The sequence below is a fragment of the Lysobacter sp. Root667 genome (assembly GCF_001427715.1).
In the GTDB taxonomy this organism is placed as follows: domain Bacteria; phylum Pseudomonadota; class Gammaproteobacteria; order Xanthomonadales; family Xanthomonadaceae; genus Lysobacter.
This window is the reverse complement of the sequence record NZ_LMHF01000013.1, coordinates 110,268-215,680: the sequence shown is the minus strand read 5'-3', so window position 1 is coordinate 215,680 and position 105,413 is coordinate 110,268. Positions and strand designations below refer to the sequence as shown.

Below are 105,413 nucleotides of genomic sequence, written 5' to 3'. Positions count from 1 at the left end.
CGCGGCGAGAGCGGCACCGTCACCGTTCGCGCGCAGATCGGTGCGGACGGCGTGCCGGGCGAGGTCAGCGTGGCCAACAGCAGCGGCTCGCGTCTGCTCGACCGCGCGGCCCAGGACGCGGTCCGGCGCTGGCGTTTCCGCCCCGCCCTGGCCAACGGCCAGCCGGTCGGCGGCACTGTGATGGTCCCGATCACATTCGATGCCAGTCGCTGAACGCGTAACGCCGTAACCCCCTCCGCCTCACTCGCCGCTAACACCGGCGTGAGGAAAGTCGAGTCGCCACCCCGCACACCGGGGACGATCGAGGAGGGACACCATGACGGACAACACGCTGGAACACCGCGACAACCGCCCGCAAACCACCGTGGACGCCGACGCGCCTGCGCGCAACCGTGCCGGCCTCTGGCTGCTGGTGCTGCTGGCCGCGATCCTGCTGATCTGGTACGTGCTCAGCCAACGCACACCGGCGCCGATCGCGCTGCCTCCGGATGCCAGCGTACTGCCGATGCCCACCGACGCCACCACGCCCACCGCCGGGCCCGAAGCCGAGCGCAGCGAGCGCAAGTCCGTCGCCAGCGCCGCCAAGCCCAAACCGACCAAGCCGGCCGTGACCGTGCCGCGCGAAACCGCTCCCGAGCGGATCGCCAACCGCAGTCCGCAACCCGAGTACCCGGCCACCGCGCTGCGTCGCGGCGAAGGCGGCGACGTGCTGCTGCGGGTGAACGTGGGCGCCGACGGCACCCCGGGCGAGATCGACTTCGTCCGCCGCAGCAACTCGCGCGAGCTCGACCGCGCCGCCCAGGACGCGGTGCGCCGCTGGCACTTCGCCCCGGCCACGCGCAACGGCAAGCCGGTACCGGCGGTGGTGGAAGTGCCCATCGAGTTCAAGCCGCAGGCCTGAACGCGGTAAACCGCAGACCCGGCGAACCGCGCGCATAGCAGGGATCGGGGGAGAGCGGGCTCCGGCCGCCGCAGGGCGGCCGGAGCGATGTGACCGACGTGGAAGTGTGCGAAGGCCAGCCTTCGCCATCACGGCTTACGCAACTTTCAACCGTGGTCAGCGAGGCAGCCGAGGCTTCCTGTGGGAGCGGCGTAAGCCGCGATGACCTCCCACCCACGCCGAACCACCCGGCAGACCCGCGACTCACGACCCGCGAGCCCTCACCCTCAACCGCCGACACCCCGCCCGCCCTCGCCACGACGCCGGATCAGGCCCCAGGCCAGACACGTGCCGAACAGGAACTCCAGCGGCGCACGGCCGTACTCGAAACGCCACAGCAGCGAATCGAAGTTGTTCGCCACCAGCACGATGCCGACGCTGCCGATCAGGGCCCAGAACCCGGCCACCGGCACCCAGCCGCGACGCCAGGCCAGCAAGGCCTCGCGCAGCACCAGGGCGAACGCCAGCGCCAGCAGCACGGTGCCGAGCGTACCCAAGCCCACCAGCGCGTCCAGGTAGGTGTTGTGCAGGTGCATGTGGTGCTGGCCGGCCATGTCGCGGCGGCTGTCGGCGATCAGGCTGGGCGTGGTGCGCAGGCCCCAGCCCAGCAGCGGCCGCTCCAGCCACTTCTCCACGCCCAGCCGGTACAGCGCCATGCGCACGCTGACGGCCTTGTTGTTGATCTGGGTCTGCTGCGCCGCGGCCGCGTCGGCGGGTTTGGCGGCGCCGGCGTCAGGCGCGGCCGGGGCAATGGCGACCGTACCCGCATCCGCGGCCTGCTGGGCCTCGGTCATCACGGTCTCGGACCCGGCGAAACGCGAGCTGATCAGATCGCGCGCCGCGAACAGCAGCAGCACCGACACCAGCGCCGCGGCCAGCACCGGCAGCAGCGCGCCGATCGCGCGCGCGCCGCCGCGGCGGTACAAGTGCCAGGCATAGGCCAGCACCACCGGCGGCGTGACCGCGGCGAACGCCAGCCAGGCGCCGCGCGACTGCGAGAACAGCAGCAGGCAGAAGCAGCCCGCATAGGCGAGGAAACCGATCGCCAGCAAGGCGCGCCGGCCGGGCTCGCGCCGTTGTGCCCACAGCGCCATCAGCAGGCACAAGGCCAACCAGCCGCCGACCGCCGCCAATTGACCGGTGAGGTTTTCCGGGATGCCCAGATCGGCGCGCAGGCGGCCGGCCCACAAGGCTTCGCCCTGGGTCCACGGCAGATAGATCAGCACCGACAGCAACAGGCCTGCGCCCATCAGCACGACCAGGCGCGGGATCGCACGCGGCATCAGCGACAGCCACCAGCCGATCACGCAGGTGAACAGCGCCAGCCGCACCAGCTTGCCCGCGGTCGACAACTGCGCGGACAGCGGTATCGCCGGCGCCACGCTCACCGCCGCATACACCGCCTGGGCGATCAGGAACGCGATCAGCAGCGCCAGCGCACGCACGGCCGGTTGCGCCGACAGCTCGCGCCAGGGCCGGCGGCCGGCGCAGCACAGCAACAGCAGCAGCACGCCGGCGCCGAGTTCGGGGCGCAGGTACAGGCCGATATCGGTCAGGGCGAAGAACGCCTGATAGGCGAGCGCGAGCAAGGCGGCGCAGCGCAGCCACGGCGGCAGCTCGGCGGCGGTATCGGAGTACCAGGCTAGCGGCGTCGCGCGCGCATCGCGCGCATCGGAGTCGCGGGCCACAGGGGCCATCGCGGTCGCGTGCTCAGCCATGCGCGATCGCCTGCGCGGCTGCAGCGCGGCGGCGCGGTCGGGCGCACTGTCGCCGCGCCGGCATCGTCAGGCAGCGTGGGGGAAGCTGCATCGCGTTCGTCCTCTCGCAATCGCGCCGGGCTTGGCGCGAACCACGTCATGGCCGCCGCGCCGCGGGGGCGGTGGGCGACGGCCGCTACTTCCGTGTCGATCGTATTCGTCGTGTCGGCAATACCGCCGCTCGCGGAGGCGGGCGGCGGGAGAAGTCTAGCGAAACTACATGTCGCTGGCTGTCTGCAAACCCAACGCGGGATGCAATTCGAGACCCGACGCACGCGCCAGCGTTTCGAAGCCCGGAAACGAAGTCGCCACATTCGCGACATCGCCGATACGCACTTCGCCGCTGGCGCATTGGGCCGCGACCGCGAAGCTCATCGCGATGCGGTGGTCGCCATGGCTGTCGACCGTACCGCCGCGCAGGGCGCCGCCGACGATGATCGCGCCGTCCGGCGTTTCGTCGATCTGCGCACCTAAATTACGTAAACCTTGTGCCATCGTCGCGATCCGGTCGGATTCCTTGACCCGCAACTCGGCCGCACCGGCGATCGTGCTGCGCCCCTGCGCACAGGCCGCTGCCACGAACAGCGCCGGGAACTCGTCGATCATGTCCGGCACCAATGCCACCGGCACCTCGATGCCGTGCAAGGGCGCATGCCGCACCAGCAGATCGGCGACCGGTTCGCCGCCCTCCTCGCGCGGGTTCTGTTCGCGGATGTCGGCGCCCATCAAGCGCAAGGCAGCGAGCAGGCCGGTGCGACGCGGGTTCATGCCGACCGCTTCCAGCAGCAGTTCCGAACCCGGCACCACGCTGGCGGCGACCAGGAAGAAGGCAGCCGAGGAAAAATCCGCCGGCACCGCGACGTCGGTGGCGCGCAGCGCATGCCCGCCGCTCAGGCGCGCGTAGCCGGGCGCGAACTCGATCGGCCAGCCGAACGCGGCCAGCATGCGTTCGGTGTAGTCGCGGGTCGGGTGCGGTTCGCGCACCACGGTCTCGCCGCGCGCGTACAGGCCGGCCAGCAGCAGCGCCGATTTCACCTGCGCGCTGGCCACCGGCAAGGTGTAGTCGATGCCCTGCAGCGCGCTGCCGCCGTGGATGCGCAGCGGCGGCAGGCCGCCGTCCGCGCTGTCGATACGTGCGCCCATCGCCGCCAGCGGCTCGGTGACGCGCCGCATCGGCCGCTTGGACAGGGATTCGTCGCCGATCAGCACCGAATCGAAGCCCTGCCCGGCCAGCGCGCCGGCGAGCAGACGCATGCCGGTGCCGGCGTTGCCGCAGTCCAGCGCCTCGCCGCTGCCGCGCAGGCCGTGCAGGCCGACGCCATGGACGATGCGTTCGCTGGCGCTGGGGGTGTCGATGCGCACGCCGAGGCGCTCGAACACCCGCGCCGTGGCGCGGGTGTCCTCGCCTTCGAGAAAGCCGCTGACCCGGGTCACGCCCTCGGCCAGCGCGCCGAGCATGACCGCACGATGCGAGACCGACTTGTCGCCCGGCACCCGCAGGCGTCCGTGCAAGGGCGTGCCGCGCGCGGCGATCCAATCCTGGCGGGCGCTCATGCGCGCACCGCGTCCAGCGCGGCCAGCAGCCGGCGGTTCTCGTCGGCGTCGCCGACGGTGATGCGCAGGCAGTCGCCCAGGCCGTAGCCGCCCATCGGCCGCAGCACCACGCCGCGCGCGATCAGCGCGGCCTCGATGCGCGCGGTGTCGGCGCCGAATTCGACCAGGACGAAATTGGTCTGCGACGGGAACACGCACAGGCCGCGCTCGCTCAAGGCGGCGCTCAGCGCGGCGCGTTGCTCGGCGTTGCGCGCGCAGGCCGAAGCCAGGTGCGCCTCGTCGCCGAGCGCGGCCTCGCACGCGGCCAGGGCCGGGCCGTTGACGTTGAAGCTTTCGCGCAGACGCTCCATCACCGCGACCAGTCCCAGCGCTGCGAGCAGATAGCCCACGCGCAGACCGGCCAGGCCGTAGGCCTTGCTGAAGGTGCGGGTGACGACGACGTTGGGATAGGCCGCAAGCAGTTCGACCGCGCTGGCAAAGTCCGGCGCATCGGCCGCTCCCGGCATCCCGCCTCCCGCGGCACTGGTACGTCCTTGTACGTCGGCCATTTCCGCATAAGCCTCGTCCATCACCACGATGGTCTCGCTCGGCACCTTGGCCAGGAACGCCCGTAGCGCCTCGCGACCGAACCAGGTGCCGGTCGGATTGTTCGGATTGGCGACATAGACCAGACGCGTCTGCGGACCGATCGCCGCGGCGATCGCATCCAGGTCGTGCCCGGCCGGCATCGCCGCGCTGCGCGGCAACGCCTCGACAATGCGCATGGTCGCGCCGGCGGCCTGGGTCGCCAGCGCGAACACCGCAAAACCGTAACGCGAGAACACCACCTCGTCGCCCGGCCCAGCGAACACCTGCGCCAGTTGCATCAGCAGTTCGTGCGAGCCGTTGCCGAGCAGGATCTGCGCGGTCGCGACGCCGTGCTTGGCCGCCAACGCACGCTTGAGATCGGCGCCGAGCGGATCGGGATAGCGATGCAACTGATCCAGCTGGGCCAGCACCGCTGCCTTCGCGCGCGGCGAGGGCCCGTAAGGATTCTCGTTGGAACCCAGTTCGACCAGATGCCCGGCGCCGAACTTGCGCCGCAGCGCGACCAGGTCGTGCCCCGGGTCGTAGGCGCGCAGGCGCTGCACGCCGGCTTGCGCACGCGCGGCGAACCACGCCTCATCGAAGGCCGGCGTCGCCGCCGGCATGGACGGCGTCGCGCTCACGCGATCGCAACCGGGTAGGAACCCAGCACCTTCACTTCGTGGGCCAGTTCCTGCAGTTCTTCCAGCGCGTCGCGCATCGCCTCTTCCTGGACGTGGCCGCCGATGTCGACGAAGAACGCGTACTGCCAGCGGCCGGTGTGGCCGGGACGCGACTCGATCCGGTTCATGCTCAGGCCGCGCTTGGCGAACGGCGACAGTACGTTGTAGAGCGCGCCGGGCTGGTCCTTGATGAAGATCAGCAGCGAGGTGCGGTCGTTGCCCGAGGGCGTGAACAGCTCGCGCCCGATCACCAGGAAGCGGGTGGTGTTGTCGGGACGATCCTCGATCGGGCCGGCGACGTTCTTCAGGCCATAGACGTTGCCGGCGCTGGCGCCGGCGATCGCGGCGGCGTCGTCGGCGTTGCGCGCGCGGCGCGCGGCCTCGGCGTTGCTCGACACCGCGATCTTCTCCGCCTTGGGCAGGTACTCGCGCAGCCAGGCCTTGCATTGGGCGAACGACTGCGGGTGCGAGTAGACGCGCTCGATGTCCTCGATCCGCCCGCTGCGCGAGAGCAGGTGCTGGTGCACGCGCAGCTCGACTTCGCCGGAGATCTTCAGCTTCGAGGTCAGGAACATGTCCAGGGTCGACTGGATCGTGCCCTGGGTCGAGTTCTCGACCGGGACCACGCCGAAATCGGCGTTGCCGGCTTCGACCTCCTGAAACACCTCCTCGATGCTGGCCAGCGGCAGGCCATGGATCGAATGGCCGAAGTGCTTGAACGCGGCCTGCTGCGAATGGGTACCTTCCGGACCCAGGAAGCCGATCTTGAGCGGTTCCTGCTGGGCCAGGCAGGCCGACATGATTTCGCGGAACAGCCGCACCAGCACTTCGTCGTTGAGCGGGCCGTCGTTGCGGTCGACCACCCGGCGCAGCACCTGGGCCTCGCGCTCGGGGCGGTAGTAATCCACCGCCGCGGCGAGCTTGCCCTTGGCCTTGCCGACCTGGTTGGCGAACTGGGCGCGCTCGGCGATCAGCTGCTGGATGTGCTGGTCGATGCCGTCGATGCGCGTGCGCAGGGTCGGCAGGTCCAGCGCAGGGGTTTCCGGCACGGGCGCGCTCGGCGGCTTGGCCTGGACGGCCTTGCCCTTGGCCGGCTTGTCGGCCTGGGCCGTCGCCGGCTTGCGCCCGGCGGCCGGCTTCGGCGCCGGCTTGGCCGGCGCTTTCGGACGCTTGGCCATGCTCAGCCGTGCCTCTTCTGGAAATCGCGCATGAACGAAGCCAGGGCCCGCACGCCCTCTTCCGGCATCGCGTTGTAGATCGACGCGCGCATGCCGCCCAGGGCGCGGTGGCCCTTGAGCGAGATCAGCCCGGCGGCCTCGGCTTCCTTCAAGAACGGCTTGTCCAGCGCTTCGTCCTTGAGGAAGAACGGCACGTTCATGCGCGAACGCGCACCGACCGCGACCTCGTTGCGATAGAAGCCACCCGAGCCGTCGATGGTCTGATACAGCAGCGCCGACTTGCGCGCGTTGCGCTGGGCGAATTCGGCCACGCCGCCCTGGGCGATCATCCACTTGAACACCAGCCCGGCCAGGTACCAGTTCCAGGTCGGCGGCGTGTTGAGCATGGACTCGCCCTTGACATGGGCGCGGTAGTCGAGGATCTCGGCGCGCGGCTGGCCGGCGCGTTCGAGCAGGTCGCGGCGCACGATCACCACGCTCACGCCGACCGGGCCCAGGTTCTTCTGCGCGCCGGCGTAGATCACGCCGAACTTCGACACGTCCAGCGGCTCGGAGACGATGCTGGAGCTGAAGTCGCCGATCAGCGGCACGTCGCCGGTCTGCGGGATGTCGCGGAACTCGACGCCGTGGATGGTTTCGTTGGCGGTGTAATGGACGAAGGCGGCGTCCTTGGACAGCTGCCAATCGGCATACGCGGGGATGTCGCGGTAACCGCCGGCTTCGCCGTCGGCGACCACCTTGGCGTTGACGTAGGGCTTGACCTGCTTGAGCGCGGTCTTGCCCCAGTGGCCGGTCACGGCGTAGTCCACGGTCTGGCCCGGGGCGGCGAAGTTCAGCGCGATCAGGGCCTGCTGGGTGGTCGCGCCGCCCTGCAGGAACAGCACCGCATAATCGTCCGGGATCGACATCAGCGTGCGCAGGTCGGCCTCGGCCTCCTGGGCGACCTGCAGGAACTCCGGTCCGCGATGGCTCAGCTCGACGATCGAGGCGCCGACGCCATGCCAGTCCAGCATCTCGGCCTGGGCCTGCTGCAGGACGGTTTCGGGCAGGGTCGCGGGACCGGCACTGAAGTTGAACGCGCGGGACATCGGGTGCTCCGTGGGGATGGGGGTTGGAACCCAAGTATGCCGCAGTGCAACACTTGCGCGCGCCTTGGTTACCTGCGCAACTTTTGCCCCTCCGACTGCCTCTATGGTGATAAACCCACCGTATATGTACTGGACGACCCCGCGGCGTGCCCACGCCGTGCCCGTCCCCGCAGGAGTTCCCCCATGTCATTGCGCGACGCTTTCACGCTTCCCGCCAGCGAGATCACCGACGAGGCCGTCTACCGCGAACGCCGGCGCCTGCTGGCCGCATTCGCCGCCGCGCCCGCGCTGGGCCTGGCCGGCTGCGCCGACGCCGAGCCGCCGCCCGCGCCGAAAACCACGATCACCCCGGCCCAGGCCGCCTCGGGCTTCCGCACCGACGAAACCCTGACCCGCTACGAAGACATCACCAGCTACAACAACTTCTACGAGTTCGGCACCGGCAAGGCCGACCCGGGCAAGGCGCCCAAGACCCTGCGCACCAAGCCCTGGACGGTCGCGATCGGCGGCGCCTGCGCCAAGCCCGGCCGCCTGTCGCTGGACGATCTGGTCAAGGGCCTGACACCGCAGGAACGCATCTACCGCCTGCGCTGCGTGGAAGGCTGGTCGATGGTGATTCCATGGCTGGGGGTGCCGCTGGGCGACGTGCTCAAGCGCTTCGAGCCGACTTCCAAGGCCAAGTACGTGGCCTTCACCACCCTGGCCGACCCCAAGCAGATGCCCGGGCTGTCCTACCCCGCGCTGGACTGGCCCTACCGCGAGGGCCTGCGCATCGACGAGGCCATGCACCCGCTGACCCTGCTCGCGACCGGCCTGTACGGCAAGCCGCTGCCGCAGCAGAACGGCGCGCCGCTGCGCCTGGTGGTGCCGTGGAAGTACGGCTTCAAGAGCATCAAGTCGATCGTCGCTATCACCTTCGTCGAGACAATGCCGTTCACCAGCTGGAACGACGCCCAGTCCAGCGAATATGGTTTCTTCTCCAACGTGAACCCCAACGTCGACCACCCGCGCTGGACCCAGAAGAGCGAGCGCCGGATCGCCGGCACCGCCAGCAAACTGTTCGCCGAACGCGTCCCGACCCGGCTGTTCAACGGTTACGCCGACCAGGTCGCGTCGATGTACGCCGGCATGAACCTCAAGCGGTGGTTCTGAGCGCATGAACGACCGCACCACGGCCGCGCGAGTACGGCCGGCGCCGCGCCGCGCGCCTTCCAAGGGCATGATCGCGGCCAAGACCCTGGTCCATCTGCTGGCGCTGACCCCGGCGGCGATCCTGGCCTGGCAGATCCGCGCCGAATTCCTGACCGGCAGCGGCGGCCTGGGCGCCGACCCGGTGGCCGAGATCGAGCACCGCCTGGGCCTGTGGGCGCTGCGCTTGCTGCTGCTGACCCTGGCGATCACGCCGCTGCGCCAACTCAGCGGCCAGGCGGTGCTGATCCGCTTCCGCCGCCTGCTCGGCCTGTACGCGTTCTTCTACGCCTGCCTGCACTTCACCGCCTATCTGGTGCTGGACCTGCGCGGCTACTGGACCCAGATCTTCGAGGAGATCCTCAAGCGGCCCTACATCACCGTCGGCTTCCTGGCCTGGCTGCTGCTGGTGCCGCTGGCGCTGACCTCGACCCAGGCCGCGATGCGCCGGCTCGGCCGGCTCTGGGGCCGGCTGCATCAGCTGATCTATGCGATCGCCGCGCTCGCGGTGCTGCACTTCTGGTGGCTGGTGAAATCCGACATCCGCGAACCGCTGCTGTACGCGAGCATCCTGGCCGCGCTGCTGGGCTGGCGGGTCTGGAAGAAGCTGCGCGCGCTCAGCTCGCGCCGTACAGCAGCAACAGGCTGAGCGCGGCGGCCAGCAGCGCCGCCGCCAGCAACAGCCAGGGCATGCGCCGCACCGACGAGGGCAGCGCCGTGGCCGGGCGGGCGCGTTCGTCGGTCTCGAATTCGGCCGGATGCGCGAGCGGCGCCGGTTCGCTGCCGCCGCCGCGGTTGGGGGCTTCGATCACGAAGCGATGCTGCGATTCCAGCACCAGTTGGTCGCCCGGCCGCAGCAAGGCGTTGCGCACCGGCCGGCCGTTGACCACGCTGCCCTCGACCGAGCCCATGTCGCGCAGGACCACGCCGTCGGCGTGCGCCTCCAGGCGCGCGTGGCGTTCGGCGAAAGATGCATCGTCGATGCGGATGTCGCACTCGCCGGCGCGGCCGATGGTGCGCGGCTGGTCCAGCGGGTAGCAGCGGCCGTGGTGCGGCCCGGCGATGCCGCGGATCACCAGGCGGCTCTCGGCGGCCTCTCCGAAACCGTAGTCGGCCGGGGCCGGCAGCGGTTCGCCGGCGAGCAGCAGCAGCTCGACGCCGTCGAGGAAGATCGCATCGCCGGCGCGCAGCATGGCCATGCGCCGCACCGGGCGGCCGTTCACGTGCAGGCCGCGCACGCCCTCACGCACCTGCAGCCAGACGCCGCGGCGGTCGACGCAGACCTGCGCCACCGCCTCGCCGCCGTCGCCGACCAGGGCGGTGCGGCCGTCGGCGTCGCGGCCAATCGCATGCACGCCCGGGCTCAGGGCCAGGTCGGCATGTTCACGGTTGGGGTATCGCAGTCTGAGGGCTTCCACGCGTCGGAAATCTAGCACGCGGCGTGCCAATCACGCAGCCCGGCATGCGCATCGCGCGTGCCACGCACTTGGATGCGGCCGCCCGCGCCCGCACAATAGCCGTCACCTGGGAGGGAAACGTTCTATGTCGAGCATCGATATCCGCCACGACCATTCGCTGACGCCGGCCAAGGCCCGCAAGGCCGTAGAAGAGGTGGCGCAGAAGCTCGCCGAACGCTTCGGCATCGAATACGACTGGTCCGGCGACACCCTCAACTTCGCCCGCAGCGGCGTCGACGGCAAGATCGCGCTCGGCCCCAAGCAGCTGCGCGTGACCGCCAGCCTGGGCTTCCTGCTGGGCGCGCTCAAGGGCCCGATCGAAAGCGAAATCCGGCGGGTGCTGGACGAGCGGTTCAAGTAAAGCGGGCGTCCGGGAATCGAGGCTGCGGCGGCCGGCGTCGTTGTTAAAGCAGGCCTTGACCGCCGCGGTTGCGCGCAGGGACCGATCGCGGCTTACGCCGCTCCCACAGGGAGCGGACGCGATCGAGTGAGGCTCCGGGTAGGAGCGGCGTGAGCCGCGACCGCGAATTCCGACCTTCGGCGGCAGTTTCCTGGTAGAGCCTCGCGGCTCACGCCGCTCCCACAGGGAGCACGGCGCAGCCGCCGCGCTGTTCAACACCCGATGCCCTACTCCAAGCCCGGAAACGGATCCGGATCGCCCTCGAACAACCGGCGCGCGATTTCGCGCTCGTCGCTTTCGATCTCGGCGATGAACTCGCGCACGTCGCCGAGCTGGCCGAAGGCGGCGAAGCCGCGCTCCAGGAAGCCCTGCAACTCGGCCAGCCCGGCCGCCTTGGCCGGTCCGCGCGAGAGTTTGAGCAGGGTCGACACGCCCGGCATCCGCACCGCCCGGCCCAGACCGTTGCCGACCCGCGCGATCAGGTCGATCTGGTGCCCGCGCAGACGCGGCAGGCCGCAGGCGCGGTAGGCCTGCGCGTACAGGGCCGCGTCCAGGCGCCGGCGCCGCGGCGCGAGGGTCTGCAGACGTTGCGCCATGCGCAGGTCGAAGGCGTGGGTCAGCAGGCCCAACTCGATCGCGTCGGCGACGGTGGCCAGCAGCGCCGACGGCAGCAGCCGCTGCATCATCGGCAGCACCCGTGCGATGTCGGCGTCGCGGCGGCTGAAATCGTGGTCGTTGTAGACGTCGCTGAGGAAGAACTGTGCCGCCGGGCGCCGGCGCGGGTCGCTCAGGAAACGGTCGAAGCTGGCCTCCAGCCGCCACGCCTGCCAGCTGCGCAGCTCCGGCAGCCAGCGCAAGCCGTTGCGCGACTCCCGGCTCGGGTCGTGCAGGGCCTGATGGCGCGCCAGCAGATCGCTCAGGCGGGCGGAAAGATCGGTCGTCCGGGACATCGCGGGCATGATCGCGGCCGCGGCCGGCGCCCGCAACCGCCCCGGCCTACGACCAAAGTCGCGGCGTCTGGCGCGCCCGCCACGGTCGGCTACACTCGGGGGGATACTCCTACGCACGGTCGCCGCCCACCTCATGCTGTCACTCCACTCCGCCCGGCAACGGGCGCGCACCACCGGCACGCCGGCCAAGATCGGCCTGGCCATCGCCGGCGGCGGCCCGATCGGCGGCATGTACGAACTCGGCGCCCTGCGCGCGATGGACGAAGCCCTGGAAGGCCTCGATCTGACCCGCCTGGACTGCTACGTCGGCGTCAGCAGCGGCGCCTTCCTGGCGGCCGGCCTAGCCAACCGCATGGACACCACCGAGATGTGCCGGATCTTCATCACCGGCGACAGCGACGACGTCCAGTTCCGCCCCGAGACCTTCATGCGGCCGGCGTTCCTGGAATACATGAAGCGCGCCGCGAGCTTCCCGCGCCTGGCCACGCAGTGGTGGCGCGAGCTGCTGTTCTCGCCGCGCGAGGCGCGCTGGTCGGACCTGATCACCCGCTTCGGCGGCTTGATCCCGAACGGCCTGTTCGACAACGGCGAAGTCGAGCGCTTCCTGCGCGAGGTATTCACCCGGCGCGGGCGCAGCAACGACTTCCGCGAACTCGACGCGCGCCTGTACGTGGTCGCGGTCGACATCGACAGCGGCGACGCGGTGCGTTTCGGCGGCGACGACTGGAACGACATCGCCATCTCCAAGGCGGTCCAGGCCAGCGCCGCCCTGCCCGGCCTGTACCCGCCGGTGAACATCCGCGGCCGCCATTTCGTCGACGGCGCGCTGCGCCGGACCATGCATGCCTCGCTGGTGCTGGAACAGGGCATCGACCTGCTGATCGGCATCAACCCGCTGGTCCCGTTCAACCACAACCACGGCGGCGCGCCGGTGGCCGAGGACAACAGCCTGGCCGCGGGCGGGCTGCCGGCGGTGCTGTCGCAGACCTTTCGCACCCTGCTGCAGTCGCGCATGCAGGTCGGCCTGGCGCGCTACGCCCAGCAATACCCCAACATCGACCAGCTGGTGTTCGAGCCCAATGCCGAGGACGGCGAGCTGTTCTTCACCAACGCCTTCAGCTTCTCGGCGCGCCGGCGGATCAGCGAGATCGCCTACCGCAACACCCTGGCCGACCTGCGCCAGCGCGCCGACGCGCTGCGCCCGGTGCTGGCCGCGCACGGCATCCGCCTGCGCGAGGAAGTCCTGGCCGACCCCAACCGCTCGATCCTGGACGGCATCGCGCCGCCCTCGCGCGACACCGAAACCACCGCGCGCCTGCGCCGCGCCCTGGACGATGTCGACCACCTGGTCGCGCGCCGCCGCACGCCGCGTGCGCGCAAACGCGGGCAAAGCTGAGCAGGCGCGTCGCGCGCTGGTGTGAAAGCTCTAGACAGCGCGCCCATCGTGGAGTCACATCGAATCCACGCCCGCTTGGAGGGCAACATGGCCAAGTTCAAGAAGAACGCTAAGAAGACCACGGCCGGCAAGGCCGGCAGCGCCCAGGAGCAGGCCGAGCGCTTGTCCAAGACCCTGAGCGAATCCGCACAGCAGATCTGGCTCGCCGGCGTCGGCGCGTTCGGCCGCGCCCAGGCCGAAGGCACCAAGCTGTTCGAAGGCCTGGTCAAGGAAGGCCTGAACCTGGAGCAGACCGCACGCAAGTTCACCGGTGGCCAGGCCGACGCCCTGCGCGACGTGGTCGAGTCCAAGGTCGGTCACGCCCGCGGGCGCGCCGCCGACACCTGGGACCGTCTGGAGAAGGTGTTCGAAGAGCGCGTGCAGCGCGCCCTGGTCAAGCTCGGCGTGCCGGGCCGCGACGACCTCGCCGGCCTCAGCCAGCGCGTCGATACCCTGACCGCCGAACTGCGCCGTCAGGGCGGCAAGCCCGCCGCCAAGCCTGCCGCAGCCAAGCCCGCGCCGGCCAAGAAAGCCAGCGCCGCCAAGAAGGCCCCGGCCAAGAAGCCGGCCGCCAAGAAGGCCGCGACCAAGACCGCCCGCAAGTCGATCGCCAAGCCCAAGCCGCCGGTCGCACCGTAAGTCCGTCATCGCCGGGCGGTCCGCCGCCCGGTCGCAGCACCCGCAACACACCGCTCAATTCGCGCCGCCCCCAGGCCGCGCGAGCCGCTAAGCCCGCCAGTCCGTCGCTCCGTATGCTCCCCTCCCCTTACGGTTTCGGACTGGCGGGCTTTCTTTGTCCGCCGGCCGCGGGCGTCCGCGTTTCTGTGGAAACCGGCGTCGATCCGCGTCCGCGACCCGCTTGCGCGCGCATAGCGTGAGCCAAAGCCGCAGCAGGCCGCGCCGAGTGGCGTATATTTTGCGCCTCACATCCGGCCTGGGGCCCGCATGTCCAATGGTGTTTCGCTGCTGACCGCGCTCTTCGTCGCCCTGGTGGCCGGCGGTGCGATCTCGGCCTATCTGTGGCTGTACCGCCGTCGCCGCGCCGAGACCATGGCCGGCATCGAAGCCTTGGCGACCATGCGCTGGCGCGAATTCTCGCGCCTGGTCGTGGAAGCCCTGCAGCCGCGCGGCTTCGAGCTCGAATCGGTCGAACAGAGCCTGGAACGCGGCAGTCAGCCGGAAGAACTGCGCCTGCAACGCGACGGCCGGCCCTGGCTGCTGTCCTGTAAGCAGGGCCATGCCGATTACCGGGTGAGTTCGGCGGTGGTCGCCGAGTTCGCCAACGCGGTGCGCTTCGCCGGCGCCAGCGGCGGCGTGCTGGCGACGCCGGGCCGGATCGCGGCCGCGGAAGTGCGCGGAATCGAACTGGAGCGTTACGACGGCCCCGCGCTGTGGGCGCTGGTGCGTCCGCTGCTGCCCGAATCGCTGCGCGACGACCTGGCCGCGAGCGCGCGCAAGCAGGTGCAGCGCGAGACCCTGTTCGGCTGGGCGGCCGCGGTCGTGCTGGGCGCGGCGGTCAGCCTGCTGCTGCCGGAACCGCGGCGCGACGTCGAGGCCGCGCAGGTCGCCGCGACCGACACGGCACCGCCGCGCGGCGCCATCGCCGAGCCGGCATTGATCGCGGCCGCACCGGCCGACCCGAACCGCGAACAGTACGAACGCGCCGAAGTGATGCGCATGATCTCGTCGCTGCCGAACGTGGAACGCGCGCTGTGGTCGACCTCCTCGACCATGGTGGTGTACCAGTTGCGCGAGGACGACGATGCCGACGTCAAGGAAATCTGCTCGATCCTGGAGCGCTACCCCTTCCTGCGCTCCTCGCGCCTGCAATTGCAGCCGCCGCCGGGCAGCGGCAAGCGAGTGCGCTTCCTGCAGTGCCGGACCTATTGAGGAATGGCCGGCGAGGCCGCTTCAGGCCCGCCTAGGATGCGGTGAGCGCGGCGAACGGCATCGCATCCGCCGGGTTTCTGCCCAAAAAGGCCTACCCCCGCTTCGAGCCCAGCCCCAAAAAGAATCGGCCGCGCAAGGCGGCCGATTCCATGACGGCATGCCGCTGCGCGCCTACCAATGCACGCCGCGCATCAGCGCCGCGAACGCGATCTGCTCGTTGCTGGCGTGCTCGTCCTTCAGCCCCTTGCGGTCGCCCTTGGCCGCGGCCGAGTCCGGGAACAGCTCGAAGGCGGTGCTCATCACCACCTCGTAGGCCTTGGGCGCCAGCGCGTTGACCACCGAGGCGAAGATGCCCAGGCGCGTGGCGATCCGGCTCGGCCGCTCGATGATGCCCTTGACCACCAGGTCGGCGGCTTCGTCCGGGCTCAGGGTCGGGATGCTGTCGTACATCTTGGTCGGCGCGATCATCGGCGTCTTCACCAGCGGCATGTTGATGGTGGTGAAGCTGATGCCCTTGCCCGACAGCTCGCCCTGGGCGCAGCGGCTGAACGCGTCCAGCGCCGCCTTGCTGGCCACGTAGGCCGAGAAGCGCGGCGAATTGGCCAGCACGCCGATCGAGGAGATGTTGATGATGTGGCCCTTGCGGCGCTCGGTCATCTTCGGCATGAAGCCCATGATCAGGCGCAGGCTGCCGAAATAGTTGAGCTGCATGGTGCGTTCGAAATCGTGGAAGCGGTCGTAGCTGAGTTCGATCGAACGGCGGATCGAACGGCCGGCGTTGTTGACCAGGATGTCGACGTGGCCGTGCTCGCCCAGGATCTGCTTGACCAGGCGGTCGCAGTCGGCCATGTCGGCCAGGTCCGCGGTGTAGGCGAAGACCTTGCCGCCGGCCGCCTTCATCGCGTCGCGGGCCTTGAACAGTTCTTCCTCGCCGCGCGCGACGATGACCGTGATCGCACCGGCCGCGGCCACCTTCTCCGCGGTCGCCAGGCCGATGCCCGAGGAGCCGCCGGTGATCACCACGACCTTGTTGCGGACCTTGCCCTTGAGGGTGCGGTCGATGAACAGGTCCGGGTCCAGGTGGCGTTCCCAGTAGTCCCACAGGCGCCAGGCGTAGCCGTCCAGGTGCGGCACCTTGATCCCGCTGCCGCGCAGCGCGCGTTCGGTCTCGCGGTTGTCGAAGCGGGTCGGATAGGTGATGAACTTCATCACCTCCTTGGGAATCTTGAAGTCGCGCAGCAGCATGCCGATGAAGCGCTTGACCGGCGGCAGGTTGCCGACCGCGCCGCGGATGCCCGAGGGCACGAAGGCGAACATGCGCGCGTCGATGCGCATGGTCATCTCCGGCGCGTGGCCGGCGCGGGCGAAGGTGTTGAGCACCTCGCCGACGCGCTGCGGTTCCGGGTCGGTCAGGTGGAAGCAATGGCCGTCCAGCTTGGGCTTGTGCGCGATGTGGTCCATCGCATCGACCACGTAGTCGACCGGGATGATGTTGATGCGCCCGCCCTCGATGCCCAGGGTCGGCATCCACGGCGGCAGCATTTCGCGCAGCTTCTTGAGGAAGGTGAAGAAGTAGTACGGGCCGTCGATCTTGTCCATCTCGCCGGTCTGCGAATGGCCGACCACCATGCCCGGACGGTAGATACGCCATTTGACCCGTTTCTCGGCCCGGACCAGGCCCTCGGAATCGTGCTTGGTGCGCAGGTAGGGATCGTCCAGGCCCTCGGCCTCGTCGAACATGTCCTCGCGGAACACGCCCTGGTACATGCCGGCGGCGGCGATCGAACTGGTGTGGTGGAAGCAGCCGGCGCCGATCGCCGCGGCCAGGTCCAGCGCGTGCTGGGTGCCGTCGATGTTGGCCGCGCGCTGCGATTCGGCGCTGGCGGTGAGGTCGTAGATCGCGGCCAGATGGAAGAAATGCTTGATCTTGCCGTTGAGCGCGCGCAGCTGGGCGGCGCTGAGACCGCACTTGGCCGCGGTCATGTCGCCGTAGACCGGGATCACCCGCTTCAGGTCCCAGCCCATCTTTTTGGCCGTGGCGTCGAACTTCTTCTGCGAATCCTTACGCACCAGCACATGGATCGTGCCCTTGCGCTTGAGCAGGTTGCTGACCAGGAATCGGCCGATGAACCCGGTAGCGCCGGTAACGAAATAACTCATGCCCCTCTCCTTGACCCCAAGTCGGCCGCACGGCGGCGGTATGCGCCTACGTTGCCAGAGCCCGGGCCGGCGAACAATTCCCTTCCGTATTGACCACCCCGTCGGTGCATGCGGTAATGCCCCATCACCTTGGTCGCCGGGAGGGGCACACCATGTCCGATCTGAAGTCGAGTTTCGAGCAAGCCGCAAAGGATGTGCAGGCGCTGTCCGAGCGCCCCGATAACGACACCCTGCTGCGCCTGTACGCGCTGTACAAACAGGGCGCCGAGGGCGACGTCGCCGGTCCCAAGCCGGGGTTCTTCGACTTCGTCGGCACCGCCAAGTACGAGGCCTGGGCGAAGCTCAAGGGCACCGGCCAGGACGAGGCGATGAAGAAGTACGTCGACCTCGTGAAGAAGCTGCGCGGCTGATGCCGCGCGGGGCGCGCCGACCGACGGCGCTACGTTGCAGGGCGGGCTGATCCCGTGGCCAAACAGACCCGCCAGCGCATCCTCGACGCCGCGTTGACCATGTTCAACGCCCAGGGCGAGCCCAACGTCACCACCAACCATATCGCCGACGAGCTGGAAATCAGCCCGGGCAATCTGTACTACCACTTCCGCAACAAGGACGACATCATCGAGCAGCTGTTCGCGCGCTACGAAGAGCGCATGGACGGCGCGCTCGCCGCGCCGCAGGGGCGCCTGCCCGGACTCGAGGACATCTGGCTGCAACTGCACCTGGTGTTCGAGTGCATCTGGGACTACCGCTTCCTGTACCGCGACCTGGTCGAGATCCTCAGCCGCAACCGCCGCCTGCGCTTGCGCTTCGCCCGCATCCTCAAGCGCGCCGACGAACAGGCGCATACGGTCATGCGCGGCCTGTCGCAGGCCGGGGTGATGCGTGCCTCCGGCGACGAACTGGCCGCGACCGCGACCAATGTGCTGGTGATCGCGACCTTCTGGCTCAACTACGCTTCCGCGCGCGGCGACAAGGACGAACACGCCGCGATCCGCGACGGCATCGTCCAGGTGATGATGCTGATGGCGCCGTTCCTGCGCGACGCCGAGCGCCTGCACCTCAACACCCTGACCCGGGCCTACCTGGACTGAGTCGCCGTCGCCGTAACTCTAGGGTAGGAGCGGCGTAAGCCGCGACCGAACGCTGGCGGCCGCGACGAAAACCCGGCGGTGCGGATCGGTTCCGATGCCCGACGAACCGGCCCGCGCAGGCGACCGCGCCGCGCGGTCGCGGCTTACGCCGCTCCTACCCCAACGCGAAGCGCCGCCCCGGCTGTGGGAGCGGCGTAAGCCGCGATAGCCTCGCACCCAGGCGATGCCCTGCCCTCAACCGGACACCCCGGTCGCGGGCTCACGCCGCCCCTGCCCCAGCGCCGGCTTGCCACGACTTGCGGTAGCGCAGCAACGCAAACCGCGCAGCAGCGCGCGAATTCACATCGTGTCCGGGTCTAGGGTTCTCTGCGCGGGAAGGTCCCCGCCCACCCCAAGGAAAGGAGTGCCCATGAACGTATTCCGCCGCAAGACCGTGCTGCTCGCCGCCGCCGTCCTGATGCTCAGCTCCAGCGCCGCCTGGGCCGTGTGCCGGCCGAACAACTGCGCTGCGCAGTACGGCCAGTGCCTGAACAACGGCGGCGACGAAACCGCCTGCGAACTGGCCTACTACCGTTGCCTGCGCAACTACGGCTGCCCGATCCCCTGATCGCAGACGTGAGGCTGCGCGGTCCGGCTCGCCCCGTGCCGGGCCGCACAAGACAAGGGCGCCGTTCGGCGCCCTTGTTTCATTCCCGATCGGGTCGCGCTCAGCCCTTGCGGGCCGCACGCTTGGGCGGCTTGCGCACCGCGCGCCGCGCCGGCGCCGGCTTCTTCGCCGCCTTGGCGGTCTTGCGCGCCTTGCGCAGCGGACGCTGGCTCTTGGGCTTCAGGCCCAGCTTGTCCAGCACCGGCGCCAGACGGGTCTCGACCTCGGCACTGAACTTCACCACCCGCGGTTCGACCTGCCCGCGTACGTTGTCCAGCTGCGCGCGCACGTTGCCGCGCGCTTCGCGTACGAATCTCTGCGCCCGGCGCTGCAGCGCATCGGCGCGCTCGACCGCGCGGCCGGCCGCATCCAGGCTGCCGCGACGTGCGATCGAGACCAGACCGAGTCCGGCCAGCCACAGGTGGCGCAGCGTGGTCTGCTTCGCCGCGCGGGTTTTGCGTTTGACGGTTGCCATCTGACTGCTCCGCTGACCGGCCGGAGGGCCGGTTTCTCGAGCGCCACTGTGGCCAAGGCCCATGGAGCAATCACACTAGCCCGCGCCGGCCCTTGCCAGAACACCGCCCGCGGCGGGATGCTGCGCTCCCGACCTGTCGACAAGGACCGCAGATGGCCGCGAAATCCGCCTGGGCCGCTTTTCCGCACGATGCCAAAGGCTACGCCTACGCCGGCGACGCCCTCAAGAAAGCCTGGCCCAAGCTGCACGCCGGCGACACCGAACCCTATCCGGACGCCAAGCGCGCCGCCGCGCTGATCGCGCAAGCGGGCAAAGCCGCGCCCAAGGGCCTGGACGCCGACGCGCTCGCCGCCGCCCTGCAGGACGCCTGGCGCGCCTTCCATCGCGGCGACTTCAAGGCCGCCTTCGACGCCGGCGAAGCGCTGGGCCCGGCCGGCGCCTCGGTCGCGGTCAAGGCGCTGGGCATCCACGCCACCTATCTGGTCGACGACGACGACGAGAAGCTCAAGCGCTACGAGCACGCCGCCAAACTCGCCGAGGCCGCGGTCAAGGCCCTGCCCGACGACGCCAACAGCCATTACCGCCACGCGTTCGCCCTGGGCCGCTACAGCCAGGGCCTGAGCATCGCCAAGGCGCTCAAGGCCGGCATCGCCGGCAAGGTCCGCGCCGCCCTCGACACCACCCTCGACCTCGCCCCCAAGCACGCCGAAGCCCACACCGCGATGGCGCTGTACCACGCCGAGATCATCGGCAAGGTCGGCGCGATGATCGGCGGCCTGACCTACGGCGCCAAGGCCGCCGAGGCCGACAAGCACATCAAGACCGCGCTCAAGCTGACCCCGGACTCGCCCATCGCCCACATCGAACACGGCAACGTGCTGATGCTGCTGCACGGCGACAAGCAGGAGGACGCGGCCGCCGCGGCCTACGAAAAAGCCGCGAAACTCAAGCCGATCGACGCCATGGAGGCGCTGGACGGGGCTTACGCGCGCGCGCAGCTGGAATGAACCGGAGGGGCGCAGCGACGGCCAGGCTTGCCTAGTCCGCGCCCGCCCCCTACAATCTGCGGCCCAAGTATTTGGGCGGTTAGCTCAGCGGTAGAGCACTGCTTTCACACGGCAGGGGTCACAAGTTCGAAACTTGTACCGCCCACCAGATACGGACCAAGGCCGGCGCAAGCCGGCCTTCGTCTTTTCCGGGTCCCGGGTTTCGGGCCCAGGTTTCAGAGCCCCGACTCGGGGCCCTGTGGTTCTGAGCCTGGGTTCAAAGTCCCCGGACTCAAAGTCCCGAGGTTCGGGCTTAGGGTTTGGAGTTCGGGTTCTCGAAGCTTTGATGCTCCGAACCCAGCCGTGACCCACCCGTGCGACTTGGCCGTCCAGGCCGGCGCCGACAGCCCGCAGGAGCGCGCCATGAGCGACACCCGCCTCTACCACAACCCGCGCTGCTCGAAATCGCGCGCCGCGCTGGAACTGCTGCAGGCAAACGGCATCGAACCGCGGATCGTGGCCTACCTCGACAGCGCACCCGATGCCGACGAACTGTGCGACCTGCTGCGCCTGCTCGCCCTGCCCGCGCGTGCCCTGCTGCGCAGCGGCGAGGACGCCTACGCCGCGCTCGGTCTCGACGATCCCGCCCTGGACGACGACGCCCTGATCGCGGCGATGGCCGCGCACCCGCAGCTGATCGAACGTCCGGTGTTCGTGCACAACGGCCGCGCCTTGATCGGACGACCGCCGGAGCGGGTGCTGGACCTGCTCTGACGCGTCCGGACAACGATCCGGCATCGCCCACAACCCCTGTGGGAGCGGCGTCAGCCGCGATTGAGCTCCATCCCAGGTTGATGCGCGCGCCGCGGTGTGCGGGTTCGATCGCGGCTTACGCCGCTCCTACAGAGAGCTCGACGAGCTTCGTCCACAAGCGATGCGGAATCGCCCCCGCCCCCTGTGGGAGCGGCGTGAGCCGCGATTGAGTTCCATCCCAGGTTGATGCTCGCGTCGCGGTGTGCGGGTTCGATCGCGGCTTACGCCGCTCCTACAGCGAACTCGACTAGCTTCGTCCACAAGCGATGCGGAATTCCCCCCGCCCCCCTGTGGGAGCGGCGTGAGCCGCGATTGAGTTCCATCCCAGGTTGATGCTCGCGTCGCGGTGTGCGGGTTCGATCGCGGCTTACGCCGCTCCTACAGAGARCTCRACGGGCTTCGTCCACAAACGATGCGGAATCGCCCGCGCGCCCTGTGGGAGCGGCGTGAGCCGCGATTGAGTTCCATCCCAGGTTGATGCTCGCGCCGCTCTGTGCGGGTTCGATCGCGGCTTACGCCGCTCCCACAGCGAACTCGACGGGCTTCGTCCATAAACGATGCGGAATCGCCCGCGCGCCCTGTGGGAGCGGCGTGAGCCGCGATTGAGTTCCCTCCCAGGTTGATGCTCGCGTCGCGGTGTGCGGGTTCGATCGCGGCTTACGCCGCTCCTACAGCGAACTCGACTAGCTTCGTCCACAAGCGATGCGGAATTACCCCCGCCCCCCTGTGGGAGCGGCGTGAGCCGCGATTGAGTTCCATCCCAGGTTGATGCTCGCGTCGCGGTGTGCGGGTTCGATCGCGGCTTACGCCGCTCCTACTGCGGAATCGCCCACGAAGGACGGGTACCGATCGGACGACTGTCCGAACAGGTGCTGGAACTGCTCTAAGCCGCAGCACTGCTTTGGGGTAGGAGCGGCGGATCACATCGACTTGCTGCCCCGCAGCGACGCCACCTTGTCCGGCGGCGCGAACGAATCGCTGCGCGCGTCGGCCCAGTAGCTCTGGAACACGGCATGGTCCGGAATCCGCCCGAGCAGGTCGCCGGGCGCGAGGAAGTTGTACAGCGCGCCCAGCGACCGCACTTCGGTCGCCGACACCCGACGCAGGATGTGCTCGGGCCCCAGCTGCTGCGGATGCGACAAGCCGGCCGCGCACAGCAGGTCGCGCAACGCCTTGAGCGTGTTGTCGTGGAAATGGAATACGCGCGTGGCTTTGTCGGGCACGTCCAGATGCCGCCAGCGGTTCGGGTCCTGGGTGGCCACGCCGCTCGGGCAGCGGTCGGTGTGGCAGCTCTGGGCCTGGATGCAGCCCAGCGCGAACATGTAGCCGCGCGCCGCATTGCACCAGTCTGCGCCCATCGCCAGGGTGCGGGCGATGTCGAAGGCGCTGGTGATGCGGCCGGCCGCGCCGATCCGGATGCGGTCGCGCAGTTCCAGCCCGACCAAGGTGTTGTGCACCAGCATCAGCGCCTCGTGCATGGGCACGCCGACGTGGTCGATGAATTCCGCCGGCGCCGCACCGGTGCCGCCTTCGGCGCCGTCGACGACGATAAAGTCCGGCAGCAGCCCGGTCTCGTGCATGGCCTTGGCGATGCCGAACCATTCCCAGGGGTGGCCGATCGCCAGCTTGAAACCGGTCGGCTTGCCACCCGAGGCCTCGCGCAGGCGCGCCACGAATTCGAGCAGGCCGCGCGGCGAGTCGAAGGCGCTGTGCTTGGCCGGCGACACGCAGTCCTGGCCCATCGGCACGCCGCGCGTGGCCGAGATTTCGGCGCTGACCTTGGCCGCCGGCAGCACCCCGCCATGACCGGGCTTGGCGCCCTGCGACAGCTTGATCTCGATCATCTTCACTTGCGGGTCGGCCGCGGCCGCGGTGAAGCGCGCCAGGTCGAAACGGCCCTGCTCGTCGCGGCAGCCGAAATAGCCCGAACCGATTTCCCAGACCAGATCGCCGCCGTTCTCGCGGTGGTAGGGCGAGATCGAACCTTCGCCGGTGTCGTGGTAGAAGCCGCCGAGACGGGCGCCGCGGTTGAGCGCGCGGATCGCGTTGGCCGACAAAGAGCCGAAGCTCATTGCCGAGATGTTGAACACGCTAGCCGAGTACGGATGCGCGGTGCCGGTGCCGATCTCGATCCGGAAATCGTGTTCGACGTGCGCAGTCGGCGCCATCGAGTGGTTGATCCACTCGTAGTCGTGCCCGTAGACGTCCTGCTGGGTGCCGAACGGACGCACGTCGTTGGCCGACTTGGCGCGCTGGTAGACCAGGGCGCGCTGCTGGCGCGAAAACGGCACCTCGGCCGTGTCGGCCTCGATTAAGTACTGGCGCATCTCCGGCCCGATCGATTCCAGGCCGTAACGGAAATGGGCGAGCACCGGATAGTTGCGGCGCAAGGTGCTGCGGGTCTGCAGCAGGTCCCAGGTGCCCAGTGCGGCGATCGCGCCGAACGCCAGCGCGCCCCACCACCAGTCCGGCTCCCACAGGCTCGCGATCAGCACCGACGCGAGCAGCAGGATCACACTGGCGATGTAGACGGCGTAGCGCATAGTCGAACGGCTTCGATCGCGGGCTGCGCCGAGCATAGCGCGGTCGCGCGCCGCGCGGGCCGCGACGCCGCGCTTACCGCGGCCGGATCAAAGCCGGGCGTCGATCTGGTCGCGCGGATAGACGCTCTTGATGTCGTACAGCAAGGCACCCGGACGGCCGTAGGCGCGCGCGCCGGCCGCGCCCATCGCGCGGAACTGGTCGTGCGCGACCGCCAGCACGACCGCGTCGTAGGCGCCCAGCGGCGGCTGCGCCAGCACTTCCACGCCGTACTCGCGCCGCGCATGCGCGGCATCGACCCAGGGATCGTGGATATCGACCTGGGCGCGGTACTCGCCGAACTGGCGCGCCAGTTCGATCACCCGGGTGTTGCGCAGGTCGGGGCAGTTTTCCTTGAACGCCAGGCCCAGGATCAGGATGCGCGAACCGGCGACCGCGGCGCCGCGCTGGATCATGCGCTTGATCACGTCGGCGGCGACATGCTCGCCCATGGCGTCGTTGATGCGGCGGCAGGCGTGCAGGATCTCGGGGTGGTAGCCGGCGGCCTGGGCCTTCTGGATCAGGTAGTACGGATCCACGCCGATGCAATGCCCGCCGACCAGACCGGGGCGGAACGGCAGGAAGTTCCACTTGGTGCCGGCCGCTTCCAGCACTTCGGTGGTGTCGATGCCCAGGCGCTGGAAGATCAGCGCGAATTCGTTGACTAGGGCGATGTTGGCGTCGCGCTGGGTGTTCTCGATCACCTTGGCCGCTTCGGCCACGCGCAGGCTCGAGGCCTTGTGGGTGCCGGCGAGGATGATGCTGCGGTAGAGCGCGTCGACGGACTCGGCCGCCTCGGGCGTCGAACCCGAGGTCACTTTCGGAATGTCGACCAGGCGCCGCTGGCGGTCGCCGGGATTGATCCGCTCCGGGCTGTAGCCGACGTGGAAATCGACGTTGTAGCGCAGGCCCGAGGCGCGCTCGAGCTCCGGCACGCAGATTTCCTCGGTCGCGCCCGGGTACACCGTGGATTCGTAGATCACCAGCGCGCCGGGGCGCATCAGGCCGCCGATGCGGCGGCTGGCCTGCAGTAGCGGATTGAAGTCGGGACGCTTGTGCTCGTCCACCGGCGTGGGCACGGTGACCACGAACACGTCGCGGTCGCCCAGGTCGTCGGCGTTGGCGCTCAAGCGCAGGCGCGTGGCGGCGGCGATCTCCTCGGCCCCGGCTTCGCCGTTGCCGTCCTCGCCGGCGACCAGCGTGGCGACGCGCGCGGCGTCGATGTCGTAGCCCAGGGTGTCGTAGCGCTTGCCCAGCTCGATCGCGAGCGGCAGCCCGACGTAGCCCAGGCCGATCACCGCGATGCGTGCGCTTGCCAGATCCTGCATGCCCTGCCCTGATGGTGTGAGGAACGCTACCGTCCCCGGAAGGCCCGGGCCAGGCGCCGGCCGATTATAGGGGCCGCTCCAGGCCGCGAGCAGGCGGGCGACAGCGCGGTTGTCGCCCGCGACCGTCGGTATCGGGACCTGCGGCCACGCGGACCGGGCCAGCGGCACGAACGCCAGCCCGAGCCGGCCGAGCGCGGCCGTTCGGACTTTTCCTACACGCGCGTCAGGCATCCACCGACAGTTCGTCTACACCAAAGGGGGCAGACTCGCCGTGTCTGGCGGCTGCCACGCCCGACGCCCCGGCCCGCACCCGGCCGGAACCGCCTTCGCCACCGGGACCCGCGCCATGCCGTATCGAGTCGAACTCCGCGAACAGCACAACCACGGCCACCTGATCTGCAGTCCGGCCACCAGCGAGCCGCACCACAGCCTGCAGGCCGCTGGCGAAGCCGCGCGCCAGGACGCAGTCGAGCACGCCAAGGCCCACCGCGTCGATGTGCGTGTGCAGATCTACGCCCCGTCCGGCCAACTCGCGCTGGGCACGCAAGTGCGGCATTTCGAGGTCGCGGCGGCACGGTCGGCGGCGCGGCCGCGTTTGGTGGCGGTCAGCGGCGGGCGCTGATTCGCGACCGGCGGGATCGCTTCACGCCGGCGCAGCGAAGCTCGCTCGGTATTCGTCGCCCAGGTGTGGGGGCGATGGTGCGCGGAGGCTCGCCCTACCCAGCCTCACCTTGTCGTTCTCTTGTGTGCGGGTCCTAGCCCAGCGCCACCGTACGCGACGCGCTAGCCCGCCTCGCTCCGCGCCATCGCCTGCGCGCCGGCCAGGATCATCCGCACCATCTGGGTGAGCTGCTGGATCAGCTCGGCGTCCTTGTGCGGCGGCAGGTCCATGGCGGTGGCGCCGACCGCGAACACCAGTCGGGTAATCGCCTTGGCCACCAGGGCCGGCTCGTGCAGGGTCGTGTTTTCGGCCGCGGACAGCCGCACCAGGTCGATGCGCAGCTCTTCCTCGAAGAAAGTCAGCTCGCGGTCGACCGCCTGCTTGAACGCGTCGGAACCGACCGTGCCCTCGCGCAGCAACACGTGCAGCAGTTTGTCGTCGGCGCGCACCTGCTCCATGAAGGCGGTCACCGAGTCGCGGACGATGCTGTGGCTGGTCGCCGCGCGCCGGCGGGCGGCGCCGACGATCTTGCGCAGCGACTGCCCGGCCAGGTCGATCAGCGCGACCGCCAGCTCGTCAATGTCGCGGAACTGGCGATAGAAGCTGTTGGGCGCGATCCCGGCCTCGCGCGCCACTTCGCGCAGGCTCAGGCTGGAGACGCTGCGGTGCGGTCCGATCAGGCGCAGCGCTGCCGCCAGCAGGTCGTCGCGCGAAATCGCGGCCTTGCGGCCGGAGCCCGCGTCGTCGTCGGCAGATAGGGAGCGCTGGGTCACGGAATCGAGCATGGACGGGATTGGGCCTGCATCATAGCGGCGGCCGTTAATATACATATGTCTATACACTTGTGCTCTCACGTGTATAGTGACGCCTCATGAGTGCCCAACTACGTCCCGCCCCCTCCCGCACCGACGGCCCGTTCAGGCGCCTGGCCCGGCCCTGGGTGTCTCCCGGCGTGTTCGACTTCTGGGCTTCGCGCCTGCATCCGACCTGGTCCTGGGAGCGCCCGCTGGCGCGGATCGTCGAGCGCCGCGCCGAATCCGCCGACGCGGTGACCCTGGTCCTGCACCCGAACCGCCACTGGGGCGGCAGCCGCCCTGGGCAGCACCTCAACCTCAGCGCCGAGATCGACGGCGTCCGGGTGACCCGCAGCTACAGCCCGACCGGCCTGCCCGGCCGCGACGGCCGTATCGCGATCACCGTCAAGGCGGTCGCCGACGGCAAGCTCAGCCGCCACCTCTGCCAGCAGGCCCGGGTCGGCGATGTGCTCGAACTCGGCCCGGCCTTCGGCGAGATGACTCTGGACCCGGCCGCTGCGGACGTCCCGCGCCTGTTCCTGGCCGCCGGCAGCGGCATCACCCCGCTGATCGCGCTGACCCGCGATCTCGCCGCACGCGGCATGCCCGCGCCGCTGACCCTGCTGTACTGGGCGCGCCTGCGCGAGCAACTGTGCTTCGTTGACGAGCTGCGCGGCTACGCTGCAGCCCATCCGCACTTCGTCGTGCGCTTCCTGCTCACCGGCGAGGCCGCGAGCGCCGCCGACGAAGGCCAGGGCCGCATCGACGCGGCCCTACTCGCAGCGAGCGTCGCCGATCCGGCGCAGCGCCAGGTCTACGCTTGCGGCCCGGGCGGCTTCGTCGACCAGGCCCGCGAGCTGCTCGCCGCGCAAGCGCGTTCGTTCCAGGCCGAAGCCTTCAGCCCGCCGCCGCGCAGCTTGGAAACGCAGGGCACGGTCCAGCTCACATTGGCCGCCAGCGGCCGCAGCCTGACCGTGGCGCGCGGGCAGTCCTTGCTGTCGGCCCTGGAAGCGCAGGGCATCAAGCCGGCGTCGGGCTGCCGCATGGGCATCTGCAACACCTGCGCCTGCGGCAAGCGCTCGGGCAGCACCCTCCACCTGCACACCGGCGACGTCCAGCACGAACCGGTGTCCGCGTTGCGCCTGTGCGTGAACAGCGCGACCAGCGACCTCGTCCTCGATCTGTGACCCGGCCATGACCACGACCTCCCGCAACCGCGTCCTCAGCGCCGAAGAACTCGAACGCTTCGGCACCGAACTCGACGCCGTGCGCGCGCGCACCGCCGCCCAGCTCGGCCAGCGCGACGCCGACTACATCCGCGCCATCGTCGCATCGGTGCGCTACACCGGCTTCGCCGGACGCGCCCTGCTGATGCTCGGCGCGATCGCCGGCGCCTTCCTGCCCGGCGTGCTGGTACCGGCCTGGATCGGCGGCACGCTGCTGCTGGCGCTGTCCAAGATCCTGGAGAACATGGAACTCGGCCACAACGTCATGCATGGCCAGTACGACTGGATGCGCGACCCGCACCTGGACGGCAAGACCTACGAATGGGACATCGCCGGCACCAGCGACAACTGGCGCAAGACCCACAACTACCAGCACCACACCTGGACCAACGTGCGCGGCATGGACGACGACATCGGCTACGGCCTGCTGCGCCTGTTCCCGGAGCAGCGCTGGAAGCCGTATTACCTGTTCCAGCTCCTGGTCGCGGTGATCTTCGCCCTGCTGTTCGAATGGGGCGTGGCGATCCAGGACCTGCGCCTGGGTCGCTGGTGGATCGGCAAGACCACTACCGCGCAGCTGCGCAAGCATTTCCGTCCGGTCGGCCGCAAGATGGCGCGCCAGGTGCTCAAGGACTACGTGTTCTTCCCGCTGCTGGCCGGCCCGTTCTTCCTGCCGGTGCTGTTGGGCAACATCGTGGCGAACGTGCTGCGTAACCTGTGGACCTACACCGTGATCTTCTGCGGCCATTTCACCGCCGACGCCGAAACCTTCTCCAAGGAATCGGTGGCCGGCGAATCGCGCGGGCATTGGTATCTGCGCCAGCTGCGCGGCTCGTCCAACCTCAGCGGCGGCAAGCTGATGGATCTGATGACCGGCAACCTCAGCCACCAGATCGAACACCACTTCTTCCCCGACATCCCCGCCCACCGCTACGCCGCGATGGCGGTCGACGTGCGCGACATCTGCGCGCGCTACGGTCAGCACTACAACACCGGTTCGCTGCCGCGTCAGTTCGGCCAGGTGATCTGGCGCATCCTGCGTCACGCCCTGCCCAGCCGTCCGCCCGCGAAGAAGACGCGACGGCTGGCGCGCGCGCAGGCCTGAGCCGTCGCTGCGATCGGACACGTCTGAACGACTGAACGACGCATACCGGCGCTGCGGCCACAGCCTTTCGGGCGCCGCGCGGCGCGCTCGCGCACAGCGCGAAAGCGCCTAGCACGACGCGCACAGACCACGATGACGCCGCTTTCACAAACCCATACGGTTACGCGACGCGAACCGCGCGAGACCCGTTACGTTCATACACGCCTAGGCACCTTGTCGTCGGTCGCCACGACAGCGCGAGGGGTGCATGGACCTGGACTATCGGGAAGTCGGTACGGACAAGAGCTGGCGTTTGGACGTTCACTACAACGGCGTTGCGATCGGAACGATCCGCAAAAGCGCCGATGGCCTGCGCCACGAGTACTACCACGGCGTCGGCAACGATTTCGCCTACGCCTATAGCAAAACCGATCTCGATGATCTCAAAAGCTTGCTGGCGGTGCGCCTGGCGCGCACAGCGTTGATCACGTCGGGCTTGATGATCTAGGTCCGCAGGCGCGAACGCCGCGGGTACGACCGCGGCATCGCCACCGTTCTCATTCCTGATCGAGGCGCCCGTCCGTTGCCACGCGCGGCAGCGGACGGACGTGCAGGCTGCGATAGCGGCAGACGTCGATGTCGCGATAGATCGCGGCGCGGCCGTCGCGGAACACCATGCGGAAATCATAGACGCAGTTCCCGCCGTCGACTTCGAGCGTGGTCGAGGCGCCGCCGCCGCGCAGGGGCTCGCCGATCGGCAATTCCCGGAACGTCTCTCCTCCCGCCGGCGCGATCGCGAGCGAGACCAGACTGTCGCGTGCGCGATTGATCAATTCCAGGTAACGCGTATGCGGCTGGACGTTGGCCTGGGCCGCGACCTGGGTGGCGGCGCCGACGGCGATGACGAGAACGACGAAGCTGAGCGGACGCATACGAGGACCTCCGGGCGGGATGGACGGCGCCGGCGGTCCACGCATGGCGAAAGCCACCGGCGCGCCCATCAGGCCGCCCGCCCGGCACGCGCGAAAGCGATCCGGGACGAATCGTCGTGGCGCGCTGGCGAATCGTAGGCGGCCGCCGCCGCGCTTTTCAGCGGCCCCGCGCTGCGCCTAGGATGCGGACATCCCTTCCCGGCCGTACCCGATGACGATCCGCCTCGGCAGCACCGAAATCGCCCTGTCGCGCTACCTCGCCCTGTGGTCGGCGGTGGTGCTGGCGTTCGCGCTGCAGGGCTTCGTGCACGACGCGCACAACGGCAATACCTGGTCGCTGTTCGACTACCTGCGCTGGTCGATGATCCAGTGGTACACCTGGGCGGCGCTCGCGCCGCTGGTGTTCCGACTGGCCGAACGCCACCCGATCCAGCCGCCGTTGCGCCTGCGCTCTCTGGGCATGCAACTGCCCGCCAGCGTCGGCGTGACTCTGCTGGCGCTGGTGATTGGCGCACTGGTGTCGAGCGTTACCGAATCGAGTTCGTTCGCCGATCAGTTCGGTCAGTTCTTCGCCAAACACGCCGCCACCGGCCTGCTCACCTACTGGGCCCTGCTCGCGATCCAGCAAGCCCTGCACTTCCGCGCCGAGCAGGCGCGCCGCGAACTCGAGGCTGGCCGGCTGGCGACCGAGCTGGCGCAATCGCGTCTGCAGGTGCTGAAGACCCAGTTGCAGCCGCACTTCCTGTTCAACACCCTGCACGCGATCGTCACCCTGCTCGACGAGGACACCCTGACGGCCGAGGACATGCTGCTGCGCCTGAGCGAGCTGCTGCGCGCCTTCCTGGAAGACTACGACGGCCAGGAGATCAGCCTGCGCCGCGAACTGGCCCTGCTCGACCTCTACCTCGGCATCCAGCGCATGCGCTTCAAGGACCGGCTGAGCACGCAGATCTACGTCGCCCCCGACACCCTGGACTGCGCGGTCCCGAGCCTGTTGCTGCAACCCATCGTCGAGAACGCGATCCGCCACGGCATCGGCCGGCGGGTGGGCGACGACTGCGTCGAGATCGAGAGCCGGCGCGAAGACGGCCAGCTGTGCATCGACGTACGCAACCGCAACAGCACGCTGGAGGAAGGCGGCGACCCGCTCGGTCACGGCATCGGCCTGTCCAACACGCGACTGCGGCTCAAGGAGCTGTACGGCGACGCCGCGCAGATCCGCCTCGACATGATCTACCCGAGCGGGGTGGCCTGCCGCATCCGCCTGCCGTTCCGCGAGATCGAGGAAACCGACGACATACCGGAGCACGTGCCCGCATGAGCATCTCGGCCCTGGTCGTCGACGACGAGCCGATCGCGCGCCGCGCGATCGTGCGCCTGTTGCGCGAGGATCCGGAGATAGAACTGCTGGGAGAATGCGGCGACGGCGCCTCGGCGGTGATCGCGCTGCGCAGCCAACGGCCGGACCTGGTGTTCCTGGACATCCAGATGCCGGCGATGAACGGGCTGGACGTGATCGCCAGCATCGGTACCGAGCACATGCCGGCGACGATCTTCGTCACCGCCTACGAGCAATACGCGGTGCGCGCCTTCGAGGCCAATGCGGTCGACTATCTGGTCAAGCCGTTCAGTCGCGAACGTTTCGCCACCACCCTGCAGCGCGCCAAGGCGCGCCTGTCCAGCGCCGGCGCCGATGCGCGTTCGGCGGCGCAGATCCTGCAGGCGCTGGATGCCCTGCGCAAACGCGACGACTACCTCGAGCGCATCCCGGTGCGTGTCGACGAGCACGTGGTCTTCGTCGCCGTCGACGATATCGTCTGGATCAAGGCCAGCCGCAACAACGTGCAGATCCACCTCGCCGACCGCGTCCACGAACTGCGCGAGACCATGGCCACGCTCGCCGCGCGCCTGGACCCGCGCCGCTTCGCCCGCGTCCACCGCTCGGCGATCGTCAACGTCCGCCGGGTCAAGGCCATCCATCCGTGGTTCAACGGCCACCACGTCGTCACCATGGACACCGGCCAGCAGCTGCGCATGAGCCGCTATCAGCACGAGACTTTCCTGCGCCTGGCGACGACGCGCCAGGAATGATCCGGCGCAAGCCGGATCGCCGGCCTAGACCGATTCGCGCCTGCTGGGGCTGCGATCCGGCGTACGCGTCCCGGACTTGTCGCAGAAATGGATCTCGTCGTGCGCGAACTTGACGATGTGCCCGCGCGGGAAACCCTGCACGCGTTCGGTCGGGTCTTCGAAGCCCTCGACGGCGCCCATGTAGCTCTGCCCATGGGCGGCGGTGCGCACCCGGACGATCAGCTGGTGAGCAAGCTCGTCGCCGGCGTCGACGCGCAGTATCACTTGGTCTCCCGCCTCGACTGTCGGCGTGAGCTTGTCCTGATGCGACGATCCGTAGCCGGCGAATGCGAATGCGAACTCGCCGTCGTTCTTCTGGAACATGGCTACCCCCTGTGTGCGGCGAAACGAAGGAATCGGCTGGAAAGATTGGAGCGAACCATGCCCGGCAACGGCGGGGGCCGGCCTTTCGTTCTCCGCCGATTCGATGGCGGGACTGGAATAGCGGTCGGCCTCGCCGGCAGACGCAACTGCATGGCGGACGACGCGATGACGCTTGAGCGGATTCATGAGATCGTCTCGCTACGAGCGGACAAGATCCCGTGGCACATGGTGTGCCGCAGCCCTTGAAGGCAGTTTCAAGCTACCACCAAGCGTCTTACACCGTCGAACTTTCGGACCGACGGTAAAGCTCGCCCGATCGCCAGATGCGACCGTTCCGGTGCGCAACGATGCACCCATATCGTCGCGATATCGCCGTCCAGAGCACCGATAAATGGAACGTCCATGCATGCAAGCCGGGAGGGGCTACGACGCGAGGTCGTAACGGCCACTCAGCCGTGCAGCATGCCATCCCTTTTTGCTCTGAGCCTTGCGTCTCCTGCAACCGCAGGAGGCTACCGTCGCGCTCGATCCTGCATTACTCGCGGATCGCATCGGTCATCGCGGCCGATATCGGATCGAGCGACGTCATCGTCCACGGTATCGACCAGATCCATGTTCCGAACCAGCGGTCATGTGCATGGCTGGACGCGGACGGCAGCGCTCGCAACTTGCCGTTCGCCGTGCATGAGCGCGGCGGGAGCCAGCGCGTGCATGAAGCCGCGATGGAGCCCCGCAATCGGGAATCGCGTCGTGGTGCCCGGAGCCGGACTCGAACCGGCATGGCCTTGCGGCCGGCGGATTTTAAGTCCGGGCCAGGGTCCTTGCTGGATAAGGGTTTCAGCGCCTGTGCCGCTCCGCAAACGGTCACCCCGTGACCTCGTGAGAGCCTTACGCAGCAAGGGGGTGTGGTCGATTGCGGAGCGGGTGCGCCATGTCCTGATAGTGGGCGGCCGCGATCATTGCTTCGGCTCCCTGGCCCGTTCCGCGTCGACCTCGCGGAGAGCCGCGGCGAATCCCTCGTCGCTCTCCGCGGCCATGGCGGCCAGCCTGCCGCGCTGCTGGATGGGCCAGTCAACGGCATCCAAGGCAAGATTCACGAGCCTGTAGCGGATGGCCCGCTGCTCGTCGTTCAACTGCCCCCGGAAGGCTTCGAACACGCCGGCCTCGCCCGAGAGCACACGGGCTCGCGGCAACCCCGGCGCGCCGACCTCTGGCCGGACGACATGGCCTGCGCTGATGAGCAAATGAGCAGTGTCCCGGCGACCTACGCGCCGTCCCTCCATCAGATCGCCGGCACGCGTCATGAGCGCATCGCCCAGAGCACCGAGGGTCAAGTAGCGGTATGGATTGGGTGGGTCGGGGCGGGCCATGGCGCCAGGATAGCGCCGGCCGTCTCAGGGACTGCGACCGTTCGGCCGATGGTGGACTTGCTCAGGGTCCGCGCGGTTGAGCGGCCTAGGGCCCGCGCTCGGCAGGGATAGAGTCGCCTAGGCGGCTGGTGGCCGCAGTCGGCGCATTGCGCGCCGAGGCGTAGGAAAAGTCTGATTCGGCCGTCAGCGGATCGGCACGCTTGCGGCGCCGTCGGGGAGGCCCGGCTCTTGCGGCCAGGTGACGGTATCGGGGAAGCCAGGGGCATTCGGCAGGTCCCGCAGTGCCTGGCGGTACGTGGCCCACTGGGTGCGCTGCGCGACGGTGATCGGCGCATCCGTGACCTGGGTCCAGTCCGAGTTGCGCAGGATGCGGTTGCGGCGGGCGCGCAGGAATCCGCCCCTCGCAACACGCTGGACGAGCGGCGGCAGCGCCAGCACGACGGTTTCGCCCGCCTGTGCGTCCTCTGGGCGCGAGATCGCGCGGTAGCCGGTGGCGGTGATCGCGTACATGGTCAGCGCTCGTAGTGGTAGCCGGTGGCGTCGATGTAGGTGCCGAGCGGCGACGGCACCGCGAGGAATGCGTAGGTCATCTCCTGCGAGGTATTGACCGGGTGGGTCAGGAAGACCTGGTCGCCGGGGTTGAACGTAAACATGCTCGCCGAACCGTCGCTGGTGCCTGTCTGCAGGCCAGCGGCCGACGACAGGTTGAACACGCGCAGCAGGACCGCGCGGGCGGTGACTGGTGCGATCGCTGCGGCGCTGACCGCGGTGGTCGTGGTCGCCGTGCCGTTCGCGACCAGGCGGAACGGCGCGGCGTCGAGCTGCTCGCGGTAGAGGACGAGGTCGCCGACTTGGAGGAAGTTGAAGATGTTCCCAGCCCCATCGGTGCGCAGGCTGCCCAGGTAGCGACGGGAGGTGTCGCCTGTCTTGCTGCGGGCGGTGCCGTCGTAGGGCGCGGCCGGCGCCGTGGTCGAGAACTCCAGCGTCGGGGTACCGGAGCTGAGGTACAGGTAGACGTGGTGCCAGGTGGTCGCGGCCAGCGCCAGGCCGGACGCGACCAGCGCACTCGGGACTTCGATCACCCTCCCTTCACCCTCGAGGTAGGCGGCGCCGGACGCCACGGTGACGCCGGTGGTGCTGTCCCAGGCCACGCCCAGCCCGAGGATCTGCCCCTTCGGCGCGACCAGGTCATCGAGCTTGTCGACCTGCGCGTTCGTCAGGTGGTTGTACTCGCCGGCGGTGCCGCCCTGGAGCCCGGTCGTGCTGTTGTGCGTGATGGCCGCGCTGCTGACGGCCGTCTGCCCGGCGGCAGTGAGCCGGCCCTTACCGTCGACGGTGAACGTCGCGATCTGGCTGGCGCTGCCGTAGCTGCCGGCGGCGACCGCGGTGTTCGTCAGGTCGGCAGTGAGCGAAGGCGTGGCGTCGACGTAGGCCAGGGTGACGTTCGCCGAGTTCGCGGCCATGGCGCCAGTGGCGTCCTGCGCGCGCTCGGTCGTGAAGTACAGGTTGCCGGCGCCCTCGGCGAGGTCGTCGGTCGTCGCGACCGACGTGCCGGTCTTGCGGCCCTTCGCGTCGAACTGCGTGCGCTGCAGCGTGCCGCCGCCGGCGTCGGCGACGTCGGCCAGGCCGAACGTGCTCACGCCATCGCCGCCGACCGCCTTGGTCAGCTGGCCGGCCGCGACCGCGACCGCGTCCGCGATCGGGAACCAGCCCTTCGCGCCGGCGCCGTTGGTGCCGTAGGCCGTCGTGTTGCCGGGCGCGGCCGCGTCGTTCTGGAGGCGCAGCTGCACCACCCCTCCGGCCAGGGTGCCGATCGAGACGATCGAGACGATGCCTTGTACCTGGGTGGTGGTCGGCAGGAAGGTGCCGCCCCCACCGGTGCTGCCGTCGACCAGTTCGCGCACGACGCGGTCGAGCGACGACAGCCACAGGTAGAACGGCGCGGTAGCTTGGTCGCCCTGGCCGACGAAGGCCTGGCCCTGCTTCGGGATCGGCGACAGAGCCATGCGTTACGGCGCCGGACCGATCGCGAACCAGGTGAACGGGATGGGGTTGGTGATGTTGCCCCACTCGTTGAAGTCGGCGCAGGCGGTCGCGCCGGTGGTCGTCCGGTTGGTCACCGAGAACGCGGGGATGCCGCCGGCAGCAGCGACGCCGGAGCCGCCGTTGTAGGACATGGCGACGTGGTAGGGCGCGCCGCCGAAGGCCGTCGGGAAGTTGAAGGCCTTGTTGGTGACGTAGGTGCCAGACGCCGGCATGGAATCGGTGCCGTACTGCAACAGCACGTTACCGAGCTGGATGCGGCCGGTGCCGGGCGTGACGCCGCTCGCCGGCAGGTCCTGCCAAATGAACACGCTGCCGTCGGTGCCGAGGACCTTGCCGTTCGAACCGGTCGGGTCCGGAACCTGGTTGATCAGCTGCCAGATCAGGTTCGCGCCGTCGTTGGTCAGGAACGCGCTGGCGATCAGGGCCGGGATCGCCGCGCCCGTGCTTGCGGCCGGGTCGTCGACGTCGTCGACCTCCTTTACGAGCGCACCGTTCACGTCATAGAGCCGCACGCGATAACTGCCCGACCCCCAGCTGTCGGCCGTCTGTCGCCCGGCCGAGTCGAGTTGGACGGTCGACCCGTTGTCGATGGTGAGATCCTTGTCGGCATACACCGATTTGGGGTCGGTGGTGCCAGCCAGGTAGAACTCCAGACGGCCGCCAGCGGCGACGCGACCGAGTTGGTCCAGGTTGGCGACGAGCGGATCCGTGACCCTGTAGGCCATCTGTTAACCTCCAAAAGCGAAGCCCCGCGACGGGGCGCGGGGCTTGAAATGGACGACCCGAAGATTTGGGCCATGGCGTTGACGCCGATCCTTGGACCGGCGATCTGGTGGCTGTTGCTGTTCCCCGGAAAACGCGCGTACCGCCTACTTTGGCGGCGCCTTCCGGACGGGCGGCTTCGGCGGCTCCTGCTTACCGACCTGCGATCCTCGAGCAACGGCGGGCAGCAGTACCGGAGCCGTGCGAGCCAGGCGCGCGAGCCCCTGCAGCGGCTGACCCGCGCCCGATAGCAGGTAGTTCGCGAACTGCGGGCTGTTCAAGCCGCGGCCCGCGGCGGCAGCAAAAGGCAATGCGGCGATCGCGGCCGGCGCGCCGCCCAACGGGACAGCGCCGCCGGTCATCAAGCCACCGGTGAACACTCGACCCGCAGTGCCGGAATCCGGAATCGGGTCTTTGAGCAGGACTTGGCCGATCTGGGCCAGCTCGCGCATTTCCTTGGTCGCCTTCGGGCCGCGCTGGTTGACTGCAGCCCAAACGCTGGACGGCTTGACATCGCCGCCTGCGCCGGCCACCTGGCGCAGTAGCTTTTCCGCGACCTTGAAGTTGTTGTACTGCTGGTCCAGCGCTGCGAGTGCGCGCGCCTTAACAGGGCTGAGCGATTCTGCCGCGTCGCCCATCAATTCGCGGCGCAGCTCCGCCACGTAGCGCCCGACGTCCGTACCAGGCTTGACGCCGCCGAGCGTCGAACGCAACGACTGATACTTGCGGCCCGACATCGCACCGTCGCCGAGGTCGTCGAGGATGCGATCCAGCTGGTTCGAGACGATTTTCGCCTCGTCAGCGGTCAGGTTCTTGGCCGCGTCGGCCTCAATTGCCGCCATGCGCCGCAGAGTATCGGGACGGGCCACGACCTCGACGTCGTCGAAGATCTTGCCATAGCCATCGTTGAAGCGGTTCTTGGCGCCGGCGATCACGTCGTCACCCAGGCTGTCCGCGTCCATGCCGAAGGTGCGTGCGATCGCGCGGTTAAACGCCGCCTGCTGGTTCTTTGCGGCCTTGCCGGCGCCCGAGAACGGCACGTACTTCGCGAACGAAGCTGCGGTCTTCGCCGGAATCGAGTCCAGCAGCTGAGACAGGTGCAGCGGGATGCCGGCGGCCTGCGCGCGTTCGGCCAGCTGACGCTTAAGCGGGTCGATCGCATCGCGCGCACCACGCGCAAGGCGACCGAGCGAGCTACCGACGACCTGACCGCCAGCACCAGCGGCTGCGCCGATCGCCGCATTGCCGGCGCGGCTTTCGCCGGTCGCGACCGGCTGCGCCGCGGAGAACGCTCCGCCGCGGGCCGCGGCCTGGCCCAGCACCGCCAGTCGGCTACCGGCACCGAAGGCTCGCCCCACGCCGGCTCCAGGAATGGCAGCCTGCGCGACTTGCCCGGCAATGTTGCCGCCGATGCCGGCGCCGGTCTGCATCAGCGGTCGATCGATCCGCGAGGCTTCGTCGATGCCCTGCTGCTGAGCCGCGCCACTGGCGGCGATCGGCTGCAGGATCTGGTCCCGCGCGAAACCCGCAGCTGCAGGCAGACCGGCACGATCCAGAAGCTGCGCGCCGGCGGCGACCTGGCTGCCCGCGCTGTTGGTCGTGAGCTGGCGCACGCCGCGGAGGGTGTCGACGAAGGCCTTGGCAAAGCCGGCGCGGCCGCGGTCGACCTGGGAGGTGCTGTCGATGGCGCTGTACTGGTTCGGATCGATGCCGGCGGCTGCGTACCGCTGCTCCATCGTCATGCCGGAGCGATCGCGGCGCAGCGGCTCCGTCGAGTCCATCGTGGAGCGGACATCGATTCCGCTGAAATCGGCTACGACTGGCTCTCCGTCCCAGTCGTTGATGGGTTGTTCGAGTTCGAAGCCTGGCGGCAGGGGGGGCGCTGATCCGGCGCCGGCATACAGCTTCGCCTGCTGCTCGTGAAGGCTCTGCGCGTACGCAGTAGCGGCATCAGGCGTGGAGAACTTGCCGAGATGACGACCGGTCCGCCGGTACACGTCGACCGCTTCGTCTTCGGACAGAATCCGGCCGTCGTCGCTGACCGTCGGAATCAACACCTCTTCGCCGTCGAAATTCGCGGACATCGACCGTACGGTCGAAATGGTGCCGTCCTGATTGCGCACGACAGGTCGGCGGCCAAGATCGATGTTTCCCGGCGCCAACTGGCCAGACGGCGCCTGACGCTGCGACGCGGAATCGAGCACGAATCCAGGCGGAAGCGGAGGTGTGCTCATCGGACGGGCACCCATTGGCCGTTGCGCAGCTCGATGACCTCTCCGGTCTGAGGATTGCGCGCGCGTGCCGCGGCGGACTGTTGAGCCTGCTGAGCTTGCGGTGCTGCCTGGTTCGGCTGTGCGCCAGGAGCGGCGCGACCGGCGCGCTGGCGGAGCGCGGCGATGTAGACCGGGATTGCGGCCAGCTTCTGCTGCTTCACCGCATCCGAGTCGCCGCGCTGGGGGGTCAGCTCGCGCACCTTCTGCGTCGCCTCGTCGCGCGTGATGCCGGCGCCCGTGGCTGCGCGCAGCAAAGCCTCGGAAAGCGATGACGCGGCCTGCACATATCGCTGGCGCGAGTCGCTGCGCGAGCGGTTGGCGACCTCGTCCCAGGGTACGTAGCTCTCGATGAAGCCAGGATCGTCGGCGGATTCGTCGGATTGCAGGATGGTCGCCATGTTCCGGTAGGAGTTCTCGGCCTGGGCCAGCCACGCGGCCGCCTTGCGCTCGTCCTCGCTGGCCGCGGCACCGGCCGGCTTCGGACCGCCCGGGATAGGCTCAAGCGTGCCGTCCGGCTTGAATCGGAATCCGGCAGGGGCGTTGCCGAGAGACCGCTGATAAGCGGCCAGTCGCGCAGCCTCAGCGGCACGCTGTTCGGCGCTGTTTGCTCGCTGGTTGGCCTCCTCGGCCAGCAGTAGACGTTGCTGCTCAGCCGGTGCAATCGCCGGGCGAGCAGCGGCAGATCCGGTTCCAAGTGCAGGCACCATGGAAGGCGCCGTGGAGCCTCCGACGGGCATGTCGAACGCTTCGCCACGCGCGGACGCCTGCATGGCGCGCTGAGCGATCGCCTGCTCCTCCGGCGGGATCTGCGACCCATCGTCGGTGACATATCGTACGTTCTGCATACCCGGCTGCGCCTGCGGCATTGCCCCAGCGTCCACCGCCGGGCGAATCGTGCCCGTGCGAGGATCGAAGGCGCCCGGGGCAATGCCCGGCTGATCGCGGAGCTGTAGGCGATTCTCAGCAGCTCCGAGGACGCGCTGCGTTCCATCGCGCATGATCGCGACGCGCTCGCCGGCCTGGTTGATGTACGTCGACTGCACGTTGCCGGCGCTATCGGGGGACCAAGCCGACACGAGCTGCTCAGCGAGCTGACCGACCTCGGGCGTGTAGTTCTCGGGAGTCGCTCCGAGGCCCAGCCGCTGGAGTTCGGGCCGCAATCGCTGGTAGACGCCTTCGCGATAGTCTTCCGGCGCGCCCGTCAACAGCTTCGCCATATTGACGAGCTGCTTATTGCGGCGGTCGTCGTCGGACTCGAGCGCGCGGCCGAGCGCCATGCCGGAGTTCGCATCGGTCGCGATCGCGTCCTGCAGCACCTGGCGGCGCTGCTCCGGCGCGGCGCCGTAGGCCTGACTCGCGAGGCGATTGAGCCGGCTTTCCTTGCCCATCGCGCGGCCGCGGTCGGCCTGCTGCTGCATGTGTTCCAGTCCCGCCAGGAGGTTCGTCGCCACGTCAGCCGCCCCTATTCGCTTGCCACTGATTGAGCCCGCTGCTCAGCAGGCCGCCGAGCCCGAAGGCCAGCTGGGAATTGGTGTCGGCGCGGTTCTGGAAGGACGACGCACGCGCCTGTCCGGTGTTCTGGAGCAGGTTGCCGATGTTCGTAGCGCTGGTCTGGCCGAACGACCCCAGTTGCGTTGCCGTGCCCTGCCCGGTGTTCGAGAGACCGGCGAGCTTCGAGTAGTACTTGTCGCCGTACTGGCTCGCGAGGCCCTGCCCGAGCGCGATGCGGTCAGCGTCGGCGCCGCCGGAGTAGAGCGCGCCGCGCGCCGCGGCCCCCCGGTCGAGTCCCTTGAAGCCCTGGTCGACGGCAAACCTATAGTCCGCCGAGTTCTCGAAGCCGCTGGAGTCGCCATTGAGGTAGCGCTGCTGCATGTCCAGCGCATTCGTGCCGGCGTTGAGCCAGGGCTGCATGTCGCCCCGGGTGATGTCGAATTGCCGGCGCTGCTCGCCGATCGCGGCGTTGTTGGCGTCGCGGGTCGCGTTGGCAGCGCCCTGCGCGCCCTTCTTCGCCTGGTTCGCGGCATAGACGGTCGTGCCTGCGGCGATGACGGCTCCGGTGACTACGGCCATGGTCAGAGCACCTTCGTGTAGGAAGTTTCGGAGTGGGCATAGCCGAGGCGCTCGTAGAGCGCGGCGGCCTGCGGAGGGCTGGTGGACAGATGGACCATCTGCGCGGCGTGGCAGCCGGCGGCGCGGCATGCGGGCTCCACGGCGGCGAGCAGTGCCTTGCCGGCGCCGGCGCCCTGGGCGTCCGGATTGACCCACCACATGACCTCGTAGGCCGCGCAGCGGTCGCGGTTGAACATGAAGGGGGCGACGAACAGCCCGACCATGCCGATGACCTCGCCGGCGTCGTTTTCGGCGAGCAGCACGATCCCGCGGTCGATCAGCGTGTGTGCCAGCTCGGCAACGGTCTCAGGACAGAACGCCGCGAAGGTCCGGTAGGTCGTCGTGGCGTAGAACCGTTCGCTCATGGCGACGATGGCCGGAATGTCGGCCGTGGTGGCGTTGCGGATGGGCATGCGAACCTCAGGAGAAGAACGCGACGGCGATCAGTCGGCCGTCGGCATAGCCGTCGCCGAACGCGGCGAAGGGATAACGGGAGTGGAAAAGCGCGGACTCGTAGATGAGCGCGCGGTTGAACTTGACCGGGACCAGTTCCTCGCGGTCCCACTTCGACTCGTCGTCCCAGTCGCCTCGGATCTGCTCGAACAGGTCGACGTCGCCGGGCTCGATGCGGTGCGCGCCGGAAGCGCGGTGGCGCCAGAAGGCCGTTCCGCCCTCGCCTTCGCACAGGAACAGCACGAGCGCGTGCGTGCCCCACCCCATGTCGGAGTGGATCGCCGCATTCGGCAGCTCGCCGGCGAAGTTCAGCCGGAAGCCCATGCCGTGCATGGCCACCGAGCGACCCATCGCGACCTCAACGCGGTCCTGCAGCCCGGGAATTTCGGTCAGGCAGACGCGGCGGTAAACCTCGCCATCCGGGCCGGGCCAATCTACGAAAGGCGCCGCCAAGCCGGCCGCGCGCACCGCGCCGCCGTCGGGCATGAAATCGTCGACGACCAAAATGCTGCGCTCGCTCATGCCTGGCAGACCTCGGGCATCCACGAGGCGGCGATCAGGTCGCGTTTAGCGGGGCTGGCCACTTCGATATCCCAGACCCGCTGCATCGTCTGGCCCAGGCGGCGCATTTCGACCTGCTGGCGGTACGCGCCGGCGGCGCCGATCGACAGCACGCGAGCGTCGCTGAAGTTGTGGCCGCCGTCGTCGCTGTAGCGGACGCTGCAGAAGTGATCGGCGTTGCCGACTCCGCTGCGCCCGACGTCGAACACCAGCTTGGCCGCGGCAACGACGATCCGATTGCCTTCGGCGTGCGCGACCGCAGTCCGGCGGCGGGACACGAGCGGCGCGCCGTCTTCGCTCATCACCTCCCAGTCGAGGCGGTAGATCTTGCCGTTCGAGTAGTCGCCGCCGTACCAGTCGCCGTTCCAGCGGGTCAGCGTGTTGAGCCGCCAGCGCGCCAGGCCGTAACTCTCCCAGCGGGTCCATTCGCCCGACGAGACGTCGTAGCCGAAGGTCTGGCCGTCCTGGAAGGTCAGGAGGAAGACCTTGTGGCTGCGGTCCTCCCAGACCGTGGCGAAGGCCTTGGCGAAATCGAGCTTCGCAATAACCTGCTCGATTGGGTCCGTGCTGATCCGCACCGGCTGGTAGCCGTTGAGGCGGTACACGATCCCGTCGTGGCCTAGCCAGAAGGCGCTGTTGTCGAGTCGGCCGACCGCGAACGGAGCCGCGCACCCGACCTCCATTTCGGTGCCGTCGATGCGCTGGAACGTGCCTGTGGTGGCCCCGGTGTTGCGGAAGAACTCTCCCGTGCGCTGGCCCAGCACCAGCACCTCGCGGTGCGACACGATCAGCGTGACGATCTTGTCCGGCTGCGACTCGGCTTCGGACCGGTCCAGGGTGTTGTAAGAGCCGCCGGCGGCCAGGTCAGACCAGCCCCAGAAGCGGCCCTGCGGCTCCACGAAGACGATGTAGCCGTCGACGAAGCCAACCACGCGCGCGCCAGGGAAGCCGCTGTCGGTGATCTTGCCGAAGGTGTTCGTCGCGGTGTTGTAGAGGTAGCCAGCGTCGCCGTTGGCGAACACGACCTCGTTCCCGCCGGTGATCTGGTTGTGCGCGATCGAGACCCGCGCCACCCCGGGAAGCGTGCCGACCTCGGTTGCCGTCGCATCGAGATTGATCCGGTAGACCTTGTTCCCGACGACCGAGAAGAACTTGCCCTCGGCGTCGTGCGCGCCGCGAACCGGCGCGGCCTGAGGCGTGACGACATGCACCAGCCCCGGCCGGCCGCGGAGCATCCAATCCGCGCGCGCCCCAGGCCGTTCAGCTCGCACCGGAAGCCAGTTAACCGTGTCCTGGCACGCGAACGGCCTGGCGTCGTCGGTGAACGCGCCGCCGACGACGGGAATGGGCTGCCAGGTCATCAGTAGTACTCGGACTTGACCGTGCCGCCGACGTACGGCGCGGCGCGCAGACGGCGCAGGCGCCGCATTCCGCGCTCAGTTCCGGCATCGATCTGGTCCTGGCGCTGCGAAACGCCGAAATCGAGCACAAGCGGCTGCGCTGCAATGAACGACAGCGGGATCATGTAGGGCGACGGAAGCGCGTCGGTGTCGACGTCGAACGGGATCAGACCGTCCGTGTACAGCTCCTCGAGCACGTTCTGGATCGAGTCGTCGACGAGTTTGGCGTCCGCAGCCGTAGGCGCGACGTTCGGGTCATAGACGCCGAGGCGCCCCAGGACCTGATTGCGCAGCTCAGCCCTGGTGAACGTGGCCACGGCTCACCACGAAGCAGGGGTGATCCTGCAGTTTCGTCCAGACCGCCTCGCTGACCTCGACGTCGACACCGTTCGGGAAGCGGTATCCGCGGAAGGTCACCTCGTCGCGGTCGTCGACGTACGCGGCCAGGAATGCGGTCGGCGCGGGCTGACCGGCGGCCGGTACGACCGCGGCTTCCGGTTCCGGCGGCGTATCGGTGACGGCAGGCGTGCTGCTGTCGGTGTTCGCCGATTCCGGCGCGTTCTCGGCCGGCGTGGCGGTGGTCGTCGTAGCGGCCTCGGTGTTCGAGGTCTCCGCTTCGGACTTGGGCTTCTTGGACACGTTGATTGCTCCCAAAAGAAAGGGCGGGCAGCTCACGCCACCCGCCCTTGTTGACTCCGCGCTGGCGCGCGGTGCTGTTCGCTTACGCGTCGGCCGCGGCCGCCACGAAGCCGGTCACCACCGCCCAGTCCTTGGAGTTGGCGCTGTCCTGATCCCACAGGATCTTTTCGACGCCGCGGATCTCCATGAAGCCGACGCCGTGCTTGAAGCCGTAGTCGTCTTCCTTGCGGGTCGTGGCCTTCGTGGTCTGCGCCCACACCACGCCGAGCGCCTGCGCACCGCACAGGTACACCGGCGAGATCAGCGCGCCGGCATCGCCGACGGCGCCAAGGTCGGGGATTTCCGGGATCTCGCGGATGACAACGCCATCCCAGTACAGCGAGGTGGTGCCGGTGAACAGCGGGTTGGTCTTCGCACGCTCGCGGGCCTGCTCGTGCACCGTGGCCATGTCGGCCTTCAGGTCGCGGTAGGCTCGGGTACCCGCGAAGATGACGTAGGTCTCCTCGTCCTCGCCGTAGGTGTACGGCCGGATGCCGTCGCCGTTGACCGTCTTGGCGTCCTGGGCAATGCGCTTCAGCTTCGACACCATCGCGCGGTTGAAGGTCTCGGCCGCGGTGATCGCGAGGATCGAGGCCGAGTTGTCTCCGGCGACCCGGTTGCCGATGTCGGCGCCGTACAGGATGCGATCGGCGTTGTCGGTGTTCCAGTCGTCGCGCTGGGCCTCGGTGGCCGTGGCGTAGACGATGCCGCGGATCGAACCGAGGGCGTTGATGATCGCGGTGCGCAGGTAGCGCATCGCCAGCGCCTTCAGCGAAACACGACCGGCATTGAGGATGTCGATCGGGGAGGCTTGTTCCTCCTCCACGTTGACTACCACGGCATCACGGACGACGCCCACCTTGATCTGGTGGCCTTCGTTCGGTAGCGCCTTTTCGTTGCCGACCAGCGTGGTCGAGCCGGTGTTCGGACCGCCGGTGTCGTCCAGAGCGCCGATCAGCGGGATCGTGATCGCGTCGCCCTTCTTCTTGGTCAGGTCGTTCTTGACCTGGATGATGCTGTTTTCGTCGCTACCCATGTAGCGCTTGAAGCGGTTGGCGCGCACGTACTCTTTGAAGAAGTCGCGCGACCACTGCTTGACCCTGTTCGATAGGGAAATCGTGGTGTCGGTCATGGCTTGTGCCCCTTAAGGCTTGAAGATTTCGTCGAAAACGGATTCCGGAGGCAGCGGGACATCACCCTTCGCACTCCGGGTGTTGGTCAGGTCGGGCGGCAGCTCGTCGGCGACTTTCTTGCGCGCGGCATCCTTGTCGGCAGCTTCTTTCTCCAGCTGCTGGCGGACTTCGGCCTCCACCTTCGCGCGGTAGCCGGCCGGGTCCTCAAGCAGCTGGCGCGTCTCGCGCAGTTGCTTGCCCAGCTTGTAGGCCGCCAACGCGGGGTTGGGACTGCCAAAGATCGAGGCGGTGATCGCCGGATTGCTCTTGGCGTGCTCCTCGACTTCCTTGAACACCTCGTCGTAGTCCGGATGCGTCTCGCGGACCAACGCTTCCAGAGCGGCGTACAGCCGATCGTTCGCGCTGGCTTCCACGGTCTGCACCACGTGCCGAACGTGCTGCTCCGGGTCCTGGAAGAAGCTCGGCACTTCTGCCGGCTGCTGTTGACCTTTCCGCAGCGCTTCCAGCTCGCGCTCGGCCTCCTTGAGGCGCCGTTCGTGCTCCTGTCGCTTGTCGCGTTCCGCCATCAGGGCGGCCAGAGGGACACGCTCCTCGGGGGTGTCCGAAGCCGTCGTCGCTTCGGGTGCGGCGGCCGGCTGGGCCGGCGCCGCAGGTTCGACCTTTTCGACCACTTCGGGCGCCGGCGGGGCCGGCTGCTCGTCCATGGTCTCGTCCTCCAGGAAATCGCGCTCTTGCTCACCCATCACACTTCTCCACTCGACCGTCCGCCGTCGTCACGTATCGCGCCAAGCCGTGCGCGTCCGGTGCCGCTACTGCGGCATGCCCTGCTGGTCGTCGCCCATGAAAAAGCCGCCTTGCGGCGGCTGGTTTGGGTCGGCGATGTCACCTCGTGGCGGAGGCAATGGCCTCAACGCCTGAATTCGATCGGTCTCGGCCTTGTAGGCCTCGATTTCCAACTTCTTGCGCTCGATCTCTCGGTCGGCAAGCTGCTCCTGCGCCTCGCGCAGCTGCTTTTCGAGCTGCTCGACATGCTCCTGGGCCTGCTGCATCTGCTTCTGCAGCTGCGGGGGCACGCCGTTGCTGTCCAAGTGCTCCAGGATCTTGTCCTTGTTGCGCAGACTGGACGCTTCGATGATCGCGCGGGTCGGAATCGCAGCCGGGTCGGCCTTCTTCATTTCGACCAGGGCGTCGAACTGCTCGCTCTGGATGGTGATCGAGTCCGGACCGTCCTCGAGGATGATGTCGACGTCCAGCTCGGCCAGCTTGTTCTGGTGGCCAACCACCTTGTTGAGGCGCGGATCACCGGGCGGCAGCGGTGCAACCGGCTTGCCCTGCTCCGCGTCGGCGCGCATCTGGTCCGCCAACGTGATCGGCCGGTTGAGCGCCACCCAGCGCAAGTTCTGGTCATCGTCGGTCACCCGGATCCAGCGCTCCTCCGTCCAGTACTGGCGGATGCGCAGCCACACCTGGCGATAGACGCGCCAGCTCCAGTTCTTGACCGCCTCGAACGGCTTCGCCATTTCGGCCAGGCCGGCGGCGGTGAGCATCTCCTGCGCGCGGCCCGATGGCGCGCGGGTGTCGCCTTCCAGCGCGGGATTGACGCCGCTGGCATCGATCTCGGCCTTCGATTCCTGGAGCAGACGGAACTGCCCCTCGACCAGGCCCGGCGCGTCGACGGTCTCGAACCGCATGTTCGGCACGACCTCGACGTAACCGTCCGGTTTCGCCATTTCGCGGCGCGCCTGCGGCACGCTCTCGACTGCACCTTTCTCGGCGATGATCTGGCGGCTGTTCAGCAGGTGTAGTGCCTTCGAGCGTCGCTTGTTGATCTCGTCCTGGGCGCTGATGTGCCGCCGCGCGACGCCGTAGCGCTCGTTTTCCCGATTGACATAGGCGCTGGTCGCGACGATGTCGCACTGCGGGACACCGGCCTCATCGAGGTAGGGCGAAACCTGCGGATCACGCAGGTAGCCACTGCGGCACAGGACCGCGGTCATCCATTTTCCGCCCTCGATCCAGCGGTGCTGCAGCACGCGAATGCGCTTGCGCTTCTCGTCGGACCAGGTGACTTTCGGCCGATCGTCGAAGGTGTCGCCGATGCTGACGCCTTCGGTGTAGCAGCCCTGAATGATGTCCTTCTTGTCCGGGAACATGCCGATCGCGCGGGCTTCGTCCATCCACAGCACCACGCCCATGAAGTCGGCGTCGGAGAAGTCCGGCCGGCGGCTGTGCGGATCGCGGTAGAAGCGATCCCAGGGGATGTCGGTGATCTCGACCTCGGGCTGGCCGTTCACCATGCGGACCGTCACGGTCGCGGCGCCGATGCCCTCGATGAACACGTTCTCGGCAACCGAGGAGCGGATTTCGCTGAATCGGTTGCTGTCGCAGACGAACCGCACCGCGTCCGTGACCGACTCAGCGTCCTCCTGGTGCTGCGGCGTGCGCGGGTAGGCGCGCGGATCGGTCCGCATGCGCTTCTCGTGGCCGAGTAGCGCGTCGATCTTGGGGCCGATGCGGTTGGAGATCACCGGCGGCTGACCGCGTTTGGCCAGGGTCGCCAACTCCTCGTCGGTCAGCTGGCTGTTGTCGTAGTAGTCGCGATCGCGCTCCGACAACTTGCGCTCATTCTGGGTCTGGTCGAACGATTCCTCGAACTGGAGCAGCAGCCGGTCGACCTCCCGCACGGGCTTCGCGGCGGTGGCTTTGGTGCCGTAGGCGGTATCGTTCATCGCGTTTTCCAATTGCCCTCTTCGTCGTCCAGGTCGTCGTCGCCGTAGTCATCGGCGCGTGCGCGTTTCGCAGTGTCAGCGGTTGGCGTCCAGGGGCGGCTCATGCACGCATAGCGCGATTCGTCGCCAGCGTGGTCTTCCATGGACGAATCCAGGTCTTCCGCCTGGTGCTTGTCGTGCTGCAGCGCCGGCATCGTTCGCCACCAGTCCTTGCAGGTGTCGAACACGTAGAGCATCGGCGCCCCGCCCTCGCCCTTCAGGCGGCCGCGCAACTCGTCCCAGCCCGCGACACGCTTGTTGTCGGCCGGCTTGAACGTGATGCCCTCGGCAAGCATTCGCTCCGCGATGCTGGGGCCGCCGTCGACCTTCCAGATCGAGGGGTCAGCGACGCCGTAAGCAATCCGCTCCTCCCCTTCCCGCTCCTTGATGCCGCGCGCCACAGCACCGGCTGTCAGCTTCAGGCCGATGTTCGGGCCGGCGGCGCCGTACCACTCGCGGTAGCGGACCAGCGCGCCGCGCGGCAGCGTCTTGCCCTGGACGTCGAAGTCCTCGCCGACCACCGCCCACCAACCGACGCTGAAGGGCTTGGCACTACCCCAGTCGAATGAGCGGAAGCGCAACCAGTTCTTGGGGACCGAAAATGGTCGCAGCGCGTGTGCCGCGCGGCTCAACTCGGTGTAGAAGGCGCCTTCTATGACGTCCCAGTCGCCGTCGCGCATCGCGCGCACCAGCGTTTCCGACCCCAAGCCCGACAGACGCGCCTCGTAGCCGGGATCGTCCCGCGCCATGCTCGGGTTGTCCGAGAGCCTGGCCGGGATGTACTGGCGGAGCATCCCGCCATCGTCGTTGGCTGCCTGGCGCAGCTCCATCGGCGCAGCGAAATCGACGAACGTCGATTTGACCCAGGCGTGCCCGATGTTGCCGGGGTTGGCGCCGAGCAGGATGCGCGGGAAGCACCCCGCATACTCCTCCGGGACGTACATGCCGACCATGCGCACGCGGTTGCGCAGGAACCGATACATCGCCTCGGTGAAGTGCGTGGCCTCGTCGATCAGCAGGACGTGGATCTCGGAGCCCTGGTACTTGTAGACGTCCTTTGGGTCCTTGCAGTGGCACAGGTAGATCTTTGACCCGTTCCAGAACCGAATCTCGTCCTCGACGATCGTGCAGAGACCGGCGAGCTTCCAGGCCGCCAGCATCGCGTGGAAGCCGTTCGGGCCTTCCATGTGGTTCTTAACCAGGTCGTCGCGAATGCGACGGAACAGGTAGACCTGCAGGCCCGGGATCGCGGCACACCAGGAGATCGACACCGTGCGCATCAGGTGGCTCTTACCGCCGCCCGCCGCCCCTCCGTAGAGGACTTCCGTCGCCCTCGTTAGAAACGCCTCGCCCTGCTTTGCGTGCAGCGCGAGGTTAATCGCCGCTTCCACCGTCCTTGCCGATCGTCACGTTCAGGACGGCGCGCAACGGGCCACCCTCGGCGCCGGTGTGCTCCAGAGTCTGGCGTTCGCCGTAGCGCCGCGGGTCCCATTTCGCGAGCAGCTTGTTCTCCTGCTCGACGATGAGGCGGTCGCGGAAGACGTCGCCGGTAGACTCCCCGCCCTTCTCAGCCTGCAGGCCCCGGGCCGTCAGGCGCGACCGGTAGGCGATCACGTCGAACCCGTTATCGCGAGCATCCAGAAAATCGGCCGCGAACTCCGGAAAGGCCCGCTTCCAGTCGCTCACGGTGCGCGTCGCCGGCATGGCGTCGTCGCGGCATATCCAGGCGAGCGGTTCGCCCTCGCCGAGGCGACGCAGGATCTCCTCTGCGGCCTCGGCCGTGTACGTGGTCGGCCGGGCCATCACACCACCTCAAGGATGCCGACCTGCACCGTCCGCGACACACCCGCGCGCACGGCCCGCAGCTCAAGGCGGTACAGGCCCGAAGGCAGGAGGCGTGCGGCGTCCGTCTGCGCGATCGCGAACTCAACGCGCCCGGCTTCCGAGCTGGTGGCTTCGAACTCGCGGCGAATGGCACTGCCGTCGTAGTAGTAGGCGGTGACGCTCAGCGTTGCGCCGGTGAAATCGACGTTGCCGGCGTCGTCACGCACCCACGTCGCGAACTCATTGTCGGAGCCGCGGAAGGCTTGGAACGTGCGCAGGATGGCGACGAGCCGGGAAGCCGCGGTCTCGATCTCGAGCGCGAACTGCAGGACGAAGGCCACGGTCAGGCTCCGAATCGACCGGCAGACCAGCCGGCCCAGGTCCACGCCGCGCCCGCCGGCGTGAATTCGAACGGGTACGTCGGCGTGTCTTCGAACTCGCCGGCGCTCCAGATCGGAATGCGGAAATCCGGGTTCTCGTCGAGCGCTACGGCATCGACCAGGCGCGCGCGGCGCTGCGTCGTGTTGAAGCTCGGCACCACGCGGACGTGGTAGCGGTAGCCGCTGCTGCCGATGTCCGGAGCCGAGAATGTCACGACGCCGGTTTCGGAAACCTCGACCGTGATGCCCTCGGCCACGTAGTCGCCCTCGGGGATGAGGATCGGCAGACCTTCCTCGCCCGACGCGCGATAGACCTCGACGGAGCACGATCCGATCGCAAAGGCGTTGATCCAGGGCATCGAATTATTCGCTCACTGCCCGCGCGTAGGCCTGGCAGGCGGCGAGCTGGTCGGCGACACCGTCGGCGTCGGCCCCGACTCGCAGCAGAAATTCCGCATCTTCGACTGATAGACCGCCGGCCTCGGCACCATGAACGCCGGCGACGGCTTGGGCGGCGTCGGGCACACGGCAGGTAAGGCGTGGGCGCACGACGAGAGCGCCGCGGCGCAGGTCAGCGACAGCAGCAGCGGTTTCGCGTTCACGGGCAAGCCCCTTGGAGACCAGGTCGAAAGTGATGTCGTAGACGGCCGCGGCCCAGTCGCCTTCGCGCTTGCGCGCGGCTTCGGTGGCGGCGAGCAGGTCGGCCTGGGCCTGTGCCTTGGCCGCCTTGTTGGTGTCCTGGGCCGAGTCCAGGCGCCAGGACTGCACGCCGGCCAGCACCAGCAGCAGGAGGGCCAGGCCGGCGAACACGGTTGCGCGCACGCCGCCGAGCAGGTCGATCAATCCGCGGCTCATCGCTTCGGGTCCTCGGGGATCACCGCGCCGATACCGCGCATGGCCGACTCCAGGGTGATGACACGCAGGCGCAGCCGGTGCGCCTCCTCCTCAGCGGTCATGCGCAGGCGGACCTCCTCGTGCAGCTGGGAGGTCATGGCGGCCTGCGCCTCTTCCAGCGACTTGACGCGGGACACCAAGCCGGTGAGCAGGTCGATGTTGGCGTCGGTCTCGGTGCGTTCCTTCTTGCGCGAGAGCACGGCACCCCACGTTTCGCGCACGATCCAGAACGCGGCCAGGCCACCGGCCATCCACCAGGGCGCGGTCTCCTCCATCACTTCGGGTCCAGGCCGCGCAGGCGGCACCAGGCGCGGACGTCGAAGCTCGGGCAGGCCTTCTTGACGTTCGGGAAGTCGCGATGGCCGAGGATATTCGCCGCGGGGAACCTGGCGCGCAGGCCGCGTAGCTGGAGTTCGAGCGCGTCGTACTGGCGTTCGTTGAACGTGGCAGCGGGCTTGCCGGTCGAGTCGACGCCGCCGATCAGGCAGATCCCGATCGTGTCGCGGTTATGGCCCTCGACGTGGGCGCCTGCCTCGTCCAGCGGCCGCCCCGGCTCGACGCTGCCATCCAGCGGGATCACGAAGTGGTAGCCGATGCCGTCCCAGCCCTTCTCGCGGTGCCAGCGATCGATGTCGGCAGCGCGGAAGGGTTTGCCTGCCGGCGTGGCGCTGCAATGAACGACGAGTCCGGTGATCGCCCTCATTTGCCCAGGTCCTTGGCGGTGTAGCCGGTGCGGCGCAGGAACCGGCGAACGGCGGCCGCGATGCCTTTCTTGCCCGCAGCCTGGCGCCGCGCCTGCACTGAGCGGGCGCGCTTGATGGTCGAAATCACGGGGGAAACTCCGGCGATGCCGCCGCGGCGCGGGGCTCAGAAACGCGAACGGCCCGCCGGTGAGGGCGAGCCGCGAGGACAATTCTTGACGATGCGCGCTTTTTACTCCGGCGGTACGTACTCGTCAAGCGGCACGATCACGGCCACTTCCCCTCGCGCATCAGCCGCATGATCCGGCGATGGTCCCACTCGAGGTAGATCCAGCCGAGTACCAGACCGACGAGGATGCCGACGAGCGCGCCCAGGATGATAGATGGGGTCATCGCGACAGCCTCGCGTGCATCCAGGTCCGTGCGAGGCGCAACTCGTCCTTGAACCGCTTCAGGCTGACGGCGTCGACGACGTTGTGGCTGACGAGTTCGGCCTTCTCCCGCTGGGTCATCGCCCGGACCTGGTACTGCACCCGGAGGCACTCGGCCTCCAGAACGTTGAAGCTGCGCAGCGTCAGCCAGGCGGTTTGGACGCGCTCGGTCTCGGCGGTGAAGGTCGAGTCGTAGCGCGGCGCGGCGGCGTAGCGGTTGCGCGTCTCTCTCGCCGGCACCGGGTCGCAGGCCCAGGCCGGGAGCACCGGCCGCGGGTTGTCGTCCGAGGCGGCCAGCACGCCAAACGCCATCAGGGCCCGCCGGCCGACGCCGCCGCGGTCGAAGGAGGCCAGCCGGCGAACCGCCGCATCGCGGGTGCCTGGCGCGAAGTCCAGACCGCGCGCCGTCGGACTGTCGCCGGTCAGGCTTTCGGCCTCGTCCCACTCGTCCGGGCGCTCCTCGCCATAGGCGCGGCCCCAGCGGAGCAGCTGCAGCTCGAGTTCCTCAGGGGTCATTCCTGGCTCCGCATGATCGCCGCGTCGAGCAGCGCACCCATCGTCTGCAGCCGCGACAGGGTCCGGCTTCCGCCGATGCCGTAGCAGCCGTTCGGGTACTCGCTGATCACCGTCACGGCGATGATCTCGCCGCGGTCGGCCTTCTCCGCCAGTCGGCGCAGGAGCGCGGCCGTCTCCTCCGGCAGGATCGATCGCGTCGTCCGCAGCTTCGTCGGGTCGCTCATGCCGACCTCCGTGCGCCGCAGTTTTTGCAGCGCCGGCCGACCTGATACCAGTGCTTCCAGAAGGTGAACAGCATCCAGCCCAAGACCATCGATACCAGCCGTGGCCGAGCCAGCGGCCGACAGATCGGCTTCCAGCGGTGTAGCCCCACCCTGCAGAGCCAGCTCAAGCGGCCTCCTCGCGCGCAGGCGCGCACGCGATGTCGGTGGCTACGGGCGGCGCCGCCGGTTCCTCGTGGAACAGCTGGGGAGCGATGGGAGCGACCTGCATCGGCTCGATGGTCACCTCGACGCGGGCGCCCAGTTCGTCAGGTTCGCAGCGCTCGGCGGCGTCCTGGCGGACCCACTTGTCGTCCTCGATCGCCACGCCCTTGAGCGCGTCATAGACGACCTTGCGAGCGTTATCGAGGTCGAGGCACTGGACGGTGTCGTCCCAGCCGTCAGGGTCCTTGCGTGCGCGGCGGGCCCAGTCCTGGGGCCGGGAGGGGAACAGGCGCAGGGTGATGCGCACGCGTCCGGTGATTGGCGCGCGGATGCCGGCCTCGAGCGCGAGCTTGCTGACCTCGGACTTGTAGTCGACCGCTTCCGGGGTGACGTAGGTCATCGCCAGCGGCTTGTGCGGCGGCTTCTTGGGCCGGGCGATGACGCGGGTCGCCCAGTAGCGGTTGGCGCTGATCGGGTACGGGAGGACGAGGGTGATGCTCATCGGCGGTTGCTCCGTTGGGGGCGTTGCTGGCGCAGGGGAACCTCGCGCGCCGGCGGCGCGAACAAGCGCTCGACCTCGGCGTGCGGGAAGGTGACGGCGGGGATCGGGCCGTGGAAGGCGTCGACGCGCTCGACGCGCGCGCCCAGGCGCCAGGCGGTGGACTCGCGAGACCAGGTCATCAGGCGCGGGCAGGCGCCGGCGCAGTCGTCGACGACCACGTACAGGCCGGGCTCGGTGGGGCGCTCGGGGGCGAAGTGCCAGTTCATGCCGCCCTCGCCTGCCGGTGGCGGCCGGCTATGCTGGGGGCACCTTTGGGGAGGACGTGACGATGGCGGGCGACTGCGCGAGTGCAAGCACGGATTTGGCAGCCTGGACCCAAGCGATAGGCAGCATCGTGGCGATCCTGGCAGCCATCGGGATCGCCTGGTGGCAGCGCCGCGAGGCCAACCGGGATCGTGCCGCTTCCGACATCGCGCGGGCACGTAGCTTGGCCCTCACGATTCTGCCGTCTTTGCTGAACTTCGAAAAACGGCTCAAGACCCTGTTGGCCGACTACGAGCCGAGACCCACCTGGTGGACAAATTCGATCGAAGACGTAATCCCAGGGACGATTCTTCAGGAGAACGTCGGGCGCCTGCATGAGCTCGGGGCCGCCGCCGAGGCGGTCCAGCTCGTAGTCCGCTCGTCGCTGGCCTGTGGCGCTGCCTGCCAGGCTCAGGCTGACGCTTACTACAAGCGGCGCCAGCAAGATCCCGAACCGGACGACACTGAAGCTTTGGAGATCCTCAAAGAGTTGGACGCGCGCGTCCGAGCCGCGGCCAAAGACGTTGTCGAGCTGTTCTAGCGTCGCCTGAAGCGCGCTCATTCCATCACCCGCGCCAGCTCGGCGTCGTCCAGGTAGCCGCTTTCGGAGGCACTGAGGCCCAGCTCAGCACGGGCGCGCTCCCGCAGGACGCGGCGCTCCTCCTCGGCCTGGAGCCGCGCCACTTCCGCGGCGCGCTCCTCGGCGGTCGGCGCTAGGATTCCCCGGATGGCCGCCATCGAGCGCTCGGCGACGCCCGGCGTCACGATCGGCGCGCGCGGCTTCGGTGCCTCCAGGTTCGCGGCCGGCGCCAGCGGAAGCGCCCCGCCCGCCATCACCGCCGCGTGCACCACGTCGTAGGCGGCGCGCAGCTGCCGGTCCTGGCCGCGCCCGTCGGCGCTGCGGTAAGCGTAGCCGTCGACGTGCATCCACACGGCCCGAGCGAACCGGGACGCGGTGTCGGGCTTGCGCAGGTCCAGCTGCACGCGCTCGATCGACGGGATGCCGAAGCACATGGCGCGAAAGCGCGGCGCGTTGGGCGGGAACTCGCGGCCCTCGGCGACGCAGGCGCGCAGGCCCTCGGCGAGTTGGTCAGGGCCCAGGCCGGCCAGCGCGGCGCCCCAGGTCTGCGCGGCGACGCCGGTCGCTGCGACGCCGAACTGGCTGGCCCAGGTGTTGCCGTACATGCCGAGCATCCGCTCCCACAGCGCCTCAAGGCGCGACGCGGGTTGCGGTTCCCTCGAGGACGTCGCCGGCGCCGGGCGCGGGTTCGGATCGTCCGGCGGTGCGATCGTCGTGGACTGCTGCTGATCGGTCCGCAAGGCTTTGGCCGCCGTTGCGGCCGCTGTGGCTGCGCGTTGCATGGGTGCCTCCGGTGGGTTGCTTCAGGGCTTCCGCGTGCCGGCTGCGCGCCGTCGCAATGGCCCAGGTGAACGGGTTTGATTTGCCGAGCGCGACGCCTTCGGCCGCAGCGTCGCCGAGCGTCTCGGGCGTCACGCCCTCGCCGAGAGCGGCCAGCAGGTGGGGATGGCTCGGGTTCGTGGTCGGGCATCCGGCCTGCCGCATGAGCAGGCACGCGCGCCCTGCGTCGGTCGGCTGCCGCGCTGGCGGCGCCGGCTTGGGGGAGTCGGCGTGCGATGAATCCGCTTTTGCTTGGTGACTGGTGACTGGTGACTGGTGAGCATTGCCATCGCTATGCGTTCGCATTGCGTCCGGTGATGCGTTCGCATTGCGACCGGACCCGTTCCACCGTGCGTTCGCACTGCGCTGAGCCTTCTCGCGCTTCTCGTTGTAGCGGGCAATCTCGGCGTCGCAGCGCTTGTGCCGCCAGCCGTCGTCGGACTGCTGGAAGAACTCATCGAGCACCGTCTGTACGGCCTCGCGCTCGTCGCGCGTACGTGCCCGGACCAGCCTCTGCACCGCCTTCAGCTCGAGCGGCAGCGGCGCCTCGGTCGAGTAGTAACGGCGCAGCAGGCGGCCGTAGATGCCGTCCTCGCAGGCCGTCAGATGCGCGGTCGCGGTCTCGTAGTCGCCGATGTGGAGCTCGACGTAGTTCACGCGACGCTCCCAAGCGAGAGCCCAGGCTGCACGGCGCGGATGCGCGCTTCGGAGATCGCGACGTATTCCGGGTCCAGCTCGATGCCGACGAACTGGAAACCCTCAGCGATAGCCCCCCGCCCGGTGCTCCCGCTGCCGGTGAATGGATCAAGGATCAGGCCGCCTGGCGGCGTCACGAGCCGGCAAAGCCAGCGCATGAGCGCGGTCGGCTTAACCGTTGGATGGTGATTTGCTGCTGGTGCCGGCGCCCCGCCGTCACGACGCGTCAGGTGCTGGCCGCTCGTGTTCGAGACCATGTCAGACGGCCGCAACGGAAGTCCGTCGCAGCCGTCATTCCTGTCCGCCCGGTCAGCCTTTGCGCAGTAAAAGAATCTAGCCGCGCTCCCTGCGTCGCCGAAGCCAGTCACCGGTATGCCGCCAGCGAAGAGGCCGAACGCGTTGCCCTGCCCGCCAGCCTTCAGTCCTGAAGGCTGGCCGCTCGAGGTGATCGGGAACCCTGCGACAACCTCATCGCTCCCATCATGGAGCACGTTCGCTGGCCATCGCCCGCCAGGGTCGCCACCGCGAGGCCCTGGCGCGACTGCGAAGTCCGTGCCACCACGGTCTGCATAGCGTCGGTTCGCGCTGGCCTCGCCAGCCCTGCTACGCGGTACGCGCTCATCATGACGACATGGAATGCCACCGGAGCCTTGGAAAACCACCTCCCCGTTGGTGGGAATCCTGCAGCCATCGATATTCAGTGCGCCGGTACCGAAAGCCGCTACGTTCGCTGCGACCGTCCCGCGGAGCGGCTTGCGTGCAAGGATGATCGGTTCCCAGGCTGGCTTGAGTGCGGTACCCCAGCCCTCGTGGTCGCCGTCGAGATTCTTCGATTTCGGGAACCCAGATCCGAACACCCACATGAGGGTGTCGCGGATTTCGAAGCCCGCCTCTTCCAGCCCACAAACGAGACGATGGAAGGTGCGAGGCGAAGCGAAAGCGACCGCGTGCGCGCCAGGCTTCATGACACGAATCGCCTCACGCGCCCAGGCGGCACTGAACTCCTGGAACGCCTTCATTCCGGCAGGAGAAAGGTCGTAAGTGCCGGCGGCGGACGCTAGCCCATTGCGGCGCCGGCCCTCATGGGTCGAATCGCGCTGTTCGAAGCGCTCGACGATCGCGCGCCCGTCCCAGGCCTTACCCATGAAGCCGATGCCGTAGGGAGGATCAGTGACGATCGCATCTACGCTGTCGGCTGCGAGGGTGCGCATCACTTCCAGGCAGTCGCCGATGTGGATCATTCGCCCACCTTCCCGGCCGCGCACCGGCCCTGTCGTCCGCTGCGGTTGACGTGCTCGCGGCGCTCCCGCTCCTGGCGACGGCGCGCCTGCTGCAGCTGTCGCGTCTCTTCGGCTTCGTAGCTGGTCAGGTGCCAGCGGCCGCAGTGCGCGCACTGGTAGAAGCTGCGCGGAACCCTGACGCCCTCGGGCGACTTCTTCTGGGCGTTCGCCATGACTGCGGCGGCCTGCTGGTGGCGCTTGTACTTGCGCTTGCCGGTGGGCTGGCAGATTCGGACGGCCATCAGCGCGCCCTCCCCGCCTTCGTGTTGAGCCCGGCCGCGGCCAGCAGTGCCGGCAGCGTCTCGGCCAGGCCTGCCAGCTTCGCCAGGGCCTCCTGCTGCTGCAGCGCCGGGTCGCGCAGGTACTTGTCGACCAGGTAGTGGATCGGCGACAGGTCGCCCGTCTTGGCGAGGTAGTCCTCGAACTCGTCGAGGCCAATGTCGCGCTTACGATCGGTGCCGCCGGCGAGCTTCTCCGACAGCTTCGACGGGGCCATGTCGATCTGCCCGGCGATCCGGCCCAGGCCGCGCTGATACACACCCGTAGCCATGCAGTCGCGCAGGCTCATATGCCGCTGACCGATTCCATGCTCGAACGTCAGCGAGAGCTGAGCGGAAGCATGGTGATGAGGCGTTCCCATTGGTTCCCCCTGTCGGGTGTGAAAAAGGCCCGACCCCTTGCGGAGCCGAGCCGTTGAAATCAGGTAGACCGAAAGCCCAGGTGATCGAACTCACCCGCATGTGCGGCAACGCCTTCGCGGTCACCCGCACTCCGGGCGGCGGCGTCGATATCCGTCAGCTGCGCCAGCCCGAGCGCCTCCCCCGCCCGCCGCAGCCGGCAGACGTGCTGGTGCTCAAGCGTGGAAAGTGAAACGGCCACGTCAGGCCGCGGCCTCGCCCTTTGCGGGCTGGACGGGCCTGTCCCAGGGGAAATCCTTCAGGGTGTCGCGTCGGTCGACGAAGCCGCCGGTTGCGTGCTCGAGGTCGCAGGCCATCCGCGGGCTTGCCGACTTGTGGCCGAGGGCCACCAGGTACAGGAATCCGGGGGTGACTCCGCACTCGGTAGCGACCCGGACCAGCTCTGCGCCGTCGCGGGTGACCTTGCCGTCTCGTTCGGTGAAGTAGGTCTTGGCGTCCATGGGGGTGCGATTGGGGAGACGCCCCTGACTTTACCGTTTCGGGAAAGTACCAGCAAGCCGGATTTTCCCTTTTTGGTCATTCCACCGACGAACGGTGCCCCTGACCATGCCCAGATGGATAACAAGCAGGTTCGGGCACGGAACATCGACTGGCTGATCGACAGCTACGGCGGCACCGCGGCTTTCGCCAAGGCCGTCGAGCGCGAGCAGGTCCAGGTCAGCCAATGGCGCGGGGGGAAAGCGATCGGTGATCGCCTGGCGCGCTCGATCGAGAGCGCCCTGAAGAAGCCGCACGGCTGGCTGGACCAGCCGCAATGGTCCGAATCTGAACCCCAAAGCGCGCTAGTTCACAGTTCTCATCGTGAGCGACTGGACGCCAGTAGCGTCGCCACCACGGCCCGGGCTCTGCAGATCGTGCTCCGCCGGCGGAACAACACGGTCTTCGATCCTGCGCAGCCTGAACACGCCGCGCTGTTCGTTGAGGCCTACGCCGAGCTGGTAGCCATGCCGCCCGATGACCCCGAAGCGCAGACCGCGTTCGGGGCCGTGGTCGCGGATCTGGTGCTAGCACGCGAAGGGCGAAAAGATGGACGAATCGAAGGTGAACAGGCTGGTGGCACTGATCGAGGCCAGCATCGGAAAAAGGGTGCCGCCTGATCCGCCGCAATTGCGGATTGTGCGCCAAGCCCCAGTGCAACCGCCCTCCCCGGCCCCTCGTGGCCTGGATTCCATCACTCGAGATTCCCACCTGAAGATGATCGGCCACCTGTCACGGCGCTACGGACTGCGCGTGCTGGTCGATCAAGCAACGTTCGGCCTCGCCGGCGTCGAGCAGCTCGACGACGAAGGCCTCGTATCCCTGCACCGGAGCCTTGACCACGCGCGCGAGTGCCTCGCCGACGGGATCAGCCTCGAGGAAGCGGGCCTTCTCCGCTCCATCTGCCAGTGAGACACCCATGCACGTGACCAGGATCGTCGCAGCCGTCGCCTTGGCCGCTGCCCTTGCGGCCTGCTCGTCTCCACTGACCGAAATGGCGGATGAAGTCGACCAGGCCAACGCGAACGCCAAGGACGCCTTGGAGCGCGCGGAATCGGCCGAGAGCGAGGCGTCGGAGGCCAAGGAAGCCGCTGAGCTGGCTCAACGCGCCGCCGATGCAGCGCAGGCGCAAGCAGATGCCGCAGGCGCCCGCGCGGACGCTGTCGAAGCGCGCCTGGACGCCATCTGCGCCCGATACGACTGCTGACCCCCTTAGGGCGCAACCCGGGCGCCTAGCGACCGTTCGTCGGGATTTTACCGTTTCGGTATTCCATTGACTTTCCCGTTTTGGTAAAACATATCCCATCGCCTCGACATGAGGCTTTCCCGAAAGGGGATGGGAATGGCTACCGCTTACGACTTCTGGAAGGCCTGCGCCGGTGACGCCGCAGAGCCCGAGCCGCCGACCGAGCTGATCGACGCGAAGCTGGCCGAGTGGCTGGACGACCACGACAGCGTCGCCGAGGCGCTGGACGACCTGGCCGCGAACAGCGACCACGGTTCGAGCGGGCGTTACACGCTGTTCTCCGCCGACCTGGCGCGCGTGCTGACGGCCGACCCGGCGACGTTCGAGGTGAAGGCCGCCCGCTACTTCGTCGACCTGCGCGAGCAGCTGCGCCGGCATCTGAAGGATGCGGCCGAGGCGCAGGTCCTGGTCGACATTGAGGACGCCAACGAGGGTGCCACGGAGGCGGCGAACGAGTGCCGCGCGAGCAGCGCGGACTGGCTTGCGGATCGCCTGCAGGGGATGCAGTCATGACCTCGTCCCGCTTCGACTACCTGCCGAACCTCGCGACGATCCCCGCGCCGGTGCCGCCCGAGCGCGACAAGGGCATCGTCGACGTCAACGAAAACACGATCGCCGACCGCGACGTGGTCGAGCGTGCGCGCCGCTACACGCGCGCCGGTGAAGCGCGGACCGCCCCCCTGTATCCGAGTCTGGCCGAACCGTCCGAGTTGGACATAGCAGCGTTCTTGCGCGAGCAAGCCGATTTTCACCCCGAGATCATTGGCTCAGCAGAGCAATGGGAAGTCGTGGCGGTAGCCGTGGCAAACCTGATCGCGGCACTGCGCGAAGAGCGCCGCCTCGCGGCTCGACACAGCGAAACCTTCGGCAGCGCGCATGTCGTTTCCGAGCGCAAGTTGGCAGAAGCCTCCGTCCGCACTGACGCCGCCCTCGCCCGCGCCGGCGGTGCCGAATGAACATCACCCCGGACGCCCTCGGCCACTTCGCCCTTGTTCTGGCTGCCCAGGCCCGCGTGCTGGGCATGGAGGCCGAGAACAAGCACCGCGAGGCTTGCGGGAACGCGATCGCCTACGACCTGAGCGCCTTCTTCGGCGAGGCCGACGTCATCGAGCAACACGCGCGCCAGCTGTTCGAACTGGGGGCGCAGCGATGACCGCCCAGATCGAACGCGAGCCGCGCGAGGGCGTCGAGCTGGCTGAGCGCTGGACGTGGCGCGACTACGCCGCGATGGCCCTCTCCTACGCCCTGATCGCTGCGCTCGCCTGGGCGCTGGTCTGCGGCGACCTCGTGCCGGTCGTCTGCCTGCTGCTGGCGACCACCCTCCTCCTGATCCTCACCAACCACGACACGCCGCGCGCAGTCGCGGCCAAGGACTGACCGTGACCAACGAAAACGAATCCCTGACCGCCCTGGTGCTGCGCTGCTGCCGTGCGGACCTGACCAGTCACAACAGGTTCCAGTGGCCGAGCGAGGTCGGCGCGACCGTCGAGGCGCCGGACTGGAGTTCCGCTCAGAAGTGCGGCAACGGCCTGCACGGCTGGCTCTACGGCGCCGGCGACCACGGCTGCGTCGACTTCTGGGGCGACCCGGACGCGAAGTGGCTGGTGCTCGAGGTCGCGGTCGCGGACCTGGTGATGCTCGGCGGCAAGGTCAAGTTCCCGCGCGCCGTCGTGCGCTTTGTGGGCGATAAGACCGGCGCCGCTGCGTATCTGCTCGCGAACGACGAGCGCGCCAAGTCGGAGAACTGCATCGGCGCGTCGCTGCTGGTGGGCGACAACCAAACCGCGCACGTCGGCGCGCTTGGCACGGCGACGGCTGGCGTCCGCGGCACGGCGACGGCTGGCGTCCGCGGCACGGCGACGGCTGGCTACAGCGGCACGGCGACGGCTGGCGTCCGCGGCACGGCGACGGCTGGCGWCMGCGGCACGGCGACGGCTGGCGACAGCGGCACGGCGACGGCTGGCGACAGCGGCACGGCGACGGCTGGCTACAGCGGCACGGCGACGGCTGGCGWCMGCGGCACGGCGACGGCTGGCGAGTTGGGCGAGCTGCGCATCCGCTGGTACGACGCCAAGAAAGATCGCTACCGCACGGAAATCGCCTACGTCGGCGAGAAGGGCATCAAGCCGAGCGTGCCGTACCGCTTGGACGACAACCACAAGTTCGTCGAGGCGAAGCCGTGACCGCCGTGGTGCGCAATCCGCACGCGGTGGTGCGTCTCGCGCGCCACATGGTCGAGCGCACCTATCGGGGCGCGACGCCTACCTCCGCCATCACCGCGCCGCTGCCGGCTGACAAGCCGCAGGACCCCGATAAGGGCCTGCTCGCTCAGCGCGACGCCTACTTCCGCCAATCCGCCGCGACCGTTGCCGGCCGCGTCGCGCCCTACAAGGAGCCTCACCAGTGAACGCCGCCGCATCCGAAGTCCTGCACCCCACGACCACCGCCGTTGCCGAGTACAGCGAAACCGAGGCCGGTCTCGCCGCGCTGCGGCAGCAGCTGGCGAACGCCACGTTCGACTGCACCACGCCGACCGGGATGAAGCTGGCCCGCGATTCCCGGTTCGGGCTGGTCAAGCTGCGCACTACGCTGGAAAACCGCCGCAAGGAACTGAAGGCGCCGTTGCTGGACCGTGGGCGCCTGCTCGACGCGGAAGCCAGCCGCATCACGGCCGCGATTCTGGAACTCGAACTGCCGATCGACGAGCAGATCAAGGCGCAGGAGCGTGTGCTCGAGGCGGCTAAAGAGGAAGCCGCGCGCCGCGAGCGCGAGCGCCTGGCCGAGATTCAGCGCCGCATCGACTCGCTCAAGGGCTTCGCCCTGGAGCACATGTCGGCGCCGTCCAGCGTCGTGAAGCAGGCCATCCATGACCTCGAAACGAAGCGCTTCGACCCCGAGGAATGGGGCGCACACCTGCCCGACGCCGTCGAGGCGCGCAACGCCTCTCTGGCGAAGCTGCACGAAATCCTCGACCACGCGCTCAAGAACGAGGCGATCGCGGAGCAGCTGCGCGCCCAACGCGAGGCGCAGGAGCGCCGCCAGCGCGAGGAGCAGGCCCGGCTCGACGCTGAGCGCGCCGAACTCGACCGCCAGCAGAAGGAAGCGCGCGAGCGCCAGGAAGCCGAGGAGCGTGCCGCCGCCGAGCGCCGCCGGCAGGAAGACGAAGCCGCCGCGGCCGAGCGCAAGCGCCAGGCCGACGCCGCCCGCGAGCAGCAGGAGCGCGAGGACGCCGAGCGTCGCGCCGAGCAGGAGCGCATCGCCAAGGAACAGGCCGCCGAGCGCGACCGCCTGGCCGCAGAGCGTGCGGAACTGGAACGGCAGAAGGCCGAGGAGCTGGCGAAGGCCGAGGCCAAGCGCATCGCGACCACGAAGCTGACCGACGCGGCAGTCGCGGCCGTCGCCTACCTGCGCGACCTGGGCCAGGGCAGCCACATCGTCACGCTGACGCTCGATGCGGCGATCGCGCGCGAGGCGAAGCCCGCGAAGGCGACGCCGGCGCCGGCACGCAAGACCGGCCGCAAGGCGCAGGCGGCTTAACGATGAACGCCGCAGCCCCCGCGATCACCGAGGCCCCGCGCGTCGGGATCTTCTACGACGAGCCGCCGGAGGTGTACTACACCCGGAAGCTCGAGGAGGCCAGCAATTCGGGCCTGACCGTGCTCGACGTCGATTCGCCGAAGCACTACCACTTTTGGGTCACCGACCCGAAGGCGGCGGACGCCGAGGAGTCGGACGCCCTGCGCTTCGGCCGCGCCTTCCACTGCGCGACCCTCGAGCCGGAGCAGTTCGGCGATCGCTACCTGCTGCTGCCGGACGACGCACCGCGGCAGCCCACCGAGAAGCAAATCAACGCCCGCAATCCGAGCATGGAAACGCTGCGGGCGATCGACTGGTGGCGCGCGTGGGACCAGGTGCGGGGGTCGCGCGAACTGCTGGTGCGCAAGGAATACGACCTCGCGCTCGCGATGGCGACGTCGCTGCGCGCCTACGAAATGGAGTTCCCCGACTTCCCGGGCTGCCCGACGATGAAGATCGGCGAGCTGATCGATGCCTGCGCCAAAGAAGTGACCTTGCGCTGGGTGGACGAGGAAACGGGCGTGCTGTGCAAAGCGCGCGCCGACCTGTTCGAACCAGACCTGCGCTTCGGTGGCGACGCGAAGTCGTGCCTCTCCGCATCGAAAGAGGCGTTCGGGCGCGCGATGGTCGCCCACCGCTACCACGTCCAGGCCGCGCACTACTGCGAGGGCTTCCGCGCCTGCGGCTACCCGCTCAAGAGCTTCGGATTCTTCCCGGTTGAGAAGCGGCGCCCGCACGTCGCGGCCTCCTGGCACGCCGACGCGCCGACCGAGGAGCGCGGCTGGGCCATTCGCCAGCGCTCGCTGCGCAAGCTCGACCGCTGCCTCAAGACCGGCCGCTGGCCGGGCTACACCACGACGATGACGTCGATCTCCATTCCCGCTTACGGCCACTACGACGCCGAGGACGAAGCCGCATGAACGCACCCCGCCAACCCGAAGCCGAACTGCTGGAGCGCGAGGTGTCGATTCCGGACACGTCGACGATCGTCGCGATCAGTCGCGCCGAAATCGACGGCCAGATCGCGACCGCGCACGCGTTCCCGCGCAGCGTCACCAAGTTCATCAAGGAGGCGACCGAACTGGTCACGCTGAACGCGGACATGGCCGAAGCCTGCATCTACGCGCTACCGCGCGACGGCAAGACCATGACCGGGCCCTCTGCCCGCTTCGCCGAGGTGGTCGCCCACAGCTTCGGCAACAACATCGCCGGCGCACGCGTTGTCGCCGAAGAAGGTGGCTTCATCGTTGCCCAGGGCGTCTATCACGACCTCGAGAAGAACGCGAAAACGACGATGGAGGTCCGGCGGCGGATCACCAACAAGAGCGGCCGCCGGTTTAGCGACGACATGATCGGCGTCACCGGCAATGCCGCGTCGTCGATCGCGCACCGTAACGCCGTGCTCAAGGGCGTGCCGAAGGCGCTCTGGCTCCCCATCTACGAGGCCGCGCGCCAGGTCGCTATCGGCGACGTGACCACCCTCGTCGATCGTCGCGCGAAGGCGCTGTCGTGGTTCCAGACCGTCGGCGTCACGCCGGCGCAGGTCTGTGCGCGCCTGGACGTCGCTGGCATCGACGACATCGGCCTCGCGGAACTGGAACTGCTGACGGGCCTGCGCACTGCGATCCGCGATGGCTCGGTTACGCCTGAGGCCGCGTTCGCCACCGACGAGCCCGAGGCCGCCGTGCCGGCGCCAACCAGCAAAAACGCGGTCGCCGGCATGGCCGCGGCCATGGACAAGCGCAAGAAGAAGGCCGAACCCGTCGACGACGGCCCGACCGCCCAGAGCGTGCACGACGCCATTGCTGGCGCCGCCGACGTCGACAAGCTCGACGAGGCCGCCGACCTGATCCGCGCGCTTCCCGAGGCCGACCGCCCTGCGCTCACCGAGCTGTACGTGAAGCGGCGCGACGAACTCAGCGCCACCTAAGCCCACGGTGCCCGGCCGCCGCCTGTGAGAGCGGCAACCGTGAGCCGCCGCGCTGCGGCCGGGCGCCACCTTCCACCCAGAGGAGTAACCACCGTGTCCCAGTTCGCCCTGGATTCCGTCGAAGCCGACGTCACCAACTACAACGCCACCACCGAGAAGCACGGCAAGCAGCACGTGAAGGTCGGCGACCTCAAGTTCCACATGATGGCGCCGAACGTGCTGCTCGACGCCTTCAACCCGAAGTTCCGCCCGTTCCTGTTCCGCAAGGCCGAGACCGGCGAGCAGCCGGGCCTGCTCGAAAACGGGCTGACCGCGCTGGAGCACCCGCACCTCGAACCGCTGCACCTGGACGAGAAGTTCCCGGGCTACACGCTGCAGATCGGCAGCGGCGCCGGCATCCGCAAGCCGATGGAGTTCGAGGAGGTGACGCTGTCGGCGTTCGTGTTCAAGGCGCTCGAAGGCGGCACCGTCGACGTCACCTTCAACGCGCGCGTCAAGGTCTCGCCCGAGGAGTCCGGGAAGCTGCACTTCCAGGTGAAAGAGACCGTCGAGATCTCGCTGCTGCCGCCGAAAGCGTCTGCGCAGACTGACCTGCTGGACGAGCAGGAAGCGGCCGACAGCGCGCGCAACAGCGCCGCCGACGACGACAGCGACGACGACGCTGCGGCCGAGAGCGAACGCCTCGCGGCGATCGGCAACGCCGATGACCAGCAGGCCGCCGGCGACCGCGCCGCGGCCTAACCCTTATGTCGGCCTCTGCCGCGAAACCGCGGCGCGCAATGCCCGGTAAACGACCCGGATAGCCCGGGCTGCTAAGCGCGCCGCGGACCGGTTGCCGGCAGAGGCCGACGCCATCCCCAACGAAGGAGCAACACCAATGCCCGACCAGCAGATCGAGAAAGAAATCCAGGCCGCCGGCAAAACCGCGCCGCGCATCACGCCGGAGGACGTCGCCGCGGAGATCCGCAGCGTCCACTACTTCATCGCGAGCGACGCCATCCAAGGCAAGAACGCCGTCCACGAGGGGCAAGGCTGGCTGCTGGGCAATACCCAGCTGTTGACCATCTGCGTCATCCAGCTGAGCAACGGTTTCACCGTCACCAGTGAAAGCGCCTGCGCCAGTCCGGAGAACTTCGACGCCGAGATCGGCCGTCGCATCGCACGCGAAAAGGCAGTCGAGAAGATCTGGCCGCTCCTGGGATTCCGCCTGCGCGACGCGCTGCACGAGCTGTCGCAACAGAGCCCGTAACCCTACGGCCGCCGGCGGCGTGATCGCCCCTCCCCCGATCCCGATCCGCCGCCGGCGCGCCACCTACAACGCCCGGGAGGGCACATGGACAACACCCTGTTTTACGACACCGAGACGACCGGCCTGCCGCTGTTCAAGGAACCGAGCGAGGACCCGCGACAGCCGCACCTGGTGCAGCTCGCCTTCAAGGTCGTGGATCCGCGCACGCGCGAGGTGCTCGACGCCGTCGACGTCATCATCAAGCCGGACGGCTGGGTCATTCCCGACGAGGCCGCGGCGATCCACGGCATCACCACCGAGCGTGCCCTCGACGAAGGCATTCCCGAGCGCCAGGCGCTGGGCCTCCTGCTCGACGCCTGGGCCTCCTGCTCGCTGCGCGTGGGCCACAACGAACAGTTCGATGCGCGGATCATCCGCATCGGCCTCAAGCGCTACGGCGAGGAAGCGGCGTCGGACCTGTGGAAGGCCGGCCGCGCCGAGTGCACCGCCCAACAGGCGACCCCGATCGTCCAGCTGCCGCCGACCGAGAAGATGCTCCGCGCGGGCTTCAACAAGTTCAAGACGGCCAGTCTCAGCGAGGCGCACAAGTTCTTCACCGGCCGCGACTTGGACGGAGCGCACAACGCCATGGTCGACGTCGACGGCTGCCTCGCCGTCTATTGGGCCGTCAGGGACCGGCAGGCGGTAGCGGCATGAGCCAACGCACCGCCACCACGACCGACCGCGAACGCGCGATCGCATGCGCCGAGCGGAAAGTCCGCAGCCCGCGATCGCCGTGGCGCAAAGGACCGCACTGCGACACCCGCGCCGCGCGCGCCTCGTTCGCGCAAATCACCGCGCAGCCCATCCCCAGAAGGAAGCCTAGGCCGTGACCGACCCGATCACCTACCACGCTGTGCTGTACCGAGGCTGCGACGGCGCCATGGCCGAAGGGCCTCCGTGCAAGACGCGAGATTGCGCGGTTCAGACGATCACGCCGCTCGACAACACGACGGTGCTCGGCCTCGTGGAGTTGGACATCGAGCCCGGCCCCGCATACGCGTTCCGGAAGCGAAACCTTGCCAACGCGCCGACCCAGAGCCCGGACGAGTGGCGTTGCTTTCACTGCGACCAGCGATTCACCGACAGTGCCAGCGCCGCCAAGCATTTCGGCAGCTACGAAGTGCAGGACCCCGCATGCCTCGTCGACGTCGCTAAGTTCCGCGAACACGAGGCCGCGCTCGCGCGCTATCGCCAGGAGGACAGCGACAAAGACCGCGAGATAGCCAGGCTGCGATCTGGCTTCGCGACGGACCTGCGGCGCGAGGAGGAGCGCGGCTACGCGCGCGGACTGGCGGACGCCCGGAAGCATCCTGCAGAAGCCGCCACCGCCATCGCCCCGGCGGTGCCGAAAGGAATGCTCGCCTGGGCGCTTGAGCGCTGGTTCGAGCAGGTCGCTCACCGGCCGCTGGTGAATGTCCATCGCCGCAGCCTGGACAGCGTTTGGCGTCAGGTGATGCGCTATTGCGGTGCCGACGACGTCGTCCTCTGCGGGCCGCGACACGATGAGCTAGTTGCTGAGTCGCGCGCCACTGCGGGGGCGGAGGTGGCCCGTGGTTGAGCGCATCGACCCGTCACGCATCATCGGTCTCGACAGCGACGCCGAGCGCGAGCGCTATGCCGAGCAGGACTTTCGCATTCGAAGCGGTCTATGCCCCAACGACCACGGCTTGATGGACGAGACCAGCTACGGCCAGCGTTGTCAGACGTGCGGATTCTTCACCAACACCAGGGCTGAGGATCGCCGCGATGCGTGACCTACCGATCCCGTTCTCGCCCGAGATGGTCCGCGCCGTGCTCGACGGCCGAAAGACGCAAACGCGGCGGCTAGTGCGCGGCGGAACATGGGCCAACGAAGTCACCTTAGGCATGTTCAGCCCCGAGCCTGAAGCGGCCGCCCCCGAAATCTATGGTGGGCTGTTCCGCAACACGTCATCGCTCGCAGACCAGTTGGTCAGATGCCCCTTCGGGGGGCCGGGCGGTCGATTGTGGGTGCGTGAGCCGTGGCGCGTCGGTGCTGTCCACGATGGCCTCGCGCCGCGAGACATTCTGCCGCGGCCCGACGGTCGCGGCGTCACGGTGCACTACGAAGCCGGCGGCTGGATGTCGACTTCGAGTGGCGATGTGTCCACCGCATTCGGGCCGATGCCCGACTGGGCGGGAAAGTATCGGCCCGCGATGTTCATGCCGCGCTGGGCGTCGCGCATTGGTCTGGAGGTGACCAACGTGCGCATCAAGCGTCTGCACGAGATCACCGCCGAGGACTGCATAGCCGAGGGGCTGCGCACGAACCTGCGCGAGCACGACGCGACGATGCATCTACGCGAGCAGTTCGAGCGCCTATGGCTGAGCACCGGCGGCGATTGGGACGGCAACCCTTGGGTCTGGGTGATCGAGTTCGAGAGGGCTGGACCATGAAGACGCGCCACATCACCGAGCATAGGCAGCCTGCAAAGGGCCCGCGCTTCGCCTGGTCACGGCAGCCGAATGGCGATGCCGGCGCGACCACCTGGTGGCTGTTCCGCCGCCCCAGCACCACACGCCGCGTGCTCCCGCGCTCAGTCACTGTCTCGCATGCATGGTCGCGCGCGCGCATCGCCGCGGCCCTGCGCGCCGCACGGAAAGAACTGCTCGACCACGCCGACGCGATCGACCTCCGAAACCTGGGCGTCACCCCATGACCGACCTGTGCCTGTCCCGAAGCGAGATTGCAGAGCTGACCCGTGCGCGCAAGCGCGCAGACCAGGTTGCCTTCCTGCGTACCAACGGCATCCGGCACTACGTCGACCTGCACGGCTGGCCGGTGGTGCTACGCTCGGTCGTCGAGGACACGGCACCGGCTGCGACGGCAGCGCCGACGTGGAAGCCCAACAAGGCGGCGTGACATGGGCAGGCGACCAAGCAAGGCAGGGGCGATTCCTCATTTCCGGGCCAGAAAGCAGAAGTCCGGCGTCGTGCACTACTACTACGACCACGGCGGCAAGCCGCGGCGCGAGGAGCCCCTAGGCAGCGACTACGGCCTGGCTATCAAGCGCTGGGCCGAGATCGAGCGCGAGAGCGCGCCGCCGGCCGCCGCGGTCCTGACCTTCCGATACGTGCTCGATCGCTACATGGTCGAAGTGGCCGCGCTCAAGGCGCCCCGCACGCTACTGGACAACCAGCACGAGGGCGCAAAGCTGCTCGAGTTCTTCGACGACCCGCCCGGCCCGTTTGAGGCCATCCAGTCGGTCAACGTCCGCCAGTACATGACCTGGCGCACCAAGAGCGGCAAGGGCCAGATCCGCGCCAACCGCGAGAAAGCGTTGCTGTCGCACGTCTGGAACTACGCGCGCGACAAGGGCTATACCGCCCTGCCGAACCCCTGCGCTGGCATCAAGGGGTTCAAGGAATCGGGGCGCGACGTCTACGTGGAGGACGACGCCTACCGCGCGATCTGGAACAAGGCCGACGCCTGCCTGCGCGATGCGATGGACCTGGCCTACCTCACCGGCCAGCGCCCCGACGACGTGCTGCGCATGACCGACATGGACGTGCGCGACGGCGCCCTGCACGTCCGCCAGCGCAAGACCGGAGCGAAGCTGCGCATAGAGGTCGCCGGCGAGCTGCAGGGCGTGCTGGCGCGCATCGCAGAGCGCAAGCGCGGGCACCAGGTGCACAACACGCGGCTGGTCGTCAGCGAGCACGGGCGCAGCCTCACCGTTGCCACGATGTCGCGGCACTGGAAGGCGGCGTGCGTCGAGGCCGGCATCACCGGGCTGCAGTTCCGCGACCTGCGCGCCAAGGCGGGCACTGACAAGGCGGATTCCGCCGGCGATATCCGCCACGCGCAGCGCCAGCTCGGGCATTCGTCGGTGGTGATGACCGAGCACTACACGCGCAAGCGCCGCGGCGAGAAAGTCACGCCGACGAGGTGAATTGCGGAGCGGGCCGGATTTTTGCGGAGCGGCCGATTCGCGACCCCGCTGACTGAAACCCTTGCTGCTATTGGTGCCCGGAGCCGGACTCGAACCGGCATGGCCTTGCGGCCGGCGGATTTTAAGTCCGATGCGTCTACCGATTTCGCCATCCGGGCCAGGACCGCGACTGCGGCAATAGCTTACGACACGCCGCCGCCGGCCAGGAAAGCCGGCCGACCGGGTCGATGCGCGGCCTGCGACGATGGACCGCCCCTGCCGCAGGATCACGAAGCGCTCTACGCGACGCGGCCGCCATCGCAGCGCGCGCCTCCCTACGCCGCGGCTGCGCGCGCAAAAAAAAGCCCCGCTTGCGCGGGGCTTCGGAGTTCCGATAAAGCCGGACCCTGCGTACAGGGTCCGAAATTGGAGGCCGAGGTCGGAATTGAACCGGCGTACGCGGATTTGCAGTCCGCTGCATAACCACTCTGCCACCCGGCCGGTGACTGGTCGCAAGCATACCGCCTGCGGTGACGATTGCCCACGTTACGCATGGGCTGCCGCCGAAAAAACAAAACCCCGCATGCGGGGCTTTGTTCCTGAGGATGACTCCTCGAATTTGGAGCGGGAAACGAGACTCGAACTCGCGACATCTACCTTGGCAAGGTAGTGCTCTACCAACTGAGCTATTCCCGCAGAGGAACCAACATTTTAGGCATGGAAACAAAACTGTCAACACCCAATTTCGTTTTCCTTGCTGCCTCGAACCCGGGCTTCAGCCCCGGTGCACCCAACCACCCGTACCCCGGTGGCGGACGCCGCGATCAGCCCGAGGGGCCCTTCGCGTCTTCGCGCATTATAGGCCATGCCGCGCGCAAATACGCTAGCCCCGACCACAAAGTCAGCAACGCGGCGCCGGCGAGCAGCCATTCGCCGATGCGGAAGATCGGCAGCCCCATAAAGGATTCCTGATACAGCAGGCAGACCAGCGCGACCATCTGCACGATGGTCTTGATCTTGCCGATCGTAGCCACCTTCACCGCCGCGCGCTGGCCGAGTTCGGCCATCCATTCGCGCAGCGCCGAAACCGCGATCTCGCGGCCGACGATCACCGCCGCCCACAGCGTCATCCACACCGTCGGGTGCTTCTGCACGATCAGCAGCAGCGCCACGGCGACCATGAGTTTGTCGGCGACCGGATCGAGGAAGGCGCCGAAGGCCGAGTACAGGTCGTAGCGGCGCGCGATCCAGCCATCCAGCCAATCGGTGATCGAGGCGAAGGCGAAAATGAACGCCGCGGCGAAGTTGGTCCACTGGAACGGCAGGTAGAACACCACCACCAGCACCGGGATCAATACGATCCGCGCCAGGGTCAGCATGGTGGGTATCGTCAACTTCATCCTTCGCTCCGCGTGCCGCCGTTGGCCGCTTTCGGGTTGGCCTTGGCCGGGGCGCCGGCATCCGGTGCCTCCAGCCCGTGCAGGGTCGCATAGATGCGCTCGGCCAGGGCGGCATTCACGCCCTCGACCCGGGAAATTTCCTCGATCCCGGCCGCTTTCAGACCGCCGAGGCCGCCGAAGTGGCGCAGCAGGCTGGCGCGCCGGCGCGGGCCGATGCCCGGGATGTCCTCCAGCCGGCTGCTGTTGCGCGCCTTCTGGCGGCGTCCGCGGTGGCCGGTGATGGCGAACCGGTGGGCTTCGTCGCGGACCTGCTGGATCAGCTGCAGGGCCGGGGATTCGGCGCCCGGACGCAGGTGGCGGCCGTCCGGCAGCAGCAGTTCCTCGTCGCCGGGCCGCCGGGCCGGGCCCTTGGCCACGCCGACCAGGATCACGCCCTCGACCCCGAGTTCGTCCAGCGCCGCCCGTGCCTGCGCCACCTGGCCCGCTCCGCCGTCGATCAGCAGCACGTCGGGCATGACGCCGTTCTCTTCGACCGCGCGCCGGAAACGGCGCTCGATCGCCTGGTTCATGGCCGCGTAGTCGTCGCCGGCGATGATCCCGGCGATGTTGTAGCGCCGGTACTGGCCGCGCACCGGGCCCTCGGCGTCGAACACCACGCACGAGGCCACGGTGGCCTCGCCCATGGTGTGGCTGATGTCGAAGCACTCGATGCGCGCGGGGATCGCGGCCATGCCCAACATCTCGCGCAGGGCTTCGGCGCGCGCGTGCTGGGCGGCGTGACTGGTGCGTTCGGCGGCCAGCGACATCTCGGCGTTGCGGCGCGCCATGTCGAGGTAGCCGGCGCGTTCGCCGCGCACGCTGCTGCGGATCTGGACCTTGCGCTCGCCCGAGGCCGACAGCGCCTGCTCGATCAGTTCGCGGTCGGGGATGTCGCGGTCGAGCACGATCTCGCCCGGCGGGGTCTGCTCGGCGTAGTACTGCGACACGAACGCGGCCAGCACTTCCTCGGGATTGTCGCTGCCGTTGGTCTTGGGATAGAAGGCGCGGGTGCCGAGGTTGCGGCCGTCGCGAAACGCCAGCAGCAGCACGCAGGCGGCCACGCCCTGCATCGCCACGGCGAGCACGTCGAGGTCGGCGGCGCGGCCGTCGACGTACTGGCGCGCCTGCAGGGTGCGGATCGAGGTGACCAGGTCGCGCATGCGCGCGGCCTCCTCGAAATCCAGGCGCACGCTGGCCGCTTCCATGGCGCGGCCGAGCTCGTCGGTGAGTTCGTCGCTGCGGCCGTCCAGCAGCAGTCCGGCGCGGCGCACGCTCTCGGCGTAGTCGCGCGCCGCGACCAGGCCCACGCAGGGCGCGCTGCAGCGGCCGATCTGGTGCTGCAGGCAGGGCCGCGAGCGATTGCGGAACACGCTGTCCTCGCAGCTGCGCAGGCGGAACAGCTTGTGCATCAGGTTGAGGGTGTCGCGCACCGCGCCGACGCTGGCGTAGGGGCCGAAATAACGGCCCGGGATCGCGCGCGGACCGCGGTGCATGGCGATGCGCGGCCAGGCTTCCTGGGTCATCAGCACGTAGGGGTAGCTCTTGTCGTCGCGCAGCAGCACGTTGTAGCGCGGCTTGAGCGACTTGATCAGCTGGTTTTCCAGGATCAGCGCCTCGGCCTCGGTGCGGGTGACCGTGACCTCCATGCGCGCGGTCTGCGCCAGCATGGACAGGATCCGGGCCGACTTGGGCGTGGCGTTGAAATAGCTGGAGACGCGGTTCTTGAGCGCGCCGGCCTTGCCGACGTAGAGCACGTTGTCGTCGGCGCCGATCATGCGGTAGACGCCCGGCGCGGTGCTGAGCTTCTTGACGAAGGACTTGCCGTCGAACGGCGGCGGCGACGCGCTCATGCGCCCTGCCCCGGTATGCCTCGGCCGCGCATGCCCTGGCCGCGCAGGCGCACGGCCGCGCGCGACCCGTCAGGGCGCGTGGCGGGCGGAACGGCTGGCAGGCTGCGGGCGGTCACGGTCGCGAACATCGGCTACTGGATAGGGCCGATTATGCGTGAAGGCAAGATGGCGGCGCTGGAACGGGGTTTGCGGACCGTTGGAGCAAACCCCTGCTCTTTTGCGCAGGGGGGAACGACCGGAGCGGCTTCGGGCCCGCTATCGTCGCCCCGGGATATCGCGGGTCTTCCCGCTTCCAAAGGGCACCGCGGGGATCAGCGCCCGCGCTCGCCCAGTTCCTCGCGCAGCCGCGCGATCGCGCCGTCGGCGGCACGGTCGAGCAAGCGGAATACGTGCTCGAACTGGGCCGGCCCGCCGGTGTAGGGATCGGGCACCTCGCCCTGCGTTTCCACGCCGGTCCAATCCAGCAGCAATGCCATCTGCGCGCGGGCGCCGCGCGGCGCCCGCGCACGCACGTCGCGCAGGTTGGCGCGGTCGGCGCACAGCAGCCAGTCGAAGTCGCGGTAGTCGGAGGCGGCGAGCTGGCGCGCGCGCAGGCCCGAGATGTCGATGCCGTGCTCGGCAGCGTTGGCGATCGCGCGCCGGTCCGGCGGCTGGCCGACGTGCCAGTCGCCGGTGCCGGCCGAATCCAGCTCGACCCGCCCGGCCACGCTGGATGCGGCGATGCGCGCACGCAGCACGCCTTCGGCCACCGGCGAGCGGCAGATGTTGCCCAGGCAGACCACCAGCAGGCGCACGGCTCAGGCGCCCTGGGCCAGGCGCGCCTCGGCGCGCTGCAGGTCCTCGGGCGTGTCGACGCCGGGCGGGAACGGCTCGGGCGTCAGCGCGACCGCGATGCGGTGGCCGGCCTCGAGCACGCGCAGCTGCTCCAGCGATTCGATCGTTTCCAGGCGTCCCGGCGGCATCGCCGCGAAACGCTGCAGGAAGCCGGCGCGGTAGCCGTAGATGCCGATGTGGCGCAGCCACTCGCCGCGCTCGGGCATGCGATCGCGGTCGCGGGCGAAGGCGTCGCGCGGCCATGGAATCGGCGCGCGGCTGAAGTACAGCGCGTCGCCGTTGGCCGCGCGCACCAGCTTGACCGCGTTCGGATCCAGCAAGGTCTCGACTTCGGTCACCGGCGCGGCCAGGGTCGACATCTCGGCGTCGCTCGCGCGCAAGGCCGCCGCGCAGGCTCGTAAGCCCGCCGCCGGCGCGAACGGCTCGTCGCCCTGCAGATTCACCACCACGGTGTCGTCGGCCCAGCCGGCGATGCGCGCGCACTCGGCCAGGCGGTCGGTCCCGGAGGCGTGTTCGGTCGAGGTCATCGCCACCCGCACGCCGCTGTCGCGCAGCGCCTCGGCGATGCGTTCATCGTCGGCCGCCACCCACACCTCGCTCGCGCCGGCCGCAAGCGCACGCCGCGCGACGTGCAGCACCAGCGGCTCGCCCGCGAGCAGGCGCAAGGGTTTGCCCGGCAGACGCGTGGCGGCGTAACGGGCGGGGATGGCGACGACGAAATCCTTGCTCATGCGGAACTCCAGCGGGATGCGGCCGTGCCGCGGCGAGTCGGTGCGTCCGCGGAGCGCGGAGCGTTCGGGGCGACGCCGGAGCATGCTACGACAGCAGGCGGAAGCGATAGCACGACGCTGCGTGCCGCGCCCGAACCCTGCCGCGCCTAGCGCCCCTTGAGCGCGGCCAGCTTGTCCAGCAGCGACACCCAGAACGCCTCGGGCAATTCGGTGCGCACCGGCACGCTGAAATACTGATCGCCGACGAACGAGCCCTCGCCCTCGCCGGCCAGCTTGACCGCGTCTTTCTCGGTCATCAGCACCGGCAGTTGGCTGCCGAACTCGAAGTCGGCGGCGCTGTAGCGGTGATGATCGGGAAACGCGTGCGGGACCACGGCGATGCCGAAGCCGCGCAGCATGGCGAAGAAGCGCTCGGGGTCGCCGATGCCGGCCACCGCATGCACGCGCTGGCCGGAGTACGCGCCCAGCTTGCGCGAGCGCCCGCCCAGCACCGGCTGCACCTGGTCGGCGATCAGGCGCATCGGCCATTCGCCGAAGCCGGTCTCGCCGCCGCCGACGCCGCTGGCGACGTTGGCCTGGGAAATGTTGACGACGCGGAAGTCGCAGCGCGCCGCGCGCTCGGGCAACTCGCGCAGCGGCCCGGCGGGCAGCAGTTGGCCGTTGCCGTAACGGCGGCGGCCGTCGACCACTTCGATCTCGATATCGCGCGCCAGCCGGTAGTGCTGCAGGCCGTCGTCGCAGACCACCACGTCGCAGCCGGCTTCGACCAGGGCGCGCGCGGCCGCGGCGCGGTCGCGGTCGACCCGGACCTTGACCCCGGTGCGGGCGGCGATCAGCACCGGCTCGTCGCCGCCCAGGGCCGGATCGCTGGTGCCTTCGACCCACATCGGCGGGGCCGAACCGTCGCGGCCGTAGCCGCGGCTGGCGACGCCCGGGGTCCGACCTTCGGCGCGCAGGCGCTCGACCAGGGCGATGGTCATCGGGGTCTTGCCGGCGCCGCCGGCGGTGATGTTGCCGACCACGATCACCGGCACGCCGGGATGGTGGCGGCGCAGCCAGCCTTTCAGGTACAGGCTGCGGCGCAGGCCGGTCACCGCGCCGTACAGGCCCGACAACAGCCGCGCGCCGATCGGAACGGGAGCGTCGCCGTACCAGTACGCCGGCAGGCGTACGCGGCGTTCGTGCGATCCGCCGGCCATGCTTATTCGGCCTCGCGGAACTGCATGCGGTGCAGGTGCGCGTACAGCCCGCCCTGCTCCAGCAACTGCGCGTGGCTGCCGCGCTCGACGATGCGACCCTGGTCCAGCACCAGCACCTGGTCGGCGTGCTCGATGGTCGAGAGCCGGTGCGCGATCACCAGCGTCGTGCGGTCGGGCATCAGCCGTTCCAGCGCGTCCTGCACCAGGCGCTCGGATTCGGTGTCCAGCGCCGCGGTGGCCTCGTCCAGGATCAGGATCGGCGCGTCCTTGAGCATGGCGCGCGCGATCGCCAGACGCTGGCGCTGGCCGCCGGACAGCTTGCCGCCCTTGGCGCCGATATGGGTCTGCACGCCTTCGGGCAGGCGCTCGACGAACTCCATGGCGTTGGCGCCGCGCACCGCGCGGTCCAGGCCTTCCGGCGGCGCCTGCTGCAATTCGCCGTAAGCGACGTTGGCCGCGACGGTGCCGTCGAACAGCATCACCTGCTGCCCGACCAGGGCGATCTGGCGGCGCAGGTCGGACAGGCGGTAGTCCTGCAGCGGGTGGCCGTCGAGCAGGATCTGGCCCGACTCGGGTTCGTAGAAGCGCGGCAGCAGCTTGATCAGGGTCGACTTGCCGCTGCCGGAACGGCCGACGATCGCGGTGACCGTACCCGGCCGCGCGCTGAAACTGATGTCGGCCAGGGCCGGGTCCTTCTGGCCCGGATAGCGCGCGACCACGTCGCGGAATTCGATTTCACCGCGTGCCCGGGTCAGCGGACGGCTGCCGTTGTCGGGCTCGTCGTCGGCATCCAGCACCGAGAACAGGCGTTCGGCCGAGGCCACGCCCCGCTGCAGCATGTTCTGCACGTTGGTGAGCTGACGCAGCGCCGGGATGATCGCGATCATCGAGGTCATCAGGGTCACGAACTTGCCCGCGTCCAGGCGTCCGGCCAGGGCCTCGCGCCCGGCCACGAACAGCAACAGCGCCAAGCCGACCGCGCCCATCAGCTGCACCATCGCCGAGGCGATGGAACGCGTGGATTCGACCTTCATGCTGAGCTTGAGGTGGTTGTCGGCGATCGCGGCGTAGCGCTCCAGCTCGACCTGCTGCGCGCCGTAGACCTTGACCTCCTGCTGATTGCCCAGGGCCTGGTCGGCCGACTGCAGCAGCGCGCCCGCGCTTTCCTGGATGCGGTGGCTGATGCGGCGGTAGCGGCGGCCGATCTTGTCCATCACGAAGGCCAGCGGCGGCGCCATCAGCAGCACCGCCAGGGTCACCTGCCAGCTCGCGTACAGCATCGCGCCGAGCAGGGCCATCGCCTGGAAGCTCTGCTGCAGCATCACCTTCATCGCATCGACCGCGGCCTGCGCGACCTGGTCGCTGTCCGAGCCCAGCCGCACCAGCATCGACGGCACCGGCTCGGTGTCGAAGCGCAGGCCCGGCAGACGCAGGTACTTGCCCAGCACGTTCACGCGCATGTCGCGGGCGATGCTGCGGCCGGCCTTGGCCATGTGGAAGTCGGTGACGTAGCCGGCGATGCCGCGCAGCAGGAACAGGCCGACGATCGCCAGCGGCAGCAGCGTGCTGAGCTTCTTTTCCTTCTCGATGAAGGTCAGGTTGATGATCGGCGTCATCAAGGTGGTGAACACGCCGGCCGCGGCGGCCTCGACCAGCATGCCGAACAGGGCCAGCCACAGCAGCGCGCTGTAGGGACGGGCGTAGCCCAGCAGGCGGCGGTAGGTCTGCCAGGGCGATACCTGACCGGTCACCGCTTGCCCTCGCTGGGGGCAGGACCGGCGTTGGCCGGCGGTGCGGTCGCGCTCATGATCCGGCGGAAACCGAGCTGGCCCAGCGCGTCGTACACCGTCACCACGGCCTGGTACGGCGTGCGGGCGTCGGCGCGCAGCATCACCTGGCGGTCGCGGTCGCTGCCGGCGACCTCGGCGATGGTGGTCTTCAGCGATTCCAGATCGTCGCGCAGCACTTCGCGATCGTCGACGAAATAACGGCCTTCGGCGTTGACCAGCACGATCAGCGCCTTGGAGGCGTCGCTGACCGGCTCGCCGCTGGCGCGCGGCAGCTCGAGCTTGAGCACCGAGCGCGCGTCGAAGGTGGCGGTGACCACGAAGAAGATGATCAGCACCAGGATCACGTCGATCAACGGGACCAGGTTGATCTCCGGCTCATCGTCGGCGCGGTGGTCGCGAATGCGCATGCCTGCCCGCCCTGCCTCAGCCCACGACCTGCGGCTGCGCCGGCGTCGCCGCGGCGGCGGCGGCCGGACGCGCGTGCGAGCGCGTGTCCAGGGTGTCGAGCAACTGGATCGCCTCGTGCTCCATCGCCACGATGTACTCGGCAATGCGACCGCGGAACCAGCGGTGCGCGATCAACGCCGGGATCGCCACGATCATGCCGGCGGCGGTGCAGACCAGGGCCTTGCCGATACCGCCGGCGAGCTGGTTCACGTCGCCGATGCCGTGATCGAGGATGCCCAGGAACATCTGGATCATGCCGACCACGGTGCCGAACAGGCCCAACAGCGGGCCGGCGGCGGAGATCGTGCCCAGGGTGTTGAGGTAGCGCTCCATGCGGTGGACCAGGTGGCGGCCGACGTCCTCGATGCGCTCGCGGATCTCGTCGCGCGGACGGCCGCGCACGTCCAGCGCGGCGGCCAGCAAGGCGCCCAGCGGCGAGGTCGCGCGCAGCGACTCGATATGGGCCGGGTCCAGCTTGCCGCGGCCGGCCCAGGCGCGGACTTCCTTGCCCAGGTCGGGCGGCAGCACGGCCTTGCGTCGCAACGTCCACAACCGCTCGATGATGATCGCCAGCGCGACGGCCGACAGCAGCAACAGCGGGATCATCGGCCAACCGCCGGCCTTGACCAGTTCCAGCACTCGCGAACCTCCGGCCCATTCGGCCGCTTCATTCAAGCCGATAGGATAGCCCAGCCGGTGCGACCTCCACCCGTCGGGCCGCGTCCCACAGCCTCGGATGTGCCTGGCGTCGCGTTTCGACCTGGATTCCGCCGGCCCCGTCGCTGCCGCCCAGGCGCAGCCGCAGCGCCCCGCCCCGGCTGGTGTCCCAGGTCTGCGCTCCGGCGTTGCGCCAGCGCGCCAGCACCTCCGGCTTGGGATGGCCGTAGCGGTTGCCGTAACCGCTGGAGACCAGCGCATGGCGGGCGCCGGTGGCGGCGACGAAACTCGGATCGGAGGAGCCGCTGCTGCCGTGGTGGGCGATCAGGACCACGTCGGCGTGCAGGTCCTGGGTGCCGTTTTGGTGGTCCAGGCGGACCAGATCGCGCTCGACCACCTCGCCGATGTCGCCGGTCAGCAGGGCCGCCCCATGCGCGGTTTCGATCCGCAGCACGCAGCAGGATTCGTTGCGCAGGTAAGGAAAGTGCGGCGGCGGATGCAGGAAGCGAAAACGCACGCCGTCCCAGGTCCAGGCCTGGCCTGCGACGCAGGGCCGCGCCAGGGCGATCCCGGCGCCCTCGGGCGCACGCCGGTCCGGGGCCGGGAACACCCGCGCGACGGACTCCAGGCCGCCGGCATGGTCGTTGTCGGCGTGGCTGACCACCATCCGGTCCAGCGAGCGCACGCCCAAGCCGTGCAGGGTCGGCACCACCGCCCGTTCGCCGGCGTCGTAGCCGTCCGGCGCTGCCGGCCCGAAGTCGTAGAGCAGACTGTGGCGCGCGGTACGCACGTGTACCGACAGGCCCTGGCCGACGTCGATCACGGTCAGCTCGGCCTCGCCGGGCTCGGGCAGGTGCCGGTCCGGCCACAGCAGCGGCAGCCACAGCAGCAAAGCCAGGGGCTTGCCCGGCACTCCGCGCGGCAACAGCAGCCAGAACGCCCCGAGCAGGGCCGAGGGCAAGGCGAGCCAATGCGGCTCCGGCAGCCACCACAGGGCCAGCCCGCTCCCGGCCAGACGCTCGAACAGCGGCCAGCTCAGATCGAAGCAGCTCGCCGCAAGCCGCCAAGCGCCCTCGCCCGCGCCGGTCCAGAGCAGGTCCAGCGCGGTACCGATCAACGCCAAGGGCACGACGATCAGGCTCCACCAGGGCACCGCGAACAGGTTGGCGAGCGGCCCGGCCAGCGAGGCCTGGCCGAACAGCGCCACGCACAGCGGCAACAGGCCCAGGGTCGCCACGCCCTGCGCCGACATGAACTCGCGCAGCAGCGAACGCCGCGGCCCGCCGTGCGGCAGGCACCACAGCAGCCAGGCCACGCCGAGGAAGCTCAGCCAGAAACCCGCGCCCAGCAGGGCCAGCGGATCGACCAGCAGCACCGCGATCGCCGCCAGCGCCAGGGCTGCGACCGCATCGGACGGCCGTCGCGATGCCCGCACCCCGGCGACCACCGCGATCATCAGCATGGTGCGGACCGTCGGCAGCGCGAAACCTGCGAGCGCGGTGTACAGCAACGCCCCCGCGGTCGCCGCCAACGCGGCCACGACCGGCCGCGGCCAGCGTCGTCCCAAGCTCGGCCACATCCGCCACAGCCCCCGCACGATCAGTGCGAAGAAACCCGCGACCAGGCCGACGTGGAAACCGGAGATGGCGATCAGGTGGGTCAAACCGTTCGCACGCAGGATCTCCCAGTCGCGCTCGTCCAAGCCGCGCGTGTCACCCAGCGCGAGCGCGCGCACGTAGCGCGAGGATGGTGCGACCACGGCCTCGGCGATCCGGTCGGACAATCGTTCCCGCAACGCATCCAGGCCCGCCGCCGGTGCGAGCAAACGCGCATCGCCCGGTTCGAGCAGATAGCCGGTCGCGGTCAGGCGCTGCATCAGCGCGTACTTCTCCGCGTCCGGCGCACCCGGGTTGCGCAGCCCGCGCGGCGCCCGCACGCGCACCCGCCACTGCCAGCGCTGGCCGGCGCGCAAGGCCGCGCGCTCGGCACGGTCCTGGCTGTACCAGGACAGGCGCAGCAGGCGGCCGCGCAGCGGTGCCGGCTGCTCGGCGTCGCCGTCGACGCGGAAGAGAAAACGGGTGCGGCGGACTTCGTGCGCCGGCAGTTCGACCACACGGCCGGAGACCGTCGCTTCGCGCCGCTCCCAGTCCACCGGCAACTGCAGCGACAAGGCGTAAGCCGCATGCAAGCCCGTCAACGCGAAACCGACCGACAGGACGCCGAGCCAGCGCCCTATTCTGCGACCGCGCGCCCAGCCGTACGCACCGAGCGCTAGCGCGATCCAAAGACCAACCAGCGCCGGCAGCTTCGGGCAAGCAAGCGCCACCGCGGCTCCGATGAGCAATGCGAACGCCACCATCGCGCCGAAGGGAGCCATGGCCGGCACCTGGGCATCGGCCCGTTGCGCCGGCACTTCCGACCTCGCGGCCTGCGCAGCCCAACCCGCCGCCCTGTTCGCTTCCATTCGTCGCCGCTCCGTCGAGACTCGGTAACGAGACTAGGCGTGGCCGCCGGGCCGCGGTATCGGCGAAGGCACGTCCGCTCGCGTAGGAAAATTCCGATTCCCGGCTGGCGAGCAGCACCGGCCCCAGGTTTATGATCCGGGCAGTTCGGCTGGCGGTCCGGACTCGGGGTCGGCCTTGGGGCTAGTTCAACCGCTTATGTCGCGGAATCGGATTCGCCCGACGGCGGATCCGCTCGCAACCGATCACAGGGGGAGTTATGCAGGCAACGGATGGGGCAAAGACGCTGTACGACCTGATGGACCGGGTGCTGGCCAACGAGGCGCTCGATCACCAGCAAAAGTGCGCCTTGATCGACGAACTGAGGAAGAACAATCCCGGCGCCTCGGACCGCTGGACCTATCGCTTGGCGATCTACTTCCTGGGCGGGATGACGGTGCTGACCATCATCGGACTGGTCGTGATCGCCTGCATCGGCGCCCACGCGCCGCAGGGCCTGGTGGCGATCGGTTCGGCCTCGGTGGGCGGACTGGCGGGCCTGCTGTCGTCGGGCCGCAGCAAGGACACCTGAGCCTTGCGGTCCTGCTCCGGCGTCGCGCCGGCGCGGGACCGCTACGCCGATTCAGACCTCGCTGGCCGCCAGCTCCCGCAGCTTGCCTTCGTGCAGTTCCATGACGCGGTCCAGGCGCCGCGCGAGGCGGCGGTCGTGGGTGACCAGGACCAGGCTGGTGCCTTGTTCGCGGTTCAGCGCCAGCATCAGCTCGAACACGGTCGCGGCGGTCTTCTCGTCGAGGTTGCCGGTCGGTTCGTCGCCGAGCACGCAGGCGGGCTTGTTGACCAGGGCGCGGGCGACGGCGGCGCGCTGACGTTCGCCGCCGGAGAGTTCGCCGGGCTTGTGCACGAGGCGATGGCCCAGGCCGACCGATTCCAGCAGCGCCTTTGCGCGCTGGCTGGCGTCGGGCACCGCGGCGCCGGCGAGCAACACCGGCAGCATCACGTTCTCCAGCGCGGTGAACTCGGGCAACAGGTGATGGAACTGGTAGACGAAGCCGAGCGCGCGGTTGCGCAGCGCGCCGCGAGCGGCGTCGGACAAGGCGTTCATGCGCTGGCCGGCGACGAAGACCTCGCCCGCGGTCGGCGTGTCGAGCCCGCCCAGCAGGTGCAGCAGCGTGCTCTTGCCGGCGCCGGACGCGCCCAGGATGGCGACGGTTTCACCGCGCTCCACGGCCAGGTCCAGGCCGTCGAACACCGGCGTGACCAGCTTGCCTTCGGCGTAGGTCATGGCCAGGCCGGTGCAGCGGATCACCGCGTCGTCGGCGGGCATGGCTTGCGGGTTACTCATAGCGCAGCGCCTCGGCCGGGGCCGTACGCGCGGCGCGCCAGGCGGGATAGATGGTGGCCAGGAAGGCCATCGCCAGCGCCACCGCCGCGATCGCGACCACGTCGCTGCTCTGCAGATCGGTGGGCAAGCCGGTGATGTAGTAGACGTCCTCGGGCAGCAATTGCACGCCCAGCACGTTCTCGATGGCCTTGAGGATGTGTTCCAGGTTGAGCGTCAGCACGATGCCACCGATCACGCCCAGCACGGTGCCGATCACGCCGATCAGAGTGCCCTGGACCACGAACACCTGCATCACCCCGCGCGGCGTCAGGCCGAGGGTGCGCAGGATCGCGATGTCGGCCTGCTTGTCGGTGACCAGCATCACCTGCGAGGACACCAGGTTGAACGCGCCCATCGCGATGATCAGCGACAGCAGGATCGCCATGATGGTCTTTTCCATCTTCAGGGCGCGGAACATGTTGGCGTTGTCGCTGGTCCAGTCGCTGACGTTGTAGGGCCCGCCCAGGCGCAGCGCCAGATCGCGGGCGACGTCCCAGGCCAGGTCCATGTCGTGCAGTTTCAGGCGCACGCCGGTGACGCCGTCGCCCATGCGCAGCACGCGCTGGATGTCGTGCAGGTTGACGACGGCCAGGCCCTTGTCGAACTCGTTGTAGCCGGCCTCGAAGATGCCGCTGACGGTGAAGCGCTTGAGCTGGGGCAGCGCGCCCATCGGTGTGCTGCGGAAGTCGGAGGTCATCATGACCACGCTGTCGCCGACGCCGACGCCCAGCCACATCGCCAGTTCCTTGCCCAGGACGATGTTGTAGCTGCCCGGGGTCAGCGACTCCAGGCTGCCCTGCTTCATGATCTTCTTGCTGGCCAGCACCGAGACCTTGCTTTCCTGGTCGGGCAGCACGCCGCGCACCAGGGCCGGCTGATTGCGCGCGCCGGACAGCAGGGTTTCTTTCTCGATGTAGGGCGCGGCGCCGGCCACGCGCTTGTCGGCGATGGCCGCGTCGACGGCGCGCTGCCAGTCGGTGAGCGGTTCGCCATAGGCGCTGACGGTGGCGTGCGCGGCCATCTGCAGCATGCGGTCGCGGATTTCGCGCTGGAAGCCGCTCATCACCGCCAGGGTGGTGATCAGCGCGGTCACGCCCAGGGCGATGCCCGCGATCGAGGCCAGCGAGATGAAGGAGATGAAGCCGTTGCGGCGCTTGGCGCGCAGGTAGCGCAGGCCGATGGCGACAGGAATGGGTTTGAACATATCCGGCTATGGTGCCATTGAACGCGAGTCGGGCGTAGGCGCTTGGACCGGCCAAGCCAGCCGCAGTTCACGACGACCGGCGGCGTCCAGGGTATCGGGCCACCAGATCCGCTGCCGAGGGCGGCCGTCGCCGTCGCGATAGCGCAGCAGGGCCAGCGGCCCGCGCCATTCCAGGGTCGCCTGGTCCAGGGCGACCCCGTCCAGCCGGACCGCATCGGCGGCGACGACCATCCATTGCGGCCGGCTGCGCAGCTCCCGCCGCGCTAGCCAGGCGCTGTAGCTCAGCGCGGCCGCGGCGAAGAGCACGGCCAGCGGCAACGGCAGTTCGCTGGCGAGCGTCGCCCAGGCGGCGAGCGCGCCGATCAGGACCAGCGCGGCGGCGAGCCGGCGCGAGGGGCGCCACTCAAGCCGGCATGGCGCGGATGCGTTGGATGAGCGTGTCGAGCTCGGCATCTGGACAGGCCTCGTAACCCATGAACCAGCGCCAGAGCTTATCGTCCTCGCATTCCAGCAGGCGTAGGAAAACGCCGCGCTGGCTTTCGGAATCCTGCGCCCAGGCGCGGTCCAGGTAACGGCCGAACAGCTGGTCGAGTTCGCGCATGCCGCGGCGGCTGCGCCAGCGCAGGCGGCGCAGCTCGGTGTCGTCAGCGTCGCTCATCGGCGTTCCCTTCGGCCGCGGCTTCCGGGCCGCCAGCCTCGCTGCGATAGCCGCACATGCCCTCGTCCGGCTTGCGCTTGCAATAACCGGCCAGCTGCGCGGCGATCTCGGCGTCGCGTTCGACCAGATCGCCGGTGCTGGCGTTCAAGGCCGCGACCACCGCCTCGCCCTTGAGCAGCTTGGCCATCAGCGGCAGGCCGGATTCGGTTTGGGCGTGATCCGCGATGCGCTGGAGCTGAGCGGCGTTGGCGCCGGCCTTGAGGCAGGCATCGTAGCCCTCCGGCCCTTCCGCCATGCGCGCCACGCAGGCGAACTCGATCCGGCCCGCCTCGCTCCTGGCGTAGGCGGCGCCGGCGCGCAACACCTCGATCGGGGTGTCGGCCGCGAGCGAGCGCGCCAGCGAATCGGCCATGACCTCGCGCGACATGTCGCGCACGACGCGACGCTTCATCGCCAGGTCGTCCGGGTCGCTCGCCACGTTGGCGCCGGCGGCGAAGCGATTGACGATGCCGTCCAGCAACTCGACGTAGCGCGCGGAGACCACGTAGTCGAGCGCCGCGGCGTAGTGTTGGGCGGGAGGTGCCGACGGCGCCTGCGCGTGCAGCGGCAGGGCCGGAGCCGCCGCCAGCAGCAGCGTGGCCAGCACCGGTGCGGAGCGACGGTGGGCGCGGGGTTGATGTTCGGTGCGGTCGGCCAGGCTCATGCGCGCAGCAATCCGATGGAGAGGTATCCCCACAGCGCCCACAGCACGCAGGCGCCGGCGATGTAGACGAGAAAGCGGTGCATGACCCGGTTGTAGCCGCAGTGGATCGCGCTGTGCAGCACGCGCAGCGCGACGAAGCTCCAGGCCAGCGCCAGCACCACGGCGTCGCCGAGTTGGGCTACGGCGGCCACGGTCAGCGCCAGGTAGAACAGCACCGGCAGTTCGAACAGGTTGCGGAAATTGTCGGCGGCTGCGCTCTGGGTGAGCTTGGCGCTGGCCTGCGCCGAGGTCGCCACGGCCTGCGGGTGGATGCGTTCGCGGCGCATCTGGCCGATGCGCACCACGTACAGGCGGATCCAGACCAGGCAGGTCAAGGCCGCCATGGCGGCGGCAGGCAGGAACAGGAGCTTGGGGTCCATCGCTCGCCTGTGGGTGTGTCGGGCTGGATGCGGATGGTAGCCGGATCGCGGGGTTGGGGGCGGCGAGCGGCCCTCACCCTGCCCTCTCCCGCAAGCGGGAGAGGGAGGAGCCAGCCATCGTGAGCGGGAGACCCGCTGTTCCGTGAGCAGACTGCTGCTTAGACGCGGCGCGCCAGCATCAGCTTCTTGATCTCGCCGATCGCCTGCGCCGGGTTCAGGCCCTTCGGGCAGGTCCGCGCGCAGTTCATGATGGTGTGGCAACGGTAGAGCTTGAACGGATCTTCGAGGTCGTCCAAGCGCGCGCCGGTGTCTTCGTCGCGCGAGTCGACGATCCAGCGGTAGGCCTGCAGCAGGATCGCCGGGCCGAGGTAGCGGTCGCCGTTCCACCAGTAGCTCGGGCAGCTGGTCGAGCAGCAGGCGCACAGGATGCATTCGTACAGGCCGTCGAGCTTCTTGCGGTCCTCCGGCGACTGCAGGCGCTCGCGGTCGGACGGGGTCGCGCTCTGGGTGCGCAGCCAGGGCTTGATCGAGGCGTACTGGGCGTAGAAGTGGGTCAGGTCCGGAACCAGGTCCTTGACCACGTCCATGTGCGGCAGCGGGTAGATCGGCACTTCGGCCTTGCCGCAGTCCGCGATCGCGCGGGTGCAGGCCAGGGTGTTGGTGCCGTCGATGTTCATCGCGCACGAACCGCAGATGCCTTCGCGGCAGGAGCGGCGGAAGGTCAGGGTCGGGTCGATCTCGTTCTTGATCTTGATCAGCGCGTCCAGAACCATCGGGCCGCATGCCGCCAGGTCCACCTCGTAGGTGTCCACGCGCGGGTTCATGCCGTCGTCGGGGTTCCAGCGGTAGACCTTGAAGGTGCGCGGCTGCTTGGCGCCCGGCGTCGCCCAATGGCGGCCCTTCTGGATCTGCGAGTTCTTCGGTAGGGCGAATTCGGCCATGCTGGCAATCTCTCGGCTAGCGTCGGTACTGGGGTCGGTTGCGGTGCTGGCGCGCGCGGGTGCGCGCGTCGCGAAGGCCGATCAGTACTTACGCTCCTTGGGCGGGACGTAGGCGACGTCGTCGGTGAGCGTGTAGTTGTGCACCGGGCGGTAATCGATGCTGGTCTTGCCGCTCTCGTCGACATAGCACAGGGTGTGCTTCTGCCACTCGGCGTCGTTGCGCGTCGGGAAGTCCTCACGGGCGTGGGCGCCGCGCGATTCGGTGCGGTTCTCGGCCGAGACGATGGTCGCCAGGGCCTGACCGAGCAGGTTCGACAGCTCGTAGGTCTCGATCAGGTCCGAGTTCCAGATCAGCGAACGATCGCTGACCTTGACGTCGGCGAACGAGGCGTGGATCTCGCGGATCTTGCGCACGCCGTCGCTGAGCGTTTCGCCGGTGCGGAACACCGCGGCGTCGGCCTGCATGGTGCGCTGCATGCGATCGCGGATGACCGCGGTCGAGGTGCCGCCGTTGGCGTTGCGCAGCTTGTCCAGGCGCGCCAGCGCTTCGTCGCAGGCGTCGCCGGCCAGTCGCGGCTGGGGCGCGTCCGGGGTGATGGTCTCGGCGCAACGATTGGCGACCGCGCGACCGAACACCACCAGGTCGAGCAGCGAGTTCGAGCCCAGGCGGTTGGCGCCGTGCACCGACACGCAGGCCGCTTCGCCGATCGCGTACAGGCCCGGCACGACCGAGTCGGGGTTGCCGTTCTTCAACTGCACGACTTCGCCGTGATAGTTGGTCGGAATGCCGCCCATGTTGTAGTGCACGGTCGGGATGACCGGAATGGGCTCCTTCTCGACATCGACGTTGGCGAAGATGCGCGCCGATTCGGCGATGCCCGGCAGCTTCTCGTGGATGACTTCCGGGCCGAGGTGGGTCAGGTCGAGCAGGATGTGGTCCTTGTGCTCGCCGACGCCGCGGCCTTCACGGATTTCGATGGTCATCGAACGGCTGACCATGTCGCGCGGCGCCAGGTCCTTCACGCTCGGCGCGTAGCGCTCCATGAAGCGCTCGCCGTTGCTGTTGCGCAGGATGCCGCCCTCGCCCCGCACGCCTTCGGTGATCAGGCAGCCGGCGCCGTAGATGCCGGTCGGGTGGAACTGCACGAATTCCATGTCCTGCAGGCCCAAGCCCGCGCGCAGGGCCATGCCGCCGCCGTCGCCGGTGCAGGTATGGGCCGAGGTCGCGGAGAAGTAGGCGCGGCCGTAGCCGCCGGTCGCCAGCACCGTGCCCTGGGCGCGGAACAGGTGCAGCGTGCCTTCGGCCATGTCCAGGGCGAGCACGCCGCGGCAGGCGCCGTCGGCGTCCATGATCAGGTCGAGCGCGAAGTACTCGATGAAGAACTGCGCGTCGTGCGCCAGCGACTGCTGGTACAGCGTGTGCAGGATGGCGTGGCCGGTGCGGTCGGCGGCGGCGCAGGTGCGCTGCGCCGGCGGGCCTTCGCCGTACTTGGTGGTCATGCCGCCGAACGGGCGCTGGTAGATCTTGCCCTCTTCGGTGCGCGAGAACGGCACGCCCTGGTGTTCGAGTTCGATGATGGCCGGAATGGCCTCTTTGCACATGTACTCGATCGCGTCCTGGTCGCCCAGCCAGTCCGAACCCTTGACGGTGTCGAAGAAGTGGTAGCGCCAGTCGTCCTCGCCCATGTTGGCGAGCGCGGCCGAGATGCCGCCCTGGGCGGCGACGGTATGCGAACGGGTCGGGAAGACCTTGGTGATGCAGGCGGTCTTCAGGCCCTTCTGGGCCAGACCGAAGGTGGCGCGCAGGCCGGCACCGCCGGCGCCGACCACGATCATGTCGAACTTGTGTTCCTGGATCTTGTAAGCGGCGGCCACGGTCAGGCTCCCAGCGCGATGCGGATAACGGCGAGCACGCTAGCGAGCGCAGCGAGGACGCAGACGAAAACGACGGTGAGCTGGGAGGCGATCGCCAGCCACGGGGTATGCACGTAGTCCTCGATGACCACCTGCAGGCCGAGCTTGGCGTGCCAGAACATCGCGACCAGGAACGCCACCAGCAGCACGGCGTTGCACGGGTGGGCGACCGAGGCGCGCACCGCGGCGTAGTCGCCGCCGATCCAGGAGATCACCAGGCCGAGCACGTACAGGGACAGGAAGATCAGCGCGATCGCGGTGACGCGCTGGACCACGAAGTGGTGGGTGCCGTCCTTCGCCGAGCCCAGGCCGCGCGCGGTCTTGAGCGGGTTGCGCAGCTTGCCGCGGGCGTTCATGCGCCACCCCGCTGCATCATCGCGACCAGCCAGATCAGCGCGGTCACGACCAGGCTGCCGATCACGCTGATCCAGCCGTTGCGCACGAAGGTCGCGACGCGGTAGGCGTAGCCGGCGTCCTGGACCAGGTGGCGGATGCCGTTGAGCAGGTGGTAGGCGAAGGCCCAGGTCCAGCCGAACAGGATCAGGAAGCCCAGCGGCGAGCGCGCGCAGGCGGTGAACTGGGCCCAGGCTTCGGGACCGGCCGCCAGCGCGACCAGGGCCCAGGCGATCAGCAGGGCGCCGACGGAAAGGATGCAACCGGTGATCCGGTGCACGATCGAGGTCACCATCTGGATCTGCCAGGCGTAAACCTGCAGATGCGGTGACAAGGGACGTTCGCGGTTCGCCATGAGCGATGGCTGTCTCGGCTGGGCGGCGGCGCCGCGTGGCGGGAAGGATGGGTGAGGTGCAGTGAAGGCGAGGCGTAGCTAGAAGTCGATGCAGCGGCCGTTTTTTTCCCAATCGCCGTAGCGGGTCGGGTCGGGACCGTCGCGCCCGCCGTACTCCTTGCCCGGTGGCGCATCGCTGCCGGTGGCCGGAACGGAGGGTGCCGGGGTCTCGACCGCGGGGTCCGCCGCTGCTTCCGGGGTGGTTTCGCCTATCATCACAGCGTTAAATCTTAAGTCCCGCCCCCATGCATGACAACCCGCAGGCTCCGTCCGGACAGGCATTCGCCCTGCCCGGCCACCGCGTGATCGAGCTTTCCGGCCGCGACGCGGCGGTATTCGCGCAGGCGCAGTTCATGAACGATGTCAACGCCTTGGCTCCGGGGCAATGGCACTGGAGCGGCTGGCTGACGCCCAAAGGGCGGGTGATCGCGCTCATGGCTTTGCTGCGTCTGGCCGATGAGCGGATCTGGCTGCTGTTGCCCGATGCCGACCCGGAAACGATCGCCGCTGCGCTGAAGCGCTACTTGTTCCGAAGCAAAACCGTCGTCGCCGTACGTTCCGATCTGGCCGTGGAAGCGCGCTACGCGGCCCCGGGCCAGGCCCGCGGCAATGCCCTGGGCGGAGACGAAGGCAGCGGGATCGAGTTGGATCTGAGCGGCGACGGCGGCGCACGCAGCCTGCGCATCGTGGCCACGCACGGCGTGCCCGAGGACGCGGCGGCGCTCGAGCGCTGGGCCCTGGACGATCTGCGCCACGGCCTGCCGCGGCTGGGGCCGGAGCAGGTCGAGCAATGGACGCCGCAGCAGCTGTCGCTGGAGCGACTGGGGGCCTTCAGCGTCAAGAAGGGCTGCTACCCGGGCCAGGAGATCGTGGCCCGCACCCACTTCCTGGGGAAAGCCAAGCGCGGCCTGATGCGGCTGCGCGGCGCTGGCGTGGCCGCCCAGGACGAAGTGACGACCGGCGCAGCGGCCGCCGGTGCGGCCGGCGCGGTCTCGCCGGTGGGACAGGTCATCTGCGCGGTGAACGACGAAGGCTTGGCGGTGATGCCGCTGCAGGCCCCCGACGTCCCGCTCTTTACCGGTGGGCAGCCCTGCGAACCGCTTGCGCTGCTGGACGGTCTGGCGCGCTGAGGCGCCCTGCTCCGCCCGCGGGCTGCGACACGCTTTCTGTGGGAGCGACGTAAGTCGCGATATCTCCACGCCGCGCTGAAGGCCCCGCTTCACACGCGAGCTGCGGCGCTTTCTGTGGGAGCGACGTAAGTCGCGATATCCCTACGCCGCGCTGAAGGCCCCGCTTCACACGCGGGCTGCGGCGCTTTCTGTGGGAGCGACGTAAGTCGCGATATCCCTACGCCGCGCTGAAGGCCCCGCCTCGCACGCGGGCTGCGGCGCTTTCTGTGGGAGCGACGTAAGTCGCGATGCTTTTCGCTCGCAAGCTACATCATCGCGGCGTGGAGATATCGCGACTTACGTCGCTCCCACAGGGAAACCGCGTCAGCCTGGACGGCGTCGCCGGCCTGCGCGGCGGCGCGGTGGCGCGATCGCGACCCGCGTCGCTCCCGCATGAGGCTGCGGTCGCGGACGCGACCGTAGCCCCAAGCATCGCCGCTCAGGAATTCCCGGCCAGCACATCCGCCGCGGCGACGATGTCTTCTTCGCCCGGAATCACCAGGAACGCGGCACCGGCCAGCGGGGTATAGGTGTCGACGCCGACCACGCGCTGGAACGGACGTCCGCCGAAACCGCCTTCGGCGATCGCGGTGATCACGCCCTCGCCCACGCCGGCGCTGCGCCTGCCTTCGTCGACCACGATGATGCGCTTGGCGTTGCGCGCCTGCTCGACGATGTAGGCGTCGTTGAGTGGCACCAGCCAGCGCAGGTCGACCACGCGCGTTCTCCAGCCGTGCTTGGCCTCGATCGCGCGCGCGGCGCGCAGGCTCATCGGCACGCCGTTGCCGTAGCTGAAGATCACCAGGTCGTCGCCGTCGCCGTAGCTGCGCCCCTCGCCCAGGGTCATGGCCTGGTCGGGCGACGGGTACGAGGTCAGCCAGGCGCCGTCGCCGGGCTCGTACAGATCCTTGCTCATGTACAGCGCGATCGGTTCCAGGAACACTGCCACCCGGCCGTCGACCTTGGCCAGCGCGGTCAGGGTGCGCAGCATGGTCGCGGCGTCGTCGCCGCGCGAGGGGCAGCCGACCACCAGGCCGGGAATGTCGCGCAGCGCGGTGATCGAGTTGTCGTTGTGGAAGTGGCCGCCGAAACCGCGCTGGTACCCCAGGCCGGCGATGCGCACCACCATCGGGTTGCGGTACTGGTTGTTGCTGAAGAACTGCAGCGAGGCCGCTTCGCCGCGGATCTGGTCGCAGGCGTTGTGGAAGTACGCCAGGTACTGGATTTCCGGGATCGGCAGCAGGCCGACGTTGGCGAACCCCTGGGCCATGCCCAGGATCATGGTCTCGTCGAGCAGCGTATTGAACACGCGACGCGGGCCGAACGCCTTCTGCAGGCCCTTGGTGACGGTGTAGACGCCGCCCTTCTGGGCCACGTCCTCGCCGAACAGCAAGGTCTCGGGGTACTTGGCGAAGATGTCGTGCAGGGCGTTGTTGATCTGGATCGCCAGGTGCCGCGGCGGCTGGTTCTCCGGCAGCTTGGCTGCGCCGCCGAACACCTCCAGGCGACGCTCGGCGTAGTCGGCGCGCGCGGCTTCCCGGGCGACCGCCTCGGGCGAGTACGGCGCCAGCGGCGCGATCACGTCGGCGAGCCGGTCGAGCTTGGGCCGGCGATCGGCCTCCTCGGCCGCGGCGAAGCAGCGCTTGCGCGTGGCTTCGTAGAGTTCCAGCACCTCGTCGGCGGACATCAGCCCCGACTCCAGCGCGATCGCCGCCGAACGCAGCAGCGGATCGCTGGCCTCGACCGCGCACAGCTCCTCGACCGAACGCCATTCGATCTCGAAGTCGGTGCCGGCGTGACCCATGATGCGGGTGGTGCGCAGGTGCAGAAAGGTCGGACGGCGGGTGCGCCGGCAATGCTCGACCGCGCGCTGCACGTCGGCGTAGCCGTTGGCCAGATCCAGGCCGTCGGCGGCGAAATAGTCCAGCCCGTCCATGTTGCGGAAGCGGTTGCCGATCCAGCCGCCCGGGGTCTTCACCGAGATGCCGATGCCGTTGTCCTCGCACACGAACAGCACCGGCGCCGGCAGCTTCTGGTACGCGGTCCAGGCCGCGGCGTTGAACGCGGTCTGGGCGGTGGCGTGGTTGGCCGAAGCGTCGCCGAAGGAGCAGATCGCGATGCTGTCGTCGGGGATCGGCAGCGCATGGCCGAGACGGCGACCGGTTTCGATCGCCACCGCGGTGCCCAGCGCCTTGGGCAGGTGCGAGGCGATGGTCGAGGTCTGCGGCAGCACCCACAAAGGCTTGCTGCCCCAGACCTTGTGCCGGCCGCCGGAGGCCGGATCGTCCTTGCTGGCGGCGAACGACAGCGCCGAATCCATCACCGGGTCCATGCCCGGCAGCTTGCGGAAGCGCTCGGCCATGAAGCCGCCGCTGCGGTAATGCAGGAACGCCGGATCGGTGTGGCGGGTCAGCCGCGCCACCATCGCGTTGCCTTCGTGGCCGCTGGAACCGATGGTGTAGAAGACCTTGTTCTGGACCCGCAGCACGCGCGCCATCAGATCGAGGTGGCGGCTGATCAGCTGCGATTCGAACAGCTCGCGGAAGCCGCGCGCGTCGAGCGCGCTGCCGTCCAGGATCGCCTCGTGCGCGGCCGGGCGCGCGTCGGCGCGACCGCTCCAGCCTTTGACGAACTCGACGAAGTTGACGTCGCAGATCTCGGCCCGGTTGAGGCCTTTCATGCGCGCGGGAATCGGATCCGCGACCGGGTTGAAGTTCGGCACGCTGCTGAAGATCGAAGACTGCGGTTGCGCTGACATCGGATGCTCCGCCGCCCGTGTCGGGTCGGCCAGTCGAAAGGGGGTCAAACCGTCTGAATCACGGGGGTTTGCGCGATCCGCTCCGCCGCCAGGGCGTCGGGTTCGGGCAAGGCGACGAAGCCCGGGGTCGCGCGCACGCGCGCCAGCCAGGCCAGCAGCGCCGGGTACGGCGTCAGGTCGATGCCGCCGTGGCCGGCGACGTCGGTGTAGGCGAACAAGGCGATGTCGGCGATGCCGTAGCGGCCGGCGCTGAACCAGTCGTGTTCGCCCAGATGGCGTTCCATCACCTGCAGCGCGCGATGGCCGCGTTCGCGCAGCATCGGCAGCTCGGCGCGGCGCGGCGAATCCAGCGGGGTCCAGCCGGCGATGAAACGCGCGACCGCGACATAGGGTTCGTGGCTGTACTGCTCGAAGTTCATCCAGCTCAGGGTCTGCGCGCGCTGCCAGCGATCGTCGGCGAGGAAGGCGCTGCCGTTGGCGAGGTAGTACAGGATCGCGTTGGATTCGCTGAGGGTGCGGCCGTCTTCGAGCTCGATCACCGGCACTTTGCCGTTCGGGTTCAGGGCCAGGAACTGCGGAGTGCGGGTTTCGCCGCGGCTGCTGTCGACTTCGACCCAGCGGTAGGGCTGGCCGAGCTGCTCCAGCAGCAGCTTGAGCTTGTGGCAATTGCCCGAGGGCGAGAAGCCGTGGACGGTGATCATGCGCGGTCTCCGTGCTTGCGGCGCGCGCGCCATTCTTCGCGGCTCTGGCCCCAGACCTCGATGTCCTTGTCGTTGAAGGGTTCGGGCAGGCGGTCCTGGCGCAGATAGCGCGAACCGAGCTTGGCGGCCACGCCCTTGGAAGCGAGGTTGCCGGTGTCGATGGTGTGGATCACTTCGCTCCAGCCGAGCCGGTCGAAGGCCCAGTCGATGGCCGCCGCCGCGCCTTCGCTCGCATAGCCCTTGCCGCCTTCGCTTTCGACGATGCCCCAACCCACTTCGGTGCCCGGCCAGCCTTCCGGCTGCCAGGGACCGAGGCGGCCGATCCAGCGGCCGGAGGACTTCTCGAACACCGAGAAGAAACCGTAGCCCACCGCGGCCCAGGAACCGATCACCGACATCATGCCGCGCCAGGCCAAGGGCCGCGCCTGCGGGCCGCCGATGTAGCGCAGGTAGTCGCCGGCGGCCATGAACCCGGCCCAGGCGTCGAAGTCGTCCAGCTGCGGCGGACGCAGCAGCAGGCGCGGCGTTTCCAGCTGCAGGTCGGGAATCGTCATCACGGATCGGCTCTCCTGCTGAGCGTGAATCACTGGCGGTGTGTAGCCCCTCTCCCGCGTGCGGGAGAGGGGTTGGGGTGAGGGCGCGCGAGCGCTGCTTGGCTTGCGCCGGCACTGCTTCGACGCGCGCCCTCATCCGGCCCTGCGGGCCACCTTCTCCCGCGCGGCGGGAGAAGGGAAAATCTTTTAGAACGCGTTGATGCCGGTCAGCTCGCGGCCGACCACCAGCTGGTGGATCGTCTCGGTGCCTTCGTACGTGATCACCGATTCCAGGTTCAGCGCGTGGCGGATCGCCGCGTGTTCGGTGGTGATGCCGGCGCCGCCGAGCAGATCGCGGCATTCGCGGGCGATGTCGATCGCCATGCGGCAGTTGTTCCACTTCGCCAGCGACACCTGGGTCGGCTGCATCTGGCCGGCGTCCTTGAGACGGCCGAGCTGGACGACGAGCAGCTGCGCCAGCGTGATGCGGCGCGCCATCTCGGCCATCTTGATCTGCGCCGACTGGGTCGCCGCGACCGGACGGTCGAACAGGATGCGCTCCTTGGTGTAGCCCAGCGCCTCGTCGAGGCAGGCGATGGCCGCACCGATCGGACCCCAGGTAATGCCGTAGCGGGCCTGGGTCAGGCAGCCCAGCGGGCCCTTGAGACCCTTCACGTTGGGCAGGCGGTTGGCGTCGGGCACGCGCACGTTGTCGAAGAACAGCGACGAGGTCACCGACGCGCGCAGGCTCATCTTGTGCTTGATTTCCTGGGCGGCGAAACCGGGCATGCCCTTCTCGACCACGAAGCCCTGGATGCCGTCCTCGGTCTGCGCCCAGACGATCGCGATGTCGGCGAGGTTGCCGTTGGTGATCCACATCTTGGAACCGTTGAGGACCCAGTCGCCGCCGTCCTTCTTGGCGTTGGTCTTCATGTTGGCCGGATCGGAGCCGCCGTGCGGCTCGGTCAGGCCGAAGCAGCCGATGATCTCGCCGCGGGCCATGCCCGGCAGCCAGCGCTGGCGCTGCTCTTCGCTGCCGTAGGCGTAGATCGGGTACATGCACAGCGAGGACTGCACGCTGACGAAGCTGCGGATGCCGCTGTCGCCGCGCTCGAGTTCCTGGCAGATCAGGCCGTAGCTGACCGCGTTGAGGCCGGCGCAACCGTACTGCTCAGGCAGCGAGGAACCGAGCAGGCCGAGGTCGGCGATCTCGGAGACCAGCTCCTTGGGGAAGCGGCCCTGGTCGAAGGCATCGCCGATGATCGGGATCACGCGCTCGTCGGTGAAACGGGCCACGGTGTCCTGTACGGCGCGCTCCTCTTCGCTGAGCAGGGAACGGACGTCGTACAGATCGTAGGGATTCAGGGCCATGGCGCGCTCAGGGGACCGTATCAACGAAAAGAACGCCATTGTAATGGCCGCGCCCGGTCCGGGTAAGGCCGAAGTTTGCGCGCGACCGGGCCGCTGTAAGCGTTATCAGGCCGTCCTCGCGCGAGGCCGGCCTGGCCGCATCAACGAAAACGGGGCCGGATAACCGGCCCCGTCGTCGTTCGGCGGAGGGTCGCAGGCCGTGCCTGCGCACGACTCAGCCGTGTTCGTTGCCGCTGTCCGCCGAGGCGGTCTGGGTCACGACCTGGCCGTCGATGACCGGCAGCTTCTGGCCCGGCCGCTCGTCCATGCGCACAGTCTGGTTCTGGCCCTGGTAGCGGTAGGTCACGTCGTAGCCGACCACCTTGTCCTCGTTGCCCAGCGAAATGCGCTTGCCCGGCTTGCTGTCGGTGCGCATGGTGCCGGTGGTGCCGTCCGGGTTGCGGTAGGTCACGTTGTAGGCGATCACGCGCGTGGACTGCGAGCTCTCCGAGACGGTGTGGCACTGGCGCTCGGTGCGGTTCACGACCCGGCCGCCGACGTGGTTGCGGTCGACGCGGTTGCCGATGTAGCCGCCGGCGGCGGCGCCGGCCACGGTCGCGGCCTTCTTGCCGTTGCCGCCGCCGACCTGGTTGCCGACGAGGCCGCCGATCAAGGCGCCGGCGACCGTACCGCCGATGTTGCCGTCGCGCTCGGGCAGGCGTTCCTGCACGACCACGTCCTCGCAGACTTCGCGCGGGGTCGAGCTGGTGCTGGTCTCGCGCACCGGGTCGGTGCCGAGCACGGTCGCATACAGCGCCTGCTTCTCGTTGATCGGCTTGACGTTGATCACGTCGGCGTAATCGACCTCCGGCTTGGCGGTGGTCGCGATCGCGCCGTTGGGGGCGATATCGCCTTCCGCCGTGGCCATGGCGCCGGCGTCCGGATTGGTCAGGGAAGTGGCCGGGGCAGCGCCGTTGCCACGGAAGCTCTGGAACGCGGCGACGGCGACGCCGCCTACGAGCAGCGAAGCGAGCGCTACAGCCAACATGTTCTTATTCATCGTGAGCCTCCTGCGGTGGCACGGGTTCTGTGGAACTGATGGCGCGGACGGTGGTCCGCGGGTGTGGACGGCGCCATTGCAACACTCGAAACCTGAACAAGTACCTATTGAAATCGGCAAATCTGTCCCCCGCATGAACCCGCCGCGACGACGTGTTAGCGTGTTTGCAACGCGCGTCACAACCCGGTATCGACATGGCCAACCCCCTGCTTGCTCCCCTGATGGGCTTCCTCGGACGCCTGAGTTATCCGCGGCTGTTCATGCTCACCGCGGTCCTGTTCGGACTGGACCTGGTGATACCGGACTTCGTGCCCTTCGCGGACGAGTTGCTGCTCGGCCTGGGCACCTTGCTGCTGGCCAACTGGAAGAAGCGCAAGGACGTGCCGCTGGAGCCGCCGGCGCCGCCCGCCCGCTGAATCGTGGCCACGCTGGTCGACAGCCACAGCCACCTGGACGCGCCCGAGTTCGACCAGGATCGCGCGGCGGTGATCGCACGCGCGCAGGCCGCCGGCGTGATGCGGCAGGTGGTCCCTGCCGTCGAAGCGGCGAGCTGGCCCAAGCTGCGCGAGGTCTGCGCGCAGGACCAGGGCCTGCATCCGGCCTACGGCCTGCACCCGATGTATCTGAGCTCGCACCGGCCCGAGCACCTGCGCGAGCTCGGCGACTGGATCGAGCGCGAACGTCCGCTAGCGGTCGGCGAATGCGGCCTGGACTATTTCGTCGAAGGCCTGGACCCGGAAGCGCAGTCGCTCTATTTCGAGGGCCAGCTGCGCCTGGCGCGCGATTTCGATCTGCCGGTGATCGTGCATGCGCGGCGCGCGGTGGACGCGGTGATCGCGGCGATCCGCCGCACCGGCCGGCTGCGCGGCGTCGTCCACAGCTATTCGGGCAGCGAGGAACAGGCGCGGCAGTTGTGGAAGGCCGGGTTCCTGCTGGGCCTGGGCGGCCCGGTCACCTACGAACGCGCGAACCGGTTGCGCGGGCTGGCCGCGAGCATGCCGATCGAGCATCTGCTGCTGGAAACCGACGCGCCCGACCAGCCCGACGCCGGCATCCGCGGCCAGCGCAACGAACCGGCGCGGCTGAGCGCGGTATGCGACACGATCGCGGCGCTGCGCGGCATCGCCCCCGACGCGCTCGCGGCCGCGACCAGCGCGAACGCGGAGCGGTTGTTTCGATTGCCGCCGTAGCTTTGGGGTAGGAGCGGCGTAAGCCGCGACCGCGACAGAACGACAACGGTGCAAGCGCCGACAATCCCGCATCGCCGTGGCGACGTCGGTGTATACGGTCGCGCGGTCGCGGCTTACGCCGCTCCTACCCCAAAAAAGCGCTCAGGCGGCTTCGGCCTTCGGCTTCAGCAGGATCTCCAAGCCCTTCCCCACCGCCGCGAACGCGAACGCGCCGGTGATGTGGGTGGCCGCGCCCAGGCCGGCGCCGCAGTCCAGCTTCAGCGCGGCGTCGGCGTCGAGCTTGGGCCGCAGGCCGCAGACGGTGCCGTCGGCTTGCGGGTATTTGACGTTCTCCAGCGAGTAGATCGCGCTGACGCCGAAGTAGCGGTCCGGGTTCTTGGGGAAGTTGAACTCGCTGCGCAGCTTCTTGCGGATCAGCGCCAGCATCGCGTCGTGTTCGGTGCGCGAGAGGTCACGCACCCGCACCAGGGTCGGATCGGTGCGGCCGCCGGCCGAACCGACCGCGATCACCGGCAGCTTGCGGCGCCGGCACCAAGCGATCAGTTCGACCTTGCTGCGGAAGCTGTCGCAGGCGTCCAGGACCAGGTCGTAGCCACGGTCGAGCAGTTCATCGAGGTTGGACGGGGTCAGGAAGCTCTGCACCGCATCCAGGCCGATTTCCGGATTGATCGCACGGCAGCGCTCGGCCATGACCTCGACCTTGGCGCGGCCGTAGTGGCCGTCCATTGCCGGCAACTGGCGGTTGGTGTTGGACAGGCACAGGTCGTCGGCGTCGATCAGGGTCAGGTGGCCGACGCCGCTGCGCGCTAGCGCCTCTACCGCCCACGATCCGACTCCGCCCATGCCGATCACGGCCACGCGGCGCGCGGACAGGCGCGCGACCGCGCCGTTGCCGTAGAGCCGGTCGATGCCGGCGAAACGTTCCCGCCACGCGGGAGCCACAGTGTTTTCACTCATGCGCACATTGTACGTGCACGCCCCCATTTAGCCCTGGCGGAACGCGCAACGCTGCGTGTTAAGGTTCGATCATCTTGGAGGAGGCCAGGCAATGAATGACACCCAGCCCAACACCGTCGCTGCCCCGCGCAAGGGCAACGGCAGGAAGTACTTGTTCCTGTTCCTGATCGGCCTGGTCATGGGCGCGATCGGCACGGTGATGCTGATGAGGGCGTGGCAGGCGCGTCAGGATCCCTTTCCCGACAGCGTGATGCACGTGCAGCAGTGGCACCTCAAGCAGCTTAAGGACCGGGTCACGGAGAACCGTTGCGCGGCGACCGACACCCTGCCGCACGTGAAGGCGCTGCGCACCACCGCCGACGATCTGGAATGGGCCTTCCCCGACCTCAAGGACGATGCCCGTTTCGGCCAGCATGCGAGCAAATTCCGCGGCACCCTCGATGCGGCGCTGGCCAGCCCGCCGCTCAACTGCGCCGGCGTCGGCGCCTTGACCGAGCAGATCGGCGAGGCCTGCGGAAACTGCCATCAGGACTTCAAGGGCTGAGCCCAGCGTGCCAATGCCCGCCGCCGGCTGAACGCGGCGGCGAGGCAGGGTTCCGATTGATGGGCTGTTCACACGTCGCCGCCTAGGTTGGAGCACGCGTGGCGGGTTTCGCCACTCGCCCCTCCACCCGCAGGAGATTAGTAATGAACACCCAGAATTTTCGCCTGCTCGGCATCGCAGCCGCCGCGACCCTGGCCTTGGCCGGTTGCGCCACCTCGCCGGGCTACTCGTCCGGCTACGGCAATTCGCAGCCGAACTACGGCAACGCCCCGGCCAACTGCTACGACTGCGGCACCGTGACCCGGATCGAGCAATTGGCTGGCGGCGGTTCCGCCCCCAGCAAGACCGGCGCCGTCCTCGGCGGCATCGTCGGCGCGGTCGCCGGCCATGAAATCTCGTCCCACACCGGCGGCAGCAAGGGCAACCAGAACGTCGCCGCGGTCGCCGGCGCGGTCGGCGGCGCGATCGCCGGCAACGCGATCCAGAACCGCGTCGACAACGGCCGCTTCAACGTCTACGTACGCATGGACGACGGCCGTACCACGGTGGTGACCCAGAACGACCTGGGCGGCATCCGCGAAGGCAGCTACGTCCGCGTCTACAACGGCCGCGCCTGGGTGCGCTGACTCTCGGCAAGACGGCTGTCGAAAAGCGGCTCGCTACGGCGAGCCGCTTTTTTTCTGCCTGAACCTCCTGCCCGGGCCCCATACCGATGCCGCATCGATGCTGCGCGGCAGCATTTCGGCAGCGATTTCGCACATTGCTACCTCAGTCACGCTTGCGGGGCACGCAACCCCCCGATCGCCACCCGAACCGCACTTGCACAGGATTAGTGTCGGTCGGTCCGCCCCCGCGGACCTCGCCTACACGAAGACAAGGAGATCGGTCGAATGAAGCTATTGCATGTCGTTTCCGGCACCGCAGTCCTGGCCGGCGCCATCGCCGCGGCCACCGCCGCCGGCCCCGCCGCTCCAGCCAACCCGTTGCGCGTGAGCATCAGCGCGTTCGACGGCGGCGCCGGCGCGCTCAGCGCCGCCAGCGTGGGCGCGCTGCAGGGCACGGTCGAAATCGCCGTGACCAACACCAGCCGCCGCACCGTGCGTCTGCCGAAGTGGCAGTTGCCCACCGAAGTGCTGGACGCCAACCTGTTCGAAGTCAGCGTCGACGGCGCCAAGGTCGAATACCAGGGCCCGATGATCAAGCGCGGCACGCCGCAGGCGGCCGACTTCGCGATCCTGCGTCCGGGCGAAACCTACCGTACCGTGGTCGACCTGGCCTCGGCCTACGACCTGTCGCAGGCCGGCGACTACACCGTCACCTACAACGCCCCGCTGCAATTCGCTTCCACCGACGACCGCAAGCTGCTGAACCAGGCCAACGGCCTGCCGATGAGCGCACGCAGCGCCCCGCTGCGGCTGTGGGTGGACGGCGGCGCCAAGCTCGACGCGGCCCAGCGCGTCAGCGCCGCGGCCAAGCCGGTCGGCCCGCTGCAGGTGGTCAACGGCGTCAACTACGTCGGCTGCACGAGCTCGCGCATCACCACCGCCGGCCAGGCCGTGAACTCGGCACGCAGCTATTCCGAAAACGCCAAGGGCTATCTCAACGCCGGCACCGTCGGTGCCCGCTATACGACCTGGTTCGGCGCCTACACCTCGTCGCGCTACAGCACCGCACGCCAGCACTTCGTCTCGATCGATGCGGCGATGGACCAGAACAACGGCCAGATCACCATCAACTGCGGCTGCAACCAGAACTACTACGCCTACGTGTATCCGAACCAGCCGTACCAGATCTATGTCTGCAAGTCGTTCTGGACCGCTCCGCTGACCGGCACCGACTCCAAGGCCGGCACCCTGATCCACGAGATGAGCCACTTCAACGCGGTCGCCGGCACCGACGATCACGTCTACGGCCAGAGCGGCGCCAAGAATCTGGCGATCAGCAATCCGGCCAACGCGCTGGATAACGCCGATAACCACGAGTACTTCGCCGAGAACACCCCGTTCCAGAACTGAGCGGCATCGCGACAGCGCACAGCGGCCCGTTACGGCGGGCCGCTTTGTTTATGTCGGACGGCTGCGGCGCAGAAACATAAACGGGCCGGGGATTTTCAGCGCGAGATAACCGCCGGGAATGATTCGCGGAAAAAGAAAAGCCCGGCTCGCGCCGGGCTTTTCAGGTCCTGAGCGCCGCCTCGCGGCCGCGCTTGGATGGGGTGTTGCCTTACAGCGGCTCGACGGCGTCGGCCTGCAGACCCTTCTGGCCCTGCACGACGGTGAAGGAGACCTTCTGGCCTTCCTTCAGGCTCTTGAAGCCCTGGGACTGGATCGCGCGGAAGTGCACGAACACGTCCTCGCCGTTCTCGCGGCTGATGAAGCCGAAGCCCTTGGCATCGTTGAACCACTTGACGGTACCGAATTCACGGTTCGACATTTTTACCTGCTCCTTGAAACGTTGGTTTGTTTAACGCAGCTCGCGCTGCGTGCTGGTTGCAAGGAGGAAGCGAGGTGCAACGATGTAGCGGATCGAGGATCAACCGCATCGGGCCACGATTCACGGTGACCCTTGGCAAACACAGCGCCCGCAACTTACCCCGCCATGGGGCAAAATGCAAACAGCCCGGACAGCCTGTCCGGACGGGGGTTATGGATGGATTTCACGACTGTTTATTACGTGCTGGCCGGGCTGCTGATCCTGGTCGGAATCGCCGGCACGGTGCTGCCGGCGCTGCCGGGTTTGCCGCTGGTTTTCGCCGGCATGTTGCTGGCCGCATGGGCCGGGGGATTTGAACAAGTCGGCTGGATCACCCTGACCGTGCTGGCGGTGTTGACGGTGGTGTCGATGGGGGTGGATTTCCTGGCCACGGCGATGGGCGCCAAGCGCGTCGGCGCCAGCAAGCTGGCCCTGGCCGGGGCCGTGATCGGCACCTTCGCCGGATTGTTCTTCGGCCCGATCGGCCTGTTCGCCGGCCCCTTCGTCGGCGCGCTCGGCGGCGAACTGATTCACAGCCGTCAGCTGGCCCACGCGACCAAGGTCGGCGTCGGCACCTGGGTCGGCATCCTGGTCGGCACGGTACTGAAACTCGGGCTCGCGTTCGCGATGGTGGCGCTGTTCGTGGCGGCCTGGATTCTGTGACGGAGCCTGCGCGGCGCATTCCCTGTTTCGGAAGCCGCGCTGAAGGCGAATCGCATTCAAGGTGGTAACCCCGGCGGCCCGCGGACACACTGTTGGAGTTACCGTTTCGATTATGGATATAAACAAATGATTGCAGACGCGAACCGCGCCGCCAGGCTCCGTCCCTGCCTGCACCCGCTGGCGTTGGCCCTGGCGATGCCTGTGTCGGCGCTGGCGCAGCAGGTGCCGGCTCCGGCCACGCCCGAGGCCTGCACCGCGATCGCCGTCGATGCCGACCGCCTGGCCTGCTACGACAAAGCCCTGAACCGACGCGCCGCGGACACCCGCGCCGCCGACGTGGCGGCCAAGGAGGCCAGGGCGATCCAGCGCAACCTGGAACTGGCCGACCAGATCGAGGGCCGGGCGCCGCCGCCGGCCGACACCGTGCCCGAACGCGCCCGCCGCATCGCCGGCGACCTGTACCCGAACGAGGCGCCGCTGGACAGCGCCATCGCCAACGCCGGCAAGGGCGGCCTGCTCGACAGCCGCTGGGAACTGGCCAAGGATTCCAAACTCGGCGTGTTCAACTTCCGCGCCTACAAGCCCGTGTATCTGCTGCCGGCGTTCTGGACCAACGACACCAACGAACTGCCGTACTCGCCGAACCCGCGCAACCAGGTCACCGACCCGCAGTCGCTGACCAGCGTCGAAGCCAAGTTCCAGCTCAGTTTCAAGACCAAGGCGGTGGAGAACCTGTTCGGCGACAACGGCGATATCTGGATGGGCTACACCCAGAGCTCGCGCTGGCAGGTCTACAACGGCGACGACTCGCGCCCGTTCCGCGAGACCAACTACGAGCCGGAAGTGCTGCTGGTGTTCCGCAACAACTACCGCATCGGCGGCTGGCGCGGGCGCATGGCCGCGATCGGGCTCAACCACCAGTCCAACGGGCGCGCCGATCCGTTCTCGCGCAGCTGGAACCGGGTGGTCGCCAACATCGGCCTGGACCGCGAGGACTGGGCGCTGACGCTGCGGCCGTGGTGGCGCATCTCCGACGGCAACGACGACGATAATCCGGACATCGAGGACTACATCGGCCGCGGCGACCTGACCGTGGTCCACCGCCGCGGCGGCCACGAGTTCAGCCTGATGGCGCGGCACTCGCTGCGCGGCGGCGACCGCTCGCACGGCGCGGTCCAGTTCGATTGGGGCTTCCCGATCCACAACTCGCTGCGCGGCCACCTGCAGGTGTTCGACGGCTACGGCGAAAGCCTGATCGACTACAACCACAAGGCCACCTACATCGGCCTGGGCGTTTCCTTGCTGGAGTGGTACTGAGCGCACGAAACCGCGATCGCGCGGCGACGCGGTTCGCAGCCCGCGCGACCGCGCCGGGTTAGGCTCGCCCTACCCCACGCAAGCGCGAGTTCCGCCATGAAAATGCGCCGCATCCTGTCGCTGGACGGCGGCGGCATCCGCGGCCTGGTCAGCTGCCTGTGGCTGACCGGCGTCGAGGACGCCCTGAGCCAGGCCGGCAAGCCCGACCTGCTGAAAGGCTTCGATCTGCTCGCCGGCAGCTCCACCGGCGCCATCGTCGCCGCGGGTTTGGCGATCGGGCTGGCCCCGGCCAAGCTCGCCGATCTCTACCGCGATCACCGCTATACCATTTTCCCTGGCATGGCCGAACGCCTGTGGTCGCGCAGCGGCCGCCTGCTGACTGCCGGCCCGTCGGCGCCCAAGTACGACGCCAAGGGCTTGGAGAAAGTGCTGAAGCAGGTCTTCGGCAAGACCACCCTGGGCGAGGTCCAGGCGCCGCTGCTGATCACCGCCTACGACACCGTGTCGCGCGCGCCGGTGATGTTCAAGAGCTTCAAGCCCGAACACCGCGAGCTGCCGCTGTGGGAGGTCTGCCGCGCCTCGTCGGCGGCGCCGACCTATTTCCCGGCGCATGCGATGAAGGTCGAAGGCCGGGACTGCGCGCTGATCGACGGCGGCGTGGTCGCCAACAATCCCACCGCCTGCGCGATCGCCGAGGCCCTGCGCAAGGACGCCCAGGTCGACAACAGCCGCGATCTGGTGGTGCTGTCGATCGGCACCGGCGAGCGCACGCGCAGCATCTCGCTGGCCGCCGCGCGCGAATGGGGCGCCTTGGAATGGGCGGTGCCGATCATCGACGTGCTGTTCGACGGCAACACCGACTCGGTCGACTACATCGCCCGGCAACTGGTCGGCGACGGCTACTTCCGCATGCAGGAACACCTGCACATCGGCCTGGACGACCTGGACGACACCAGC

The 105,413-nt window shown here is 68.8% G+C and carries 128 protein-coding genes and 4 tRNA genes (2 of these 132 cut by a window edge); 54 read left to right on the top strand and 78 right to left on the bottom strand.

Annotated elements, in window-relative coordinates:
- A protein-coding gene (locus ASD78_RS13830; protein ID WP_055906434.1) for an energy transducer TonB crosses the window boundary here: on the top strand, positions 1 to 213 show its 3' end. It extends 444 nt beyond the left edge of the window; the window shows 213 of its 657 coding nt (coding positions 445–657); the start codon falls outside the window, past its left edge; it ends in the stop codon at positions 211 to 213.
- A 103-nt stretch (positions 214 to 316) separates the two neighbouring features.
- Positions 317 to 901, top strand: a complete 585-nt coding sequence (locus tag ASD78_RS13825) for an energy transducer TonB (RefSeq protein ID WP_056102384.1) — start codon at positions 317 to 319, stop codon at positions 899 to 901.
- 266 nt (positions 902 to 1,167) lie between these two features.
- On the opposite strand, the gene ASD78_RS13820 is transcribed toward ASD78_RS13825, so the two are convergent.
- The 5 genes from ASD78_RS13820 to serC all read right to left on the bottom strand — a co-directional run bounded on the left by ASD78_RS13820 (position 1,168) and on the right by serC (position 7,764).
- Positions 1,168 to 2,658 carry an O-antigen ligase family protein gene (locus ASD78_RS13820; RefSeq protein ID WP_056102382.1) on the bottom strand — a complete coding sequence of 497 codons (1,491 nt, stop codon included), beginning with the start codon at positions 2,656 to 2,658 and terminating at the stop codon, positions 1,168 to 1,170.
- Between the two features lie 255 nt (positions 2,659 to 2,913).
- Positions 2,914 to 4,251: a 3-phosphoshikimate 1-carboxyvinyltransferase gene (aroA, locus tag ASD78_RS13815; RefSeq protein WP_056102380.1), complete on the bottom strand. Its 1,338-nt coding sequence runs from the start codon at positions 4,249 to 4,251 to the stop codon at positions 2,914 to 2,916.
- A complete protein-coding gene (gene hisC / locus ASD78_RS13810) occupies positions 4,248 to 5,459 on the bottom strand; it encodes a histidinol-phosphate transaminase (protein ID WP_200944207.1) in 1,212 nt (403 codons plus the stop codon). Before hisC ends, aroA begins: the two co-directional genes overlap by 4 nt.
- Positions 5,456 to 6,676 (bottom strand): prephenate dehydratase, encoded by a 1,221-nt coding sequence (gene pheA / locus ASD78_RS13805; RefSeq protein ID WP_056102374.1) that lies wholly within the window; start codon positions 6,674 to 6,676, stop codon positions 5,456 to 5,458. The genes hisC and pheA overlap by 4 nt, the downstream gene beginning before the upstream one ends.
- Positions 6,677 to 6,678: 2 nt before the next feature.
- Positions 6,679 to 7,764 carry a 3-phosphoserine/phosphohydroxythreonine transaminase gene (gene serC, locus ASD78_RS13800; protein WP_056102365.1) on the bottom strand — a complete coding sequence of 362 codons (1,086 nt, stop codon included), beginning with the start codon at positions 7,762 to 7,764 and terminating at the stop codon, positions 6,679 to 6,681.
- Between the two features lie 183 nt (positions 7,765 to 7,947).
- Between serC and msrP the strand changes: the two genes are divergently transcribed.
- Positions 7,948 to 8,916, top strand: coding sequence for a protein-methionine-sulfoxide reductase catalytic subunit MsrP (gene msrP, locus ASD78_RS13795; protein WP_056102362.1), 969 nt, complete (start codon positions 7,948 to 7,950; stop codon positions 8,914 to 8,916).
- 67 nt (positions 8,917 to 8,983) lie between these two features.
- On the top strand, positions 8,984 to 9,601 hold the full coding sequence (msrQ, locus tag ASD78_RS13790; RefSeq protein WP_055907123.1) for a protein-methionine-sulfoxide reductase heme-binding subunit MsrQ: 618 nt from the start codon (positions 8,984 to 8,986) through the stop codon (positions 9,599 to 9,601).
- Here the strand turns inward: msrQ and ASD78_RS13785 are convergent.
- A complete protein-coding gene (locus ASD78_RS13785; RefSeq protein ID WP_056102359.1) occupies positions 9,570 to 10,370 on the bottom strand; it encodes an FHA domain-containing protein in 801 nt (266 codons plus the stop codon). The genes msrQ and ASD78_RS13785 overlap by 32 nt on opposite strands.
- 124 nt (positions 10,371 to 10,494) lie before the next feature.
- Here ASD78_RS13785 and ASD78_RS13780 point away from each other — a divergent pair, with 124 nt between their 5' ends.
- Entirely contained in the window at positions 10,495 to 10,770 is a 276-nt protein-coding gene (locus ASD78_RS13780) for a polyhydroxyalkanoic acid system family protein (protein WP_055906409.1), read from the top strand.
- Positions 10,771 to 11,036: 266 nt separating this feature from the next.
- On the opposite strand, the gene ASD78_RS13775 is transcribed toward ASD78_RS13780, so the two are convergent.
- Positions 11,037 to 11,759, bottom strand: a complete 723-nt coding sequence (locus ASD78_RS13775; protein WP_055907120.1) for a hypothetical protein — start codon at positions 11,757 to 11,759, stop codon at positions 11,037 to 11,039.
- Positions 11,760 to 11,892: 133 nt separating this feature from the next.
- Here ASD78_RS13775 and ASD78_RS13770 point away from each other — a divergent pair, with 133 nt between their 5' ends.
- The 3 genes from ASD78_RS13770 to ASD78_RS13760 all read left to right on the top strand — a co-directional run bounded on the left by ASD78_RS13770 (position 11,893) and on the right by ASD78_RS13760 (position 15,084).
- Entirely contained in the window at positions 11,893 to 13,155 is a 1,263-nt protein-coding gene (locus ASD78_RS13770; protein ID WP_055906406.1) for a patatin-like phospholipase family protein, read from the top strand.
- A gap of 87 nt (positions 13,156 to 13,242) precedes the next feature.
- A complete protein-coding gene (locus ASD78_RS13765) occupies positions 13,243 to 13,833 on the top strand; it encodes a phasin family protein (protein ID WP_156087760.1) in 591 nt (196 codons plus the stop codon).
- Positions 13,834 to 14,139: 306 nt separating this feature from the next.
- Complete coding sequence (locus tag ASD78_RS13760) at positions 14,140 to 15,084, top strand: restriction endonuclease (RefSeq protein ID WP_056102356.1); 945 nt, start codon at positions 14,140 to 14,142, stop codon at positions 15,082 to 15,084.
- 171 nt (positions 15,085 to 15,255) lie between these two features.
- Here ASD78_RS13760 and ASD78_RS13755 read toward each other — a convergent pair whose 3' ends face one another.
- Complete coding sequence (locus tag ASD78_RS13755) at positions 15,256 to 17,244, bottom strand: SDR family oxidoreductase (RefSeq protein WP_056102352.1); 1,989 nt, start codon at positions 17,242 to 17,244, stop codon at positions 15,256 to 15,258.
- A 152-nt stretch (positions 17,245 to 17,396) separates the two neighbouring features.
- On the opposite strand from ASD78_RS13755, the gene ASD78_RS13750 reads away from it, so the two are divergent.
- The 3 genes from ASD78_RS13750 to ASD78_RS13740 all read left to right on the top strand — a co-directional run bounded on the left by ASD78_RS13750 (position 17,397) and on the right by ASD78_RS13740 (position 18,942).
- Positions 17,397 to 17,654: an acyl-CoA-binding protein gene (locus ASD78_RS13750; protein ID WP_055906396.1), complete on the top strand. Its 258-nt coding sequence runs from the start codon at positions 17,397 to 17,399 to the stop codon at positions 17,652 to 17,654.
- Positions 17,655 to 17,708: 54 nt separating this feature from the next.
- Positions 17,709 to 18,335, top strand: a complete 627-nt coding sequence (locus tag ASD78_RS13745) for a TetR/AcrR family transcriptional regulator (protein WP_055906392.1) — start codon at positions 17,709 to 17,711, stop codon at positions 18,333 to 18,335.
- Positions 18,336 to 18,744: 409 nt separating this feature from the next.
- Positions 18,745 to 18,942, top strand: a complete 198-nt coding sequence (locus ASD78_RS13740; RefSeq protein WP_055906389.1) for a hypothetical protein — start codon at positions 18,745 to 18,747, stop codon at positions 18,940 to 18,942.
- A gap of 100 nt (positions 18,943 to 19,042) precedes the next feature.
- On the opposite strand, the gene ASD78_RS13735 is transcribed toward ASD78_RS13740, so the two are convergent.
- A complete protein-coding gene (locus ASD78_RS13735; RefSeq protein WP_056102349.1) occupies positions 19,043 to 19,456 on the bottom strand; it encodes a hypothetical protein in 414 nt (137 codons plus the stop codon).
- Positions 19,457 to 19,608: 152 nt separating this feature from the next.
- Here ASD78_RS13735 and ASD78_RS13730 point away from each other — a divergent pair, with 152 nt between their 5' ends.
- The 3 genes from ASD78_RS13730 (at position 19,609) to arsC (ending at position 21,216) form a co-directional block, all read left to right on the top strand.
- On the top strand, positions 19,609 to 20,463 hold the full coding sequence (locus tag ASD78_RS13730; protein ID WP_056102346.1) for a hypothetical protein: 855 nt from the start codon (positions 19,609 to 19,611) through the stop codon (positions 20,461 to 20,463).
- A gap of 73 nt (positions 20,464 to 20,536) precedes the next feature.
- Positions 20,537 to 20,611 (top strand) — tRNA-Val (locus tag ASD78_RS13725).
- Between the two features lie 254 nt (positions 20,612 to 20,865).
- Positions 20,866 to 21,216 carry an arsenate reductase (glutaredoxin) gene (arsC, locus tag ASD78_RS13720; RefSeq protein ID WP_056102934.1) on the top strand — a complete coding sequence of 117 codons (351 nt, stop codon included), beginning with the start codon at positions 20,866 to 20,868 and terminating at the stop codon, positions 21,214 to 21,216.
- 959 nt (positions 21,217 to 22,175) lie between these two features.
- Here arsC and ASD78_RS13715 read toward each other — a convergent pair.
- Together ASD78_RS13715 and ASD78_RS13710 are read right to left on the bottom strand one after the other, a co-directional pair.
- On the bottom strand, positions 22,176 to 23,798 hold the full coding sequence (locus tag ASD78_RS13715) for an FMN-binding glutamate synthase family protein (RefSeq protein ID WP_056102344.1): 1,623 nt from the start codon (positions 23,796 to 23,798) through the stop codon (positions 22,176 to 22,178).
- A gap of 87 nt (positions 23,799 to 23,885) precedes the next feature.
- Positions 23,886 to 25,163, bottom strand: a complete 1,278-nt coding sequence (locus tag ASD78_RS13710; protein WP_055906376.1) for a nucleotide sugar dehydrogenase — start codon at positions 25,161 to 25,163, stop codon at positions 23,886 to 23,888.
- 346 nt (positions 25,164 to 25,509) lie between these two features.
- On the opposite strand from ASD78_RS13710, the gene ASD78_RS13705 reads away from it, so the two are divergent.
- Positions 25,510 to 25,785, top strand: a complete 276-nt coding sequence (locus ASD78_RS13705; RefSeq protein WP_055906373.1) for a hypothetical protein — start codon at positions 25,510 to 25,512, stop codon at positions 25,783 to 25,785.
- A gap of 161 nt (positions 25,786 to 25,946) precedes the next feature.
- On the opposite strand, the gene fabR is transcribed toward ASD78_RS13705, so the two are convergent.
- Entirely contained in the window at positions 25,947 to 26,609 is a 663-nt protein-coding gene (fabR, locus tag ASD78_RS13700; protein ID WP_055906370.1) for an HTH-type transcriptional repressor FabR, read from the bottom strand.
- A gap of 86 nt (positions 26,610 to 26,695) precedes the next feature.
- Here fabR and ASD78_RS13695 point away from each other — a divergent pair, with 86 nt between their 5' ends.
- The 3 genes from ASD78_RS13695 (at position 26,696) to ASD78_RS13685 (ending at position 29,436) form a co-directional block, all read left to right on the top strand.
- The gene (locus tag ASD78_RS13695) at positions 26,696 to 27,805 is read left to right on the top strand and encodes a ferredoxin reductase (protein WP_056102341.1); all 1,110 of its coding nucleotides are present in this window, start codon (positions 26,696 to 26,698) and stop codon (positions 27,803 to 27,805) included.
- 7 nt (positions 27,806 to 27,812) lie between these two features.
- On the top strand, positions 27,813 to 28,949 hold the full coding sequence (locus ASD78_RS13690) for an acyl-CoA desaturase (RefSeq protein ID WP_056102338.1): 1,137 nt from the start codon (positions 27,813 to 27,815) through the stop codon (positions 28,947 to 28,949).
- Between the two features lie 247 nt (positions 28,950 to 29,196).
- Complete coding sequence (locus ASD78_RS13685) at positions 29,197 to 29,436, top strand: hypothetical protein (RefSeq protein ID WP_055906362.1); 240 nt, start codon at positions 29,197 to 29,199, stop codon at positions 29,434 to 29,436.
- A 49-nt stretch (positions 29,437 to 29,485) separates the two neighbouring features.
- On the opposite strand, the gene ASD78_RS13680 is transcribed toward ASD78_RS13685, so the two are convergent.
- A complete protein-coding gene (locus ASD78_RS13680) occupies positions 29,486 to 29,929 on the bottom strand; it encodes a hypothetical protein (protein WP_162250176.1) in 444 nt (147 codons plus the stop codon).
- A 142-nt stretch (positions 29,930 to 30,071) separates the two neighbouring features.
- Here ASD78_RS13680 and ASD78_RS13675 point away from each other — a divergent pair, with 142 nt between their 5' ends.
- Both ASD78_RS13675 and ASD78_RS13670 read left to right on the top strand, forming a co-directional pair.
- Positions 30,072 to 31,181, top strand: coding sequence for a histidine kinase (locus tag ASD78_RS13675; protein ID WP_056102331.1), 1,110 nt, complete (start codon positions 30,072 to 30,074; stop codon positions 31,179 to 31,181).
- Positions 31,178 to 31,951, top strand: a complete 774-nt coding sequence (locus ASD78_RS13670) for a LytTR family DNA-binding domain-containing protein (protein WP_056102328.1) — start codon at positions 31,178 to 31,180, stop codon at positions 31,949 to 31,951. Before ASD78_RS13675 ends, ASD78_RS13670 begins: the two co-directional genes overlap by 4 nt.
- Positions 31,952 to 31,975: 24 nt before the next feature.
- Here ASD78_RS13670 and ASD78_RS20790 read toward each other — a convergent pair whose 3' ends face one another.
- Positions 31,976 to 32,500: a hypothetical protein gene (locus ASD78_RS20790; protein ID WP_156087759.1), complete on the bottom strand. Its 525-nt coding sequence runs from the start codon at positions 32,498 to 32,500 to the stop codon at positions 31,976 to 31,978.
- A gap of 269 nt (positions 32,501 to 32,769) precedes the next feature.
- Between ASD78_RS20790 and ASD78_RS20785 the strand changes: the two genes are divergently transcribed.
- Positions 32,770 to 33,189 carry a hypothetical protein gene (locus tag ASD78_RS20785; protein ID WP_156087758.1) on the top strand — a complete coding sequence of 140 codons (420 nt, stop codon included), beginning with the start codon at positions 32,770 to 32,772 and terminating at the stop codon, positions 33,187 to 33,189.
- A gap of 81 nt (positions 33,190 to 33,270) precedes the next feature.
- Here ASD78_RS20785 and ASD78_RS13655 read toward each other — a convergent pair whose 3' ends face one another.
- The 28 genes from ASD78_RS13655 to ASD78_RS13530 form a co-directional block, all read right to left on the bottom strand.
- Positions 33,271 to 33,684 (bottom strand): hypothetical protein, encoded by a 414-nt coding sequence (locus tag ASD78_RS13655; RefSeq protein WP_156087757.1) that lies wholly within the window; start codon positions 33,682 to 33,684, stop codon positions 33,271 to 33,273.
- A 183-nt stretch (positions 33,685 to 33,867) separates the two neighbouring features.
- Positions 33,868 to 34,194, bottom strand: a complete 327-nt coding sequence (locus tag ASD78_RS13650; RefSeq protein ID WP_056102321.1) for a tail fiber assembly protein — start codon at positions 34,192 to 34,194, stop codon at positions 33,868 to 33,870.
- A gap of 2 nt (positions 34,195 to 34,196) precedes the next feature.
- On the bottom strand, positions 34,197 to 35,690 hold the full coding sequence (locus tag ASD78_RS13645; protein ID WP_056102318.1) for a hypothetical protein: 1,494 nt from the start codon (positions 35,688 to 35,690) through the stop codon (positions 34,197 to 34,199).
- Between the two features lie 3 nt (positions 35,691 to 35,693).
- Positions 35,694 to 36,455, bottom strand: coding sequence for a hypothetical protein (locus tag ASD78_RS13640; protein WP_056102315.1), 762 nt, complete (start codon positions 36,453 to 36,455; stop codon positions 35,694 to 35,696).
- A 144-nt stretch (positions 36,456 to 36,599) separates the two neighbouring features.
- A complete protein-coding gene (locus tag ASD78_RS21240; RefSeq protein ID WP_200944205.1) occupies positions 36,600 to 38,726 on the bottom strand; it encodes a hypothetical protein in 2,127 nt (708 codons plus the stop codon).
- Positions 38,723 to 40,216 carry a hypothetical protein gene (locus tag ASD78_RS13630; protein ID WP_056102309.1) on the bottom strand — a complete coding sequence of 498 codons (1,494 nt, stop codon included), beginning with the start codon at positions 40,214 to 40,216 and terminating at the stop codon, positions 38,723 to 38,725. The genes ASD78_RS21240 and ASD78_RS13630 overlap by 4 nt, the downstream gene beginning before the upstream one ends.
- 1 nt (position 40,217) lies before the next feature.
- Positions 40,218 to 40,835 (bottom strand): hypothetical protein, encoded by a 618-nt coding sequence (locus tag ASD78_RS13625; RefSeq protein WP_056102306.1) that lies wholly within the window; start codon positions 40,833 to 40,835, stop codon positions 40,218 to 40,220.
- A gap of 2 nt (positions 40,836 to 40,837) precedes the next feature.
- A complete protein-coding gene (locus ASD78_RS13620; RefSeq protein WP_056102303.1) occupies positions 40,838 to 41,287 on the bottom strand; it encodes a GNAT family N-acetyltransferase in 450 nt (149 codons plus the stop codon).
- 7 nt (positions 41,288 to 41,294) lie between these two features.
- Positions 41,295 to 41,849, bottom strand: coding sequence for a DUF6445 family protein (locus tag ASD78_RS13615; RefSeq protein WP_056102299.1), 555 nt, complete (start codon positions 41,847 to 41,849; stop codon positions 41,295 to 41,297).
- Positions 41,846 to 43,249: a packaged DNA stabilization protein gene (locus tag ASD78_RS13610; protein ID WP_156087756.1), complete on the bottom strand. Its 1,404-nt coding sequence runs from the start codon at positions 43,247 to 43,249 to the stop codon at positions 41,846 to 41,848. Before ASD78_RS13610 ends, ASD78_RS13615 begins: the two co-directional genes overlap by 4 nt.
- Positions 43,249 to 43,605, bottom strand: coding sequence for a hypothetical protein (locus ASD78_RS13605; RefSeq protein ID WP_056102293.1), 357 nt, complete (start codon positions 43,603 to 43,605; stop codon positions 43,249 to 43,251). Before ASD78_RS13605 ends, ASD78_RS13610 begins: the two co-directional genes overlap by 1 nt.
- A complete protein-coding gene (locus ASD78_RS13600; RefSeq protein WP_056102290.1) occupies positions 43,583 to 43,927 on the bottom strand; it encodes a hypothetical protein in 345 nt (114 codons plus the stop codon). The genes ASD78_RS13605 and ASD78_RS13600 overlap by 23 nt, the downstream gene beginning before the upstream one ends.
- 82 nt (positions 43,928 to 44,009) lie before the next feature.
- Entirely contained in the window at positions 44,010 to 45,098 is a 1,089-nt protein-coding gene (locus ASD78_RS13595) for a DUF4043 family protein (protein ID WP_056102287.1), read from the bottom strand.
- A gap of 12 nt (positions 45,099 to 45,110) precedes the next feature.
- A complete protein-coding gene (locus ASD78_RS13590) occupies positions 45,111 to 45,803 on the bottom strand; it encodes a hypothetical protein (RefSeq protein ID WP_156087755.1) in 693 nt (230 codons plus the stop codon).
- Between the two features lie 105 nt (positions 45,804 to 45,908).
- Positions 45,909 to 47,828 carry a hypothetical protein gene (locus tag ASD78_RS13585; protein WP_056102281.1) on the bottom strand — a complete coding sequence of 640 codons (1,920 nt, stop codon included), beginning with the start codon at positions 47,826 to 47,828 and terminating at the stop codon, positions 45,909 to 45,911.
- Entirely contained in the window at positions 47,825 to 49,258 is a 1,434-nt protein-coding gene (locus ASD78_RS13580) for a phage terminase large subunit (RefSeq protein WP_200944203.1), read from the bottom strand. The genes ASD78_RS13585 and ASD78_RS13580 overlap by 4 nt, the downstream gene beginning before the upstream one ends.
- Complete coding sequence (locus tag ASD78_RS13575) at positions 49,242 to 49,670, bottom strand: hypothetical protein (RefSeq protein WP_056102278.1); 429 nt, start codon at positions 49,668 to 49,670, stop codon at positions 49,242 to 49,244. The genes ASD78_RS13580 and ASD78_RS13575 overlap by 17 nt, the downstream gene beginning before the upstream one ends.
- A complete protein-coding gene (locus ASD78_RS13570) occupies positions 49,670 to 50,032 on the bottom strand; it encodes a hypothetical protein (protein WP_056102275.1) in 363 nt (120 codons plus the stop codon). Before ASD78_RS13570 ends, ASD78_RS13575 begins: the two co-directional genes overlap by 1 nt.
- A gap of 2 nt (positions 50,033 to 50,034) precedes the next feature.
- Positions 50,035 to 50,430: a hypothetical protein gene (locus tag ASD78_RS13565; RefSeq protein ID WP_056102273.1), complete on the bottom strand. Its 396-nt coding sequence runs from the start codon at positions 50,428 to 50,430 to the stop codon at positions 50,035 to 50,037.
- Positions 50,431 to 50,434: 4 nt separating this feature from the next.
- On the bottom strand, positions 50,435 to 50,914 hold the full coding sequence (locus tag ASD78_RS13560; RefSeq protein ID WP_156087754.1) for a hypothetical protein: 480 nt from the start codon (positions 50,912 to 50,914) through the stop codon (positions 50,435 to 50,437).
- Positions 50,915 to 50,922: 8 nt separating this feature from the next.
- On the bottom strand, positions 50,923 to 51,240 hold the full coding sequence (locus ASD78_RS13555) for a hypothetical protein (RefSeq protein ID WP_056102268.1): 318 nt from the start codon (positions 51,238 to 51,240) through the stop codon (positions 50,923 to 50,925).
- Complete coding sequence (locus tag ASD78_RS13550) at positions 51,240 to 51,668, bottom strand: N-acetylmuramoyl-L-alanine amidase (protein WP_056102265.1); 429 nt, start codon at positions 51,666 to 51,668, stop codon at positions 51,240 to 51,242. Before ASD78_RS13550 ends, ASD78_RS13555 begins: the two co-directional genes overlap by 1 nt.
- Entirely contained in the window at positions 51,665 to 51,796 is a 132-nt protein-coding gene (locus ASD78_RS21705) for a hypothetical protein (RefSeq protein ID WP_255355396.1), read from the bottom strand. The genes ASD78_RS13550 and ASD78_RS21705 overlap by 4 nt, the downstream gene beginning before the upstream one ends.
- A gap of 137 nt (positions 51,797 to 51,933) precedes the next feature.
- Entirely contained in the window at positions 51,934 to 52,059 is a 126-nt protein-coding gene (locus tag ASD78_RS21700; protein ID WP_255355395.1) for a hypothetical protein, read from the bottom strand.
- Positions 52,056 to 52,613, bottom strand: a complete 558-nt coding sequence (locus ASD78_RS13545; RefSeq protein WP_056102262.1) for a hypothetical protein — start codon at positions 52,611 to 52,613, stop codon at positions 52,056 to 52,058. Before ASD78_RS13545 ends, ASD78_RS21700 begins: the two co-directional genes overlap by 4 nt.
- The gene (locus tag ASD78_RS13540) at positions 52,610 to 52,837 is read right to left on the bottom strand and encodes a hypothetical protein (protein ID WP_056102260.1); all 228 of its coding nucleotides are present in this window, start codon (positions 52,835 to 52,837) and stop codon (positions 52,610 to 52,612) included. Before ASD78_RS13540 ends, ASD78_RS13545 begins: the two co-directional genes overlap by 4 nt.
- A 163-nt stretch (positions 52,838 to 53,000) precedes the next feature.
- Entirely contained in the window at positions 53,001 to 53,540 is a 540-nt protein-coding gene (locus tag ASD78_RS13535) for a RusA family crossover junction endodeoxyribonuclease (RefSeq protein ID WP_082575625.1), read from the bottom strand.
- Positions 53,537 to 53,806 carry a hypothetical protein gene (locus tag ASD78_RS13530; RefSeq protein ID WP_056102255.1) on the bottom strand — a complete coding sequence of 90 codons (270 nt, stop codon included), beginning with the start codon at positions 53,804 to 53,806 and terminating at the stop codon, positions 53,537 to 53,539. Before ASD78_RS13530 ends, ASD78_RS13535 begins: the two co-directional genes overlap by 4 nt.
- Positions 53,807 to 53,934: 128 nt before the next feature.
- On the opposite strand from ASD78_RS13530, the gene ASD78_RS13525 reads away from it, so the two are divergent.
- On the top strand, positions 53,935 to 54,384 hold the full coding sequence (locus tag ASD78_RS13525) for a hypothetical protein (protein WP_235566502.1): 450 nt from the start codon (positions 53,935 to 53,937) through the stop codon (positions 54,382 to 54,384).
- Positions 54,385 to 54,401: 17 nt separating this feature from the next.
- Here ASD78_RS13525 and ASD78_RS13520 read toward each other — a convergent pair whose 3' ends face one another.
- From ASD78_RS13520 to ASD78_RS13500, 5 genes are read right to left on the bottom strand one after another with little or no spacing between them, the layout of a single operon-like run.
- On the bottom strand, positions 54,402 to 55,028 hold the full coding sequence (locus ASD78_RS13520; RefSeq protein ID WP_156087752.1) for a hypothetical protein: 627 nt from the start codon (positions 55,026 to 55,028) through the stop codon (positions 54,402 to 54,404).
- Positions 55,029 to 55,053: 25 nt separating this feature from the next.
- Positions 55,054 to 55,899 carry a YdaU family protein gene (locus tag ASD78_RS13515; RefSeq protein WP_056102247.1) on the bottom strand — a complete coding sequence of 282 codons (846 nt, stop codon included), beginning with the start codon at positions 55,897 to 55,899 and terminating at the stop codon, positions 55,054 to 55,056.
- A complete protein-coding gene (locus ASD78_RS13510) occupies positions 55,896 to 57,179 on the bottom strand; it encodes a site-specific DNA-methyltransferase (RefSeq protein ID WP_056102244.1) in 1,284 nt (427 codons plus the stop codon). Before ASD78_RS13510 ends, ASD78_RS13515 begins: the two co-directional genes overlap by 4 nt.
- On the bottom strand, positions 57,176 to 57,460 hold the full coding sequence (locus ASD78_RS13505) for a hypothetical protein (RefSeq protein WP_056102242.1): 285 nt from the start codon (positions 57,458 to 57,460) through the stop codon (positions 57,176 to 57,178). Before ASD78_RS13505 ends, ASD78_RS13510 begins: the two co-directional genes overlap by 4 nt.
- Positions 57,460 to 57,786: a hypothetical protein gene (locus ASD78_RS13500; protein WP_235566501.1), complete on the bottom strand. Its 327-nt coding sequence runs from the start codon at positions 57,784 to 57,786 to the stop codon at positions 57,460 to 57,462. Before ASD78_RS13500 ends, ASD78_RS13505 begins: the two co-directional genes overlap by 1 nt.
- Before the next feature lie 125 nt (positions 57,787 to 57,911).
- On the opposite strand from ASD78_RS13500, the gene ASD78_RS20780 reads away from it, so the two are divergent.
- The gene (locus ASD78_RS20780) at positions 57,912 to 58,088 is read left to right on the top strand and encodes a hypothetical protein (RefSeq protein ID WP_156087751.1); all 177 of its coding nucleotides are present in this window, start codon (positions 57,912 to 57,914) and stop codon (positions 58,086 to 58,088) included.
- A 10-nt stretch (positions 58,089 to 58,098) separates the two neighbouring features.
- Here ASD78_RS20780 and ASD78_RS13495 read toward each other — a convergent pair whose 3' ends face one another.
- Entirely contained in the window at positions 58,099 to 58,356 is a 258-nt protein-coding gene (locus ASD78_RS13495) for a hypothetical protein (protein ID WP_056102234.1), read from the bottom strand.
- Positions 58,357 to 58,470: 114 nt separating this feature from the next.
- On the opposite strand from ASD78_RS13495, the gene ASD78_RS13490 reads away from it, so the two are divergent.
- From ASD78_RS13490 to ASD78_RS13390, 21 genes are all read left to right on the top strand, one after another.
- Positions 58,471 to 59,013: a hypothetical protein gene (locus ASD78_RS13490; RefSeq protein ID WP_056102230.1), complete on the top strand. Its 543-nt coding sequence runs from the start codon at positions 58,471 to 58,473 to the stop codon at positions 59,011 to 59,013.
- Positions 59,014 to 59,110: 97 nt separating this feature from the next.
- Positions 59,111 to 59,305, top strand: a complete 195-nt coding sequence (locus tag ASD78_RS13485; RefSeq protein ID WP_056102227.1) for a hypothetical protein — start codon at positions 59,111 to 59,113, stop codon at positions 59,303 to 59,305.
- A gap of 7 nt (positions 59,306 to 59,312) precedes the next feature.
- A complete protein-coding gene (locus ASD78_RS13480; protein WP_056102225.1) occupies positions 59,313 to 59,600 on the top strand; it encodes a hypothetical protein in 288 nt (95 codons plus the stop codon).
- A 135-nt stretch (positions 59,601 to 59,735) separates the two neighbouring features.
- Positions 59,736 to 60,152: a hypothetical protein gene (locus tag ASD78_RS13475; RefSeq protein WP_056102222.1), complete on the top strand. Its 417-nt coding sequence runs from the start codon at positions 59,736 to 59,738 to the stop codon at positions 60,150 to 60,152.
- A complete protein-coding gene (locus tag ASD78_RS13470; RefSeq protein WP_056102219.1) occupies positions 60,149 to 60,595 on the top strand; it encodes a hypothetical protein in 447 nt (148 codons plus the stop codon). Before ASD78_RS13475 ends, ASD78_RS13470 begins: the two co-directional genes overlap by 4 nt.
- Positions 60,592 to 60,792, top strand: a complete 201-nt coding sequence (locus ASD78_RS13465; RefSeq protein WP_056102216.1) for a hypothetical protein — start codon at positions 60,592 to 60,594, stop codon at positions 60,790 to 60,792. Before ASD78_RS13470 ends, ASD78_RS13465 begins: the two co-directional genes overlap by 4 nt.
- Positions 60,789 to 61,016 (top strand): hypothetical protein, encoded by a 228-nt coding sequence (locus tag ASD78_RS20130; protein ID WP_082575623.1) that lies wholly within the window; start codon positions 60,789 to 60,791, stop codon positions 61,014 to 61,016. The genes ASD78_RS13465 and ASD78_RS20130 overlap by 4 nt, the downstream gene beginning before the upstream one ends.
- Positions 61,017 to 61,018: 2 nt before the next feature.
- Positions 61,019 to 61,822 carry a hypothetical protein gene (locus ASD78_RS21560; RefSeq protein WP_235566500.1) on the top strand — a complete coding sequence of 268 codons (804 nt, stop codon included), beginning with the start codon at positions 61,019 to 61,021 and terminating at the stop codon, positions 61,820 to 61,822.
- Positions 61,819 to 62,046 (top strand): hypothetical protein, encoded by a 228-nt coding sequence (locus tag ASD78_RS13455; protein WP_056102214.1) that lies wholly within the window; start codon positions 61,819 to 61,821, stop codon positions 62,044 to 62,046. The genes ASD78_RS21560 and ASD78_RS13455 overlap by 4 nt, the downstream gene beginning before the upstream one ends.
- Positions 62,043 to 63,176 (top strand): hypothetical protein, encoded by a 1,134-nt coding sequence (locus ASD78_RS13450; RefSeq protein ID WP_056102212.1) that lies wholly within the window; start codon positions 62,043 to 62,045, stop codon positions 63,174 to 63,176. The genes ASD78_RS13455 and ASD78_RS13450 overlap by 4 nt, the downstream gene beginning before the upstream one ends.
- A 2-nt stretch (positions 63,177 to 63,178) precedes the next feature.
- Complete coding sequence (locus ASD78_RS13445; protein ID WP_056102210.1) at positions 63,179 to 64,135, top strand: PD-(D/E)XK nuclease-like domain-containing protein; 957 nt, start codon at positions 63,179 to 63,181, stop codon at positions 64,133 to 64,135.
- The gene (locus ASD78_RS13440) at positions 64,132 to 65,145 is read left to right on the top strand and encodes a hypothetical protein (RefSeq protein ID WP_056102208.1); all 1,014 of its coding nucleotides are present in this window, start codon (positions 64,132 to 64,134) and stop codon (positions 65,143 to 65,145) included. Before ASD78_RS13445 ends, ASD78_RS13440 begins: the two co-directional genes overlap by 4 nt.
- Positions 65,146 to 65,238: 93 nt before the next feature.
- The gene (locus tag ASD78_RS13435) at positions 65,239 to 65,886 is read left to right on the top strand and encodes a hypothetical protein (RefSeq protein WP_056102205.1); all 648 of its coding nucleotides are present in this window, start codon (positions 65,239 to 65,241) and stop codon (positions 65,884 to 65,886) included.
- A gap of 136 nt (positions 65,887 to 66,022) precedes the next feature.
- Positions 66,023 to 66,394 (top strand): Gp49 family protein, encoded by a 372-nt coding sequence (locus tag ASD78_RS13430; RefSeq protein ID WP_056102202.1) that lies wholly within the window; start codon positions 66,023 to 66,025, stop codon positions 66,392 to 66,394.
- A gap of 84 nt (positions 66,395 to 66,478) precedes the next feature.
- A complete protein-coding gene (locus ASD78_RS13425) occupies positions 66,479 to 67,090 on the top strand; it encodes a 3'-5' exonuclease (protein WP_056102199.1) in 612 nt (203 codons plus the stop codon).
- A gap of 172 nt (positions 67,091 to 67,262) precedes the next feature.
- The gene (locus ASD78_RS13415) at positions 67,263 to 67,994 is read left to right on the top strand and encodes a hypothetical protein (RefSeq protein ID WP_056102194.1); all 732 of its coding nucleotides are present in this window, start codon (positions 67,263 to 67,265) and stop codon (positions 67,992 to 67,994) included.
- Entirely contained in the window at positions 67,987 to 68,190 is a 204-nt protein-coding gene (locus ASD78_RS13410) for a hypothetical protein (protein WP_056102190.1), read from the top strand. The genes ASD78_RS13415 and ASD78_RS13410 overlap by 8 nt, the downstream gene beginning before the upstream one ends.
- Positions 68,183 to 68,851 (top strand): hypothetical protein, encoded by a 669-nt coding sequence (locus tag ASD78_RS13405; protein WP_056102187.1) that lies wholly within the window; start codon positions 68,183 to 68,185, stop codon positions 68,849 to 68,851. The genes ASD78_RS13410 and ASD78_RS13405 overlap by 8 nt, the downstream gene beginning before the upstream one ends.
- Complete coding sequence (locus ASD78_RS13400; protein ID WP_056102184.1) at positions 68,848 to 69,114, top strand: hypothetical protein; 267 nt, start codon at positions 68,848 to 68,850, stop codon at positions 69,112 to 69,114. The genes ASD78_RS13405 and ASD78_RS13400 overlap by 4 nt, the downstream gene beginning before the upstream one ends.
- On the top strand, positions 69,111 to 69,317 hold the full coding sequence (locus tag ASD78_RS13395; RefSeq protein ID WP_056102181.1) for a DUF4224 domain-containing protein: 207 nt from the start codon (positions 69,111 to 69,113) through the stop codon (positions 69,315 to 69,317). Before ASD78_RS13400 ends, ASD78_RS13395 begins: the two co-directional genes overlap by 4 nt.
- A 1-nt stretch (position 69,318) precedes the next feature.
- Positions 69,319 to 70,347, top strand: coding sequence for a tyrosine-type recombinase/integrase (locus ASD78_RS13390; RefSeq protein WP_056102178.1), 1,029 nt, complete (start codon positions 69,319 to 69,321; stop codon positions 70,345 to 70,347).
- Positions 70,348 to 70,418: 71 nt separating this feature from the next.
- Here the strand turns inward: ASD78_RS13390 and ASD78_RS13385 are convergent.
- The 12 genes from ASD78_RS13385 to ASD78_RS13330 all read right to left on the bottom strand — a co-directional run bounded on the left by ASD78_RS13385 (position 70,419) and on the right by ASD78_RS13330 (position 81,650).
- Positions 70,419 to 70,505, bottom strand: a tRNA-Leu gene (locus ASD78_RS13385).
- Between the two features lie 248 nt (positions 70,506 to 70,753).
- A tRNA-Cys gene (locus ASD78_RS13380) sits at positions 70,754 to 70,827 on the bottom strand.
- 119 nt (positions 70,828 to 70,946) lie between these two features.
- A tRNA-Gly gene (locus ASD78_RS13375) sits at positions 70,947 to 71,022 on the bottom strand.
- 128 nt (positions 71,023 to 71,150) lie between these two features.
- Positions 71,151 to 71,726: a CDP-diacylglycerol--glycerol-3-phosphate 3-phosphatidyltransferase gene (gene pgsA / locus ASD78_RS13370; RefSeq protein WP_056102175.1), complete on the bottom strand. Its 576-nt coding sequence runs from the start codon at positions 71,724 to 71,726 to the stop codon at positions 71,151 to 71,153.
- Positions 71,723 to 73,615 (bottom strand): excinuclease ABC subunit UvrC, encoded by a 1,893-nt coding sequence (gene uvrC / locus ASD78_RS13365; protein WP_055906340.1) that lies wholly within the window; start codon positions 73,613 to 73,615, stop codon positions 71,723 to 71,725. Before uvrC ends, pgsA begins: the two co-directional genes overlap by 4 nt.
- Before the next feature lie 311 nt (positions 73,616 to 73,926).
- Complete coding sequence (locus ASD78_RS13360; RefSeq protein ID WP_056102173.1) at positions 73,927 to 74,409, bottom strand: low molecular weight protein-tyrosine-phosphatase; 483 nt, start codon at positions 74,407 to 74,409, stop codon at positions 73,927 to 73,929.
- Positions 74,410 to 74,412: 3 nt separating this feature from the next.
- A complete protein-coding gene (gene kdsB, locus ASD78_RS13355; RefSeq protein WP_056102924.1) occupies positions 74,413 to 75,180 on the bottom strand; it encodes a 3-deoxy-manno-octulosonate cytidylyltransferase in 768 nt (255 codons plus the stop codon).
- Positions 75,181 to 75,326: 146 nt separating this feature from the next.
- Positions 75,327 to 76,379 (bottom strand): tetraacyldisaccharide 4'-kinase, encoded by a 1,053-nt coding sequence (gene lpxK, locus ASD78_RS13350; RefSeq protein ID WP_056102171.1) that lies wholly within the window; start codon positions 76,377 to 76,379, stop codon positions 75,327 to 75,329.
- A 2-nt stretch (positions 76,380 to 76,381) separates the two neighbouring features.
- Positions 76,382 to 78,130 carry a lipid A export permease/ATP-binding protein MsbA gene (msbA, locus tag ASD78_RS13345; protein WP_235565862.1) on the bottom strand — a complete coding sequence of 583 codons (1,749 nt, stop codon included), beginning with the start codon at positions 78,128 to 78,130 and terminating at the stop codon, positions 76,382 to 76,384.
- Positions 78,127 to 78,576, bottom strand: coding sequence for a biopolymer transporter ExbD (locus ASD78_RS13340; RefSeq protein ID WP_055906327.1), 450 nt, complete (start codon positions 78,574 to 78,576; stop codon positions 78,127 to 78,129). Before ASD78_RS13340 ends, msbA begins: the two co-directional genes overlap by 4 nt.
- 16 nt (positions 78,577 to 78,592) lie before the next feature.
- Entirely contained in the window at positions 78,593 to 79,255 is a 663-nt protein-coding gene (locus tag ASD78_RS13335) for a MotA/TolQ/ExbB proton channel family protein (RefSeq protein ID WP_056102168.1), read from the bottom strand.
- 28 nt (positions 79,256 to 79,283) lie between these two features.
- Positions 79,284 to 81,650, bottom strand: a complete 2,367-nt coding sequence (locus ASD78_RS13330) for a DNA internalization-related competence protein ComEC/Rec2 (protein WP_056102165.1) — start codon at positions 81,648 to 81,650, stop codon at positions 79,284 to 79,286.
- A 344-nt stretch (positions 81,651 to 81,994) separates the two neighbouring features.
- Here ASD78_RS13330 and ASD78_RS13325 point away from each other — a divergent pair, with 344 nt between their 5' ends.
- Complete coding sequence (locus ASD78_RS13325) at positions 81,995 to 82,306, top strand: hypothetical protein (RefSeq protein WP_055906317.1); 312 nt, start codon at positions 81,995 to 81,997, stop codon at positions 82,304 to 82,306.
- A gap of 51 nt (positions 82,307 to 82,357) precedes the next feature.
- Here the strand turns inward: ASD78_RS13325 and lolD are convergent, their stop codons facing one another.
- From lolD to ASD78_RS21555, 11 genes are all read right to left on the bottom strand, one after another.
- Positions 82,358 to 83,059 (bottom strand): lipoprotein-releasing ABC transporter ATP-binding protein LolD, encoded by a 702-nt coding sequence (gene lolD, locus ASD78_RS13320; RefSeq protein ID WP_156087799.1) that lies wholly within the window; start codon positions 83,057 to 83,059, stop codon positions 82,358 to 82,360.
- Positions 83,060 to 83,069: 10 nt separating this feature from the next.
- Entirely contained in the window at positions 83,070 to 84,320 is a 1,251-nt protein-coding gene (locus tag ASD78_RS13315) for a lipoprotein-releasing ABC transporter permease subunit (protein WP_055906311.1), read from the bottom strand.
- A gap of 6 nt (positions 84,321 to 84,326) precedes the next feature.
- Positions 84,327 to 84,773: a hypothetical protein gene (locus ASD78_RS13310; protein WP_056102162.1), complete on the bottom strand. Its 447-nt coding sequence runs from the start codon at positions 84,771 to 84,773 to the stop codon at positions 84,327 to 84,329.
- A complete protein-coding gene (locus ASD78_RS13305; RefSeq protein ID WP_055906305.1) occupies positions 84,724 to 84,978 on the bottom strand; it encodes a succinate dehydrogenase assembly factor 2 in 255 nt (84 codons plus the stop codon). Before ASD78_RS13305 ends, ASD78_RS13310 begins: the two co-directional genes overlap by 50 nt.
- Positions 84,965 to 85,681, bottom strand: a complete 717-nt coding sequence (locus ASD78_RS13300) for a hypothetical protein (RefSeq protein ID WP_056102160.1) — start codon at positions 85,679 to 85,681, stop codon at positions 84,965 to 84,967. The genes ASD78_RS13305 and ASD78_RS13300 overlap by 14 nt, the downstream gene beginning before the upstream one ends.
- Entirely contained in the window at positions 85,678 to 86,100 is a 423-nt protein-coding gene (locus ASD78_RS13295) for an MAPEG family protein (protein WP_055906299.1), read from the bottom strand. Before ASD78_RS13295 ends, ASD78_RS13300 begins: the two co-directional genes overlap by 4 nt.
- Before the next feature lie 158 nt (positions 86,101 to 86,258).
- On the bottom strand, positions 86,259 to 87,041 hold the full coding sequence (locus ASD78_RS13290; RefSeq protein WP_055906296.1) for a succinate dehydrogenase iron-sulfur subunit: 783 nt from the start codon (positions 87,039 to 87,041) through the stop codon (positions 86,259 to 86,261).
- A gap of 81 nt (positions 87,042 to 87,122) precedes the next feature.
- Positions 87,123 to 88,877 (bottom strand): succinate dehydrogenase flavoprotein subunit, encoded by a 1,755-nt coding sequence (sdhA, locus tag ASD78_RS13285; RefSeq protein WP_056102921.1) that lies wholly within the window; start codon positions 88,875 to 88,877, stop codon positions 87,123 to 87,125.
- A gap of 41 nt (positions 88,878 to 88,918) precedes the next feature.
- A complete protein-coding gene (gene sdhD / locus ASD78_RS13280) occupies positions 88,919 to 89,311 on the bottom strand; it encodes a succinate dehydrogenase, hydrophobic membrane anchor protein (protein WP_055906293.1) in 393 nt (130 codons plus the stop codon).
- Positions 89,308 to 89,703, bottom strand: a complete 396-nt coding sequence (gene sdhC / locus ASD78_RS13275) for a succinate dehydrogenase, cytochrome b556 subunit (RefSeq protein ID WP_055906290.1) — start codon at positions 89,701 to 89,703, stop codon at positions 89,308 to 89,310. Before sdhC ends, sdhD begins: the two co-directional genes overlap by 4 nt.
- Before the next feature lie 78 nt (positions 89,704 to 89,781).
- Complete coding sequence (locus tag ASD78_RS21555) at positions 89,782 to 89,958, bottom strand: succinate dehydrogenase assembly factor 4 (RefSeq protein ID WP_082559813.1); 177 nt, start codon at positions 89,956 to 89,958, stop codon at positions 89,782 to 89,784.
- Between the two features lie 29 nt (positions 89,959 to 89,987).
- Between ASD78_RS21555 and ASD78_RS13270 the strand changes: the two genes are divergently transcribed.
- Entirely contained in the window at positions 89,988 to 90,872 is an 885-nt protein-coding gene (locus tag ASD78_RS13270) for a folate-binding protein YgfZ (RefSeq protein WP_056102156.1), read from the top strand.
- A gap of 478 nt (positions 90,873 to 91,350) precedes the next feature.
- Here the strand turns inward: ASD78_RS13270 and ASD78_RS13265 are convergent, their stop codons facing one another.
- From ASD78_RS13265 to ASD78_RS13245, 5 genes are all read right to left on the bottom strand, one after another.
- Positions 91,351 to 93,591 (bottom strand): thiamine pyrophosphate-dependent enzyme, encoded by a 2,241-nt coding sequence (locus tag ASD78_RS13265; RefSeq protein WP_056102917.1) that lies wholly within the window; start codon positions 93,589 to 93,591, stop codon positions 91,351 to 91,353.
- A gap of 122 nt (positions 93,592 to 93,713) precedes the next feature.
- Entirely contained in the window at positions 93,714 to 94,370 is a 657-nt protein-coding gene (locus tag ASD78_RS20775; protein WP_162250174.1) for a glutathione S-transferase family protein, read from the bottom strand.
- On the bottom strand, positions 94,367 to 94,924 hold the full coding sequence (locus ASD78_RS20770; protein ID WP_056102151.1) for a GNAT family N-acetyltransferase: 558 nt from the start codon (positions 94,922 to 94,924) through the stop codon (positions 94,367 to 94,369). Before ASD78_RS20770 ends, ASD78_RS20775 begins: the two co-directional genes overlap by 4 nt.
- 186 nt (positions 94,925 to 95,110) lie before the next feature.
- Entirely contained in the window at positions 95,111 to 96,274 is a 1,164-nt protein-coding gene (locus ASD78_RS13250; protein ID WP_055906277.1) for an acyl-CoA dehydrogenase family protein, read from the bottom strand.
- Positions 96,275 to 96,488: 214 nt separating this feature from the next.
- On the bottom strand, positions 96,489 to 97,313 hold the full coding sequence (locus tag ASD78_RS13245) for a glycine zipper 2TM domain-containing protein (RefSeq protein WP_056102148.1): 825 nt from the start codon (positions 97,311 to 97,313) through the stop codon (positions 96,489 to 96,491).
- Between the two features lie 194 nt (positions 97,314 to 97,507).
- Here ASD78_RS13245 and ASD78_RS13240 point away from each other — a divergent pair, with 194 nt between their 5' ends.
- Together ASD78_RS13240 and ASD78_RS13235 are read left to right on the top strand one after the other, a co-directional pair.
- On the top strand, positions 97,508 to 97,729 hold the full coding sequence (locus ASD78_RS13240; RefSeq protein WP_055906270.1) for a DUF6116 family protein: 222 nt from the start codon (positions 97,508 to 97,510) through the stop codon (positions 97,727 to 97,729).
- Between the two features lie 3 nt (positions 97,730 to 97,732).
- The gene (locus ASD78_RS13235; protein WP_056102145.1) at positions 97,733 to 98,503 is read left to right on the top strand and encodes a TatD family hydrolase; all 771 of its coding nucleotides are present in this window, start codon (positions 97,733 to 97,735) and stop codon (positions 98,501 to 98,503) included.
- A 141-nt stretch (positions 98,504 to 98,644) separates the two neighbouring features.
- Here the strand turns inward: ASD78_RS13235 and ASD78_RS13230 are convergent, their stop codons facing one another.
- Positions 98,645 to 99,460 carry a tRNA threonylcarbamoyladenosine dehydratase gene (locus tag ASD78_RS13230; protein ID WP_056102142.1) on the bottom strand — a complete coding sequence of 272 codons (816 nt, stop codon included), beginning with the start codon at positions 99,458 to 99,460 and terminating at the stop codon, positions 98,645 to 98,647.
- 91 nt (positions 99,461 to 99,551) lie between these two features.
- Between ASD78_RS13230 and ASD78_RS13225 the strand changes: the two genes are divergently transcribed.
- The 3 genes from ASD78_RS13225 (at position 99,552) to ASD78_RS13215 (ending at position 102,019) form a co-directional block, all read left to right on the top strand.
- Positions 99,552 to 100,004, top strand: a complete 453-nt coding sequence (locus ASD78_RS13225) for a hypothetical protein (protein WP_055906265.1) — start codon at positions 99,552 to 99,554, stop codon at positions 100,002 to 100,004.
- Positions 100,005 to 100,147: 143 nt separating this feature from the next.
- Positions 100,148 to 100,630 carry a glycine zipper 2TM domain-containing protein gene (locus ASD78_RS13220; protein WP_055906262.1) on the top strand — a complete coding sequence of 161 codons (483 nt, stop codon included), beginning with the start codon at positions 100,148 to 100,150 and terminating at the stop codon, positions 100,628 to 100,630.
- 264 nt (positions 100,631 to 100,894) lie between these two features.
- Positions 100,895 to 102,019 (top strand): M35 family metallo-endopeptidase, encoded by a 1,125-nt coding sequence (locus ASD78_RS13215; protein WP_055906259.1) that lies wholly within the window; start codon positions 100,895 to 100,897, stop codon positions 102,017 to 102,019.
- Positions 102,020 to 102,227: 208 nt separating this feature from the next.
- Here ASD78_RS13215 and ASD78_RS13210 read toward each other — a convergent pair whose 3' ends face one another.
- Positions 102,228 to 102,437: a cold-shock protein gene (locus tag ASD78_RS13210; RefSeq protein ID WP_055906256.1), complete on the bottom strand. Its 210-nt coding sequence runs from the start codon at positions 102,435 to 102,437 to the stop codon at positions 102,228 to 102,230.
- A 216-nt stretch (positions 102,438 to 102,653) separates the two neighbouring features.
- On the opposite strand from ASD78_RS13210, the gene ASD78_RS13205 reads away from it, so the two are divergent.
- The 3 genes from ASD78_RS13205 to ASD78_RS13195 all read left to right on the top strand — a co-directional run.
- Positions 102,654 to 103,139 (top strand): DUF456 domain-containing protein, encoded by a 486-nt coding sequence (locus ASD78_RS13205; protein WP_055906252.1) that lies wholly within the window; start codon positions 102,654 to 102,656, stop codon positions 103,137 to 103,139.
- Positions 103,140 to 103,265: 126 nt separating this feature from the next.
- Entirely contained in the window at positions 103,266 to 104,456 is a 1,191-nt protein-coding gene (locus ASD78_RS13200) for a phospholipase A (protein WP_056102138.1), read from the top strand.
- Positions 104,457 to 104,552: 96 nt separating this feature from the next.
- A protein-coding gene (locus tag ASD78_RS13195; protein ID WP_056102133.1) for a patatin-like phospholipase family protein crosses the window boundary here: on the top strand, positions 104,553 to 105,413 show its 5' portion. 96 nt of this gene lie beyond the right edge of the window; only the first 861 of its 957 coding nucleotides appear in the window; the start codon lies at positions 104,553 to 104,555; the stop codon falls past the right edge of the window.

What these genes read in the sequence shown, in the direction of transcription:
- ASD78_RS13825 (WP_056102384.1), top strand. Translation starts at nt 317, where the DNA reads ATGACGGACAACACGCTGGAACACCGCGACAACCGCCCGCAAACCACC.
- ASD78_RS13820 (WP_056102382.1), bottom strand. Translation starts at nt 2,658, where the DNA reads ATGGCTGAGCACGCGACCGCGATGGCCCCTGTGGCCCGCGACTCCGAT.
- aroA (WP_056102380.1), bottom strand. Translation starts at nt 4,251, where the DNA reads ATGAGCGCCCGCCAGGATTGGATCGCCGCGCGCGGCACGCCCTTGCAC.
- pheA (WP_056102374.1), bottom strand. Translation starts at nt 6,676, where the DNA reads ATGGCCAAGCGTCCGAAAGCGCCGGCCAAGCCGGCGCCGAAGCCGGCC.
- serC (WP_056102365.1), bottom strand. Translation starts at nt 7,764, where the DNA reads ATGTCCCGCGCGTTCAACTTCAGTGCCGGTCCCGCGACCCTGCCCGAA.
- msrP (WP_056102362.1), top strand. Translation starts at nt 7,948, where the DNA reads ATGTCATTGCGCGACGCTTTCACGCTTCCCGCCAGCGAGATCACCGAC.
- msrQ (WP_055907123.1), top strand. Translation starts at nt 8,984, where the DNA reads ATGATCGCGGCCAAGACCCTGGTCCATCTGCTGGCGCTGACCCCGGCG.
- ASD78_RS13780 (WP_055906409.1), top strand. Translation starts at nt 10,495, where the DNA reads ATGTCGAGCATCGATATCCGCCACGACCATTCGCTGACGCCGGCCAAG.
- ASD78_RS13775 (WP_055907120.1), bottom strand. Translation starts at nt 11,759, where the DNA reads ATGTCCCGGACGACCGATCTTTCCGCCCGCCTGAGCGATCTGCTGGCG.
- ASD78_RS13770 (WP_055906406.1), top strand. Translation starts at nt 11,893, where the DNA reads ATGCTGTCACTCCACTCCGCCCGGCAACGGGCGCGCACCACCGGCACG.
- ASD78_RS13765 (WP_156087760.1), top strand. Translation starts at nt 13,243, where the DNA reads ATGGCCAAGTTCAAGAAGAACGCTAAGAAGACCACGGCCGGCAAGGCC.
- ASD78_RS13760 (WP_056102356.1), top strand. Translation starts at nt 14,140, where the DNA reads ATGTCCAATGGTGTTTCGCTGCTGACCGCGCTCTTCGTCGCCCTGGTG.
- ASD78_RS13755 (WP_056102352.1), bottom strand. Translation starts at nt 17,244, where the DNA reads ATGAGTTATTTCGTTACCGGCGCTACCGGGTTCATCGGCCGATTCCTG.
- ASD78_RS13750 (WP_055906396.1), top strand. Translation starts at nt 17,397, where the DNA reads ATGTCCGATCTGAAGTCGAGTTTCGAGCAAGCCGCAAAGGATGTGCAG.
- ASD78_RS13740 (WP_055906389.1), top strand. Translation starts at nt 18,745, where the DNA reads ATGAACGTATTCCGCCGCAAGACCGTGCTGCTCGCCGCCGCCGTCCTG.
- ASD78_RS13735 (WP_056102349.1), bottom strand. Translation starts at nt 19,456, where the DNA reads ATGGCAACCGTCAAACGCAAAACCCGCGCGGCGAAGCAGACCACGCTG.
- ASD78_RS13730 (WP_056102346.1), top strand. Translation starts at nt 19,609, where the DNA reads ATGGCCGCGAAATCCGCCTGGGCCGCTTTTCCGCACGATGCCAAAGGC.
- arsC (WP_056102934.1), top strand. Translation starts at nt 20,866, where the DNA reads ATGAGCGACACCCGCCTCTACCACAACCCGCGCTGCTCGAAATCGCGC.
- ASD78_RS13715 (WP_056102344.1), bottom strand. Translation starts at nt 23,798, where the DNA reads ATGCGCTACGCCGTCTACATCGCCAGTGTGATCCTGCTGCTCGCGTCG.
- ASD78_RS13710 (WP_055906376.1), bottom strand. Translation starts at nt 25,163, where the DNA reads ATGCAGGATCTGGCAAGCGCACGCATCGCGGTGATCGGCCTGGGCTAC.
- ASD78_RS13705 (WP_055906373.1), top strand. Translation starts at nt 25,510, where the DNA reads ATGCCGTATCGAGTCGAACTCCGCGAACAGCACAACCACGGCCACCTG.
- fabR (WP_055906370.1), bottom strand. Translation starts at nt 26,609, where the DNA reads ATGCTCGATTCCGTGACCCAGCGCTCCCTATCTGCCGACGACGACGCG.
- ASD78_RS13695 (WP_056102341.1), top strand. Translation starts at nt 26,696, where the DNA reads ATGAGTGCCCAACTACGTCCCGCCCCCTCCCGCACCGACGGCCCGTTC.
- ASD78_RS13690 (WP_056102338.1), top strand. Translation starts at nt 27,813, where the DNA reads ATGACCACGACCTCCCGCAACCGCGTCCTCAGCGCCGAAGAACTCGAA.
- ASD78_RS13685 (WP_055906362.1), top strand. Translation starts at nt 29,197, where the DNA reads ATGGACCTGGACTATCGGGAAGTCGGTACGGACAAGAGCTGGCGTTTG.
- ASD78_RS13680 (WP_162250176.1), bottom strand. Translation starts at nt 29,929, where the DNA reads ATGGGCGCGCCGGTGGCTTTCGCCATGCGTGGACCGCCGGCGCCGTCC.
- ASD78_RS13675 (WP_056102331.1), top strand. Translation starts at nt 30,072, where the DNA reads ATGACGATCCGCCTCGGCAGCACCGAAATCGCCCTGTCGCGCTACCTC.
- ASD78_RS13670 (WP_056102328.1), top strand. Translation starts at nt 31,178, where the DNA reads ATGAGCATCTCGGCCCTGGTCGTCGACGACGAGCCGATCGCGCGCCGC.
- ASD78_RS20790 (WP_156087759.1), bottom strand. Translation starts at nt 32,500, where the DNA reads ATGAATCCGCTCAAGCGTCATCGCGTCGTCCGCCATGCAGTTGCGTCT.
- ASD78_RS13655 (WP_156087757.1), bottom strand. Translation starts at nt 33,684, where the DNA reads ATGGCCCGCCCCGACCCACCCAATCCATACCGCTACTTGACCCTCGGT.
- ASD78_RS13650 (WP_056102321.1), bottom strand. Translation starts at nt 34,194, where the DNA reads ATGTACGCGATCACCGCCACCGGCTACCGCGCGATCTCGCGCCCAGAG.
- ASD78_RS13645 (WP_056102318.1), bottom strand. Translation starts at nt 35,690, where the DNA reads ATGGCTCTGTCGCCGATCCCGAAGCAGGGCCAGGCCTTCGTCGGCCAG.
- ASD78_RS13640 (WP_056102315.1), bottom strand. Translation starts at nt 36,455, where the DNA reads ATGGCCTACAGGGTCACGGATCCGCTCGTCGCCAACCTGGACCAACTC.
- ASD78_RS21240 (WP_200944205.1), bottom strand. Translation starts at nt 38,726, where the DNA reads ATGAGCACACCTCCGCTTCCGCCTGGATTCGTGCTCGATTCCGCGTCG.
- ASD78_RS13625 (WP_056102306.1), bottom strand. Translation starts at nt 40,835, where the DNA reads ATGGCCGTAGTCACCGGAGCCGTCATCGCCGCAGGCACGACCGTCTAT.
- ASD78_RS13620 (WP_056102303.1), bottom strand. Translation starts at nt 41,287, where the DNA reads ATGCCCATCCGCAACGCCACCACGGCCGACATTCCGGCCATCGTCGCC.
- ASD78_RS13615 (WP_056102299.1), bottom strand. Translation starts at nt 41,849, where the DNA reads ATGAGCGAGCGCAGCATTTTGGTCGTCGACGATTTCATGCCCGACGGC.
- ASD78_RS13610 (WP_156087756.1), bottom strand. Translation starts at nt 43,249, where the DNA reads ATGACCTGGCAGCCCATTCCCGTCGTCGGCGGCGCGTTCACCGACGAC.
- ASD78_RS13595 (WP_056102287.1), bottom strand. Translation starts at nt 45,098, where the DNA reads ATGACCGACACCACGATTTCCCTATCGAACAGGGTCAAGCAGTGGTCG.
- ASD78_RS13590 (WP_156087755.1), bottom strand. Translation starts at nt 45,803, where the DNA reads ATGGACGAGCAGCCGGCCCCGCCGGCGCCCGAAGTGGTCGAAAAGGTC.
- ASD78_RS13585 (WP_056102281.1), bottom strand. Translation starts at nt 47,828, where the DNA reads ATGAACGATACCGCCTACGGCACCAAAGCCACCGCCGCGAAGCCCGTG.
- ASD78_RS13575 (WP_056102278.1), bottom strand. Translation starts at nt 49,670, where the DNA reads ATGGCCCGGCCGACCACGTACACGGCCGAGGCCGCAGAGGAGATCCTG.
- ASD78_RS13565 (WP_056102273.1), bottom strand. Translation starts at nt 50,430, where the DNA reads ATGCCCTGGATCAACGCCTTTGCGATCGGATCGTGCTCCGTCGAGGTC.
- ASD78_RS13555 (WP_056102268.1), bottom strand. Translation starts at nt 51,240, where the DNA reads ATGGAGGAGACCGCGCCCTGGTGGATGGCCGGTGGCCTGGCCGCGTTC.
- ASD78_RS13550 (WP_056102265.1), bottom strand. Translation starts at nt 51,668, where the DNA reads ATGAGGGCGATCACCGGACTCGTCGTTCATTGCAGCGCCACGCCGGCA.
- ASD78_RS21700 (WP_255355395.1), bottom strand. Translation starts at nt 52,059, where the DNA reads ATGACCCCATCTATCATCCTGGGCGCGCTCGTCGGCATCCTCGTCGGT.
- ASD78_RS13545 (WP_056102262.1), bottom strand. Translation starts at nt 52,613, where the DNA reads ATGACCCCTGAGGAACTCGAGCTGCAGCTGCTCCGCTGGGGCCGCGCC.
- ASD78_RS13540 (WP_056102260.1), bottom strand. Translation starts at nt 52,837, where the DNA reads ATGAGCGACCCGACGAAGCTGCGGACGACGCGATCGATCCTGCCGGAG.
- ASD78_RS13535 (WP_082575625.1), bottom strand. Translation starts at nt 53,540, where the DNA reads ATGAGCATCACCCTCGTCCTCCCGTACCCGATCAGCGCCAACCGCTAC.
- ASD78_RS13530 (WP_056102255.1), bottom strand. Translation starts at nt 53,806, where the DNA reads ATGAACTGGCACTTCGCCCCCGAGCGCCCCACCGAGCCCGGCCTGTAC.
- ASD78_RS13520 (WP_156087752.1), bottom strand. Translation starts at nt 55,028, where the DNA reads ATGTACGGCAACACCTGGGCCAGCCAGTTCGGCGTCGCAGCGACCGGC.
- ASD78_RS13510 (WP_056102244.1), bottom strand. Translation starts at nt 57,179, where the DNA reads ATGATCCACATCGGCGACTGCCTGGAAGTGATGCGCACCCTCGCAGCC.
- ASD78_RS13505 (WP_056102242.1), bottom strand. Translation starts at nt 57,460, where the DNA reads ATGGCCGTCCGAATCTGCCAGCCCACCGGCAAGCGCAAGTACAAGCGC.
- ASD78_RS13500 (WP_235566501.1), bottom strand. Translation starts at nt 57,786, where the DNA reads ATGAGCCTGCGCGACTGCATGGCTACGGGTGTGTATCAGCGCGGCCTG.
- ASD78_RS13495 (WP_056102234.1), bottom strand. Translation starts at nt 58,356, where the DNA reads ATGGACGCCAAGACCTACTTCACCGAACGAGACGGCAAGGTCACCCGC.
- ASD78_RS13490 (WP_056102230.1), top strand. Translation starts at nt 58,471, where the DNA reads ATGGATAACAAGCAGGTTCGGGCACGGAACATCGACTGGCTGATCGAC.
- ASD78_RS13485 (WP_056102227.1), top strand. Translation starts at nt 59,111, where the DNA reads ATGATCGGCCACCTGTCACGGCGCTACGGACTGCGCGTGCTGGTCGAT.
- ASD78_RS13480 (WP_056102225.1), top strand. Translation starts at nt 59,313, where the DNA reads ATGCACGTGACCAGGATCGTCGCAGCCGTCGCCTTGGCCGCTGCCCTT.
- ASD78_RS13475 (WP_056102222.1), top strand. Translation starts at nt 59,736, where the DNA reads ATGGCTACCGCTTACGACTTCTGGAAGGCCTGCGCCGGTGACGCCGCA.
- ASD78_RS13470 (WP_056102219.1), top strand. Translation starts at nt 60,149, where the DNA reads ATGACCTCGTCCCGCTTCGACTACCTGCCGAACCTCGCGACGATCCCC.
- ASD78_RS13465 (WP_056102216.1), top strand. Translation starts at nt 60,592, where the DNA reads ATGAACATCACCCCGGACGCCCTCGGCCACTTCGCCCTTGTTCTGGCT.
- ASD78_RS20130 (WP_082575623.1), top strand. Translation starts at nt 60,789, where the DNA reads ATGACCGCCCAGATCGAACGCGAGCCGCGCGAGGGCGTCGAGCTGGCT.
- ASD78_RS13445 (WP_056102210.1), top strand. Translation starts at nt 63,179, where the DNA reads ATGAACGCCGCAGCCCCCGCGATCACCGAGGCCCCGCGCGTCGGGATC.
- ASD78_RS13440 (WP_056102208.1), top strand. Translation starts at nt 64,132, where the DNA reads ATGAACGCACCCCGCCAACCCGAAGCCGAACTGCTGGAGCGCGAGGTG.
- ASD78_RS13430 (WP_056102202.1), top strand. Translation starts at nt 66,023, where the DNA reads ATGCCCGACCAGCAGATCGAGAAAGAAATCCAGGCCGCCGGCAAAACC.
- ASD78_RS13425 (WP_056102199.1), top strand. Translation starts at nt 66,479, where the DNA reads ATGGACAACACCCTGTTTTACGACACCGAGACGACCGGCCTGCCGCTG.
- ASD78_RS13405 (WP_056102187.1), top strand. Translation starts at nt 68,183, where the DNA reads ATGCGTGACCTACCGATCCCGTTCTCGCCCGAGATGGTCCGCGCCGTG.
- ASD78_RS13400 (WP_056102184.1), top strand. Translation starts at nt 68,848, where the DNA reads ATGAAGACGCGCCACATCACCGAGCATAGGCAGCCTGCAAAGGGCCCG.
- ASD78_RS13395 (WP_056102181.1), top strand. Translation starts at nt 69,111, where the DNA reads ATGACCGACCTGTGCCTGTCCCGAAGCGAGATTGCAGAGCTGACCCGT.
- ASD78_RS13390 (WP_056102178.1), top strand. Translation starts at nt 69,319, where the DNA reads ATGGGCAGGCGACCAAGCAAGGCAGGGGCGATTCCTCATTTCCGGGCC.
- pgsA (WP_056102175.1), bottom strand. Translation starts at nt 71,726, where the DNA reads ATGAAGTTGACGATACCCACCATGCTGACCCTGGCGCGGATCGTATTG.
- uvrC (WP_055906340.1), bottom strand. Translation starts at nt 73,615, where the DNA reads ATGAGCGCGTCGCCGCCGCCGTTCGACGGCAAGTCCTTCGTCAAGAAG.
- kdsB (WP_056102924.1), bottom strand. Translation starts at nt 75,180, where the DNA reads ATGAGCAAGGATTTCGTCGTCGCCATCCCCGCCCGTTACGCCGCCACG.
- lpxK (WP_056102171.1), bottom strand. Translation starts at nt 76,379, where the DNA reads ATGGCCGGCGGATCGCACGAACGCCGCGTACGCCTGCCGGCGTACTGG.
- ASD78_RS13340 (WP_055906327.1), bottom strand. Translation starts at nt 78,576, where the DNA reads ATGCGCATTCGCGACCACCGCGCCGACGATGAGCCGGAGATCAACCTG.
- ASD78_RS13330 (WP_056102165.1), bottom strand. Translation starts at nt 81,650, where the DNA reads ATGGCTCCCTTCGGCGCGATGGTGGCGTTCGCATTGCTCATCGGAGCC.
- ASD78_RS13325 (WP_055906317.1), top strand. Translation starts at nt 81,995, where the DNA reads ATGCAGGCAACGGATGGGGCAAAGACGCTGTACGACCTGATGGACCGG.
- lolD (WP_156087799.1), bottom strand. Translation starts at nt 83,059, where the DNA reads ATGCCCGCCGACGACGCGGTGATCCGCTGCACCGGCCTGGCCATGACC.
- ASD78_RS13315 (WP_055906311.1), bottom strand. Translation starts at nt 84,320, where the DNA reads ATGTTCAAACCCATTCCTGTCGCCATCGGCCTGCGCTACCTGCGCGCC.
- ASD78_RS13310 (WP_056102162.1), bottom strand. Translation starts at nt 84,773, where the DNA reads ATGCCGAGCTCGACACGCTCATCCAACGCATCCGCGCCATGCCGGCTT.
- ASD78_RS13305 (WP_055906305.1), bottom strand. Translation starts at nt 84,978, where the DNA reads ATGAGCGACGCTGACGACACCGAGCTGCGCCGCCTGCGCTGGCGCAGC.
- ASD78_RS13300 (WP_056102160.1), bottom strand. Translation starts at nt 85,681, where the DNA reads ATGAGCCTGGCCGACCGCACCGAACATCAACCCCGCGCCCACCGTCGC.
- ASD78_RS13295 (WP_055906299.1), bottom strand. Translation starts at nt 86,100, where the DNA reads ATGGACCCCAAGCTCCTGTTCCTGCCTGCCGCCGCCATGGCGGCCTTG.
- ASD78_RS13290 (WP_055906296.1), bottom strand. Translation starts at nt 87,041, where the DNA reads ATGGCCGAATTCGCCCTACCGAAGAACTCGCAGATCCAGAAGGGCCGC.
- sdhA (WP_056102921.1), bottom strand. Translation starts at nt 88,877, where the DNA reads ATGATCGTGGTCGGCGCCGGCGGTGCCGGCCTGCGCGCCACCTTCGGT.
- sdhD (WP_055906293.1), bottom strand. Translation starts at nt 89,311, where the DNA reads ATGAACGCCCGCGGCAAGCTGCGCAACCCGCTCAAGACCGCGCGCGGC.
- sdhC (WP_055906290.1), bottom strand. Translation starts at nt 89,703, where the DNA reads ATGGCGAACCGCGAACGTCCCTTGTCACCGCATCTGCAGGTTTACGCC.
- ASD78_RS21555 (WP_082559813.1), bottom strand. Translation starts at nt 89,958, where the DNA reads ATGATAGGCGAAACCACCCCGGAAGCAGCGGCGGACCCCGCGGTCGAG.
- ASD78_RS13270 (WP_056102156.1), top strand. Translation starts at nt 89,988, where the DNA reads ATGCATGACAACCCGCAGGCTCCGTCCGGACAGGCATTCGCCCTGCCC.
- ASD78_RS13265 (WP_056102917.1), bottom strand. Translation starts at nt 93,591, where the DNA reads ATGAAAGGCCTCAACCGGGCCGAGATCTGCGACGTCAACTTCGTCGAG.
- ASD78_RS20775 (WP_162250174.1), bottom strand. Translation starts at nt 94,370, where the DNA reads ATGATCACCGTCCACGGCTTCTCGCCCTCGGGCAATTGCCACAAGCTC.
- ASD78_RS20770 (WP_056102151.1), bottom strand. Translation starts at nt 94,924, where the DNA reads ATGACGATTCCCGACCTGCAGCTGGAAACGCCGCGCCTGCTGCTGCGT.
- ASD78_RS13250 (WP_055906277.1), bottom strand. Translation starts at nt 96,274, where the DNA reads ATGGCCCTGAATCCCTACGATCTGTACGACGTCCGTTCCCTGCTCAGC.
- ASD78_RS13245 (WP_056102148.1), bottom strand. Translation starts at nt 97,313, where the DNA reads ATGAATAAGAACATGTTGGCTGTAGCGCTCGCTTCGCTGCTCGTAGGC.
- ASD78_RS13240 (WP_055906270.1), top strand. Translation starts at nt 97,508, where the DNA reads ATGGCCAACCCCCTGCTTGCTCCCCTGATGGGCTTCCTCGGACGCCTG.
- ASD78_RS13230 (WP_056102142.1), bottom strand. Translation starts at nt 99,460, where the DNA reads ATGAGTGAAAACACTGTGGCTCCCGCGTGGCGGGAACGTTTCGCCGGC.
- ASD78_RS13225 (WP_055906265.1), top strand. Translation starts at nt 99,552, where the DNA reads ATGAATGACACCCAGCCCAACACCGTCGCTGCCCCGCGCAAGGGCAAC.
- ASD78_RS13220 (WP_055906262.1), top strand. Translation starts at nt 100,148, where the DNA reads ATGAACACCCAGAATTTTCGCCTGCTCGGCATCGCAGCCGCCGCGACC.
- ASD78_RS13215 (WP_055906259.1), top strand. Translation starts at nt 100,895, where the DNA reads ATGAAGCTATTGCATGTCGTTTCCGGCACCGCAGTCCTGGCCGGCGCC.
- ASD78_RS13210 (WP_055906256.1), bottom strand. Translation starts at nt 102,437, where the DNA reads ATGTCGAACCGTGAATTCGGTACCGTCAAGTGGTTCAACGATGCCAAG.
- ASD78_RS13205 (WP_055906252.1), top strand. Translation starts at nt 102,654, where the DNA reads ATGGATTTCACGACTGTTTATTACGTGCTGGCCGGGCTGCTGATCCTG.
- ASD78_RS13200 (WP_056102138.1), top strand. Translation starts at nt 103,266, where the DNA reads ATGATTGCAGACGCGAACCGCGCCGCCAGGCTCCGTCCCTGCCTGCAC.